Raw genomic sequence first — 114,813 nt, forward strand, 5'->3', positions numbered from 1 at the left:
ACGATCGGCGGTCTGCTCGCGCTCCTGGGAACCGTGGGAGTCGGATTCGTGTACGACCTCGTCGACAACGGCCACGCAGCGCCGGCGTCACCATGGGTGATCGTTGCGCTCTGCGTGGCCGTGTCGGCTGTGGTGTTGTGGGTGTGGTCAGGCCGAACGAAAGTTATCGACCAGCGATCGTCTGATTGATCTTTGCGACGAAATCTTCCAGCACAAACGGAATGGTGAGTGGGTTCGGCATGGACACCGCGTCACTGACGATGGGGTCCAAGCTGATCAGGCCTCCGGTCTCGACCACGTTCAGATTGGTGAACGCCGGCTGCGACTCCATCTCGGCGCGAGCCTTCTCGTAGTTGTCGAAGAGCAGGTAGTCGCACTCGAGGAGGTCGTAGTTCTCGGCGGAGATCTCGTAGTTCAGCTTGCCCGCGAACCGATCCTTCAGTGCGGCAGGCGCCGTGAATCCCAATTGCGTGAGCAGCTGAGCCCGCGCTGCCTCGGGGCTGAACGCTCGCAGATTTCCGTCGCTCCAGCGAATGACGAGAGCTGCTGTCTTGCCTTCGAACTGGGGGTTCTCCGCGCGGGTGCGAACGATGAGGTCTTCGACTTCCTGGACCTCCTTCTTTGCCTGCGCGGGAACGCCCACAGCCGTACCGATGCGGGTCGTGACTTCCTGCCAGGGCAGAACCCAATCCGTCTGATCGGCGGCGTGCAGCACCGTCGGCGCGATGGCGCTGAGCTGCTTGTACAGATCCTCGTCGATCGCGTTGTTGACGGCGATGATCAGGTCAGGCGCTGCAGCCACGATCGTTTCGATGTCGAAATCGGTGGTGGCGTTGGCCAATGGCGTCGGCTCGGCGCCCTGGACTGCGGAGTCGGCCCAGACGCCGATTCCGTCGTCGGTCGATCCCTTCCACACCGGGACCAGGACGGGCGTCAGCCCGAGGGAAAGCAAAACGTCCGCGTCGCCGATACCGACCGCTGCGATGCGGCTGGGTGCCTGCTCGATGGTGGTGGAGCCGAACTTGTGGTCGATCGTCACCGGGAAGGCGTTGGCCTCGGCGTGAGCACCTTCGGTGCCGGGAGTGGATTCGTCCTTCGCGCTGTCGCCACAGGCAGCAAGGGCGAAACCGGCTGCTGTTGCGAAGGTGACGGACAGCATGGCACGGCGGCTCAACATAGGGTTCACGGCAACCTCGGGTTTCATGGTTATGGGACCCTAACCATAGTGGAGTTGCTGTGTCGGCAGTGTTTGTTAACGTCCGCCCATGACGGCGGTTCTCGACTACACATCAGCAGGACCGTTCACCCGCATCGATGGAGTGGACCCGCTCGCCCTCGAGTCGCTCTCCACCGACCCCGTGAAAATATGCCGGGTAGTGCCGTACCTGGTGGTCCAACCCACCGATGCTCAGTCGCTGAATCTGCCTGCCGACCGATTCGACGAAAACCAGATCCGGCCGGCAAGCGTTCTGCTCCAACGCCTGCTTGCGCTCGATCCGGCACCGGTGACCTCCGCCCGTGAACCCGACAATCGGGTCGTCGGAACCTGTCGGCACTTTGCAGTTTTGAGTTGTGCGTTTCTGCGCTACCGCGGTTTTGCCGCCGGGGTCCGTTGTGGTTTCGCCACCTACTTTCAACCGGGACAGGGCGTGGACCACTGGATCACCGAGTACTGGGACGACGCAGGCAAGCGGTGGATCCGCATCGATTCCGAGATCCTCGGACAGAACGTCCTTCCTCACGCCCATGATCTGCAGCCGGGAGAATTCCTCAGTGGTGGTGAGGCGTGGCTGGCATATCGACGCGGCGAGATCGACGCGTCCCAGTTCGGGGTGTACGGCACCGAGAACTGGGGGCCTGCCGAGATCCGCGGCAACGCAGTGAAGGATCTCGCCGCGATGAACAAGGTCGAAACCCTGCCGTGGGACGAGTGGGGTCGTATGACGGACGCCTACGACGGAAAGACAGGCGCCGACTACGACCTACTGTTGGACGATATCGCCGCGGTGTGCGCCGCCGACGATCCCGTTGCCGTGCGAGCACTGTACGAGCACGATGACTTGCGCGTGCCGGACAAGCTGATTCGTTTCTGAGATGCTGGTGCGATGAATCCGGAGCATCGCCAACTCGATTACGGACTTCGATTCGACTGGGGGTTGCGCGGCGCCGAAGCGATTGCTGCCGGCGTCGATGTGGCAGTGGTGGTAGACGTTCTCTCGTTCACGACGACGCTGAGCGTTGCCGCCGACGCGGGAATCGACGTACTTCCCTTTTCCTGGAATGACGAGAGTGCGGTCGACTACGCGCGTGATGCCGATGCGGTTCTGGCTGTACGGCGAAGTGTGGCCAGAGAGGGTCAGATCAGTCTGTCTCCCAAGACGATTCGCGAGACCGAGGCGCCAAGTCGGCTGGTGCTGCCGTCTCCGAACGGGTCGACTATCGCGTTTGCGTTGGCGTCCGAGGTTGCGGTGTGTGTCGGCGCTTCCTTGAGGAACGCTTATGCCGTCGCGGATTGGATTGTGCACGAACATGGTCCGGGATCGCGGGTTGCGATAGTCGCATCCGGGGAGAAGTGGCCCGGTGGAGAGTTGCGCCCGGCGGTGGAGGATCTGTGGGGTGCCGGTGCGGTTGTCACGGCGCTGACCGCTGCTGGTTGGGACGGCCACGTATCGCCCGAGGCTCGGATGGCGGCGGATGCGTGGGCGGCGGTGTCGGATTCGTACGAGGAACGGTTACGGGACTGCGCCTCAGGGCGCGAGTTGATCGTCATGGGGTTTCCACACGACGTCGCCATCGCCTCGGAACTCGACGACAGCGACACCGTACCTGTTCTCGAAGATCGTGTGTTTCGAGGTCAGCGCACCGGGCGTCGGTTGAACAAACTCCGCGCCCAGAGGTAGGAGAGGAAGGTGATTGCGACGCACCATCCGATCGCGAGTATCGCGTTGTTCCCGATAGCTTCGCCGAGAAGAAGTCCTCGAAGAGTCTCGATGATCGGAGTGAACGGCTGATACTCGGCAAACCATCGCAACACGGTCGGCATCGAGTCGGTGGGGACAAAGCCGCTTCCCAGGAACGGCAAGAGGATCAACACCATTGGAAGGTTGCTGGCCGTCTCGACACTCTTGCTGACGAGGCCGAAGGCGACCGACAACCAGATCATGGCGATGGAGACCAGGACGAGGAGTGCAAACGTCGCGGCCCACTCCACGAAGCCTGCAGTGGGCCGGAAGCCGACGGCTATCGCTACGGCGATGACGACAACGAGGCTCACGATCGTCTGAAGGAGGCTGCCGAGAACGTGACCGGTCAGGACGGACGTGCGCGTGATCGCCATCGTTCGGAATCGTGCAATGATCCCGGCGGTCATATCGGTTGCGACGGAGATGGCAGTACCTTGTGCCGCTGATGCCACGGTCATCAGAATGATCGCCGGTGCAACGTAATTGACGTACTCGGCTCGACCGCCACCGCCGGGGCCGAGGCCGTTCCCGAGCGTTCCGCCGAGCACGTAGACGAACAGCAGTAGGAAAACGACTGGCATTCCGACGAGCATCACCGTCATCGACGGATATCGAAGGATGTGTCGAATACTGCGACGCAGCATGGTTTTCGAGTCCTGATAGGCAAGCGTCATGGTGGTCATCGCGCGTCGGTCCTTTCGGTGGCGGTCAGAGTCAGGAACACGTCGTCCAGGTCGGGTGTGTGCACGGAGAGTTCCTTGACGTCGATCGAGTGAGCGTCGAGTTGGTCGAGAAGAGAGCGCAGCGAGCGGACACCCCCGTCGCTGGGGACCTGGAGGACATAGGCGGCATCGTCACGTGAAGATTCGTCGAAAACAGCTGCAGCAGAATCGAGCTGATCTCGGTCGAAGAAGTGAAGACGAATGTGGCCGCCGGGGATGTGCCGTTTGAGTTCCGCTGCCGTACCTTGGGCGACGATCCGTCCCTGATCGAGGACGGCGATGTGGTCGGCCAGTTGATCAGCTTCCTCGAGGTACTGGGTCGTGAGGAAGATGGTGACACCGCCCTCGACCAACTCCCGGATGATCTGCCACATGGTGCGTCGGCTTCGGGGGTCGAGGCCGGTGGTGGGCTCGTCCAGGAAGATGATCTCCGGTCGTCCGATCAACGTCATTGCCAGGTCGAGCCGTCGACGCATGCCGCCCGAGTAGGTCGACGCCAGCTTGTCCGCGGAGTCGATCAGATCGAACTTCTTCAGGAGTTCTTCAGTGCGCGTTCGACGTTCGTCCTTGCCGAGATGGTGCAGGTCGGCCATGAGGAGAAGGTTTTCCTCACCGGACAGATAGTCGTCGACCGCTGAGAACTGCCCGGTGACGCCGATGCGCGAACGCACCGCGTCGGGATCGTCGGAAGGGTTGTACCCGGCGATGCGGATGTTGCCGCCGTCTGCCGGAACGAGGGTCGAGAGAATTTCCACGATGGTGGTCTTGCCGGCGCCGTTGGGGCCGAGGAGCGCAAAGACGGTTCCGCGGTCGACGGAGATGTCGATTCCGTCCAGTACCGTCTTGTCGTCGTAGGCCTTCTTCAGGCCCGTCGCGGTGATGGCTGGTTTACGGGACATCAGCGTTCCTTTCGCTAGATCTTCTTGTTGGATTCTTCTCGGGGCTCCGAACGTCGAATGACGATGTCGCCGTAACTGGTGTGTGCCCGGACGTCTACCCGGCGTTCAGTGGAAGCCGGACCGTGCGTGGCATTCATCTGGTTGTCGACGCGGCCGAAGGACGTATGAGCGTCGAATCGTGCGGCGGTTCCGGATCGAACGCCGATATGGATTCGCCCGGCGGCCGTCTTGGCGGATACGACTCCACTCTCGATGGTCTCGAAACGGATGTCGCCGTTGGCGGTTGCGGCGCTCGCGTCGGATTCGGCGTGCTCGACGGCGACACTGCCGTTGGCGGTCTTCGCCTTCAGTGCGCCGGTGATCGTGCCGATGTTGATGTCGCCGTTGGAGTTCTTGACCTCCGCGTTGCCGTCGACGCGGCCGATGCGGATGCTTCCGGACCCGGTGCTCGTGTCGATGTCACCGGCCACGTGCTCGACGATGATCGCGCCGGCCCCGGTGCTGATGTTGAGCGGCCCGGTGGTTTCCAGTGTGCAATCGCCCGCGGAAACCTTCACCCGTGATCGTCCGAGAGTGCCTTCGCTACGGAGGTTGGCAACTGCGGCAGTGCCTTCGAGTTCCGAGCCGGAGGGAAGCTGAACGGAGATGTCCACAGATCCTGTCTTCCCGAAGATGCCGAGGCCGCGCTGTTTCGGAGTCTTGATCTGCAGCCGGCCACCTGCGAATTCGACGCGTGTTTGTTCGGCGACTCGAACGTCGACCTCGCGAGACGAGTTGCTGGGCAACACTTCCACGACAGTGTCGTTGCGGCTGCTCGCCGTGATCCGGATGTGTGCGACTGCCACGTCGAAGTTCAAGGTGATTGGGTCAGGTGTGCTGAATGTAGGCATGGTGATACTCCCGATGAGGTTGTCTCGGTTGATGAAAGAGGGTGGTGCGAAAGATGAAGCCGGTGTCAGTGCACCCAGCCGCTGAAGCTTTCGGAACCTTGGGACGTGCGCTGTCTCGGAGTGCTTCTGTTCGCGCCGCCTTCCAGAGCCGTTGCAGCCGAGCGAACCAGCCACGCGTTGACGGAGATCCCGGCTTCCCGGGCCGCCGCCTCGATCCGGTCTTTGAGGTCTTGCCCCAGCCGCAGGTTGATTCGAGTCATCGAGGCGTCGTCGGACTCCGTGACGGGGCGCGGTGCCGGAGTCGGGTCCTCTTCGACGGGGGCTGGAACCGGTTCACTGATGGCTGGTGCCACCACGAATTCGGGTTCGCGTCCCCGCAGGCGCAGGTCCACCGAACCCGGGGCGAGGTCACGCGTGATCTCGGCGGCTGCCGCAGACAATGCGTCGAGAAGGGTGAGTCGCACTGCTGATTCCAGCGGTGCGGTCAAACGATCGGCGAGTGCCTTTGCGTCTTCTCCGCCTGCTTCGGCCGCCACCGCGAGTTCGTGGCGAAGGTTGTCTACGTACGGTGTCAAGTCCATGGCATCACTATGGCACCACTTTGGTGCCACCGCAATAGTTTGGTGGCACATTCGTGTGAATTTGGTGAGAATTGCCAGGTCATCGAGGTGGTTGGCGATTCGGTTCGCGGCAGGCTGGCCCACTCGTAAGGGTGAGTCCTGCCGAATCGAACCGCCGACGCCGCATCGTGCTCTGGATCGCCGGGGTGCTCGGCGTCGTGATCGTGGTTGGGGTGGTGGTCGTCGCGATCGCACCATCGCGGTACCTGCCCTGGGACACGGCTGAGTTCCCGGCGGTGGACGCGAGTGCGCTCACGTCTGATCAAGGTCGGGTGCTCGAGCTACTGCAATCCGAGCATGAGCAGGACCGTCCGGGCACCTTCTATTCCGACGGCATCGACGAAGAGTGGTGCGCCGACTTTGTCAGCTGGATCATGAGGGAAGCGGGTCGACCGTTGTCCAACCCGAACTCCGGAAGTTGGCGCATCCCGGGGGTGTACACCTTGCAGGAGTATTACCAAGGGATCGGCGCGTACGCCGAGAACGGCAGCGGGTACACCCCGAATGTGGGTGATGTGGTGATCTACGACAGTTCGAGATGGGTCGGTCAGCACACCAACATCGTTGTGGCAGTGGACGGCAACTCTGCGATCACGGTTGGCGGCAACGAGTTCGGCAAGGTGCGGGTTCATGACCTGGACTGGCAATCCGACTCTGCCGTCGTGGGATTCGGAAAACTTCACCCCTGATCGTTGCTCTTCGGAGACAAGGCGAACCACCGCGCCGACGCACGTGCTTCGCCGCCGGCGTCGATGTGCAGAGTGTTCGTGCCGGTTCGCACGCTCACCTGCTCACCTCTCTTGATGGGCTGGGTGTACTCGAGGATCGCGCGAAAGGGCCCGCTTCGTAATCTGTCGGGCAGTGCATCTTCCACGGGCTGCCAGTAGATTGCGTTGTTCACGTGATCGAAGGGGTCGAAATCGCTCGAGCGCAACGGGAACGGCGTATCCGCTGACGGCGTCGTGTCCGGGGTCGGGTCGATCCACCGACGCCAGTGAAGATGCTGGTCCACGGCCGTCGATGCCAGGGCAGCGGTGAACTTTTCACTGATGGATGCCGGCATTCCCGTCTTCGGGTCGATGTTGATCCAGAACGCCTCGGTTTCGATCAACCCGCCGCCATCGGATCTGATGCGAACTCGCATCGAACACCACTTGTTCGACAGGCCTGAACACCAGCGCTGCAGGTGAACTCGATCCGGCCAGACGACCGGTTGGAGTACATCGATCACCGTTCTTCGTACTATCCACAGCGGGTGTGTATCCATGGCGCCGCGGTCGAGGAGATTATCGAAGCCCGCGTCTTGGAGGTAGCGCGCGATCGCGTCGAGGCGCAGTTGTTTGTCGGTGTGGATGTCACCCGTACGCACCGGCCACGAGGCCTGGAAGATGCTTCCGGTTGTCGGTAGTTCGGCCATCGCTACGTGGTCGTCGACTTTTGTACGGTTCATCGGATGTGGGCTCCCGGTGTTCGCTTGGTTGGGTGGCTTCACGCTTGCGTTACCCGATGGTGGGATCTTGAACCATCGGAGTTCATCATTTTCTGAATCCAGTTTTCGATGTACTGTCGCACGTATGGATATCGAGGGCGTAGATGTGGTGACCAACGTGGCGGTGCTTGCGAGGTTCGGGCATGCACTGTCCGACGAGACTCGGACACGGATACTGCTCGAACTGAAGACCGCACCGCGGTATCCGTCCGACCTCGCTGAAACGCTGGCTGTGACCAGGCAGAAGCTGTCCAACCATCTGGCGTGCCTGCGCGGTTGTGGCTTGGTGGTGGCCGTCCCGGAAGGGCGCCGGACCAGATACGAACTCGCCGATGTACATATCGGTCGGGCCCTCGACGACCTGCTCGGGGTCGTACTCGCGGTGGATCCGTCGTACTGCCCGGACAGCGAATCAGAGGGGTGCTGCTGATGGTTGCGCCCGTTGACGGTGTCGGGCTCTCGACTGACCGGCGTGCGCTCTTGTCGAGAAGAATTCGCATCTTCGTGGCGATCACGATCAGCTACAACGTCGTCGAAGCGATCATCGCGCTGGCGGAGGGCACACGGGTGTCGTCCGCAGCACTGTTCGGTTTCGGCCTTGATTCGGTGATCGAAGTGTCCTCGGCGGCAGCTGTTGCCTGGCAGTTCTCGGCGCCGGATCCGACGAGCCGTGAGAAGACGGCACTGCGAGTGATCGCATTCTCGTTCTTCGGGCTCGCTGCGTACGTCTCGTTCGACGCGATTCGGTCGCTGTTCGGTCTGGGGGAAGCTCAGCACACGAGCGTCGGAATACTCTTGGCTGCGGTGAGTTTGGCGATCATGCCGGCCCTGTCCTATGCGCAACGCCGAGCCGGTCGGGAGTTGGGTTCGCTGTCGGCGGTCGCGGATTCGAAGCAGACGCTGCTCTGCACTTACCTCTCTGCTGTCTTGTTGGTCGGTTTGCTGCTCAACTCGCTGCTCGGCTGGTCGTGGGCGGATCCGATTGCGGCACTGGTCATCGCCGTCATCGCGGTGAAAGAAGGCATCAACGCGTGGAAGGGTGATCCGTGCTGCCCGGTTGTGGCTGTGCCCGAGAGCGGTGACGAGTGCGACTGCTGCTGAGTGAACACAGGTTTTGTCGAGTGAGCACTCCCTGCGGTGCGTCAGAGCGGGTGTTCACTCGATGAAAGGCGTGCCGACTTCTGCGCGGCCCTTGATGTGCGCGGCGCGTTGCTCGAGAAGGCGCCGCCGATACGGGCCGACAGCCAACCTCAGTGCCAGGTGTCCGAGCACTCCGAAGGGGGCCGTAACCGTGAAGCGGTCATGCATCCGCGTCCACCCACCCGGCTGAACGTCGAAGACGTGCCGGAGAGCGATGACGAGTGCGACTACTGCTGAGTGGGCACAGGTTCAGCTGAGTGAACACCCCCACAAGTACGCCACAGCCTGTGTTCAGTCGAGGAAAAGGGTGTCAGGCCTGGTTTGCGATCCCGGCAAACGGGTACGGGTCGGTGACCTGCGGTTCATCCGCGACGGGTGATGTTTTCGCCTTCCAGCCCCTCGAGACTGAGTAAGGGAAGTGCATTCTGTCGAAAGGAACGCTGATGACTGCTCCACCGCGGGAACCCGCGAATCACCCTGTCCGGCAGGGTTTCGCGGTAGGTACGACGTTTGCAGCAGCAATTCTGCTGCTCACCGCAGGCATTGTCGCTCTGCTTCAGGGCATCGCGGCCGTTGCCGACAACAATCTGTTTGTCGTGGGTATCAACTACACGTACAAGTTCGACATCACGACGTGGGGTTGGATCCACATCATCTTGGGCATCATCGGGATCGTGGTGGCCCTCGGCCTCTTCACCGGTGCAGTGTGGGCCAGGGCGGCGGCAATCGTCATTGCGTCGCTCTCGATCATCGCCAACTTCTTGTGGATGCCGTATTACCCACTGTGGTCGATCCTGGTCATCGCGCTCGATGTCGTTGTGATCTGGGCGGTCGCGACCTGGGACAGGGACAGAGTCTAGGCACCGAACAACCCGAGAGCAGTTGGTCCCGACCGAGTCGACTCGGTCGGGACCATCGCTCGTGCGTGGGACATTTCGACAGGGTGTGGCTCGGATCAGTCTGGGAGTCGACGCATTTCGGCGACGGTCAGGCCGAGGGAATCGAGACGGGCCATGATGCTCCGCATAGCCGTGTGGTCCGCGACGGGTCCGTACAAACTGGTGAACCCGCCGGCCGCACTGGCGACACTGAGTTCAGGAAATGCGGCCTTGACGCGGTCCGACACTTCGCCGTCGATGAGGAATTGATACCGAGTGGGAGCATTCATCAGTATCCGCTCCATTTCGTAGGGCCATGAGGTTCGAGAAGGCAGCGCTCCGAGCCTCGAAATCGCATGTCGTCAAGTGCAATCGGCGTCGCTGCCCGATCCAGGACTCCGCATCCGTGGGATCCAGTCTTACTCCCGTACGCGCTCGGGGCGTCATCCCCTACGGGTGAATGTCGTCGCGGGTCCGTTCATCCCTTTTGTGTGAGGCTCCGTAGAGTCGCCACCCCTAGTGTCGACCGGGAGAGAGAAGAGGTCGGCATGGGATCTGTCATCGGGGATCTGTTACCCCTCGCGGTCGGCGTTGCGGTATCGCCGATCCCGATCATCGCGGCAATCTTGATGTTGTTGTCCAAGCGTGCCGGCAGCACGAGCGTCGGGTTCGCGCTGGGCTGGATACTGGGAATCGTCGTCGCCACCGTGATCTTCGTGCTTCTGTCCAGCAAGCTCGGTGACTCCGAAGGTGATCCGTCAGCGACAGTGTCGTGGATCAAGCTGGCGTTGGGTGTATTGCTTCTTGCGTTCGGAGTCAAGCAATGGCGCGGACGCGGAGGCGAGCACGAAACCCCGAAGTGGATGCACGCCATCGATGACATGACCGCTGTCAAAGGCCTCGGCTTGGGCTTCGCTCTGGCTGCGATCAATCCGAAGAATCTGATGATGTGTATCGCGGCCGGAATCTCGATCGGATCCGCGTCATTGGGTTCCGGAGAAGTTGTTGTCGCCATTCTGGTTTTCACGATCATCGCGGCCTGCACAGTGTGCGTGCCCGTGATCGGCTACCTCGTTGCCGCGGAGCGACTGCGTGGTCCGCTGGCCAAGCTGAAGGTGTGGTTGCAGGAAAACAACGCCACGGTGATGAGTGTGTTGATCCTGGTTATCGGTGTTGTTCTCATCGGCAAGGGCATCGGCGGTCTCTGACAACTGGAGGTAGTTATGGGATCGCTGCTACTGCAACAGATCCCGCTGGCGCTCGGGATCATCATGAGCCCGCTGGCGGTTGTCGCCGTTGTGGCCGTACTGTTTTCCGAACGAGCGCGTATCAACAGCATTGCGTACCTGATCGGGTGGTATCTCGGAATAGTTGTCGCGCTGGCCGGTTCGTACGTCATCTTGACCGCACTCCAGGTTCATCAGCGCACACACCCTCCGCTGTGGGTGCCCATCATCCATCTCGTTCTCGGGGCAACTCTGCTGGCGGGTGCCTGGTTCGTCTACTCACGCAGTCGTCGCGGGGTTCAGGCGATGGCGGCTGCAGTTGCCCCTGGCGACGTTGTGGCTGCGGCCCCTCAGCTGCCGAAGATGCTGCAATCGGTTGAGCACTTCCAACCAATGCGATCCGGTGTGCTCGGTTTCGCGCTGTTCGTTCTCAACCCCATCGACATGTCGTGTGCCATCGCAGCAGCGATGAACCTTCGTCTCAGCACCGTGGCACCGACGTCGCAGATCGTCTCGGCCGTGATCTTCTCGTTGGTGTCCGTGACCTCGGTCGCGGTACCTGTTGCCCTCCTGCTGATCAAGAAGGACGAGGCAACCGAACCGCTGCTGAAGATCCGCACCTGGATAGCCACCAACACGCACTTGCTGAACGTCGGGCTCCTCGTCCTGATCGCGGCGATGCAGATCAGTAAAGGGGTGCAAGGACTATGAGTGCTCCGCACACGCGGACCTGGTGGGTCTTCGGATCGTTGTCCGACTATCAACGCGCTTGGCTTCGCCCCGACATCATTGCGGGCCTTACAGTGTGGGCTGTCCTTGTTCCGGAAGCGCTCGCGTACGCCACCATCGCCGGAGTTCCGCCGGTGGTCGGGCTTTATGCTGCGGTTCCGTCATTGATTCTGTATGCAGCAGCCGGCAGTTCGCGCCATCTGATCGTCGGGCCGATGTCGGCGACCGCAGCGTTGTCCGCGGCGATGATTGCGCCATTGGCTTCAGGAAACGACGGCCGATTCATCGCGCTGTCGGCGGCATTGGCGATCGTGACCGGGCTCGTCGGACTGCTCGCAGGATTCATGCGCCTCGGATTCATCGCGTCCTTCATCTCCGAGCCGGTTCTCAAGGGATTCATCGTCGGTCTGGCGCTCACGATCATCATCGGTCAAGTACCCAAACTCCTGGGCGTGGACAAGGGGGAGGGAAACTTCTTCGTCCAGACGTGGACAGTGGTGAAGGAACTGGGTGAGGTCGACCTACCGACCGTGATCATCGGATTGCTCAGCCTGGCAATGGTCCTGGGCGTCAAGCGATGGCTTCCGCTCGTACCGGGTTCGCTCCTCGTCGTGCTGCTGGGCATTACCGCAGTAGCGTTGTTCGGCCTCGACGATCGTGGCATCGACATTGTCGGACACATCGACTCGGGCCTGCCGTCGATGGGTCTGCCGAGTGGTGTGGGAGCCGAGGACTACCTCGACCTGGTCGGACCTGCGGTCGGCGTTCTGCTCATCGGTTTCGCCGAAGGTCTTGGCGCTGCAAAGACATACGCGGCCAAAGCCGGCTACACCATCGACGCCAATCGTGAACTGGCAGGACTGGGTGCGGCCAATCTCGGATCGGGTCTCTGCTCGGGAATGGTGGTCAACGGCAGCCTGTCGAAGACCGCCGTCAACGGAGGAGCGGGCGCCAAATCTCAGGTCAGCGGACTGGTGGTCGCGGCGCTGACGCTGGTGACACTGCTGTTTCTCACCGGCCTGTTCGAGAAGTTGCCAGAGGCGACGCTCTCGGCTGTGGTCATCGCAGCAGTGATCGAACTGGTCGATTTCTCCTCCCTCGCAGCGCTGTACCGGGTGTGGACGAAGAGGTTGGGCAGTATCTACGGGCACGCTGCCCGGGCCGATTTCGCGGCGGCGATCGCGGCGATGTTCGGGGTTCTCCTCTTCGACACGTTGCCCGGTCTGATCATCGGAATCGCCGTCTCGATGTTGCTGCTCCTGTATCGGGTCTCCAAACCGCACGTGGCCGCTCTGGCCAAGGACGGCACGCGCTGGGTCGACATCAGTGGGCATCCTGATCTGAAGACACTCGACGGCGTCGTAGTGGTCAGGGTCGAAGCGGGGATGTTCTTCGCCAATGCCGATCACGTGCGTGATCAGATCACCGGTCTGGTGACCGCCGGCACCACCATGGTCGTTCTCGACGCCGAGACGTCACCGTTCATCGACGTCAGCGCTGCGCAGATGTTGGCTCAGCTTCGAGATTCGTTGGCACGCAGAAATGTGAGCTTCCGAGTGGCACGCGACATCGGGCAGTTCCGCGACGTTCTGTCCGGTGCCGACCAGGGCGCGCTGAAGGTCGACGTCTATCCGACCGTCTCGAAAGCGCTTGCAGGTCGAGACAACACCTCAGCGTGATGTCCGTAGCCAGATTCCCAGGGGACCGGAATCTTTGGCCACTGATCCGACGATCGACGACGCGACAACCACGATGGCCGAGAAGATGAACAGCCAGCCGATGACGGTGAACATCACGCCCAGAAGACCGAACTCGTCCTGCGACGTCTTTGTCATTCGGGGGAGGAAAAGAGTGCCGGCCACGTGCAGTCCGGTCAGGCCCGTCGCGGTGAGCAATCCTGACCCGACGCACATTCGAGTGGTCATGCGATTGGCCGTCAGCAGCATGGGCACGGCTGTCCACACGAGTGCCCACACGACGTAGACCGCTGTGAATTCCAGGACTCTGCCCACTCCCGGAACACCATTCAGTTCACGGCACAGGGCCGCACCGACCACCGACGCGGCCACGACGCACACTACCGCGAACCACCGCCACGCCTGACGGAGTGTCGCCGTCGGCACGCTCCAGATCCGTCCGTACATCCGGCCGAGAGCGCGAGCGTAGGACGTGGAACTGATCAGCAGCATGAGCAAGCCGACAATCCCGAACGCTGCCGCGGTAGAGGTACTGGTCAATACGGTGTCGGGGAGTTGGACGCCGAGGTCGTCTTTGGCGGCATCAGCCAACGGCTTCAGCTTCTCCAAGGTCGACGCTGCAATCATGACCGGGAGCAATGACGTAAAGGCCTGGGCCGCCAAAGTCATGGCGCTGTCCACGAGCCCGACTTCGAAGACCCCGATGGTTGCATCAGTCGCCAACCGTCGACTGGGTGTACGTCTCGCCCACACGGTCAATCGATCGCGCGTATCGGAATACAGCTTCGGGGGCATGGAAGCAGTCTTGCTCAGATGAGTCCGCCGCGTCGCGCAGCCTTGAGCGCGTCGCGTCGGTTGCTCACTTCCAACTTGCGATAGATCCCGCGAAGATGCGTCTTGATGGTGTTGACGGAAAGGAACAGCGTGTCGGCAATGGACTCGGTGGTGTCTCCGGAAGCGAGTTCACGGAGCACGGTGTATTCGCCTGGCGTGAGGATCGGTGCACTCACCAATTCTTGTGGGCGAATGCGGCTACGTACCTGTTCGGCAAATGCTTCCTGATCGCCGAAATGTCCACTGAACTCGTCGAACACCGGCCGCAGGGATGCGCCGTAGTCGAGGAAGGGGCGTAGCAGGCTACCGGCTTCCGCGGCGCGCAGCGCTTTGTGGAGGGAGCGAAACGACTTGCGCTCGTGACCTGTTGCAGCGTGGATCCCGGCTTCGAGTGTCCAGGCGTAGACGTGATGTGCGAGCAACGGGATTTCGGAGGACCCGAGAGCTTCGGAAACTTCGACGAGTGCTTCCGCGAACTTGTTGGACGAGAAGGCGACGGCACCCCGTGCGAGATGTATCTCCGACGTTTCTCCGAATTGATCGGCTGCGTCACGCACGAGTCTCGCTGCCCATTCCACCTCACCGACGGAAAGGCATGCGTGGACGACGGGTGGTAGAAGAGCCAAGGTCGCGAACGCGAAGGTACGTAATTCGATCGCGCTGAGCATCGCGTCGCGAACATCGGCGGCGGTCGAGCGTCGGTCGGTCGAGCTGTCGAGACTGTGAAGGCCGAAGGTTACGACGGAGTGCCACCCGAACACCGGCGCGCTGGCGCCGAGAACGTCTGTGCTCCGGTAGTTTCCGATTGTCGGGATGCGGTACGGGAGTTCGCTCGAAGCGCAGAGATATGTGGCAAAGGCGGCCACCGACGCGGACAACTCGTACTCCGCAGTCGTCGTGATGCGATGTTCGACCGCGTAGTCGAGAGCGTAGACGGAGTGAGCCCTCATCGCCCCGATGTCTCCGCTGAGAGAAGCTACGTAGCCCAGTCCGGTCAGCGACTTCAAGACGAATCGCGCCCTGCCCCGTATTGTCCCGAGTGCGACGGCTTGAGTGTATTCGACAGTCGCCCTGTCGAACTCACGTCGCAGTAAGTGTGCCGTCGCCAATTCCATGTGTGCGTAGGCTTCGATGTCGGAGTGGGTGCTTTTCTGACGCCGCTCCAGACGTGCCGCCAGCGGCTCGTTGTCGGAAGTCGCCGTAACGCAGGAGATTTCCAGGCTCATCGCCAGGAACAATGGATCTTCTGCAATCGGTGGATGAGTTGCCTCGAGAAGATCGAGGCACGTGGTCGCCGAGGTCACGTCACCGGAGTGGAGGGCGGCCGCCGCCAGCACCAGTCGGGTGATCGGGGATTCCGAGACCTGCGTCGACACGGATTCCAGGACTCGCACGACGTCCCCGCAGTGCCCGTCGAGTACGAGGCCCAGCCCGCAGCGTTCGAGAAACGCGAGAATGCGGCATGGGTCTCCGATCGACACCTCGAGTTCGAGCGCCTCGAGTTCGAAGTGATTGCTTTCGAACCAGCTTGCTGCTCGCAGGTGTACGCGGTTTCTCTCGACGTGATCGACGCGACGGAACTCTGCCCGAAGGTGCTCGCGCAAGAGAGGGTGATAGCTGAACCACGTTGTGTGGTCGGCGGAATCGGTACGGGTCACGGGGAAGTTGAACTGAATCAGCGAGTCGATCTCGGATCGAGCGTTCGAGTCCGTCAGAGTTTCCGCCAGTTGGGCGGAGAAAGAATCGACTACCGATGTTCGCAACATGAACGAGGTGACATGTTCGGGCAAGGACGTCAGTACCTCGTCGACGAGAAAGTCGGCGATCGGGCGGGGTGTGTGCGTGAACTCGTCCAGTGCATCGCCGATGTCACTGCGGCCGGCCAGAAACGCGGCGGTCAGGCGAACGACGGCGCCCCACCCCTTGGTGAAGTTCTCGACGATTGCGAGTTCGTCGTCGCGCAGCGTGATGTCGTACTCGCCGAATATCGCGGTGATCTCGGAGCGATCGAAAGCGAGATCGGTGGATGCAAAGCGGGTGAGTCGGCCGTCGAGAGCCAGACGATGCCACGTGAGCGGTGGTTCGTAGCGGGCGGCAACGATAATCGACAGGTTGCCCGGGGTCTGTGTGAGTATCCGATCGAGGAGACCGATCGACATCGGATCGTGGAGGGTGTGAACGTCGTCGAGGATCAACGTTGTTCGGCGCTCGTGCGTTTCGAGGGTTTCCGCAAAGTGCGCGAGCCACTGCTCGACGGGCGGCCTGGATCCGGTCTGCACGGGGAGCCTCTGGCCGGCCGCATCGACGGAGGACGCGATCGCCTCGGCGAGGGATTCACACAGTATCGACACGTTGTTGTCGCGCTCGGCCAACGTCAGCCAGGCCAGCGCAACATCAGGGGAGGCTCGGGAATATTCGCGAGCCCAATCGGCCAGAAGTAGGGTCTTCCCCGCACCGGCCGGAGCCGAGAGCAACCCGACAGGCCCGGGGCCTGAGCCTTTGGTGGCAGTGGATGCGGTGAGTTTGCGGTGCAGGCGCGGACGCGCGACCAGTCCTTTCACGGCAGTTGGCGGGTGAAAACGACCGTTGAGTGCGGCGCCTGGCACGTGCGCTTGCCCGACGCGGTGAGACGCGTCGAGCGTTACTGCAGCGGCATCACGAAATGGGCTGCTCATCCGACTCCTGTTCGACTGGCTGCACTGGACGTGACCGCTGGATCGAAATTTTGAACGAGTTAGATGATGTGAAACTACCCAATTCGGACACCAAATAAGCGTCCAAGTCGAAAATTCGGACCAAAGTCCCTGATTTAGTGAAGTGAATTTCGAACAATGAATGGTGTCGCCAGTTCTACCGCCCGAACGGCGGGGTGCGAGCAAACCTCGAATAGCGGTCGAATACCTTTTCCAGGCCCACGAGATCCGGATCTGACAACAAGGCTGCCAGAAGTACACGTGCCTGCCCGGCTCGAAGATCGGTGGAAAATACAGCGCCTGCGGCGATCAAGTCGTGCCCGCCACCACCGCCACCGTAAACCGGGGAGATTGGCCCCGAGGGCACCCGAGTTGTCACGGCTACCGGAATGTGAGCGCCTACGCAGTCTCGTACGGCCTCGACTATCGTCGGATTGGCATTTCCCGAACCGAGCCCGTCGAGAACAAGTCCCTGCGCCCCGGCGTGCACGCAGGCGTCGATTTGTACGCGGTCTGCCCCGGGATACACGGCGATGATGTCGACGCGGGTGTCCGAAATCGGATGCCACGGCAATGGTTCGGGAGTACGCAGCAGGAGCGGATCGATGTGCACGCGGCGGAAGGCATCGAGTGCCGTCGTATCGGACTTTCGCGTACCTGCGGCTGGATGGACCGAACCGCCGAAGGCGATAAGGACACCACGCCCGTGTGACGAGATGTCCAGTCCGGCTGAGATCGCCGCGGCGAGATTCGAACGAGCGTCGGATTCGGGATGGTCGAAAGTGCGCTGCGCGCCGGTGAAGACCACCGGGCGTTGGTCGTCGTGGTGCAGGTCCAACAAGAACGCAGTTTCCTCCATCGTGTCGGTGCCGTGAAGCACGACCACCGAGTCGAGTCCGGGATCTTTCAATTGATCGGCTACGGCGTCGCGAACACGATCCATGTCCGCGAAGGTCATGCTCGAGCTGTCCTTCGACATCACGTCGACGACTCGAAGCTCGATGTCGGCCTGCTCGTTGCCGACCAGATCTGCACCGGTGATTGCGGGCCGGCTGATTCCATGCGCATCCCGGGTGCTGGCGATGGTGCCACCGGTAGTGACAACTGCGACTTTCGACACTGTGGTCCTTTCACGTCAAGCTGCGGGGTGGTGGATGGCCAACTCGCGAATACGATTCCTGGCGGCGTACCAACCAATCATCAAGAGCGGTGCGATGATCGCGATGGATCCGACGGTCCACGTTCCAACGGGGTTGTCGAATGCCATCAACACGATAACGACCGCAAGAAAGACCAGTGTCGCGATCCCGGTGTACGGTGCGCCGAATATGCGGAAGGAAGGGCGAGTGACTTTGCCTTGTTTCGCAAGTTGCCAGAGCCTCAACTGGCACAGCACAATTACCGCCCATGCACTGATGATGCCCAGTGCCGCAAGATTGAGGACTATTTCGAAGGCCTGCGCTGGGACAACAGCATTGAGCCCGACGCCGAACAGGATGACCACGCCGGTGAGTGCGATTCCCCCGTACGGCACTCCGGATTTGTTCATTCTGGCAGCGAAGGCAGGCGCCGAACCGGCCGCCGCCATCGAATGGAGTATTCGTCCGGTCGAATACAATCCGGCATTGAGTGAAGACAACGCCGCCGTGAGAACGACCAGATTCATGATCGCATCTGCGCCTTGGATGTTGATCGAACCGAAGAATGTGACGAATGGACTTTCACCGGCGTGGTATTCGGTGTAGGGGAGCAACAGCGAGAGCAGCAGGACCGACCCCACGTAGAAGACGAGGATCCGAATGATCACTGTGTTGATCGCCTTGGGTATCACCTTCCGGGGATTTTCGGTCTCTCCAGCCGTGGTCCCCACGAGTTCAATTGAAGCGTAAGCGAACACGACGCCCTGAATCACCACGACTGCCGGCAGTATTCCGTTGGGGAACAGCCCACCGTTGTCGGCGATCAGGCTGAATCCGGAGGAATGCCCTTCGATGGGCGTGCCGAAGAGTACGAAATAGACACCGAACCCGAGGAATGCGGTCAAGGCCACGACCTTGATCAACGCGAACCAGAACTCCAACTCTCCGAAGACTTTCACGGACACGAGATTCAGTCCGAGAACCAGCAACACCGCGATCAGAGCGAACATCCACTGATCGATGTGTCCCAGTGGCGCCCAGTACTTTTTGAAGAAGTTCATGTACAACGCCACAGCCGTGACGTCGACCACGGCAGTCATTGCCCAGTTCATCCAGTACAACCAGCCCGCAGCGAAAGCCATCTTTTCGCCGAAGAATTCGCGTGCGTAGGAAACGAAGGATCCGGAAGTCGGTCGGTGCATCACCAGTTCGCCGAGCGCCCTCAGGATCAGGAACGCGAAGAATCCGCACAGCGCGTACACGAGAACCAAGGCCGGGCCCGCCTGTTGTAGTCGCCCTCCCGCCCCCATGAAAAGGCCGGTTCCGATCGCGCCACCGATCGCGATCATCTGAATTTGTCTGGGGCCGAGCGCCTTCTGATATCCGAGATCCTCCTCAGTGGCAACTTCGGCGCGGCCTGTCTCTTCCCGTTCGACGGTCATCAAACCTCCTCCGCAACAGCGGTGGCATGAGGCTTCTCGCCCGAAACGCGGAGATTGGCGAGATGTTCGGGGCTGAGCAACCGATCGAGTTCCTCTCGGTCGAGCAGGCCGGCTTCGATTACGAGATCTGCGACGCGACGCCCGGAAATCAACGCCTCCTGGGCGATCCGAGTGGACGCGGTATATCCGATGTAGGGGTTGAGCGCGGTGACGAGGCCGATGGAGTCTTCGACTCGGGCGCGCAGCAGTTCGGTGTTAGCCGTGATGCCGAGTACGCACCGGTCCGCCAAAATGCGGCAAGCCGCACCGAGGTGTCGCATTCCTTCGGACAGTGAGTGCACGATGATCGGCTCGAAAGCGTTGAGTTGGAGCTGACCGGATTCCGCAGCCATCGTGATCGTCACGTCGTTGCCGATGACTTCGTACGCGACCTGATTGAGGACTTCGGGAATGACAGGATTGACCTTGCCCGGCATGATCGACGAACCTGCCTGCACCGGTGGAAGATTGATCTCGTTCAATCCCGCTCGCGGGCCCGAAGAGAGCAGTCGGAGATCGTTGCACACCTTGGACAACTTCACAGCGACCCGCTTGAGGACGCCGGAGAGGTGGACGAACTGGCCCACGTCTTGGGTCGCTTCGACCAGATCCGTTGCCAACACCAGCGGCAGTCCGGTCAGTGCGCCCAGGTCGGAACAGGCCACCTCGGCGTAGCCGGCGGGTGCGTTGAGGCCAGTGCCGATAGCAGTCGCGCCGAGGTTGATCTCGTGAACGAGAAGAGCGGCCTCAGCCAGACGCGCCCGATCCTCCTCGATCATGACCGCGTAGGTCCCGAACTCCTGACCCAGAGTCATCGGCACGGCGTCCTGCAGTTGGGTGCGTCCCATCTTCACTGTGTCGGCGAACTGAAGAGATTTGGTCGTGAATGCGTTCTGGAGTGTAAGAAGTGCATCCAGCAGGTCATCGATCGCGAAGATCGTCGAGATATTCACGGCCGTGGGGTAGACGTCGTTGGTCGATTGGCTCAGGTTCACGTGTTCATTGGGGTGAAGCCGTTCGTAGTCGCCGCGCTGGTGGCCGAGGATTTCCAACGCGCGATTGGCGATGACCTCGTTCGCATTCATGTTCGTCGACGTGCCGGCGCCACCCTGGATGACGTCCACCACGAACTGTTCGTGCCACCGCCCGTCCACGATCTCCTTGCATGCCTGTGAGATGGCCTCCGCGCGCGGGCGGTCGAGGATGCCCAGCTTTTCGTTTGCGCTGGCTGCGGCCCACTTGACGTAAGCGATGCCGCGGATCAGATGCGGGTTCGTGGAGATTGTTCGACCAGTGATCGGGAAGTTCTCCATTGCGCGCAAGGTGTGGATACCCCAGTACGAATCGGCTGGAACCTCGCGATCGCCGAGCAGATCGTGTTCTGTTCGCGTTTCGAGCACTTGATCAATTCCTCGTGTCTCTTCGCGCGAGCATCACTCTGCGCGGTGGGTGTATTTCGGGATCGCAGCGCTGACGGTCGAGTAGTAGTCCCGCCCTGCTATCGGGCTATCAGGCTGTCTGACAGGTGTAATTGTTACCTCGCTCACTCCGGCACGTCAACCCTTCATCAAGTGCGATGTTTGACGCGGGACTTCGGCAGTCGCAACAATGACGGCATGAACCTGTCAGACAGCTGGGCCACCAGGCGACCCGTCGCCTCGCGGGTGAGTGCTGCCGAGGCGGTTCTCGCCGACCTCCGTGCCGCAATAACCTCCGGCGAACTGGCAGTCGGAGAGCGTCTCCCGTCCGAGGCGTCCCTGGCCGAAAGACACGGGGTCAGTCGATCGGTCATCCGTGAAGCCCTGCGCTCGTGCCATGCCCTCGGGCTCACCGAGACGAAATCCGGGCTCGGCACCTTCGTCGTCAGCGATTCGATAGCGCGAGACCTCGACTTCGGCAGCTACGCGGCCAACGAGTTGGTCGAAGCGCGGCCGCATGTCGAAATTCCGGCCGCAGGGTGGGCTGCCCAACGGCACACAGTGGAGGAGTTGACGGCCCTCCGCGGACTGGTCCAGCAGATGCGTGACGAGGATGATCCGCTCGTATGGGTCGCACTCGATGCGCAGTTCCACGGACTGATTGCGAAAGCCAGTAGGAATCGGGTCTTCGAGTCGGTAATCGTCGATATTCGTGAAGCGTTGACAAGGCAGTCCGAGACACTCAATCTTGTTGCCGGTCGCCAGGAAAGGTCGAACGAGGAACACGAACGAATAGTCGAAGGAATCGCGTCCGGCAGTTACGACCACGCCTCCAGGGCGATGGCCGAACATCTGGACGCCGTCAGGATGACGCTCGAAACACTTGTCCAAGAAAGTGATTCGTTGTGATGGCGCGGCCGCGCAGGTCTGTCCTCGCCTGCGCAATCTTCGCGGCATCGGTGACCGGAGCGTTGGCTGGCTGCAGTTCGTCCGACACCCCGCTGACGCCGACAACCGCGGCGTCAGCACCAACAACGGCAGCTGTACCGCCTACGGGTGTAAATCCACCATCGACGCCGGAATCCGAACGCGCGCTCTTCGATGCTGTGGACCGCAATGATCCCGCAGCTGTTACCGCTGCCCTGACTGCCGGCGCGAACATCGAAGCGCGCGGCGAGGGCGAACGGACTCCACTCGTCGAGGCCACCAAGAACAACGCCGTCGCTGCGGCTTCTACGTTGATTCTTGCCGGAGCAGACGTGAACGCGAAGGATTCCATGCAGGATTCGGCCTTCCTGTATTCCGGAGCCGAGGGTTTGAACGAGATTCTGGCGCTCACGCTCGCCCACGGCGCGGACGTCGACAGCGTGAACCGTTACGGCGGTACGGCGCTGATTCCCGCGAGTGAACGCGCGCATGTCGAGACCGTCCGGATGCTGATTGCTGCCGGGGTTCCGGTCAATCACGTCAACGATCCCGGGTGGACGGCGCTACTCGAAGCCGTTGTGTACGGCGATGGTTCGGCGCGCTATATCGACGTGATCACTCAGCTTCTCGACGCGGGGGCAGATCCCTCGATCCGGGATGCATCGGGGAAGACCGCGTTGGACAATGCCGAAAGTCGTGGTCAGTCAGACGTTGTGGCGCTGCTTCAATCGCGGAGCTGACGCCAACGAGTCGGGCTCAGCCCGTAGGCCTGTCGAAAGCGTCGGCTGAAGTGTCCGGCGTCGACAAACCCCGCCCGGTGCGCAACGGTCGCGATCGGCAGATCGACGGTAGCGGGTCGAGCCAGTTCGTCCCGAGCCTTCTGCAGGCGCTGGGTGATGATCCACTGTTCGATCCGAAAGCCGTTGTCCGAGCAGATCTTGTACAGCTGTCGCAGTGAGATGTTGTGGGCGTGAGCAATTCGTGCGGGATTCAGTGTCGGATCGTGAAGGTGTTCACGGATGTATCGACGGATCGAAGTCATGGCAAGGGACGATCTCGGAGCGGATGCGTCAGGATTCGCATGTGCGATCGAAGCGACCAAAGCACGTGCGAGTTCGATCGAGGCCTCGCCCAATTGTTCGGCGGCAGGATCGGTCTCCAACAGAGCGGCGCTGCGGAACAATTCACGAACGTGCGCGATCATCACGGGGTACAGATTGCTGTGATGAGGCCGGGTAGCAGCGTCCCGCATGGTGTCGATCGGCAGTCCCAGCCGATCCATCGGAACGTAGAGGCACTGGGAAGCGCCCGTTCCCGGCCAGGAGAAATCGTAGGTCGACGTCAGGTCCGTCATCAACAGTTCACCGGCGGGCACTCTGCGTTGTTCGTCGTGCTGATCTAGATGGCCGATCCCGCTCTCCTGCAGGGCAATCGCAAGGACGGGCATCGACGCGGACCGGACGTGACGTGGTGTTCGAGTCAACCGCATACCGGTCGACTCGGAGCGGAACAGTGATGCTGCACCGAGGTTCCACACGTTCATTCTCGCGCTCACCCGTTCCGGGTTCTCCAAGTGGATTGCACACGGGACCGAGGCACGACCCATCGCGTCGACAAAGGCGTCCGCGCGTTGGTCAGGCTCCAACACGGAAGTATCCAGGAGCAAAGCCATGCAGCCCTGATACCCCGCGATGCGGACGCTCAACCAGAAGTTGTGCAGTGTGAGCTCAAAAGTCTGCACGGACAGTCACGTCCGTCGCAGCAGGTATTTCTAGGATCGAAACGGGCGTGTCCCGGCCTACCGCAGTTTCTCGCTTTTCGACGAGAGTGAAGGAAACGCATGAAGATCTCACGTGTATTCACCGCAGTTCTGGCGTTACTCATGACAGTCGCGGCCGGAGTGATCTTCGGCTCCGGCGCTGCGGTGGCGAGCCCCAAGCCAACCGTCGTTCTCGTCCACGGCGCTTTTGCCGACGCGACCAGTTGGGACGGCGTTGCCGCCGACCTATGTTCGCGTGGCTATCGCGTCGTGGCGCCGGACAATCCTCTACGCGGGCCCGCTTACGACGCGTCCGTGATCGAGAAGACGGTTGCGGACATCGACGGACCTGTCGTGCTCGTCGGACACTCGTACGGCGGCGCGGTGATCACCAATGTTCACGACCCGAAGGTGCAGTCGTTGGTGTACATCGCGGCGTTTGCTCCGGTTCAGGGTGAGCCGGTGCAGATCACGATCGATCCCATCAGGTTTCCTGGCAGCCAATTGCTTCCTCCGGCTCTGGGATTGAAGATCGTCGACGATCCTCACGCGATCGGCGGGAAGAACGTCGACGGCTACGTCACGGACGAGTATTTCCATTCCGTCTTCGCTCAGGATGTTTCCGACGAGACAGCGGCAACGATGTTGGCGCATCAGAAGTCTGCGGCTTTGTGGGCGAACCTCGAGCTCGGCGGGCCACCGTCGTGGGCGAACACACCGAGCTGGTATCTGGTTGCCGGTGAGGATCGCGTGATCCCAGCATCGGCGCAGCGGTTCATGGCAAACCGGATGGGCGCGAACACCAGCGAACTCCCGACCTCGCACGCATCGCTGGTTTCCCAGCCAGGGGCAGTGGCAGACGTGATCGTGGCGGCCGCTCACGGGTGAGTGTGCGACCGCCACGAAAGTTGAACAGGGTCAGGCGGAAACGATTACCGAGGAGCCGTGTCCGAACAGACCTTGGTTGGCGGTGATACCGATGCGGGCGCCTTCGACCTGACGGCCTTCGGCCTGTCCACGAAGCTGCCAAGTGAGCTCGCACACCTGCGCAAGTGCCTGTGCGGGAACGGCTTCGCCGAAGCATGCGAGACCGCCGGACGGATTGACCGGGATGCGGCCTCCGATACTGGTGTCACCCGCACGCAGGAGGTGCTCGGCCTCGCCCCGCTTGCAGAGGGCAAGGTCTTCGATCCAGTCCAGTTCCACGGAGGTAGCGAGGTCGTAGACTTCGGCGACGTCGACGTCCTCGGGAGAGATCCCGGCTTCTTCGTATGCGGCGTAGCCGATGGATTCCTTGAACGTGCGCTCCGGAGCGGGAACGGCGGAGCTGGAATCGGTGGAGAAGTTCGGCATGTCCATGATCGTCTGGGGGAACGTCGGCGTGACCGTCGAAATAGCCTTGATGCGAACAGGTTCCGCGATGCCCATCTTGCGGGCGTATTCCATCGACGTCAGCAAGATTGCGGCGCCGCCGTCGGACGTCGCGCAGATGTCGAGCAGGTGAAGGGGATTGGACACCACGGGGGAGGCCAACACGTTCTCGACGGTGACTTCCTTGCGGTAGCGCGCATTCGGATTGCTCAGCCCGTGCCTGGCGTTCTTGACCTTCACGTTGGCGAAATCCTCCGCGGTGGCGCCGTAGAGGTCGATGCGACGACGCGCGTTGAGCGCGAAGTACGCCGGGTTGGTCATACCCATGAGGCGGAAGCGCAGCCAGTCCGGGTCGTCCCAACGCTCACCGGCGACGGGAGCGAGGAAGCCCTTCGGCGTGGTGTCGGCGCCGACGACCAGGGCAACTTCGCTGAGGCCGGCCAGAATTCGTGCGCGAGCGGTGTCGAGTGCCTGGGCTCCCGTCGCGCACGCTGCATACGACGTGGCGACGCGAGCGCCGTTCCAGCCGAGGGCCTGAGCGAACGTGGCTCCGGCGACGTATCCGCCGTAACCGTTGCGGACGGTCTCGCCGCCGACGATGAAGTCGACGTCCTGCCAATTCACACCCGAATCGGCGAGCGCGGCGCGAGCGGCGGCAACGCCGTATTTCACGAACGACTGCCCCCACTTGCCCCAGGGGTGCATACCGACACCGAGTACTGCGACGTCCTTGCTCATGACTGCGACTCCTGATCAGCTGCGGCGACAGGCTTCCAGCGCCACGTCGTACGTACTCCGGTTTCGTCGGTGTACAGCGGCTCGACAACCAATTCGACGGTATTGCCGACCTTGAGATCGTCGACGCCGAATCCGTCGGCCACCTGGCCGAGGATGACGATGCCCTCGGGCAGTTCGACTGCTGCGAGAGCAAAAGGCTCGTACGGATCCGAGCGCGGGATGTATGGCGGCGGGGGCTGGTATTGCGCGTCGGTGTACGACCAGACAGTGCCGCGGCGGGAGAGTTCCACGTCGTCGAACTCCTCGCTGAAGCAGCTCGGGTTCTTGCAGAACGTCGCCTCACGAGGGAAGGAAATGGTGCCGCAGGATTGGCACTTCGTGCCGATCAGAGCAGGTTCGTCGCCGGTGGTGAACCAACCCTCTACTGCAGGTGTCACACTCCCGTTCGGCGCCGGCGTTGCAGTCTCGCTCATGCAATCCTCATCTGGTTGGCGAGCGTGATCCGGGGATCGTGGCTCGCTGTGCCGCTTACTGGAACAGGTTGCAGTATTACATGATTTCGGCCGCTGACGGGCATAAATTTTCGCTGAGTGGGACGTTGCCGGAACGCAGACGGCCCCGCCGGGCAGACGAGTCTGCAGGCGGGGCCGTGTGCGTGAAAGTAGCTGTTTACCTGTAGTGGATCAGCGAACGCGTACGGGTCGACCGAATCGACGCGTCGGTTTCACCCGGGCCGCAGCGTCGAGGATGGAGGTGATTTCGACCTGATCCAGAACCTTTTCGCGGGCACGATCGTGCGCAGCGCCGCGTTCCAGTTCCGCCTTGTCGATGGCGTGCCAGCCCTCGCGGTCGACGACGTCGGACTGTCGCGCCCGGACCAGACGATCGACTGCGGAGTCGTCGGCGACCGGGTTGGTCAGGTGTCCGTCGTTGAAGTCGTCGACGAGCATCCTGATCGTTTCCTGCGCGCAGGACTTGTTGGTGCCGATGAACCCACTCGGTCCGCGCTTGATCCAACCGGTCGCGTAGACCCCGGTGGCGGGATCACCGTTCGGAGCTTCGAGGACTCGGCCGTTCTCGTTCGGAATGACCGAAGCGCGCTCGTCGAACGGGACGCCGGGGATGGGCACTCCGCGGTAGCCGATCGAGGTGAGGACCAAGCCGGTATCGATGGTCTCGGTATCGCCGGTTGCTTCGATCTGCACGGTTCCGTTGGCGTCGACAAGAGCGTTGCGCGCGAACTCGATTCCGCTGACCTGATCGTCGCCGGTGATCGAGGTCGGCGTGAGCAGGTAGCGCAACGTGATGCGCTTGTTGCCGACGTCGACGTGATCGCGGTTCTTCAGGGCTTCGAGGAGACGCAACTTCTGCTCGACGGCATGCGGGAGTTCGCCGCGTTTTGCCAGTTCTTCGGTGGCCGAGTCGAGAACCATGTCGTCGGGTCCGACAGAGAGTTCGATGTCCGGCAGTGCCATCAGGCCGGTGAACTCGGGGACCGTGAACGCGGACTGCGCGATTCCGCGTCGACCCACGATGACAACTTCTTCGACGCGACTCTTCCGCAGAGCGGCGAGTGCGTGAGCGGAGATGTCGGTACCGGCCAACTTCTCGGGATCGGCCGTCAGAATGCGAGCGACGTCGAGCGCGACATTTCCGTTTCCGATGATGACCGCGCGGCGATGTGAGAGGTCGAAGACGTCGTCGGCGTGATCGGGGTGGCCGTTGTACCAGGCTACGAAGTCGGTGGCCGAGGCCGTGCCAGGCAGATCAGCGCCCGGAATGCCGAGACCACGGTCGGACGAAGCGCCGACTGCGTAGAGCACCGCATGGTGATTTTCGAGCAGTTCGCTGTGCGAGATGTGCTTGCCGATCTCGACGTTGAGGTAGAACTCGAAACCCTTTTGTGCGGCGATCTTGTCGAACAAGCGAGTGACCTGCTTGGTCTTCTGATGGTCCGGAGCAACGCCGGCGCGAACCAAGCCGTAAGGCACAGGAAGGCGATCGAAGACGTTGACCTGCACGTCAGGCTGAGTCAGTAACTCGTCCGCGGCGTACATCGCCGACGGTCCGGAACCGACGATGGCAACGCGCAACGGCGGTCGGCCCTTGTCGACGTGGGCTGCCGGGATGACCTTGGCGAGAAGCGGCCTGGGCCGCTCTTCCTTGTAGAAGTCCGAATTGATGGACAGGAAGACTCGCTGCGGGTCGGTCAGCTTCGACTCGGGGACGATGGCGTCGACCGGGCAGGCCGAGACGCATGCGCCGCAGTCGACGCAGGCCTGCGGATCGATGTGCAGCATCTCGGCGGTGAGGAAGTCCGGCTCGTCCGGCGTCGGATGGATGCAGTTGACCGGGCAGGCGTAGACGCACGAGGCGTCGCTGCAACAGGACTGCGTGACTACGTGTGGCATGGCGCTATGAGTCCGATCTCGACTGTCCGGGAGCTACGCGGCGGCGTTGTGCGAGCTGCGGTGAGGTTCGCTACGGAAGCGTGATGCGCGGCCGTCCATCTTGCAGGCCTTCCACACCAGGCGCGAGGCACGGTTCATCAGGCCGGTGTCGGTGGCCAGCATGCGGACGTCACCGAAGTAGTTGCGCAGGGTCTGGCGCGACTCGGGCAGATCCCAGAACAGGTCCTTCTTCACGGACTTCGGGATGTCGAACTGCTTCCAGAAGGACTTCGGCGGGATGACGATGGCGTCACAGAGAATGCGCATGACGATCGGGAACAGCAGCGAGAGGACAAACCGGTTCGGGCGTGACATCAGCGGGATGCGACGGCTCAGAAGCTTGTGCGCGAACGAGATGTGACGCGCTTCCTCGGCTACGTGGATGGCCATGACCGACTGCATGATCGGGTGGATCTGGCCGCCGGCGCGCAGGATGCTCTTCTGAATGTGGTCGATCGGCTCTTCACCGGCGAGGACACCGACGAAGAACAGTTCGGGGAACGGACCCGCAGCGAGGGGGATGAAGGGTGCAAGCATCTTCATCGGACGGCTCATGCCGGGAGCGTCGGCACCGATGCGGTTGACCATCTCCTGGAACATCATCGTGTGGTTGCACTCTTCGACCGACTCGTGCGTGCAGTAACGCGCCTCGGCCGAATCGTTGGGCAGCGAGAAGACGTACTGCATCATGCCGCGGATCAGAATGTTCTCGAACTGGAGACCGACCTTCGCGACATTGGCCTGGCGCCACATGCCGATTTCGATCTGCCTGGCCTCGGACTGCGACTGGTACCACGGGTGAGCACCCAGCGGATCTGTCTCGGCCGGGAGGATCCAGCGGCGATCGTTCGGGACGACGGCAAACTCGGGGGAGTCCCAGTCGATGTCGAGGTACGGGTCGAAGTGCTTGTGCACCGAGCCCTCGGACAGGAGTCGAAGCGTCTCGTTGTACGAGTCGTCGGATGCTTCTCCGCGCTTGTCGAGCGGCGATGTGAGCGTCATGGCGTCTCCTCTTCGTTTCGGTCACCGCTGGTATTTCTCGCGGTGTTCGGTGGAATCGAGGGCCGGTTGTGTGATCGCTGGCACTCGGTCTGGATTTAATGTAACCCGAGGTATCAGGAAAAGCTAGTGGCAGATACTCCTGAATCCCGACGAATTCTTGACATGGCCGAAACGGCGCCATAACTTACTTTTGAGTAATTTCCGCGGTGCGTCCGAAGTGGGCTGTTCAGGGACGGGTTCGCACCGAATCGCACGCGAAGATCGAACCGAGGCCGACGTGATCAGATCGATTCTCAGCAATCTTGCATTGAGACCGCCGACGCGTCTGCGCTCCCTTGTTCCGTCTCGCGGCGTCACGCTTTCCGACAAGACCATCGTCCTGACGGGAGCCTCGTCGGGGATCGGTGAGGCGACAGCTCATCTTTTGGCTCGTCGGGGAGCCGAGATGATCCTGGTCGCGCGCGGTGAGGAAAACCTCGAACACGTACGGGACGAGATTCACCGCAGGGGAGGATGGGCACACATCGTGCCTGCGGACCTCTCCCGCGGTGAAGCCGTCGACGAACTCGCGGAGACGATCGCGGATCGATTCGGGTCGGTCGATATCCTCGTCAACAATGCGGGTCGCTCGATCCGGCGTACCGCGTTGGATTCGGTCGACCGATTCCACGACTACGAGCGCACCATGGCGCTGAACTACTTCGGGCCGACAAGACTGACGTTGCGGCTACTGCCCGCGATGCTCGAGGCGAAGTCCGGACACATCATCAACGTCGGAACCTGGGGAGTCACTGCGGGCGTGATGCCCAGGTTCAGCGCCTATCACGCGTCGAAGTCTGCTCTCAGTGCATTCGGCCGAAGCCTCGGCGCGGAATGTCACGGCACCGGTGTCGATGTCACCACAGTGCAATTCCCACTCATACGAACACCGATGATCGCGCCGACGGCGGATTACGTGAGCCAGCCGGCGCTGACGGCCGATCAAGCTGCATCGTGGATCTTGAGGGCGATCAATACGCGTCCCGTCGAGCTGTATCCGCGGTACGCGGGGCTGTTACGAGCGATTGACGTTGTATCCCCTTCTGCCACTGACGCTCTCGTGCGAAGGGCCGGGATCTGAGGGGCTGGGATTTGAGGGGTTGGGATTTGAGGGGTTGGGATCTGACCAGAAACGTGCGCCAGCACCGGGGCATGGTTCGTCCCCGGTGCTGATGTATTCGATTGTCGCGGTTCAGGCTGCTGTAGGTGGGCTGTTCCCGCCGATCGGCTGTTGATACGGATCGATCGACATCGGTGGATAGAACACCGATTTCCGATCCGGGCCGATCTCGACACGCCACTCGGTGTGATGCAGCGTCCGATGATGATGACCACACAACAGAATCAGATTATCGAGATCTGTTGGGCCACCATCGTTCCAGTGAACAATATGATGAGCATCGCACCACCCCGACGGTGTCCCGCACCCCGGAAACGCACACCCACCATCACGAACCGCCAACGCCCGCCGCTGCGGAACCGTCGCCGTTCTCGCTTCCTTACCGCAGTCGAGCGGAACACCATTCTCGTCCAACAAAATCCGCGTGATCGTGCAGTCGCACGCCAACATCCGCGCAGTGTCGATACTGATCGGGCCCACCCAATCCGTCCACGCAAATCCCAACTCCTCAGTGGACGGCAACAGGTCTTTCAGAACTTTAAGGTCTGTCATATCTTTCGCCGACGCAGTCACCGTGATGTGCGGTTTAACCCCGCCCTCGATCGGACCCAACCCCGCCCGCTCGTACCGCCGCAGTAGTTCGCAAAACCCGTCCGCACGCCGTAATGCCGGCGTGCGGGCGTCCTTCACGCCGTCCTTCTCCGGTGTCGGCGCAGACAGGCTCGACAACAACGTGATCAACCGGGCCCCGTTGATCGCATCCAGGTCGCCCTTCACAGTGACCCGCCCGTACAAGCCTTTCGAGGCGTAGAACTCGTTACGCTCCGAATCCTCACCCACCGGAACGCCGTCCTCGCGCTTGCCGTACTGCTTCTCGATCCGCCGGATCGCCGCCCGCACCGCATCGCAATCCGCAATGTTCTTCGACGCCAACCCCAACAGAATCCCGCGAGCCTTGTCCACATCCGCCAGGGTCATGTTCTTCGGCGGATGCTGACAAAACGACGCCACCTGCCGCGCCTTCAACGCATCCACGTCACCGCGATGAAACGCATCCGCGACAACAGGTTCGAGCATCAACAACCGCGCCAACCCGACCAGCAGACTGCACTCACCGATCTCCAGATTCGTCGAACCATGCAACCACTGCGCGATCGCCCGAAAACCCTTCCCGCCGAGAACCTCACGGGAAAACATCTCCACGATCAGCAACACCATCCGCGACTGCAACTCGTGCCGGACACGCACCAGATCCAGAACCTCACTCTTGAGGCCCTCGCCATCCAGCTGCCACGCATCCCGACTGTCCATGCCGAAAGCATAATCGAACAAAGTTTCGAACACAAGAGAATGTGAATCGAAAATTGCTGCTATCAAATCGATTTCGACATTTCGGACAGTCGGTTATAGGCGGGTCGCCGACGTCGTCCACGTGCGCCGACGAGTGCGAGCGCCACCATCAACCCGGAGCACAACAGCATCACGGCAGTCTCGATGAACTGAAATTGCCAGTACCGGCTCTGTGGGTGATAGATCACGGCATAGTGATCGATTCCCTGTTCTCGAAGGCAGTTGTCGACCTCGAGGTCTTGCTGCTTGCGATCGGAATTGTCTGAGCCCCAGCACATTGTGTAATCGGCGTCGATCATGTTGCCATCCGTATCGGCGAAGCCGGCATCGATGACCCACCTCGAGTCGAGATTTTCATACGGCGACGGTGCATATTCCGCTGCACGTGCCAGTCCGTCGATGGGTTGCACTTCAGTGTCGGGGGCCAAGTAATGCTCGCGCATCGTCGCGCTCAGTGCGACGGGCACGATCAAGAACGCGAGAAGAGTCATGACCATCGCGAAGACGGTGTTGCGGATGAGCAATGCGGCTGCGCTGCCGGTAGTCATTGCTAAAAAGGTGTAGGCGCCGACGACGATTCCCGTCGTCTGAAAATTGGGGAACTCCATCAAGGAAAACGAGGTGGCTTCATTTGTTGCCGCCTGTCCCCGGCCAAGCGTCTGGGTCCAGCCGAGCACCAGGCCCAGGACTGCCATCGCAAGGGTGATGGGAACGAAGACCACCAGGACCCGCAAGAAATACCATCGAACAAGGCTGGTGGACTCGAGAAAATCGAGGTTTTCGGGACCCTGCTCGAAGTCTCGGGCGAATGTGGTGACGCCGACCAGCATTCCTGAGGCGAACGGTAGTAGGAGTACGAGAAGCGTCGTCAAGGTGAGAGCGGTGTCGGCACGGCAACTGCCACCTCCGTCGTACCAGCGTGAGCAGATGTCGCCGAAGTCCCAACTCTCGCCCGAACGCTGAACGAACCAACCTGAAATCGCCGTTGTCAGGATCAGAAGGAATATCACCATCGATGACCATACGATCTGCCCTCGGCATTGCCGCCAGGTCGCGCACATCATCGGCGAATGCAGCTCGGTGAAGTGTGTATGCGTCTCATGATGAAACAATACTGTCCGTTTGACGATTCGCACTGATTGCGAAGCCGATACCCCGGACCTGCTCCGAGGTATCGGCCTGAGGTCAGAGGCAGAAGAAACTGAGCGAACTGATTGCCGCGTTCTGCTCGAGTTGGCCGGCATCTCCGACGTTGCCGGCGGCGACTGACAGATCTTGAAGGGAGAGAATAGCGTCCATTGTCATTTCCTTTGTTGATCGGCGTTCTTGCCGATGGATTTGATCGATCGAGTTTGCTTGCGGTGTTGATTTAATTCCAGGTTTTTCGCCTGGTACTTCTGTGCTCCAATCTGCCGTGGGTGATAACTTCCGAACAATTAGGCGATGTGGCAGTTCGACGCGCACATCAGTGGAAACGACTGTCGGGCAGTTGCCGATCGGGTATATCGGAGCAACGCCAGTATTCCTGCAGATCCGGTTGCCCAGTCTGTCGAGAGTCTCAGGTTCTGTTCACCTGGAAAGTGCAGGCCTCCTGCGTGATTGAGGCTGTGCAAGCCCAGAAGCTGAAACTGCTGTGCAAGCGTCTGTTCACAATCGGCGCCGGCGTATGGAGTCTTGGAGAGTTCGCTGAGAAACAGAATCAGCCCGGCTCGCCCGTTGAGTAGTCCGGCTTGGGCAGTGAATTCGACTGTGGCGGCGCGGGATATCGCACGCACCGCAGCTGCGTAACGCGGTTCGTCGACATGGCGCAGAAGTTGAAGAAGTACCAGGCCCACACCGACAGACCCGGATCCGAGATACGGCATCGTCCGGCGCTCCTCTCTCAGCTGCATCGACCCGTCAGGGCACATCGACATCACAGACAGATCGATGTCGACGAGCTGGCGTGCGTGTTCCAGCGATCGAGGATCACCACTCAGTTCGTAGTGGCGAGTCCAGAACAGTGCTTGTCCGCTCGGTCCCCGCATCAGCCCACCTCGGCCGGCCACTGCCCAAGGTGTTCCGCCGGCGTCGCGGACATGCAAGCGAGCAGCTGAAATTCGTTCGCGCAGAGTTTCAGTCACGACGGCGAGAGTGGGTGACACGATCGGCCGTGAAACCGATTCCTCGAGTAGGAGGCAACCGATTCCGGAAAGGCCGCTGAAAAGGCTGGAGTCGATGTCGTCGAGTGGGGCTCGACGCAAAGTCTCGACCCACCTGTCGGCTGTCGAATGTCGCCCGTGATGCCGAAAGGTATGCACCGCACCCGCGAGCCCGTCGAAGAAGCCGAACTTTGGTTGAGTATCCGAATCAACTTGATGTTCAGTCCATTCCAGAACTGACTCCAAGGTGTCTGCGGGAAGTACATCGGCGAGCAGGTTTCCGCACGAGCCGTGAGCAATGCCGTAGCCGTTCACTTCGAACTGGGCGATGTCACCGGGAAAGAGTCGATCAGGGCGGGAGAGATCAAGCGAGGCGAGGATGCCGCAGCGCAATAGAGCGGCCGCCCGTTGCAGGTTTTCCCCGGGCGACGTGTCCCAACGATGCGGGCGATTCTCCGGTTCCGGCGCCTGTACGTCGAGCATCGAATAGAGCGAGGCACCGAAGGCACGAGGAAGATCGAATCGAGACACCGCATAGTCGATGAGTTCGGGAATCTTGTTGCAATCGAGAGGGAACAATGTAGTAAGTGGGACAAAGAGTCCCAGCTCGATGCATCCCAACGAGTATCGATCCGCCGCGATTCCTGTCAACTGTCGAGGTGCTGTGTATCCGGGGGCTCCGGTGGACCGGGGCGGATGCTCGTCGATGTTGTGGGCCATCTCGAAGTCGATGATCCGAATACCGGACGGTGAGCACATGACGTTGCCAGGGTGAAGATCGGCATGAACGATTCCGGCGTTGTGGAAGCTCTCGACTGCGGTAGTCAACTGTTGTGCAATGTCGAGTGCCCAGGTTCTGTATTCCGTTCGGGAACTGAGTGTCTGGTCGGCGCGTATCAGTGGGTGGCGGAGCGCAACTTCCTGATTCAGGGGAGTGCCGGCAGCGCGCTCGGTGACAAGGAAGTGGTGTCCCTCGCGCTCGAACAAGCTGATCGCAGAAGGTGTGTACGGGTTGTCGGCAAGGTGAGTCAACTTGTCGTACTCGTTACGGATGCGGTCGATTGCGTACCGGCCGTTTGCGTCTGGGGCGGTAAAGGGACGGCCTTCTTTGATGACCAGATCGATGCCGGCGTCGTCGAATGCGGAGTAGATCCCCCCGCTGTTGCTGAAGTGCAGGGCTTCATTGATCGAATAGGGGAATTCGTCATGTGATTTCAGCTTGTCTTGCTGCGCGCGAACGAAGTCCGGGATTTGTACCCAGTCCGGAGTTCTGAAGGAAGTGCCGCGCACATCGGGTTCGAGCGATCCGTCAGGACGCCGAATTGCCGGGACGCGATCGCCGAATGAATCGTAGGTCTGCATGGGCAGATACGCGCCGTACCGTAAGTAGAGCGGTCCCCGGTTCCATCGCACATCGCTGAGGATGTACGGCCCGTCGGCACCGGCGACAAGCTTGTCCAGTTCGGTGATGACACGTTGTGTGGCAACACCATCCGCCGGATAGATCGTGATGAATTTTCCGCTGGAAGTTCGATTGGCCTGCTTGCTGTTGGACAACATGAGGTCTGCTGCCGTCCGAAGAAATTTGAACGGCACATGATTGTGACCGCAATATACGGAAACGGTATCGAGCAGCTCCTGCGCGTTGGCTCGGGTAGCGGAGCAGTGAATCTTCCATCCTTGTTCTGGCAGCAGACCGTCGGGCGGTTGGAAGTAGTTCCACGGTCCACTTTGGGGACCGCGCCGCCAGAGCGACCAATCCACCGACTTCGCGGGGATAAAGTGCTGGTCAGTTGATGTATCTGGTCGGGTGACCGTTCTGATTCGGTCGTAGAAATGCGGGTCGGCACGCGTGAAGGCAACGTATCGCAGGTCCACGCCAAACCTCCCAGTCAGTCCCCCTGCGGTTGTCATCGATTGGTGCCACGCCCCGAATCCCCTGTGGCTTGGATTGCTTGTGGCGGAAGGTTATCCGATTCCGGACATTTCGGGCGAAGATTGAAAACCTATCATTCGAAAGTACTAATGAATGGCGTGGGCCAGGCGAGGTCACTGATCGCCCAGCTTTTAGTCGGCCGCATTTGTTTCGAGTTCGGAGGCCCCCTCTTGACGAGAGGATCAAGTCGGTGGTAGTTCTTTAGCGAGCGCTAAGTCAGGGTGCTCCCTCGATCTCGGTCCGGTACCCGGCGCCACGAAACACGGGTGCCGGACCGCCCCAGCAATGCACGTCCTCGAAGGGAACGAAGATGACCAAGGCAGTGATCGTCGATGTAGTCCGGATCGCGTCCGGCAAGGGAAAGCCGGGCGGAGCACTGTCCGGGACGCACCCTGTCGAACTGATGGCCCACGTTCTGCGTTCCATCACCTCGCGAAACGGCCTCGACCCCGCCCTGGTGGACGACGTGATCGGCGGTTGCGTCGGCCAGGCCGGTGAGCAGGCGCTCAACATCACCCGCAGCGCGGTCCTGTCGGCAGGGTTCCCCGAGTCGGTACCCGCCACCACGATTGATCGCCAGTGCGGATCAAGTCAGCAAGCTGCGCACTTTGCGGCGCAGGGCGTGATCGCCGGGGCCTACGACATCGTGATCGCGGCAGGCGTCGAATCCATGAGTCGTGTCCCGATGGGTACCACGACGATGGGGAAGGACGCTTCCGGTCCGGGCGTCGCGACTCGCTACCCCGAAGGCCTGGTCAACCAGGGAATCTCTGCAGAATTGATCGCCGCCAAGTGGAAGCTTGACCGCGACACTCTCGACGCATTCTCCGCGCAGTCCCACCAGCGGGCAGCAGAGGCAGCGGCGAAGGGGCTCTTCGACAAGGAGATTCTGCCGATCTCGGTGACCAACGCCGCCGGTGAGACCGTCTCGCATATCGTCGACGAGACGGTTCGAGCGTCTACTACCGCCGAGGGACTCGCCGGTTTGAAGCCGTCGTTCTACTCGGAGAAGTACGCGCAGCGCTTCCCCGAGGCGCAGTGGTCGATCACTCCCGGTAACTCGTCGCCGCTCACCGACGGCGCGTCCGCAGCACTGATCATGAGCGAAGAAATGGCGTCGAAGCTGGGGCTGACGCCGCGAGCTCGTTTCCATTCCTTCTCCGTTGCGGGCGATGACCCGATCTTCATGCTCACCGCACCCATCCCAGCCACCCACAAGGTGCTCGCTCGCGCGGGTCTGAGCATCGACGACATCGACACCTACGAGGTCAACGAAGCCTTCGCTCCCGTTCCACTCGCCTGGGCTCACGAGTTCGGCGCCGACCCGGCAAAGCTCAACCCGTGGGGCGGCGCGATTGCACTCGGCCATGCCCTGGGGTCCTCGGGTACTCGTCTGCTGACCACTATGGTCAACCACCTCGAGGCCACCGGCGGACGCTACGGATTGCAGACCATGTGCGAGGGCGCCGGCATGGCCAACGCCACCATCATCGAACGCATCTGAAACACATAACCTTTCGAAAGGAACTCTCATGATCGTCAACGACAGCGTCGCCGTCGTCACCGGTGGAGCATCCGGCCTCGGCCTGGCTACGACCAAAGCCCTTCTTGCCGACGGTGCCAGCGTCGTCATTATCGACCTTCCGTCGTCCAACGGTGAAGCCATCGCCAAGGAACTTGGCGACCGGGTCCGCTTCGCGGCTGCAGACGTCACCGACGAGGCTGCGGTCACCGCGGCACTCGACGTGGCCGAGTCCCTCGGACCCCTGCGCGTGGCAGTCAACTGCGCCGGAATCGGCAACGCAGTCAAGACGGTCAGCAAGAAGGGCGCTTTCCCGCTCGACGCGTTCAAGAAGGTCATCGACGTCAATCTGATCGGCACCTTCAACGTCCTTCGTCTTGCTGCGGAACGTATTTCGAAGACCGAGCCGATCGACGGTGAACGCGGCGTCATCATCAACACCGCTTCGGTCGCAGCGTATGACGGCCAGATCGGGCAGGCTGCGTACTCCGCGTCGAAGGGCGGCGTCGTCGGTATGACGCTTCCCATCGCCCGTGACCTCGCGTCGCTGCTGATCCGCGTCAACACCATTGCACCCGGCTTGTTCAAGACCCCGTTGCTGGCTGGACTGCCCGAAGCAGCCCAGGCGTCGTTGGGTCAGCAGGTGCCTCACCCCTCTCGCCTGGGTGATCCCAGCGAGTACGGCGCGCTTGCTGCGCACATCGTTTCCAACCCCATGCTCAATGGTGAGACGATCCGCCTCGACGGTGCAATCCGTATGGCACCGCGGTAATTTCGGCTATCACATGACTGGCGAGGTGGAGTCGGTGAGCTCGGTGGCAGTGGACTGGAGGTCCTTCCCGCCGCTGGTGATGACCGACATCCTGACGGCTTCGCTCGAGCTTTTCGACGAGAATGGTTACCACGGCACGACGGTGCGCCAGATTGCCAATCGTGTCGGGGTAACCGTTCCCGCGCTCTACTATCACCACGCGAACAAAGAGGCAATTCTCGTCGCTTTGTTCGAGGTCTCGATGAGTGAGCTGAATACCAGAACCGAAGCGGCAGAAGCGGAGGCCGGCGAAAATCCGGTACGACGCTTCGCCTTGGTGGTGGAGGCGATAGTTCTCTATATGACCCACCGGTCGCGGCATGCTGCGTTGGACACCGAGATCCGGCATGTCTCACCGGAAAGCCGAAGTCGATACGCCGCCAGTCGTAAGCGGCTCGAGTTGCTGATGCGCAGGATCGTCGACGACGGTGTGGCATCGGGAGATTTCGCGGTCACCGATACCGAAGAGACCGTCCGGGCAATACTCGGTATGGCGCAGTCACTGCCGCGTTGGTTCCAGACCGGCGGTCCGATGTCGCCGTCGCAATTGGCGCAGAAGTACGTCGACATCGCTTTTCGCACGGTCGGTTATCGTCCGTAAAGTGCATTGCTCGTTAAATGAAGGTGGGCAACAGAGTGAAAACCTGTTGCCCACCTTCAGTATTCATACTTCGGCATTCACTCCGTGTCAGAGGCGAGTGACTTCGAGTCCGCCCTCGTGGTAGTCGGCGCGAAGGCGTTTCTTGTCGAACTTGCCGACGCTCGTCTTCGGAACTTCCTGAACCACAGCCCAGTTCTCGGGGAGCTGCCACTTGGCTACCTTGTCCGAAAGATATTGCTGGAGTTCGGACATCGTGGTCTCGGATCCGGCGCGCAGAACAACCGCGACCAACGGGCGCTCGTCCCACTTCTCGTCCGGCACGCCGATGACGGCAGCTTCGGTGACGTCAGGGTGACCCATGACGGCGTTCTCGAGGTCGACCGAGGAGATCCATTCGCCGCCGGACTTGATGATGTCCTTGGAGCGGTCGGACAGGCTCAGGAAGCCGTCGGCCGTGATGGATCCGACGTCACCGGTCTTGAGCCAGCCGTCGTTGAACTTGTCTTCCGCATCGACGCCGTAGTACGACCCGGTGATCCAGGGGCCGCGCACTTCGAGCTCGCCGACGGAAACGCCGTCGTGTGCAACAACTTTGCCGTCATCGTCGATGAGACGTGCCTCGACGGATGCCGGGAAGCGGCCCTGAGAGTAGCGGTACTTCCACATCGCGTCGCCGGTGACACCGGCCGGCGGGCGGGCGACGGATCCGAGTGGGGAGGTTTCGGTCATGCCCCAGGCGTGCAGGACGGAGACGTTGTGGTCGGCTTCGAATGCGTGCATGAGGGCCGGCGGTACCGCGGACCCACCGATCAGAACCTCGCGCATCGAGGAGATGTCCTGCGGGTTCTGCTCGAGGTAGAGGTGCAGGCCCTGCCAGATGGTGGGGACGGCTGCGGCGAACGTCGGCTTCTCGCTGGCGATGATCGCAGCCAACGGGGCAGGCTGGAGGAAGCGGTCGGGCATGATCAGCGAAGCACCGATCATGAATGCGGCGTAGGGAAGTCCCCACGACATGGCGTGGAACTGAGGCACCACGGCGAGTGCACGATCGCCCTGCGCGAGGTTGGGGCCGTCGCTCATGCAGACCTGCATGGAGTGCAGGTAGATCGAACGGTGGGAGTAGACGACGCCCTTGGGGTCACCCGTGGTGCCGGACGTGTAACACATTGCGGCAGCGCTCAGTTCGTCGACCTCGGGCCAGTCGAACTCGGTGGGCTGATCGGCGATCAAGCCCTCGTAGGTGTGAACCTGCACTCCCTCGGGAGCTTCGAGTCCTGCAGTGGAGGAGCCGGTGACGACGATGTGTTTGACGGTGGTCAGCGACGGAAGCTGCGGAGAGAGAAGCGGAATCAGGGACGGGTCGACGATGATCACGCGGTCCTCGGCGTGATTGGCGACATGGATCAACTGCTCGGGGAACAGACGAATGTTCAGGGTGTGGAGCACAGCGCCCATCGAGGGGATCGCCAGGTACGCCTCGAGGTGCTCGGAGTTGTTCCACATGAACGTGGCGACTCGCTCGTCGCCCTCGACGCCGAGCCCGCGCAGGGCGTGCGCGAGCTGAGCACAGCGCTTGCCGACGTCAGCGTAGGACACACGGCGCGGGCCGGACTCGGTCCACGTGACAACCTCGGAGGCGCCGTGAACGGAGGCACCGTGGCGGAGAAGTTGAGCAATGGAGAGGGGGGCGTCTTGCATGGTGCTCAGCATGGGCTGCTCCTGTGTGGTGTGTGAGACCGGTGCTTTTGCCCACGGGTCGTCACAAACGATGTGCTGTGGCTGCCAGATTAGTCACAGCCCCGAAGTGCTCGCTAGTGACCCACTGCACTGGCGAAGAACCACGCTATGAGTAGCGCTCCCGGATCGACTACTCCGCGAGCGGCTTCGCCCACATAACTTGCACGTCCGCGGTTCGCGAGCATGGTTTCGGTCGACTCCGCCCCGGCCGCTGCGGCTTCCGCTGCGCTCGCCAGCGCAGCATCTCGATCGGCTTCCGAGCTCACGGATTGCTCCAACGACTCGACCGCCGGAACTATCGCGTCGACCATCGTCTTGTCGCCGACGCGTGCGCCGCCGAGCGAGGTGATGTTGTCGAGTCCCGCTCGCGCTGCAGCCGCGATCGCGCCGAGGTCGAGTTCGGAGTCCGCCGAGTCTGCGGCAACGCGGAAGAAATGCCGGAACCAGATGCCGAACAATGCGCCGGAGGTGCCACCGGCGTGGCCGAGGTACGCCTGTGAGACTGCATCGAATATCGTTGCGGTGGAGTACGTGTCACGGATCGCCGAGATGTCGAGTTGATCCAGTGCGGCCACCATGTTGGTCCCGAAATCGCCGTCGCCCGCTCGTCGGTCGAGATCGGTCAGTGCCGGTTCCTGATCCAGTACCTTCTCGGCCCAGTCCGCAATCCAGCTTCCGACGAAGCTGCTTTCGGCGGTGCGTGAGGTGTCGGGTGTGAATGTGGGACCGAAAGATTCGCGCGTGCCCATGCCGGTGTACTCACGCGCTATAGCATTCGGCCAGGCGGGCGCTTTTGTTGGTGCGTCCCATAATTCGAGGATTTCTTTGTCTGTGCGAACAAGGGTGATGGACGCGCCTGCCATGTTCAATGCAGTGACGAAGGTTCCGATCAGTGTCCGCTCGATGTGAATTCCCTGTTCGTCCAGATAATCTCCGAGTTCGGCGAACAGAAGTTGCAACTCCAGCGGGTGGGTGGCGCCGAGACCGTTGACGACGGCGATGACGCGGTCGCCTTCAGCGAGACTCAGGGACTTGATGATCGGGTCCGTCAGCCGCCGCACCAATTCCGGTGCGGGCAGGGCGTCCACGCGTTCTGTGCCGCGTTCGCCGTGGATGCCGATACCGAGTTCCATCTGACCCGCCGGCAAGTCGAACGACGGCTCGTCAGCCCCCGGCAAAGTGCATGGGCGAAGGGCGACGGCCATGCTCCGAGCGGAGTGCGCGACGTGTTGTCCGATCCGGGTCACCTCGGCCAGGTCGTCGCCGCGGGCGGCGGATGCGCCGCAGACCTTCTCCACCACGATGGTTGCCGCAGTACCGCGTCGCCCCGGGCCACTGCCGTCTGCGCGTTCGGTCGCGACGTCGTCGTCGACCAGGACGACGTCCGTATCGATCTTGTCCTCGCGTAGCAACTCTCGGGCGATACCGAAGTTCATCACGTCGCCGGTGTAGTTCTTCACGATGTGAAGGACGCCGCCGCCGGCGTCGGCAGCCTTGGACCCCTCGTGGATCTGAAGTGCATTGGGTGAGCTGAAGACCAATCCGGGGCAGACGGCTGTGAGCATTCCTTCGCCGATGAATCCGGCGTGCATGGGTTCGTGGCCTGAACCGCCGCCGGAGACGAGCGCGACCCGTCCGCGGGGAAGTGGCCTTGCGCGTGTGAGGTACCCAGGGTCGGGATTCCACGCGATGTCGTCGGTGGATGCGATCAAACCACGGAGTGCGTCGGGAACAAATGTCTTTGCGCTGCGCATGAACATCACTTCAGAGTAGGTCTAACGTCGACTTCGGGCACGGATCACGATCGACGAGAGGTGGACGGCGTGAAATTGGGGTTGGTACTTGCCGGTGGCGGCGTTGCGGGAATCGCCTGGGAAACAGGTTTTCTGTTGGGCCTTCAGGACAAATCACCGGACACTGCCGCTGCGCTGCTGACGGCGGACGTGTTGATCGGCACTTCCGCAGGTTCCACGGTGAGCGCTCAGATAGCGAGCGGCGTGACACTGCAAGAGCTTTTCGACGCACAAACAGCGGAGGCGACCGGCGAAATCGACCCGAAGGTCGATGTCGAGGTACTCGGTCAGATGTTCGTCGACGCGATCGCAGGATCGCAGGACCGGGCCGAGCAGCTCCGTTTGCTCGGCGAAGCAGCGATGAGAGCCGATACCGTCGAACCTGCCGTGCGTCGCGCGGTCATCGAGGCGAGGCTGCCCAATCGGTTGTGGCCCGACCGGGAGTTGCGCATCCCGGCGATCAACGCACAGACCGGTGAGTTGAGGGTGTTCGGCAACGCTGACGGCGTAGAACTGATCGACGCAGTCGGAGCAAGTTGCGCCGTACCAGGGGTGTGGCCGGTAGTCGTGATCGAGGGCGAGCGGTACATGGACGGCGGAATGGCGAGTGGCTCGAATGTTCATCTGGCTGCCGACTGCGATGTGGTCGTGGTTCTTTCACCCGCAGCCGACCCCGCCCCGAATCTTCTGGGCGGCAGTCTACGAGAGGAAATCGACGTGATGACGCCCTTGCCCGTGCTGCCTGTCTTCGCCGACGACGCCGTCGTCGAAGCGATCGGAACGAACTCGCTTTCACCGACAACCAGGCGCCCCGCAGCCGAACTCGGCCGCGAACAGGGCCGTCGAACCGCCGACGAGATCGCCGCGTTTCTGGTGACGGCATGAGCGCCGCACGGATTGCCGTCGTCGTGCGCCCGGAGCAATCTCCGGAAGATCTGGTTCGACATGCCAGGTGTGCAGACGAAGTCGGTATCGACGAGGTCTGGTTGTGGGAAGACTGCTTCTTCGGCGGAGGAATAGCCACTGCTGCAACTATATTGGCTGAGACCGATCGCGTGGGTGTGGCGATCGGTGTGCTGCCGACCCCGATGCGCAACACCGCGATCACGGCGATGGAGATTTCAGCGCTGGCCAGAGTTCATCCGGATCGACTACGGGTTGGCTTCGGCCACGGCGTTCAGAGTTGGATGCGGCAGATCGGGGCCAAAGCCGAATCGCCGTTGACCCTCCTGCGGGAGCAGTTCGGAGCGGTGGAGAGGCTACTGCGCGGTGAGTCGGTGACGGTGTCCGGTCGATACGTGAATCTCACGGACGTGACGCTGGCGTGGCCACCGGAGACGGTGCCGCAGTTGCTCGTCGGCGCCACGGGGCCAAAGACTTTGGCACTCAGTGGCGAGTTGGCGCAGGGCACCGTGCTCTCGGGTGGGACGACCCCGGACAGCGTGCGTCGGGCGATCGCTCACATCGGGGCGTCGGATCACGAGGTTGTCGTCTACGTCATCTGTGCTTTCGGTTCCGGCGGTCGTGAGCGCGCCCTTGCCGAGGCCGCAGCGTCCGGTAGCGAGTCGCCGGAGGATGCGATTGCCGTGGGCAACGCGGCCGAAGTCGCGGCAGCAGCACGGCGATGGGTTGCAGCAGGTGCAACCACCGTGGTACTCCAACCGACTGTTGACGAGCCGGATGTCCGCGAGTTCATTCGCTTTGTCGCGCAGGAGGTTCAACCCCTGGTGGCGTAGTTCAGAAGGTTACTCTGGACAGAACCGCGTCGATGTCGGCAGTGCTCACGTCGCGATGTGTCACGAACCGAACCTTCCCGGCAACGGTGACCGCGCCGACATCGACAGCGGCGAGCTGAGCAACGGTGACCGACGGATCAGCTGTCGCGGCCAGAACGATGTTGGTGGCAGGTTCGTCGACGGCCCAACCGCGTTCACGAAGCCCCGACGCGAGGCGCTGCGCGTTGTCGTGATCGTCGGAGAGGCGAGCTTGTGAGCGCAACGCGACGATGCCGGCTGCGGCCAGCACTCCGCCCTGACGAACGCCGCCGCCGAGCATCTTGCGGATCCTTCGGGCTTCGGTGATCAATTCGGGTGATGCGGCGAGTATCGAGCCGACCGGCGCACCGAGTCCCTTACTCAGGCACACCTGAACGGTATCGGCGCCGGAAGTCAATTCGGTGGGCGAAACATCGAGTGCAACAGCGGCATTCCAGAGACGGGCGCCGTCGAGGTGAATCTTCAAGCCGCGTGATCGCGCTGCGTCGACCAGCTTCGTCCATTCGGTCGGATTCATGACGGCACCGCCGGCGAAGTTATGAGTGTTCTCGAGACAGAGCAGCGTGGTGTTCAACGCGAAGTACGGGCCGGGGGAGCCCGCCGCCTTCACAACAGTCTCGGGGGTGGGACGTCCGGGTCCGCCGTCGTGCGGCAACGCCATCGGCATTCCCTGGGCGAGCCAGGCAGCGGTGCCCAATTCGGAGCCCAAGACGTGAGAGTGTTCCGGTGCCAGGAACTGATCGCCGCGGTGAAGGTGCAGCATCAGCGCAATCAGGTTGCCCATCGATCCGCTCGGCACCCACAGTGCCGCCGGTAAACCCAGAGTGTGCGCCACCTCTTCCTCGAGCGCCGCCATGGTCGGGTCGTGATCGAGGACGTCGTCACCGACCTCGGCGTCGGCCATCGCCTTCCGCATCTCCGCATCAGGCTTGGTGACGGTGTCCGAGCGTAGGTCGATGTACGACGAAGTCATGGCTCATTCGATCAAGCCGCGTGTTCCGGCGTCAAACCGCGGTATTTCCAGGACGGCTCTTCCGGCCTGATAAATCGATATCGCTGAGGACGCCTTCCGTGTGATGATGAGCGTCGGCAATAGCCGGTGACGAGAACAAGAAGTGGAAGGGGACAGGCATGCGCGACTGGAAGCAAGCGTTGCACCTGCGCGGGCACTCGCCCCGCGGTATTTCCCATCCCGCATTCGGGGAACAGAGCGGCGCTGGATATATGCCGTTCCCCATTTCTTGCATTTGCTCCTGACCCGTCTTCGTGTCCAGGAGTTTCACTCCTCGACACGAACTGAGAACTCTCATGCGGAACCCGAACCGCGCACTTGCTCACAGTTGGATGAACCGCCCCGTCCGGGTACTCAACGCCACGTACGAGTACCTCGGTGAAGTGAGCGCCGATCGTGCGGTCGTCCTGATCGCCACCGGCTCCGCGCAGTCCACCGAAGACGTGACCCCGATATTTCCGGTGCGCTCCAAGCACGTCGAAATCCCACTGCCGAGGACGATCCTGCTCGCCGAGTACGTGTACGTTGCTCACCGGGTGACGGTCACCGATTCCAGTCGGGCCACTTTTGCCGGTGTCTTCGACCGGGACGGTCGTCAATGTGCGTACTGCGCCGCCCGGGCAACGACCATCGACCATGTCCAGCCGCGGAGCCGTAACGGGCCCAACACGTGGGGAAATCTGGTGGCGTGCTGCAGTTCCTGCAATCAGCGCAAGGCGGATCGCACTCCGGCCGAGGCCGGTATGCGGCTGCTGTGGGAGCCGAAGGCACCTCGGCGCATCGAGAAAGTGCAGCAGAAGATCTGGCGCGAATTGAGTCGGGCGTGACGGTCGAAGGGAGCAAGTGATGTGCGCTGACGAAATCTCGAATTTGGCAGAGCTTCTGCCGATCTCGGACGACCGAACCTGGTGGCAGGCGGAATGCCGAGGAGACCCGGAGCCGGACCGGTGGTTTCCCTTTCCGTCCGAGGGATACGACTACGCGACCGACGTGTGCAACAGGTGCCCGATTGTGGCTTCGTGCCGTGAATTCGCCTCTGCCACTGGTCAGACCGGAATCTGGGGAGGCGTGAAGTTCGAGCAGGGCAGGATCGTCGCGGCGTGAGGGATCAAATTCCCGGCTCCGCGGCGATCGTGCCGGCCAATACCGCTCGGCACAGAGCGTCGTGGTCACGTTCGGTCTGATCGGCGTAGAGCCGAGCGAACCGGGTGAGGGCGGTATCGACCGCGTCCGAGGTTCCCAGGTAACCGGAAATCAGTGACGCGCCGCTGGTTCGTGCATGCCCCTTGGCCAGTAGGCGGCCGCAGATCGCGACGTAATCGGTCAGCGCTGCGGCGTCGATATTGTTCAGGTCCACAGAACCTTTCATGTTCCGGAACTGACGGACGTAGTACTGGCGGTCGTCCACGGTGCACCACCCGAGCAGTGGATCGCTGACTGTCTGGAGAGCCTGCTGGTATTCCGCGACGCGTCGTCCTTGATGGTCGTGCCAGGCCGAGTCACCGTGCACGAAGGGTGCAACGACGGATCGGCGAGCCTGCTTGAGCTGCAAGAAGATGACGTCGTCCGGGATGCTCCCTTCGCACAGGGCCACATAGGCGCGCAGAGCGACACTCCCGACTCCGACAACCCGGTGCGCGACGTCGATGACGTTGTATCCCGAGACGACTCGGCGCCAGTGTGGTGCAAGGGTTTCGAGATACTCGTCCAGACCCTCCAGGAGGAAGTCGGTGTCCTGCGGCGTGAGTCGTGTTGTGAGCGGCGGGTTCTCGACCAACTGGCGCCGTCCGTGATCCTCGACGGTGAACCGCGGCACCGCATGGTCACTCGTACGCCGCCGGGCGCGCTCCGCGGCGCGCCTGATCTCGGCCAGCAACCCAGGATCGGTGACGTGGTCGGTGAGTCCGTCGAGATCGACCCGGTCGAAGGAGCGATCGAACAGTGGACGCTCGGACAGCTTCGCCAAGTGGAGGCGATACGCGGACACACACGAGGTTGTTGCTGTTTCGCATTGAGCTTCGGTGAGACCGTTCTGCCGACCGGCCACCCAGATGCTCGCAGCCAGCCTTCGTAGATCCCATTCCCAGGGGCCGGGATGTGCTTCGTCGAAATCGTTGAGGTCTATGACAAGTTCGCGTTCCGGAGATCCGTAGAACCCGAAGTTTCCGACGTGCGCATCTCCACAGATGACGGGAGTGATGCCGGTGGACGGCAGCTGCGCCATGTCCTCTGCCATCAATCCGGCGGTACCGCGCAGGAATCCGTATGGCGAAGCGACCATTCGCCCCACACGGATCGGAACCAACCAGTCGAGTCTTCCCTCGTGTGCCGTGTTGACCTGATCGACCGGGTCACGTCGATCGGATGGGGGCGTCCAGTCGCCGAGCGACGATCGCGCCACTCGCTTGCGCAGGCCTTTCCCGATCTTGCGACGCTCACTGCGGGGCGTCTGACGCGCCCGCAAAGTCGCCCTGCCGTCCGGTTCGTTCTCGAGAGCCAGCTGACCGGCAGGCCTGTTCAGCGGGTCCATGTCGGGCTCTCTTTCGTCGGGCGTGCGAAACTCGCGCTCGATCTTATGCCCGCCGGATTGTGCGCCGCGCGACGAGTTCCTTAACTACCCGCCTGGGCAATCAACTCGACAGCGCGGTCGGCGCACAGTTCAGGATCCGGCATTCTCCCGATACCGAGGCATTCGACAACGGCGAACGACGCATCCGGTGTGGTTTCCACGCCGAGCGCCCACCCGAAGTAGTGATTCCAGGCGAGTACGGCTCGGTGGCCACTGTGCTGCGGAATCTCGCTGCCCAGAACGAGTACTGCGTCGAACGCGGGGCCGTCGCACCAGATGACCGATTCGGCGAAGGTGGAGCTGGCGACGGCGACTACGTACCTGTGACAAGTCGATTCACTCGGAATGGCGATGTGTGCACGCATGGTCGCTCCTCCGGCTCGGTTGCGATCGGAGGGTTCCCCGTTGCCGGCGCCGAAAAAACGCTTGTCAGATTACGTCCCGGCCACAGATCTACGACGCAGACGGTGCCTGAGATGTTTTTGTGCTGCCCGCGCGACCGAGCGAGTCGAGAGATACTGTTCGGCCGGTATCAACCGGGAACCGAACAAGTAGAACCTTCGGGCTTCGTCGTGGTCGTGGGTGGCCGCGGAGATGAGCAGACGTTCGATCGCGGTGAACTTTCGCCCACCGGCGTAACCACTCATGTAGTCGATGTGATTCGTCATACTCGCTCTGGCGCTACGGTATTCGGTCAATGCAGCGTTCACGTTCCGATGTGAGTCGAGTGTGTCTGCCGGCGTCTCCGTCAGCATGTGCGCGGTCGCATCGACCAGCATCTGAGCGGTCTCGAGTGCCCACGAGCATCCGATACCCCACAACGGGTCGTTGGTTGCCGCAGCGTCGCCGATGAGTGCGAACCCGTTACCTACGGGTTCGGTGAGGGTTGTGGAGAAGTGTTTGGTACCAACGATCTTCCCGACGATGTGCTCTCGCCGAACAAGCGGAGCGCCGGGTAATGCGTTGGCGTACTCGAGGAAAGCAGTAGACAGGTCGTCAGCGAACGAGCCGAGCTTGTCGAGGGCAGGGAAGACGACCAGCACGCTGATTCCGCCGTCGTTGGGGAGCAGATAGGCGACGTCGGGATCCATGAACCACGACAATGACGTTTCTCCGCCGGGTCGTTCGAGTCCGGAGAGTTGGGCGAAATAGCTGAAACGCCCGTTGGATGCAGTCACGGAGTCGCAACGAGCGGATCGTGCGACGGTCGAATCCTTGCCGTCTGCTCCGACGGTCAATCGTGCTCCGACAGTGAAGGCCGAACCCTGTTCGGTGCCGTAGACGCCTGCAGTAGTGCCGTTCTCGGTCAGCAGTCCGGAAACGCGATGCCCGAGAAGAAGGTCGACGTTCGGGTAGTCGTTCGCGAGTTGGCGCAGTAGGGGGTCGAGAGTTTCCCTTCGGACGTTGAACCCAGGTGGCGGTGAGTTCTCTGCGGCATCAGGGGTGATCATTCCCCACGGGGTCCAGAATGTCGGAACGGTTTCCACCATTCCCAGGGCGAGCAGTTTTTCCGTGGCGCCGAGTCGTTGCAAGATCGGGGCACCGCACGGTTGCAGGTGGTGAGTGCACAGGACTTTGTGCGCCCGGATGTCGGAGCGAGCGTCGAGAAGCGCTATCCGCAGACCTTGCTGGGCGTACATGATGGCGGCCGCGCATCCCGCGATGCTCGCGCCGACAATCACAACGTCATACTTTTCCCGTGCCTTCGAAGTCACTCGATCAGCTTAATGCATAAGGTTATAACTTAAATATGACTGGATTCAGTCATCGTGTTCGGGCGTTAAGTCCCGAACTGCGGCCCGGATGGACTGTTCACGAAGCTCGTTCTCTCTGCGCAGTTCACGACGCCGTCGCCCGGCCTCGAATCGCTGCCTGGCGATTGTTCCGGTCGGCCGGAGTTGGGGTACCTCAGCCGGTTTCCCGTCGCTTCCCATCGCCACCATCGTGAAATAGCAACTATTGGTGTGGCGAGATTTTCCGAGAAGAATGTCTTCGGTTTCGACTCGAATTCCGATTTCCATCGAGGTGCGCCCGGTGTAATTGACGGAAGCGCTGAACGTGACGAGTTCGCCGACATGCACCGGTTCGCGGAACACCACACGATCCACCGACAGAGTCACGACGTAGGTCTGGGCATATCGACTCGCGCACGCATAGGCAACCTGGTCGAGAAACTTCAGAATCGTTCCGCCGTGCACGTTGCCCGAGAAGTTTGACATGTCCGGCGTCATGAGGACGGACATGGACAAGGTTTGTTTCGATGCTTGCTGCGATGCTTGCTTCAATTCAGGTAGGGAGTTCGATTCAGACATCAAGCGGGCCTCTTCGGTTCGGTGGACGGTGAAGAGACCGTATCCGGCCAAGAGGGTTACCCGCGCGTTCGGAAGAGCGCGGTGTCAGAGTTCGGGACAGTGCCCGTGTGGAGGACGTATTCGCTGGTGGCGACGGGGCCGGCCGCGCTCGACCTGAGATAGGGCTCGAGCGTCGAGCGGAGGTGCGCTGACATCGAAGCCCAATTCCCTGTGCTTCGAACGGCCTCGCGAAAGTTCTTCAACGCCGGTGCCTGGTCGCACAGTTCCTCGACGGGATCCGATCCGGCTGGTAGTTGCCACTCGAGCAGGTGCGAGGCCGAGCTCACCGACTCCAATCCGGCTGCTGCCTTCTCGAATTCGCTCGAGCTCGACCATGTCGTCGGTAGTGGTGTGATGCCATTCCACGCCGAGGCGGCCTCCCGGCGGAGTGCTGCTGCCCACCCGTTCTCCGACCACGTTGCGACGCAGATCTTTCCGCCTGGCCGGGTCACCCGCATCATCTCTGCGAGGGCAATCGAGGGGTCGGGACAGAAGATGATCCCGAAGATGCTGACGCAGGCGTCGGCACTCGAATTCGGCCAGGGTAAAGACTGCGCATCGCCGATCGTGAAGTTGGGTTGGGTAGTGCCGGGGTGGGGAATCCAGCGTTCGCGTGCGACCTCGAGCTGGCTGGCGGAGAGGTCGAGTGCGTGGACCGTCATGCCTGACTGAGCCGCCGGGAGCGCAAAGTTCCCGGTTCCGGCGCAGACGTCGTACACCGTGCTCACATGCCCGATCGAGCGCAGTGCCTCCGTCGATGCCGGTGAGAGTTGCTCGGCAAGAGGCGAATAGGTCGTACCGTTCCAGTTTCCCCGATTCACGCCAAGCTCCTTTCGACGGCGTCGATGACCGTGTCGAGCGCTGCGCCTGCCGCGTGCGCTGCTTCGTCGGGGTTGCGTTCCTCGATGGCTGCGATCAAGGGTCGGTGCTCGTCGACGTGGAAACCTGGACCGACACTGACTGCGGACAGCGAATCCGTCACGGCGGCAAGGACTCCCCGGTAGACGTCGATCAGTGCGGAATTGTGGGACGCCTCGACGATCGAAAGGTGCAGGGCCATGCCGGCTTCGACAGTGAAGCCGCCGACATGACCGGGGTGGGCATTCCAGGCTGCATGTATCCGCGCGAGATCTTCGGGGGTGTGGCGCTGCGCTGCAAGTCGCGCGGCTTCGACCTCGAGTCCGCGTCGCAGGCTCAGTACGTCGAGAACGTCACCTCTGGCGAGCCTGCGCCCGAGTAGTCCTTCGACCGGCGACGCCGCCATGACGTACACGCCGCCACCGTGGCGTACGGACAGAACTCCGGCGTGTGCAAGCGCCCGTACCGCTTCGCGCATGGTGTTTCGGGCGACTCCCAATTCTTCGACCAATGCGGTCTCCGGCGGGAGTTTCGATCCGACGGGCCATCGACCGGTCGAGATCGCCTCCTCGATCGCCGCGGCGACGATGTCTACCTTGCGTCCGGAATCGGCCATGTATGTCACCTCGGATAAGTGGGTCAATGACTTGATCGAGGTTAGCGTGCCCGACCAAGTGGGTCAATGACTCGGAAATTACCCGCGTACGTCCAGGCTGCGGGCGTAGTGCTCCTTGAATACCTCGAGATGTGCCCAAGATTCCAAGCCGCTGACACCGTCGATCCCGCGGATTCGTTCGGACAGCGCATGCAGGTCGCTCGAGGAGTTGGCGGCAACCGTCGCGATCACGTCGTATCGTCCGAGGGTCCGGGCGAGGAATTCGATTCCGGGCAGCGACTCGATCTCCGATACCGCGTTGTCGTCCCGTGAGCCCAGATTGACGCCGATGCCCATCGCCAGCGTTCGGCCACCACCTCGCCGCTTGACGACAGCGCCGACGCGCAGTGCCGTGCTCGCGATCAGATGATTGACCCGGTTGCGCACGGCGCTCGGCGACAGTCCGGTCTGTTCGGCCAGCTCGAGAAAGGGCATTCGCCCGTTGCGCTCGAGCAGTTCGATCAACGCGACATCTGTCGAGTCGAGTCGGATATCGGCTTGTAAAGCGGTCTCGGGCATGAAGATTCCCTTGATGACGTCGACGTAGACCAGCGTGCTCACGGATCGAACGCCACGTTGTGAGCGGAGTTCGGCGATGGCACGGTACAGATCGTCGTGACTGGGCACCCGAAGTTCCGCAATCACGTTGTACTGCCCGCTGACTGCCGAGATGTAGACGGCGGCCTCGGATGCGATCAACGCGTCCAGTACCGGGGTCATCGGTCCGGACACTGCGATCGAGACGTGTGCAAGCGCCTTCAACCCGAGAAGTTCGGGGTGCGCGACGGCCACTACGGACACCGTTCCCGAGTCGAGTAGCGCCTGCACTCTGGTGGACACCGCCGCTCGTGGGGCGTCGACCGCCACGGACAGTTCGCGGTACGTCGCTCGCCCGTTGCGCTGAAGTGCGGCAATGAGCTTGGAATCGAGATCGAGCGTCATGGTTGCCCCAACTTTTCCAGAGATTTTTCTGTATGAGCTTCCTATTAGAACAGTCGCATGTGGCCATGGATGATGTGGATAAGTGCAGAAATGCTCGAAAACTCATACAAAAAAGTTGTATACCGCCTGGTCTGAAACTTTGATGCATTGCATAGCTCCAGGTCAGGGCGTAGTTTTCGCTCAACACGCAGTGACCTGCACCACCATCTCGACGAAGGACCACCATGCGCAAGTTGCACACGCACGAAGCCTCGCCTCTCGACGCCACCGGCACGATCTTCACCGGCGCCAAGATCCACACCGTTGACGACAGCACGGTGGGAGCCGAAGCGTTCCTGGTGTTCGGAAACCGCTTTGCAGCGGTGGGAACGCTCGAGGAATGCCGCACCGAGGCGCGTCGGCTGAGCACTCGCACAACCGCGGTGGTCGAACTCGACGGCGCCACCGTCGTCCCCGGCTTCGTCGATCCACATGCACACCCGTTGATGTACGGGCAGATGCTCAGCTGGGTGGACTGTGGGCCGGAGAAGGCACATTCCATCCCCGGAATCATTGCGCTACTTCAGGAAGCGGCGCTCACAGCACCTGCGGGCGTCCCGATTCGCGGATACGGCTACGAGCACCGCAACCTGATCGAAGGGCGTCACCCGCTCAAGGAAGAGCTCGATCAGGTGGCCACCGATCGCGAGGTCTACCTCATGAACGCGAGCGGTCACGGCGGCGTCGTCAACTCCTTCACTTTCGACAAGCACGGTATCGACGCGAGTACCGAGAATCCGGCCGGTGGCGAGTTCTTCCGAGATGAAGACGGCGAACTCACCGGTGAGCTCTCCGACGCCGCGTGCAACATTCTCACCGGCGTCAACGGAGTGAAGGTCGGCCATCACGGCCCCAACTTCCATCTCGAGGACGAGCCGGAAGAGCACCTTCGCCAGCTGTCGGTCGCTCAGGACAAGTTCCTGGCCGGTGGCGTCACCACCATCGGTGATTGCCAGGTGACCCGGCGTGAATTCGACATGTACCTGCGTCTGGCCGAGCAGGATCAGCTCAAGACCCGCGTCAGCATGTACATGCTCAGCCACCTCCTCGATCACGTCATCGACACGGGAATGCACGGAGCCTTCGGCAATTCGCGGCTCGCGTTCGGCGGCATCAAGTTCTACGCCGACGGCACACTCGGAGGCTGGACCGCATACTTCCCCGACGGCTACGTGGGCGACCCGTGCCGCACCGGGCAGCTCTACCACGAGCCGGCGGACTACTCGGAGCTGATTGCCAAGGCACATTCGGTGGGTCTGCAGACCGCCACGCACGCTCAGTCACCGACCGCCATCGACATGGTGCTCGATGCCATCGAAGCTGCGCAGAAGGCTCACCCCGACGCCGACGCTCGTCACCGCATCGAGCATTGCGGACTCCCGACGGCCGAGCAGATCGCAAGGATGAACCTGGCCGGTGTCTACCCGGTGAACCAGCCACAGCACTACTACAACTGGGGTGAGGGCGTGACCGCTGCGATCGGCACTCCGGGCGAGCGGTTCAACCCGCTCGGCGAGTTCATCGCTGCCGAAGTTCCCGTGACCATCAGCTCCGACGCCCCCGTCGCAGAGCCGAAGCCGCTCGAAGCAATTCAGGCAGCCGTTACTCGTGTGACGCGTCAGGGCCATCAGCTCGGCTCCGATGCACTCCGCATCACCGCCGACCAGGCATTGCAGGCTCACACCCTCAACGGTGCGCGTGCGCTGGGCCGCGAAGCAGAGCTGGGCAGCATCTCGGTCGGCAAGCGGGCCGACTTCGTCATTCTGGGCGCGGATCCCCTCGAGGTTCCGGCCGACGCGATTGCGCAGATCGAGGTCCGAGAGACCTGGATCGACGGCGAACTCGCACATTCAGGTCATAACCACCTATTGTCGAGCACTTCGACCACCGAGGAAAAGTAATGAACCGAGAGCAACAGATCGTGAAGGCCCGCAAGGCGGGATTTGCAGCCTTCGTCGGTACAACTATCGAGTGGTACGACTTCTACGTGTATGCCACGGCAGCAGCCCTGGTGTTCGGTGACATCTTCTTCCCACCTGGAACCGACCGCCTGACCGGCGTTGCGGCGGCGTTCGCGACATACGCCGTCGGTTTCTTCGCTCGCCCGCTCGGCGGAATCGTGTTCGGCCATGTCGGTGACAAGATGGGCCGACGCACCGCATTGGTTGTGACTTTGACGCTGATGGGTGCAGGCACGTTCCTCATCGGCATGTTGCCCACTTACGCGTCGATCGGGTTCTGGGCGCCGTTACTGCTGGTACTGCTCCGCTTCGTCCAGGGCTTTGCCGTCGGCGGCGAATGGGGCGGCGCGGTCCTGATGGCCGTCGAGCATGCACCCGAGGACAAGAAGACCTTCTACGGCGGTTTCGCTCAGCTGGGCAACCCGGCCGGCGCGCTCCTGGCCACAGGTTTCTTCAGCATTCTCTCCACCTTCGGCGACGACGCTCTGCGCGAGTGGGCTTGGCGACTGCCGTTCCTCTGCTCGGCGCTGCTGATTCTCGTCGGCTTGGTCGTTCGCCTGAAGGTCGAAGAGTCCCCGGTTTTCGAATCCGAGGTGAAGTCCGCGGACGTACCGGAAATGCTCCCGCTCAAGTACGCGCTGGTGACCAACTGGCGCCCGATCATCCTGGGCATCGGCATTCTGCCCGTCGCAGTCGGCGGCTACTACCTCGTGACGACCTTCATCACGGCATACGCAACCGACCCCGATGTCGGATTGTCGGAGACGTTGATTCTCAACGCGCTGAGTGTCGCTGCAGTGGTCGAATTGATCGCGACTCTCGGCGTGGCGTGGCTCGGCGACAAGGTGGGACGCGTCCGCGTCGTCATCTGGGGCCTTGCGGCAGTCGCGATTCTCGCAGCGCCGCAGTTCCTGGTGCTGAAGTCCGGATCCGTGTTCCTGATCTTCCTGACCTTCGCTGTCATGCGACTGGTGCTGGCGGCCACGTACGGCCCGATCGCCGCCGTCCTGTCGCAGATGTTCAAGCCGCAGGCGCGCTACACGAGCATCTCGTTGGCGTACCAAGGTGCAGGCGCTATCTTCGGCGGACTGTCACCGCTGGTGTCGACGCTGATGTACAAGGCAACCGGCAGCATCTGGCCGGTCATCGCACTGCTGATCGGCATGTGCATCCTGAGCATCGTGTGCCTGCTCTTCGCTCCGCAGCACGTGGACGAGGCGACCGATACCGACAGTGCTCAGCAGGGCCTGAACAAGGAATCGGCTTCCGCCTGATTGCCGAGAGTCGGCTTCCGCCTGATTGCCGAGAGTCGGCTTCCGCCTGACAACTGAAAACACGACAGCCGGGGCAGTACACGATTTCCGTGTACTGCCCCAGCTGTCGTTTCAGGTCAGTTGTCGTTCAGCGCCGGTTACGCGCCGACGAGATGGCGATGAAAATGATCGCTGCGTCGGTGGGCCTGGCTGAGATTTCTGATCTCACGCAGCCAGAAGTGAGACGCCAGCGTGTTACTGCTTCCGTAACCAGTGCCGGACGTGTCTTCGTCGATCAGTGCGACAAGCGCTTTGATCAGACTGGTGACCTTGAGGTTGTTGGTCTGAGAATGTCGGAGCAACAGCTCGGCGGCTTCGTCGGTGCTGCAACGGTAGAGGGTGCAGACGATTTCGATACCGCGCTCGCGGATCCGGCCCGAAGTAGTCGGGATCCGTAGACCGTTCGTCGAGTTGCTGTTCGCCTGGTTGTTCGTGTCGTCGGGGTGAATCATGGTGTTGATCAAGGTATTCCTTTGAACCGCAGGGTCTTTGGGCCCGTGCGGTGTGTAGCGCATGTTGATACTGGTGCAGTCGGTACGCGATTGGCGGCGGACTCCGTCGGAGCCTTCGGCCTGGTCAACAATCTGCGGGACTGATGAAAGTGCGTAGTGATCAAAGGCGCGGATTTGCACCGAACTGGAAGTCTGCCCCTGGAACGAATACTGGAACTGTTGTTCCGGGCGAAGCGACCGGCTGCCTGACTGACGGCTGCCCTCTGATAACCCCACCGTACGTCATCGATTGAGTTTCAGCTAATTCTATTTCGAGCGGCTGAGAGCACTGTGGCCCGTATTACCTGCTCAAGAGGCATTTATGTGGCCGATTATTGCTTGCTTGGTGGTAGCCCAGGCGTCGGTCGTCGGGTTGCCGAACTCGCCGTGGCCGACGCCGGGAAGTTCGATCAGATCGACCACGTCGCCTGCTGCTCGGGCGGCACGGGCATAGCGCCGACTCTGTTCGACCGACACGACCTTGTCTCCGAGTCCGTGGATCACCGTGACGGGGAGGCCGGTGGGGAGGTGCTCGATCGGTGATGCGATGCGGTAGCGATCGGGATGATCGGTAGGCATGCCGCCCAGAAGGTTTCGAACAAATCGATCTTTGCCCGCGGTTGCGGCGAGCGTCATGTCGAAGACGCCGGCCATGATCGTCGTCGAGCGAACCGGCACCGAGAGGTTTGGTTCCGGGGCGTCTGCACCCTGTTGGGATCGCGATGCGACCCAGGCGGCAAGTTGTCCACCCGCGGAGTAGCCGGCGATGTGTATACGGCTCAAATCCAGTCGCCCGGAGGCCTTTTCCTGAACGATGCCGGCCAGGGCGTTGGTGGCCGTAACGGTATCGGAGAGCGTGGTCGGCCAACCACCCTGACCGCCGACGCGTCTGTATTCGATGTTCCAGACCGCAATTCCGTACGGGGTCAGGGTTTTTGCCCACGCGCCCGCGTATTCGAGATTGCTCTTCTGGGCCCATCCACCGCCGTGAATGAGTACGACGACCGGCAGGTCACCGTCCGATCCTTCTGGAAGATACAGATCGCCGAAAGTGTCTGCGGCCGCGGCGTAGGCGATGCGGACCGGAGCGACGTCGCGGTCGAGGCCGGTCGCACTGCTGACAGATGCGAGGAGGGCGAGTGCACAGACCAGCACTACGGCGAGATACCCGGCCAAGCGGTCGCGGGAGCGGTGCGCGATGACCTGATTCCTCTCGGCAGGCGACGGACGATAATTCGGAAATCAGTCTATCGGTGCCAGGTGAATTTATGGTGTGAGCGAATGGGCCGTGCTCGCTCGCACGCGGAGTTCGCTAGGCGTATAGCTCTGAACTGCGGGTTCGTCACCGTTGACCAGAGCCAACAGCGCCCGCACGGCCGCTGCCGCCTGTTCTTGGGGGAAGAAGTCGAATGCCGTGATCGGGGGCTGGGAAACCAGCAGGGCGGGTTCGTCACTGTCCTGTGCAATCAAGACGTCACCGGGAATCGACAGCCCGAGATCGAGGGCCGCTCGCGCCGCTGCCGGGGCGCAACCGAGAATCAACGACAGGATCGCGTCCGGCGGAGTCGAGGAGTCGAGGGCCTCGCGGGTGGCCGCATACGCGGCGCCGATGAGGCCTTCGACGGTGCTGGCGCCCGGAAACGACGTCAATTCCTCGCTGGTGCGTGGTGCCACGCCTCGGGCGCGGCACCACTCGAAGTAAGCGAAGGTCGTTGCGCGGGTCCACTCCGAATGCATTCCGGGAGTGAGGACGAAAATGTCCCTTGCGCCACGTTCGGCGAGGTCTTGTGCGACCCGTATCCGTACGACGAGGTCTGCATCATGATCAGCGGCCGGGTGGCGCTGATCGACCTCGATGGAAACCGTCGCGAATTCTCCGCTGGGGAAGCATTTTTCGTGCCGCAGTCGTTTCGCGGTACCTGGGAGACGGTTGAGCCGTCGAAGAAGTTTTTCGTCGCGCTCCCCGGATCGCGCTCATGACGGTGGAAACTTCGATGACTGTCGCAGCGTTTGGTCACGTGATCGATGGAACGTGCGAGAGCCCGGCAGGTAGACTTTCCGTGCTGGTCGATCCGGTGACCGACAATGTATACGCCCGTGCTGCCGTCGGTTCCGCCGATGACGTCGACCGAGCCTGCCGTTCGTCCGAGAAGGCTGCGCGGTCCTGGCGCCGGTCCACCCCTGCGCGCCGTCAGGAGTTGCTGCTGGCCCTCGCGGACGCGCTGGAAGCAAACGCGAAATATTTCCTCGAGGTCGAATGCCGCAGTACCGGCAAGCCTCTCAGGCAGGTGCGAGACGACGAGATCCCGCAGTGTGTTGACTTTCTGCGGTACTTCGCGGGTATTGCCCGCTCTCTGCCGGGCGTTGCCGCAATGGAGTACACGGAGGGTGCTACGTCTTATGTCAGACGTGAACCCATTGGCGTGATCGGTGCGATCGCTCCTTGGAACTACCCGTTGATGATGGCGGTCTGGAAGATCGCGCCGGCACTCGCGACGGGAAACACCCTCGTGCTCAAGCCGGCCGAGGAGACGCCGGAAACCGCGGTGATGCTGGGAGTGCTTGCAGCGCAGATCTATCCGCCCGGGGTGTTGAACGTAGTGTGCGGCGATCGCGATACCGGAGCCGCGCTCGTCGCTCATCCGGTTCCTCGGATGATTGCGCTGACGGGATCGACGAGAGCGGGTATTTCGGTCGCAAAGGCCGCGTCGGAAGACGTCAAGCTGTTGCATCTCGAACTCGGAGGCAAGGCACCCGCCGTTGTTTTCGCCGACGCGGACCTCGACGGCGCAGTCGCGGGGATTGTTGCCGGGGCCTTTTACAACAGCGGTCAAGATTGCACCGCTGCGACGAGGATTCTCGTTCAAGAGGAGGTTGCGGAGGAGTTCACCGAGAAGTTGACGGCTGCGGCCGCGGACTTGAGGTTGGGCGGACCGGAATCGGGCGATTGTCTCGGCCCCCTGGTCAGCCGCGCTCACCGTGATCGAGTGGCGGAGTTGGTAGAGAGACGCTCAGCAAATACGAACGTATGTATTGGCGGGGGAAAGCCAGCTGGACCAGGGTTTTTCTATCTGCCGACTGTTATTTCCGGGGTGCAGCAGGAAGATGAGCTGGTCCAGGAAGAGATATTCGGGCCGGTTGTCACCGTACAGTCGTTCTCCACCGAGGCTGAAGCGATCGAACTTGCGAACGGGACCAAGTACGCTCTCGCGTCGAGCGTGTGGACGTCCGACCACGGCACCGCGATGAGGATGACGGCCGAACTGGACTTCGGCTGCGTCTGGGTGGGAGCCCACGGAATGCTCGCCGCTGAGATGCCTCACGGTGGCTTCGCTGGGTCGGGTTACGGCAAGGATCTGTCGGAGCTCGCACTGGCGGAGTACACGAGGGCCAAGCACGTCATGCATGTGACGAGCGTCTGACTCCTCGGCAATATCCAACGACGGCCATCTGCCCGCGCTGCGGGCAGGTGGCCGTCGTCGTGCCTCGGTGGACCTGCAAGATGCTGTTTGAATATGTTGCAGTGCAACATATTTGGAGAGAATTTTCGTTGATCCGGGTCGCGAATGCCGGTAAAGTGACGTGTGCAACATTGCGCACTTCGGCGCACATTCAACCCCACTTTCAATTCTGACTCCAGGAGACTGCCATGGGTTCATCCGACACCGATCTCAAAGCGCTCGACAGCGTTATCACCGTCGCCGGTGCATTGGCGGCGATATTCGGCGGAATCGCCGGAGTTGCCGGGCTGGCCACTTTTCTCGGAACCGGCGGCGGTTCTTAGGTTTTCAGCTGACATCAGTGAGGCTCGGACCGTTCGATTCTGACGATCAGATCCGCGCGTGGCCTGACTGCGCTGATCAACTCGGCGTTCGGCTGATCTACCCGTTTCACCCACTCTGCAGCCGCTTCGGAACTCTTTCCGAAGCGGCTGTGGCGTTTCACCAAGCGCTTCGTCCGAGTTTCCTCCGGAACGTCGAGATACCAGACCTCGTCGAGTGCTGCTCGCACTTCCTGCCATCCACCACTGGGTAGGAGGAGATAGTTCCCCTCGGTGACTATCAGCGGTGCACATGGGTCGACAGCCGTTGTGCTGCCTATTGATTCGTCGAACTCGCGATCGAAGACCGGAGCATAGACCGTCGAGTTCGAGGCTCGGAGTCGGCGTAGTAGAGCCGCGTAGCCGTCGACGTCGAAGGTGTCCGGTGCGCCTTTGCGTTCATGCCTGCCGAGTCGGTCGAGTTCCCGATTGGCAAGATGAAAACCGTCCATCTCGACGATGGAGCAACGAGAACCTAATTTCCGCACAATTGCCTGTGACACCGTCGACTTTCCGGCTCCCGGTGCACCCGTGATGCCGAGGATTCTCCGACCGTCGTCGGTGATCAGGGAAGCAGCGCGTGAAGCAAGTTGGTCGAGCGTCAGCGAGACGGTCGGCGGTGAGGTCGTCACGTGTTGCTCCGATCAGTCCGAAGGGCCGGTGCATCGAGAGTACGCCGGAGGCTTTCGGCCATTGACAGTCTGAATGGACTGTGAAACTGTGATCCATGCCACTCGAGAAGTTGGAGGTGAGACCGTGACCCTGCGCGATGCGCAGCGCGAAGCGACGCGCCACCGGATTCTCGATGCGGCAACGGATTTACTGATAGCGGACGGTTATTCATCTCTGACGGCGCAGTCGGTGCAAACCGCTGCCGGAGTCAGTCGGGGCGCTCTGCTGCACCACTTTCCGAACATGCAGGAGCTCACTGCGGCGTTGGTGTCGAACATCGTCGTACGGAACGAGGTGGCGGTAAGAGCTGCCATGTCTCGGCAGGATTCGTCGGTTGACACGATCGAGAACTCGATCTCCGCTCTGTATTCGGCGTTGACTCAGCCGCCATTTCAAGCGGAACTCGAACTGTGGTCCGCAGCGCGGACGGATCCGGTGTTGGCCGAGGTGCTCCGGGAATCGGAGCGAATCGCCGGACGGGATCTGCGGCGAGTTGTCCACGACGCTTTCGGTCCCGAAATTGTTGCTTCCGAGAACTATTCGCAGATTGCAGATCTGACGGTGCTGATGCTCCGTGGTTTGGCGCTGTCCCGGGCAGTGCAGAAGAGCGACGCGTCTGCGCGTCGTTCGATCAGTCAATGGGCAGGCATCGTTCGCCTGCTCCTCACCCAGAACTAGCGCAACTCGTTCCGAGCGAGGCGCGCTCTGTCGACAGGACCGATGATGACGGATTTTGCGACCCTGAAGTACGAGACGTCCGGCGGTAAAGCGTATATCACGCTCAACCGCCCCGATCGGCTCAACGCGATCGACGACCGGATGCCGTCGGACATTCGAAACGCGGTGGCAGCAGCCAATGACGACGACGAGGTCCGTGTGATCGTCTTGCAAGGTGCGGGCAAGGCATTTTGTGCCGGGTACGACCTCAAGAAGTTTGCCGAAGGCGACCTTGACGGAAAGTGGAACCAGGGCCCGGTCTGGGACCCCATCAAGGACTTTCGCGGGATGAAGCAGAACACCGACGACTTCTTCACGCTCTGGCGATCGCTCAAGCCGACGATCTGCAAGGTTCAGGGATATGCGATTGCCGGTGGAAGTGACATCGCGCTGTCCTGCGACATGCTGATCATGGCCGACGACGCTCGCATCGGATACCCGCCTGCGCGTGTGTGGGGTTGCCCGACGACGGCGATGTGGGTGTACCGGCTCGGAGCCCAGCGTGCCAAGCGAATGCTGTTGACGGGAGACACCATTGACGGTGTCACTGCGGCTGACTGGGGATTGGCGCTCGAAGCGGTGCCGGCCGACGAATTGGACTCGGCGGTGGAAGCGTTGGCGGATCGCATCGCCGGTGTTCCGCTCAATCAGTTGGCCATGCAGAAGATGATGATCAACCAGGCGTACGACAACATGGGATTGCAAGGCACCCAGGTACTGGCAACCCTGTTCGACGGAATTACGCGTCACTCCCCGGAGGGGCGCTGGTTCAAGGATTTTGCCGAGCGCGACGGATTCCATGCCGCGGTTCAGTACCGCGATTCCGGACGCAAGATTCCAGACGGAGGCGGGCCGCTCCCCGCGTCCGACACCCCTCCTCGATAGAAAGTGGATGTGAGATGAGCAGTGTTCTCGAAACGTCGTACTTCCCCGCTGACGTGTCTGACCCGATAGAGGAGCAAACGGTGGGTGGGCTGCTGCGAGAGTGCGCCGCGGACTCGCCGAATCTGATTGCAATCAGAGAAGTGGTTCCGACGCAATCGCATTCGCTTTCCGGGGCGGCTGAAACCGATCGCACGTGGACCTTCGCGGAGCTTCTCGACGAAGCAGAGGGGTGTGCGCACTACCTCTTGTCTCAATTCGACTGCGGAGATCGGATCACTGTCTGGGCTCCGAACGTTCCGGAATGGATGATTCTGCAATACGGCGCCGCGCTCGCCGGGATGGTTCTGGTGACCGCCAATCCTGCGTTGGGTGCGGAGGAGCTGGCGTACGTCTTGTCGCAGTCCCAGTCTCGGGGGCTCTTCCACACCGGAAAGTTTCGCGGTGGCGATATGGCAGCGGTTGCATCCGAGGCGATTTCGATTTCGGGAGAAGAAGTTCTCGCAGTCAACTTCGAGGAGTGGGATCGCCAGGTTCGAGGTTGGGCGGGCGAACGGGGCGCTCTGCCGGAAGTCTCGCCTGACGACAATGCGCAGATCCAGTACACGTCGGGAACCACCGGAGTTCCCAAAGGTGCTCTGTTGCATCACCGCGGATTGGTCAACAATGCCGATTTTGTGAGTCGGAGAGGCCGATTCCCTGAGCGGGGTTCGGTTGTGTCGGCCATGCCGCTGTTCCACACCGCCGGGTGCGGCATCCTGGTTCTCGGCGCCGCGCAGCGAAGAATGTCCATCGGCCTGATCCAGTACTTCGATCCGACTGCGGTTCTCGATGCGGCGGAACGCTTTCACGCTGACGTGGTCAGTGGAGTGCCGACGATGCTGATCGCGATGATCAACGACGCCAGCTTCGCGAGCCGCGACTTCTCGGCCTGTTCGGTGGTCGTATCCGGCGGGTCGTCGGTCCCGCCCGAACTCGTCAGCACGGTGGAGTCGGCCTTCGGGGCGGGGTTCAGCATCGTCTACGGACAAACCGAGGCCAGCCCCGTCATCACACAGACCAGCCCGGCCGACACCCCCGAGGACAAGTCGGAGACGGTCGGACTCGCGTTGCCGCAGGTCGAGGTGAAGATCTCCGACGTCGTGACCGGGGGCAGCGTGCCGCTCGGCGAACAAGGCGAGATCTGTGCGCGCGGGTACCTCGTCATGACCGAGTACTTCCGTAATCCGGAGGCTTCGGCCGACACCGTGGACAAGGACGGTTGGTTGCATACCGGCGATTTGGGGACGATGGACGAACGTGGATACGTCCGGGTTACCGGCCGCCTCAAGGACATGATCATCCGCGGCGGTGAGAACATCTATCCGCGTGAGGTCGAGTCCGTGATCTTCACACATCCGAAGATTCTCGACGTGGCGGTCGTGGGTGTGCCCGACGAGGTGTGGGGTGAGCGAGTTGTCGCCGTTATCCGCTGGAAGGACGAGTCCGACCAACCTACCGCCGCCGAGCTGGTCGAGTTCTGCACCGAGCGACTGGCGCGCCACAAGGCGCCCAAGGAGTGGTTCAGCGCGGAGGCGTTCCCACTGACAGGGTCGGGCAAGATCCAGAAATATCGAATTGCGAGCCTGGTCGGCGAAGGCGTGTACGGCGTCGTCAACTGATCGGTGCTCATAGCACGTCGGAGCGATTCTGTCTGGGTTATCCCCGTAAATCGCTTCGACGTGCCCTGTTTATCCTGGTGCCGTGAGTTCAACCTTCGGTGAGACCGGACACAACGCCACCTCCAACCGCATTCGCGCCACAGCGTTTGCGTCTAAGGTGATGTCCGCGTCCGACGCCGTGAAGTTCATCAACCCGGGCGACACCGTCGCGATCAGCGGTTTCGCGAGCGCCGGTACACCCAAGGTTGTCATTCCGGCCCTGGCCGAGCGTATTCACCGGACCCGCGGCAACGGATCGAACTTCACGATCAATCTCCTGACCGGCGCTTCTGTGTCCACCGAGACCGAAAGGCTGCTCGCGGAGGTCGACGGAATCGCGCTGCGCATGCCGTATCAGTCCGAGGCCACCGCACGTCGCCGGATCAACGACGGTCGTATGGACTACGTGGACATCCATCTCTCCCACGTGGCTCAGCAGGTGTGGGAGGGCTACTACGGCAACGTAGACGTCGCGGTGGTCGAGGTCGCCGGTATCACCGAATCAGGGGAGTTGATTCCCTCCGCGTCGATTGGCAACAACAAGACCTGGCTGGACGTCGCCGACAGGGTCATCCTCGAAGTCAACTCGTGGGTGCCCGAGGCGATGGAAGGTATTCACGACGTCTATTACGGCACCGCGCTGCCGCCGCATCGCAAGCCGCTCGAGATCATTCGTGTCGAGGACCGGATCGGCCAGACCACGTTCCGAGTGGATCCCACGAAGGTTGTGGCCGTTGTCGAGACCAACTGCCGTGACAGCGCGAGCCCTCTCACTGCACCCGACGCCGTCAGTGAGGCGATCGCCGGCCACGTCCTGGAATTCTTCGACTTCGAGGTGCGCGCCGGACGGATGCCGGCCGATACGTTGCTTCCGCTGCAGGCGGGCATCGGCAATGTCGCCAACGCGGTGCTCGGAGGGCTCGATCGGGGGCCGTATCGCGGCCTCACCTGCTACTCCGAGGTCATCCAGGACGGGATGCTGAAGCTGATCAAGGACGGAACGGTCGCGCATGCGTCTTCGACGGCTTTGGCGCTCACCGAAGAGGGCATCGAAGAACTGACCGCGAACATCGACTTCTACCGCCACCACATCACTCTCCGTCCGCAGGAGATCAGCAACCACCCGGAGGTGGTGCGCAGGCTCGGAATCATCGCCATGAACGGCATGCTCGAGGCCGACATCTACGGCAACGTGAACTCGACGCACGTCATGGGGACGAAGATCATGAACGGAATCGGCGGCTCGGGGGACTTCGCCCGCAACGGCTACGTGTCCATGTTCCTGAGCCCGTCGACGGCCCGCGGCGGTGAGATCTCGGCGATCGTGCCGATGGTTCCGCACGTCGACCACACCGAGCACGACACTCAGGTGTTGGTGACCGAGCAGGGGTTGGCGGATCTGCGCGGTCTGTCGCCGCGGCGACGCGCGCGCCTGATCGTCGACAAGTGTGCTCACCCGGAGTTCCGGCCACTGCTCCACGATTACATCGCTCGCGCCGACGCTCAACCGGGTGCGGGGCAGACGCCGCACATCCTGGGCGAGGCATTCTCGTTCCATCAGCGGTACATCGACACGGGTTCGATGCGCCTTTCGTGACGCCAGGCAATGCTGCCGGCAGTGAGAGAATGCGAGGGTGAGCCGAACCGGGGTACCTGACGACGCCATACGCCGGGTTGCCGCGGCGGGGGCCGATGACGCCGGTGGCCTACCCGTCGAACTGCTGGGTGATTTCCTGTACGTGCTCAGTGTCGCCGTATGCGAGGGGAAGCCGCTGCAGCGTCGTCAGCTGCACCGCTTCCGCGCTCGCGGGGAAGAAGCAGCGCAGCAGGGTGTCGCCCTGCGAGCCCTGCTCGATCTGTATCTCTCCTCGGCCTGGCGTCTGTGGCGTGAACTGCCTGCTGTTATTGCGGCACAATCGGATCCGAACGCCGTCGTCGCGGCCGGCGAAGTGATGCTGCGTGCCGTCGACGATGCCGTCGCCGAACTGGCCGAAGGGTTTCAGTTGGCCAGACGTTCTCTGGTCCGCTCGCAGGTATCGGCACGCCGCGAGTTCGTCGACGACTTGTTGACCGGCGGCGCTGACGTCGTCGGATTGTTGGATCGCGCTTCAGGATTCGGTCTCCACCTCAGTGGTCCGCATGCCGTGGCGGTAGTGACCGCCGCCCGTGAGTTCACCGACGACAACCCTTTGGTGCGCGCCGTCGAACGTGCCGTTCTGGGTAGCAAGGGTGACGCCGACGCGTTGGTCGCCAGCAAGAGCGGCAAACTGGTGGTCGTTTTCGCGGCGCCGGATCGCGATGCCGTCGACCACGTGCTGGCAGGGATTCGTTCGGCTCTCGGACCGGGGACCGATGACGATGGGCGAGTGCAGTTGCAGCGGCGTCCTTTGGACGGCACGTGGCAGATCGCTGTCGGGCGCCCTCGAACCACCGCTTCGGGCGTGGTGGCGTCGTACCGGGAGGCGCTGGACGCACTGGACCTGGCGCAGCGCCTGTCGTTGACCGCACCGATCATCGATGCTCGTGACCTGCTGGTCTACCGGGTTCTGGTCAACGACAGACCGGCGGTCACCGACCTGATCCGCACCCTTCTCACGCCGCTGCTCGAGGCGCGTGGTGGCGCTGGACCGATGATCGACACACTGCTCGCGTACTTTTCCGCCGGCGGCAATACGGCTAAGACCGCCCGAGACCTACATTTGTCCGTCCGCGCCGTGACGTACCGGTTGGACCGCATCCGTGAACTCACCGGTCAGAACGTCAACGATCCCAACGACAGCTTCGCACTCCACGCTGCCGTACTGGGTGCGAAGCTGCTCGACTGGCCGGCCACCGAGCTGACCTGATCAGCTTGCGCGGGCGCGTTCTTCGTAGGCAGCACGTGCCGCGGTGTCGACGTCGCCGAGAAACTGCGTCTCGACGCCGAACAGTCGGCTCAATGCCTCGTACGGCCGCCGGGGGAAGAAGCCCTGTGCCTGCACGAGCAGCCCGGACACCCGCGTAATGCGTACGCGTGGGCGCGGTTTGGTGATCAAGCCGACGACGGCTTCGGCGATTTCCTCCGGCTGAACCTCTCGGAATCCCTTCATGCCCGAAGTGCCCGAGGTGAGTTGGGTGTTGGTGAGCGTCGGCAGCACGGACGAGATGTGAACTCCGGTGCCACGAACTTCCTTGCGGACAGAATCGGTGAAGCCCAACACCGCATGCTTGGCGCCGCAGTACGTCGACAAACCGGGGCACGGGAGTTCGCCTGCAAGCGAAGCGATATTGATGACGTGTCCACGTCCGCGCGGAAGCATCCGTCGCAATGCGAGCTTGGTTCCCGTGATCACGCCGAGGACGTCGATCTCGATGATGCGTCTGGTCACGGAGTCGTCCTCGTCGACGATCCGTCCGACCGGCATGATGCCCGCATTGTTGACCAGCACGTCGATCGGGCCGAGTTCACCTTCGACGGTGTCGAGGAAGTCGAAGAACGAGGCGGGGTCGGTGACGTCGAGGCGCCCGAACGTGCGGATGCCCAAATCCTTGGCTGCTCGCGCGAGAGTGGCTTCGTCGATGTCGCCGATCGCGACCGTCGCACCCAGGCTGATCAGCCGCTTCGCGGTGGCGTATCCGATGCCCCGGGCGCCGCCGGTGATGACCACTACCTGACCGTCGAAAGGTTTGTTCATTTACTCCAGCGTCTCCAAAGATAGGGGTTGGTTGCAGTGAGATGAATCTGCAGTGAGATGTGATTGTGGACCAGTCGAAACCGGGTTGCTAGGGCTTCTTGGCCGAAGCGAGACGGTAGATTTGTGACTAAGTCACAATCAGGGTGACAAGTCAGGGAGGCGCCATGGACACATCGGAGTTGGACGGCTGGATTGCAAATCTCGCGCCCATCTATCTCCAGCCGGAGGTGATCGACGGTTTCGTTCAACGCATCGACGACGCCATTGCGGTGGCCAATCCTGAAGTGGCGGGTGATCGGGAGCTACGACGCGATGTGGATGCGAGCACTGCGGCGCAGCTTCGCGTCATCGTGGCCGCGATCGCGGGCGGTTCCCAGGAGGTCACGCCGCCGCCGGAGTCGGTTGCGCTTGCACTCACCGTCGCTAGGCGCGGTATGGATCTTCGAGTCCTGCTCAAGATCTACGGTGCCGGACGCCTCGCGATGCTGGGCTTCGTCGACGAGTCGATAGAAGCACTCCCGATCGGTCCGGAACTCAAGCGCGCACTTCTGGTCCGAGTGTGGGGTTCGGCGATGAGATGGCTGGAAGTGACCACCGAATTGTTGGTGGCAACGTATGCGAAGGAGCGTGAGAGCTTGGCGCGCGGCGCTTTTGCGCGTCGGTCCGAGACGGTGCACGCGATTGTCGCAGGCGAAGCACTTCACTCCGATGAGGTGTCGCAGATTCTCGACTACCCGATGCGGCGCCACCACACTGCGTTTGTTCTCTGGACGGACGACACCGATCCGGCCGCCGACGTATTGGCCCGATTGGACTCGTATGCGCGTTCCTTTGTGGACGAGTCGAATGCCGAGCGCGTGCTGACGCTGCCTTCGGGGGCGCGCGAGGTGTGGTCGTGGGTCGCGCATTTCGACGACCATGAGTGGGCGGCGCTCGATCGTGCTCGGAATTCGGATCTCCGTGTCGCGGTGGGGGCCAGCGGTTACGGAATGGAAGGATTCGCGCGCAGTCACCGCGAGGCTCTCGCCGCGCAGCGCATCGCGGTCCGTTCGACGGGTTCGCCGGGGGTCACCGTCTACGAAGATGTTCAGGTTCCCTGTCTGCTCACCGAAGATCTGGACGAACTGCGTGCGTTGGTGGCTCGGGAATTGAAAGGCCTCGCCGGCGCGGACGGTGTCACGACGCGTATCCGTGGCACCGTTCGGGGCTATTACGAGAACAATTGCACTGCAGCCGCTACCGCCGTGGCGCTCGGTCTGCACAAGAACACCGTGCGGTATCGACTCGATCAGGCCGAAAAGCTGTTAGACCGCAGCGTGGACCAGCGTCGGCTGCCAACAGAGTTGGCGCTCATCGCGCTGGAGAGCTACGGAGCCGCCCTCCTGGCGAACCCGTGACTCGCTACTGCATGTCGTCGAGCCCGGGGAGCGAATAGCCGGAGCTGTCATCCCAATCGGCGGGGGTGTCGTCGAGTGAAACGTCCCAGTCTGCGTCGGGCACCGCTCGCCGGAGTTCGGTCAGAGCGTTGAACCAGTAGACGAGCGAAGGGATTACCTCGGTCGGGTCGCTCGAGATCTTTGTCGAACCGTTGAGCAGAGTGTTGGGGATATCCGACGGATAGAGGTCCAGGACCTCGTAGTCGAACGGAAATTCGTCGTTGTGGACGGCGATGAGTCGGTCGACTTCGGCCTTCTCGTCGTCGGTCAGCGGTGTGGTGCGGACGGCGGAGTAGTACAACGAGGTGCTCATGCTTGCCAGGCTAGAACAAGATGCCGTCCAGCGGCGGTTTCGGACGCAACACCCTCAGATTGCATGGTTTCGGCAACTTCAGGTGTGAAAGTCGTCGATATTTCGACCGGGATGGATAGAAGTCGGCAAGGAACACTGGAGAAGACGGCGAGACGGCCGTCCGAACCCAGTGAAGGAGCTCCCCGTGACCGCAGTCATCAGTGCCATTCGGGTAGGTGGTCAGCGATGAACGTTCCCATGTGGGCGTGGGCCGCGTTCGCCGCAGTCATCGTCGTCATGTTGCTCATCGACCTGCTCGCCCACCGCGGCGCGCACGTCATCGGCTTCAAGGAAGCGGCCTGGTGGAGTGCACTCTGGGTCGGTTTGTCTCTCGTATTCGCGGTGGTCGTCACCCTGACCTTGGGGGTGAACTCGGGCGTCGAATTCACCACGGCCTGGCTGTTGGAGAAGAGCCTCTCCGTCGACAACCTCTTCGTGTTCGCCCTGATCTTCGGTTACTTCAAGGTGCCCCGTGAATACCAGCACCGCGTGTTGTTCTTCGGTGTCATCGGCGCCCTGATCTTCCGCGGTATCTTCCTCGCCGCCGGCGTTGCCGTGGTCAGCAAGTTCACGGCCGTTCTGTTCGTCTTCGCCGCCATCCTGCTCTACAGCGCCTACAAGCTGCTCAAGGACGACGACGAGAACTTCGATCCGGGAACCTCGCTGGCGGTTCGCTTGCTGCGCAAGATCATGCCGGTCCGTGAGGAATACGCAGGAACCAAGTTCTTCGTCAAGGAAGCCGGAAAGCGCGTCGCAACACCACTGTTCGCCGTCGTCGTCGCCATCGAAGCTGCCGACCTCGTGTTCGCAGTCGACAGCGTCCCGGCAGTGCTGGCAGTGAGTGACGATCCATTCATCGTCTACTCCAGCAACGCGTTTGCGATCTTGGGTCTGCGTGCCCTGTACTTCCTGCTCTCGGGCCTGCTCGAGAAGTTCCACTACCTGTCCAAGGGTCTGTCGATCATCCTCGCCTTCATCGGCGTGAAGCTGATCATGCAGGCCAGCCACAAGGTGATCAGCACGTCGATCCCCGAGATTCCCTCACTGGTCAGCCTCGCGGTGATCATCGTGGTGTTGGCAGGCTCGATCATCCTGAGTCTCAAGAAGCCGCTACCGGAAGAGCCTGAGGCCGAAGAGGTTGCGACCGGTGATGCACCGATCGACCTCGAGAAGTCAGGTGCTGACGGCAGCATCGAGAAATCCGGCGTCCAGCTCGCAACCGGCGAGCGCGACGACGATGACGACAAGGTAGATGCTCGGCCCAGAGGCTGACGCCTGATCGGCTGAACGAATCGAAAAGGGAGACCACACAACGACGTGTGGTCTCCCTTTGTCAAATCATCACCAACTGCTTCCCCCGGTTGTGGCCCGAAAGCTGCCCGATCAAGGCCGCTGGGGCATTTTCGATGCCCTCGGTGACATCGTTGCGGTAGCGCAGTCCACCTTCGGCGATTCGAGCGGACGCCCACGCCCGGTACTCCGGGTACCGGTCGTAGTGGTCGTAGCAGACGAACCCTTCGATGCGTAGACGTTTGCGTAGTACAGGGCGTAGGGGAGGCCCGACTTCGCTTTCATCCTGGTTGTATTCGCTGATCATTCCGCACACGACGACCCTTCCGAAATCGGCCATGCGATCGAAAACCGCTCGCGTGATCGAGCCTCCGACGTTGTCGAAATAGACGTCGACGCCCTTCGGACACAATTCGTCCAACTGCTCGCCGATGTTCGCCGTCTTCCTATCTATGCAGGCGTCGAACCCCAATTCCTCCACAACGTATTCGGTCTTCTCACCCCCGGCGATTCCGATCACCCGGGCGCCCGCCAGCTTCGCGATTTGGCCTGCAACCATGCCGACTGCTCCGCCGGCCGCCGAAACCACGACTGTGTCTCGCTCTCGGACGTCGGCGACCAACCGCATTCCGCAGTGTGCGACAAATCCTGGCTGTCCTAGAATTCCGAGTTCATCTCCTAGGGAAGCTCGATTCTCCCTCGGTATGCGGTCCAGGGCAGCGCCTTTGATTGTGTGATAAACCTGCCAGTGCGTGCCGCCTCGAACCAAATCACCTGCCGCAAAGTCAGGATGCCGCGAAGAAATCACTTCGCCGACTGCGATGCCGTCCAAACCGGAGTGCGCAGGCACTACTCCAGCCAAGACGACGTCGCCGATACCGGCAACAGCTCCCAACGGCCCGGGGGCAGAGCTGGTGGACGGTAGGCGTCTTCGTATCGCCGGATCGATCGAAAGATAGTGGGCGCGGAACAGAACTTCGCCGTCCGCGGGCGGCCGGATCGGAACCTCGTCGATCCGAAAATCTTCTACGACAGGCAAGCCGCGGGGAGCTCGAACGACTCGCACAGCGCGGTTCACATATTCGGTCATGCGCAATTTCCAATCTGCTTCGACACCGGTTCGCATCACTTCTCGGGACGATTGCCCGGAATTGATCTCGCCGCCTTACTGATTCACGGCGAAGACGTCTGGGAATTCTGTCCTCGAGCAGCAAGGAGCGCACCTTCCCGCCCGCTCAGTGAGAATGTGGCAACCCGACGTCCGGAGCGCGACTTCATTTCCCATACAGCGGGCGGTTTGTTGGTTGCCTCGTAGTCCGACTGTGAAGCTCTGCGCAGTTCAGTTCAGCGCAGCGCTGACGCTCGTCACCAGTGGTATTCGGCTGTGGATTTTTACGAGGGCGTCAATGATCTGCCAGATCTTGTGTGAGTGATTTTGTCGAGGACGAGAGGTTGACTATGACTTCGCCGGTGGGTTCGGAGCGTGCGGTTCATGACACAACGGATTGGCTCAGAACGGGATTGGTCGATCCAACGGAGCCAGGCTTCCTGTCCGATCCGTACGCGCGGTACGCGATTGCGCGAGAAGTTGCTCCGGTACAACAGCATTCGAATGGCGTATACATGCTTTTCGCCTACGACGACGTGAAACGCGCACTGGCGGACAAGTCGCTGAGTTCGTCGGAACAGTATGCACTCGAGGCACCGCGCAATATGCGGATCAAGGCGGCCGGTGGTAGCGACGCCTACTTGTTGCGCCCATCGTTGTCGAAGCTGGATCCGCCGGACCATCTGGCATTGCGCAAGCTACTGGCGCGCCCGTTCACGCCCAGGGCAATCAAGCGTTACGACGCGCGGGCGAAGGAAATCGTCGACGAGTTGCTTGCCGATCATGGACGGGGCTCCGAGATCGAGCTGGTGACGGAAGTTGCTCATCCGCTACCGATTCGCCTTGTCTGCGAAATTTTCGGTATCCCCGTACCTGCCGACACCGATACGATGTTCGAGTGGACCCGTAAGGGACTCAACCTACTCGATCCGTTTCTGACTGCCGAGCAGACCAGCGACTACATTTCCGCTCAGCGTGATTTCTCGGCACACCTTCAGGACGTTATCGCTTGGAAGCGCAACAATCTTGGCGACGACATCCTGTCGGACTTCATCTCCGCCGGCGACGAAGGCGAGATAATCGGGCCGGATCAAGTTGCCGCAACCGTGCAGACTTTGGTCATCGCCGGACTGGACACCACAGTCAATCAGGTCGGTCTCACCATGAATGCACTTATGGGCCATCGTGATCAGTGGGAACGACTCGTCGACGACAGGGCACTGCTCGATCACGCGGTAGAAGAAGTCCTGCGCTATGAGCCGACGGCGCAGTTGATGATTCGCATTGCTCCCGAGGATTACGCGGTGGGAGATGCGGTGATTCCGGCCGGAAATCACATTGTGACGTGGCTGGCGTCGGCAAACCGCGATGAAACTCGATTCGGTCCGAACGCGGACAGATTGGACTGGTCGAGGTCAAATGTCCGGGACCACATCACGTTCGGTCACGGTGCGCACGCTTGCCTCGGTGCGTGGTTGGCCCGGCTGGAGATCAAGACCATCCTGAATGCGTTGATCGACAAAGCGCCGAAGACCGAGCTCGTCGACGGTGGAGTGACGTGGGGTGGCACGGCCTTTATCCGCGGTGTCTCCGAACTGCGATTGAACCTTTTCTGATTGCACGAATTCGTGAACAGACCACTCGGTGGGCAAGTCGGTGTCAGATGGTCGACGTCTTGTTAGTCTGGGCCGGTGCCTGATCCCGCAACTGCGTGTTACCCGGCATTGCCCGCGACAAGTTGGGCAGTGCTGGGAATGCTCACATTCGGAGAAGAACTCAGTGGCAGCGATCTGAAAAGCTGGGCCGACTGGAGCATCGGGTTCTATTACTGGAGCCCGTCGGTGAGCCAGGTCTATACCGAGCTCAAAAAGCTGGAAACGCTGGGATTCGTCAGTTCGCGGGAGGTTTCGGAATCGGGTGGGCGTCGTCGACGAGTGTTCACGATAACCGAATCCGGTATCGAGGCTCTCAGATCATGGTCACGCCGATCGGAGATCGAAACCCCCGTTCTCAAACATGGAGTGATGTTGAGACTGTGGGTCGGCCACCTCAACGACCCCGATCAGCTCAAGTCGATAGTGCTCGATCACATCGACAACCTCGAGGCAAAGAAGCTCAAGGCAATCGAACACGCCGATAACTCGGAGAATGAACCCGCCTGGGCATTTACCGAGATGAGTCTGCGATGGATAGGCCGCCATTTTCAGATGGAGATCGACCTCGCCGCTCAGTTGCTCGATGACATCGATGAGGCCGCCGCTCGATTCGCGCAAGGCGACGCCAACGCTCTCGGCTTGCCGCAGCCCGTCAATGCCGGTAGTTGGAAGTTGATCTGAGCGTGCGGAGGTACAACTCTCCAGATTCTGCCCCACGCCAATAGAATTGTGCTGTCGAGGTTTTCGTGCCCAGTCTTCGAGCTTGGTCTTCGTGCTTGGTCTTCGTGCCTAGTCTTCGTGCCTAGTCTTCGTGCCTACTGAGCTCGCATGCTTTCGGTGGTCCGGACGCCCGCATTTCGCCACAGGGAAGCGGCTGTTTCCCGAAGAAGCCCGGTGAGAGGCGAGTTCCGCTCGTCGAGCGGCATTTGTCGGAGCGGTCCGCAGATCGACAGCGCGGAGGTCGCGACGCCGATCGGGCCGATCGGAGTGGCGATCGTGCCGAATCCGTCGATCGGCGTGTCACGGCCGTATCCCACGCCGGTTTTTCGGACCTCGTCGGCCGCCTCTCCTCGCTCGTTGTTGAAGGTGTGGAGGACCCTGCCGACGAGAGTTCCGTCTGCGCGCGTGCTGAAACCGATCCGATTCGGAATCATGCTGGCGAAACGACCTGCCATGTGGGCGCGGCACACCACATTTGAGCCGTCGAGAATCGTCATCTCGACGATCAGTCCGGTACGCCGGTGCAATTCGTACAGGTGCGGATGCGCAGCTGAGTGAAGTCTGTCCTGGTACACGGCCAACGAGCCGAGTTCCACGAGCCGCAACCCGAGCGTGTAATCGCGGCCGCTGCGGTGCAGCCACCGAAGTTGGACCAGATGGTCGAGTATGCGGTGGGCTGAAGACCTTGGAAGCCCGGTTCGTCGGACAATCTCGGCGAGGGTGAGACGATCTCGACCGCCGAACGCATCCAGTAGCAGAGAGACTCGGTCGAGGAAGGCGTTCGGCGTTGCGGGATCGACCTCGAGCTGGAGCGACATGTGTTCCCTCTGCTATCCCGTAGTCAAGTTGGACAACTGCCCTGGACAAGGCTATTTCGATTAGGAATGATGACATGTTTTTTCTGCTTTGTGAAGAAGGCCACCCTGTGGATCGGACGCCTCCGGTGCTCGTCGGCGGAAACGGACCACTGATCGGGAGAGCGGGTTCCTTGCTTGGTGGTGGGCGATCTACGTTGACGTGATCACACGCCAAGTGGACAAACGCGGATGCCGGCGCAGACGTAGCGCCACCCGCCGGGCTGAGAGACCAGGAGACGATATGACGATTCAAGCGGAAGTCACCACGATGCTTGCAACCCTCAACGCTGGATTCCCGGATGTCACCAGTGTCCCGCCGTCGGAGCTACGAACTCTGATTCGGAACCGACGTGCGCCGCTGACGGGTCTTCCCGACATGCTTTCAGTCGAGAATCACGTAATCGACGGTCCCGGTGGAGATCTGGCAATTCGCGTCTTTCGTCCGCATGGAACCTCGAACGACGTTCCTCTCGTGGTCTTCGCTCACGGGGGCGGTTTCGTGTTCTGCGATCTGGACAGTCACGACGAATTCTGTCGATCGATGGCGCAGGGAGTCGGCGCAGTAGTGGTTGCCGTCGACTATCGGTTGGCGCCGGAGCATCCGGCACCGGCAGCCCACGACGACGTCTACGCCGCGGTGGCGTGGGCCAGCGAGCATGCTGCCGAATACGGTTCCGACGCAGGTAAAATCGCACTTGTGGGCGACAGTGCGGGAGGGAACCTCGCGGCGACCGTGGCTATTGCCGCTCGGGATCGGGGTGGTCCGGAAATCGCCCTTCAGGTTCTCATCTACCCCGTGATCGACGACGACTTCGAAACCGAGTCGTATCGGCTCTACGGCACGGGTCACTACAACACCACCGCAGCGATGGAATGGTACTGGCAGCAGTACGCGCCTGAAGGTCGCGACGACGCCCGTGTGATTCCTACGCGTGCGGAGACGCTCGCCGGTCTTCCGTCTGCTGTCGTCGTGACAGCCGAACTCGATCCGCCGTGTTCGTCAGGTGACGCGTATGCGCAGATGCTCGCGACGGCTGGCGTTTCGGTGCGCCATCATCGCTTCGAAGGATTGTTCCACGGCTTCCTCACTATCCCGTCTTTGTCACTGACCGAGCCTGCGCGACAGAAGCTTTGGGCGATGACGCGCGAGGCGCTCGGTAGCGAGTAGGCAGATCACTTCACTGTCAGGAGTCTCTCGGTGAGATTGCCGAACGTGTGACAGATTCTGTCGTGGACCACTGCCTCGGGACATTCGGGGTCGAACCACCGGTCCACCACTGCCCAGTGAATCGGATGATCGAGGTACTGGGTCTGCAGTGAGCCGAGGTCGGTGAACTCCTGCTCCCAGACATGAGTCCATGGTGTGTGCCCGGTCGCTGCGTCGACTCGGCTGAGACGCCAGGCGCAGATCGACGAGATATGGGTAGGCATCCTGAGCAGATCCCGTTCGAATTCCTCGAGTACGTCCTGGGGTGTGCTGGGGGATATCCGGATGAACAGCGCTCGGTACACCTGACCGGCGGCTTCGGCGCCGGAACGTCCCGTGGTCCCGGACGAGTACTCGGCACCGTGGAAGTGGTCGACGGCGGCGCAGCGCAGGCTGTCGTCGACCGCATCTCGGGCTGTCTGCCAAGCCATCTCGTCTTCGAACTGAAGATGGACGATCAGATCTCCGCCGTTGATGACGCCGGGAAGTGTCGTACATACGAGATGACGCAGCGCGTTCGACGATTCGGCAACTGCGGCAATGTTCTTCACTGCAGCGGTCCACTCGTCGGCGCCCGCCCCGTTGGCGGCGTGCACGACTCTTGTCACGTTATACATTGCTCAGTCCTTCGATGTCCTTTGCTGCGGCGGCCATGGAGCGACTCCGTTCGATTATGAGCGGAGCCATTGCATCCCACCACTGCCTGAGGGTGGAGTCTCTGCGGCCCTGGCGCGTCATCGACCACCAGCCGGCCGTGCCGTCGACCGTCCAGGTGACGGTCAAGGTGTTCGGGTCTTGATCGCACCACAACGGAGGGCTGACGAGTACGTCGGCGAGTGTCATGCCGCGACGCTGTGCACTCGGCAAATACTGGTCGAGTAGCGCGTCGACGAACTGTCGACCGCATCCCGGTTTCGTGACTATCCGATCGATCACGTAGAGCGTTTCATCTGTCATTGGTGAAGATTACTTTCCCCTAACCCGTTGTGATGCTTTCGATCTCACACAGCGGGAGATAGCGGATTTGGTCATGTGCCCGGCATTTCGACACCTCCCGTCAGGCGGGAATCGTTGCTGTGCAACAGAATCGGATGATGCAACATGGCGGACAACGATTGCGTGAAATGCAGTCGAACTCAGGTCGAACACATACGTCATGTGTTCGATGTCGTGAAGTGGAAGAGCCTTGGAGGAGCAGTTGAATCACTCGCTGGTAGGGAAGACCGCGCTGGTGACCGGGAGCAGTCGAGGCATCGGCAGGGCGATCGCCAGGCGACTGGCGGCAGAGGGGGCAACCGTGGTCGTCACCGCACGGTCGGCTCGGCCTACCGCGGCAGTCCGTGCCGACAGTAATGTCGTCATCGGCGGTACGTTGTCCGAGACCGTCGAGATGATCGAGTCGCAACACGGTCGTGCACTTGCCATTCCGGCCGATCTCGAGGATTCCGAGGCTCGCGACGGATTGATCGAGAAGGTCGTCTCGCGGACCGGAGGTATCGACATCCTCGTGAACAATGCCGGGTTTGCCGACTACGCGCCGATCGAGAAGATGTCGCTGGCGACGTTCGATCGGACCCTCGACCACTACATTCGCGCGCCGTTCGCCCTGTCGAAGGCAGCCATCCCCTACATGCGAGAGCGCGGCGCAGGCTGGATCGTGAACATCGGTTCCTCGACGGGACTGAATCCGATCAGGCCCTTCCGCGACTACAACAAGACGTCGGGTGACGTGATTTACGCGTCGATGAAGGCAGCACTGCACAGGTTCACACAGGGCCTCGCCGCGGAGGTGCTGGACGACAATATCGCGGTCAACTCGGTGGGGCCTTCCACTGCGATCTCGACTCCCGGCGCCGACGCACTCATTCCGGATGGATACGAAACCGAGCCCGTCGAGTATCTTGCCGAGACGGTACTGGCCATGTGTTCTCTTCCCGCGGCCGAGCGGACCGGCCTTGTAGCCTTCAGTCTTCATTTTCCCTGGTATCAGGATCTGGTCGTGAAGGCGCTCGACGGGCAAGGGCTGATGCCCAGACGTGAGCCACCGACGTGGTGCAATCCCAACATTCTGCCCGAAGGAATCTGAAGTCTTTGTCGAGCAATAGTTTCGGCGACACAACCCGAGGAGTGGAGATGTCCCACGCTGAACGCCGGTTCGGTACCGGCACGGCCGTCGTGACCGGTGCGGGGGCCGGTATCGGTGCAGGGTTCGCCCGTCACCTTGCGCGGCTGGGAATGACGGTGGTCGTTGCCGACATCGACGAGGAGCGTGCGTCGCTCGTCGCCGAGGACATTCGCGCGGCCGGTGGGAGAGCTGACGTCCATGGGGTGGACGTAGCGGATGCCGATGCCGTGAAGAGGATGGCGGACAATGTGTTCGATCGTCACGGCAGCGTCGAGTTGCTGGTCAACAATGCCGGAGTGGAGACGGCCGGGTTGCTGTGGGAAGTCAGTGGTGCGCGGTGGAGACGGTTGATGGAGATCAACGTCGACGGCGTCTTCTATTGCCTTCGTGCTTTCGTGCCATTGATGTTGAAGGTGGGTAAGCCGGCGTGTGTGGCCAATCTGTCTTCTGTCGGCGGGATCAACAGCGCCGCGGTGCAAGGACCGTACATCGTCAGTAAGTTCGCGGTGCTGGCGATGACCGAGAGCTTGCACCAAGATCTGTCGTTGGTCGACTCTCCGATTCAGGTCAGTGCTGTTGTTCCACACTCGATCCGGAGTGAGATCTTTCGTGCGGCCCAGCGTGACGCGCCGACTACGAACGTCACGGCAAACGCTGTCTTCGATGCAATGCAACAGGCGAACGTCGAATCCGGACTCGACCCGCTCGATGCCGCCGAGCACATGACCGAAGCAATAGCGCGTGGGGACTTCTGGGTGTTCTCCGACGACGACGCGTGTCGGCAGTTCACCGACCGCCGAGCCGCTCAGCTTCGAGACCTGCTACCTCCCGCCGATCCTCGCACAATGCTCACACGCATGGGCATCTCGTGAATGCGGAGCTGTTCGGAGCAGGCCTGTTCACGCGCTGCCGTTGACAGACGTCGACGCACTCTTGGGGAGGCCTGACCAACCCACCAGGCCGACCAGAGCGAAAGCTACGGCGGCAGTGACGAAGGTGACGGTGAAGGCGGATTCGCTGGGCAGAGCGGATACGCCCTCTGGCAGGTTCGCGATGGTCATCGAGGCGAGAATCGTAGTCACCACTGCACTGCCCATGGCGCTGCCGGTGGAACGGGAGATCGAGTTGATGCCGTTGGCTATTCCACTCTGGTGTCGCGGAACGCTCGACATGATGATCGCGGGCATGGCCGCGTAGCCCAGGCTCACGGCGGCGCCGATCACGATGCCGGCACCGATGACCGACGCGGTGTGCGTGTGGTCGTACGCGAGCCAGGCGAACGGCACCGCACCACAGATGGCGGTGAGTCCCAGGACGAAGCGTGGCCCACGCACTCTGATGAGCCGCCCACCGATCGGTGCTGCGATCAGCGAGGCAATCGCACCCGGCAGCAGGAATTCCACCGACGCACGCAGAATGCTGGCGTCGAATCCGTATCCCGTGAGGGCGTGGGGAAGCTGCACGAGATAGGAGATGCCCAGGAAGTTGGCGAACATTCCGAAGCCCAGCATGACCCCCGCCAGATTCGCCATCATCACGGGCCGGTGGACGAACATTCGCATGTCGACCAGTGGTTCGTCGACGATCTTCTCGATCCAGACCCAGACTGCGAACATCACGATCGAGCCCAGGAAAACACCGATGGTCACGGGTGAGAACCAACCCCATTGGTGGCCTTGCGAAATCGACAACAGGAGCAGAAGGAGTGCAGCGCCCAGGCTCAGCGCGCCGATGACGTCGACGCGCCCGCCGCTCTTGTGCTTGGTTGCCGGAACCAGCGTGATGACGGCGACGAGGGCAAGCAACGCGAACCCGGTGGCCATCCAGAAGGCATTGCGGTAGTCGGCATCCGGAGCCGATGTGAGAAGTCCGGTGGCTACGAGGGCGAGCCCGCTGCCGAATGCGAGAGTTCCGCTGACCAATGCCATCGCGCCGGGAAGCTTGTGTGGGCGGACCTCTTCGCGCAGGACCGACAGAGCCAGCGGGAAGATGGCGGTGGCGGTCCCCTGGAGGACGCGTCCGAGGATGAGAAGTGGCAGATTGTGTGCCAGTGCGGCGACGATCGAACCGATGACCATGACGACCAGAACGCCGACCAGCGTGCGCTTCTTGCCGTGCTGATCGCCGTAGCGGCCCAACAGGGGAGTGAAAACGGCGGCCGACAGCAACGTCGCCGTCGTCACCCAACTGATGCCGGCCGCGGATGCGCCCAGATCGGACTGAATACGCCCCAAAATCGGGACGGGCAGTGTCTGCATCATCGAGACGATCATCGCGGCCAGGCTGAGCGCCCCGATGATGACGGCCTCGCGGCGCGGCGATGTTACGACGGATACATCCGGGGTGTCGTGGACCGTTGGCTGCGCAGCGCTGTCGGTCGTCACTGAATTCGTCAAGTGGGTCCTTCTCGGGAATTACAAGAGAAATTGCTTAATGTGCCGAAGTAATTTTCTCTGGATGGTAAGTCCGCGAGATCGATCCCGTCAATGCTGGTCAGTGAGCCCCTGGGGTCAGTTCGGTGTATTCAGGACCAACTCGGCGTGTTCCGGACTAGAAGGGGTAGACCGGGAGTGCGCTCTGCGCAGTCACCCACTGCGTTTCGGTGAAGGCGTCGAGGTTTGCGCCGATACCGCCGACGCGGCCACCGTTACCCGAAGACGCCATACCGCCGAACGGGATGACTGCTTCGTCGCCGACGGTCTGATCGTTGATGTGTACGAGGCCGGTGGGGATTTGTTGGGCGAGCTCGAGCCCGCGCATGGCGTCGGAGGTCAGAATGCCCAGTGACAGTCCGTACTCGGAATCGTTGGCTATGGCGACGGCCTGTTCGACGGTGGCGAAGGAGGTGACCGGTGCGACTGGCCCGAAGACTTCGTCGGCGAATGCCGGCGCGGTGAGTGGGGTGTCGGCCAGCACGGTGGGCCGGTAGAAGAGATCTTCGTAGGTGCCGCCGGCCGCCAGTTTTGCTCCGGCCGCGATGCTTCCGGTGACCAGGGAGTGGATGTGGTCGCGTTGTCCGGAGTCGATGATGGGTCCGAGTGCGACCTGACCGGTGAACGGGTCGCCTACCGGAAGCTTGTCGGCGTGTTCGGCAAGGAGTGCGGTGTAGTCGGCGGCGATACTTTCGTGGACGAGTTGGCGGCCGGTGGTCATGCAGATCTGCCCCTGGTGCATGAAGGATCCGAAAGCGCCTACAGATGCGGCCTTTTCGAGGTCGACGTCGTCCATGACGATCAGTGCGTTGTTTCCCCCGAGTTCGAGGTGTGCTCGTTTGAGATGGCGGCCCGCCAGTTCACCGACAGCGCGTCCTGCCCGGGTCGACCCGGTGAATGCGATGACGCGAACGCTCGGATGAACCACGATTGCCTCACCGGCGTCAGCGCCACCCGGCAGCATGCCGAACACTCCGGCAGGCAAACCGGCTTCTTCGAAGATGCGGGCAAGAACCACACCGCCACAGATCGCCGTGCGCGGATCAGGCTTGAGGATCACCGAATTGCCCAGTGCCAGTGCGGGAGCGACTGCACGGATCGACAGAATGATCGGGAAGTTGAACGGTGCGATGACGCCGACGGTGCCGACGGGGACGCGACGAGAGAAGCTCAGCCGCGGTTGCTCCGAGCGCAGCACCTCGCCGATGGGGTGTGCGGCCAAAGCTGCTGCGTTGTAGCACTCTTCGGCAGCGGTGTGGGTTTCCAGTCCGGCTTTGGCGGGAATGCTGCCGGCCTCGCGGATTACCCATTCGCCGATTTCGTCGGCGTACCGCTCGAACAGTTGACCGGCGCGGCGTAGAACGGCGGCTCGTTCGGTGTACGGCCTTGCTGCCCAATCCTTCTGAGCGGCAGTAGCTTTTGTTGCAGCGGCTGCCACGTCGTCTGGTGTTGCCATGCCGACCGTCGTCAACTGCTTGCCGGTGGCCGGCTCGACGACAATACGATCGTCGGCGCTACCGCGAACCCATTCGCCGTCGAAGATCTTCGATTCCCACACAGGTTCGCTCAGCAAACGCGTCATGGCCGCTCCTCGGTAAAGGGATGCAACCGCGCGCCGCATCACATGGTTGTGGACCACGTTGCTCCGTGAGGGGAGTCGATCGCCATCGCACTTTCACTCAGTGAAAGACGGATTCATGGCGTCCTTGAGCGCTTGGATCAGATCGGCGAACTCGGTCGAGTGGGTGGCGCCGCTGCGGGTCACTCCCGAGACGGGAATTCGCAAGCGGCCGTTCGATTCTCGCATGAAGCTGATGCCGGCGCGTGGAGATTCGCCTGCGGTGATCGAATACAGCAGGGTCCAGGCGCGCGGGTTGGTGATCACGTCCAGCGTGGCTGTGTGATCGCTCGGAATTGCTGGGCCCAGTTGGACGCGTCGATCTATCTCGCGGAACGCGTCCTCGACCACCTTGTGAATGAGCACCTGGCTTTGGCGCGGCGGCAGGAGCAGGGGGTATGCGGCCAGATCATTGAGGTCGACGCTTTGCTGGCCGGCCAGGGGGTGCCGGCTCGACATTACGACCAGCAGATCTTCGACGCCGAGATCCAAGGGTTCGAGTCCGGGGCGGTCGACGCCGCCGCGAATCAGCGCGATGTCGGCGTCACCGGAGGCCACGGCGTCCATGCGGTGGGCAAAACTCTTGATGACGAACTCGACGTCCAGGTCCGGATGAAGTTCGCGCACGTGTGCGATGGCGTCCAGCGTCTGAGCGGCGAAGCTCATGTTTCCGGTGATCCGGATCCGGGCTCGTGGGTCGCGTGCGACGGAGTAGGCCATCGTTTCGAGGCTGAGGACTTGCTGCGCGATGGGCACGAGTCGCGATCCTGCCGGGGCAAGGCGAACGGCTCGGGTCGAGCGTTCGAAGAGTGTCGCGCCAAGCTCCTTCTCCAGTCGGGCGACCTGATGGCTGATCGCCGACTGCGAGATGAAGCAGCGCTCGGCAGCGCGACTGAAGCTCAGTTCCTCGCTCACGACGAGGAAGTACTTGAGTTGGCGGAAGTCCATGAGGACAGCTTACTTATGAGCAATCGAGATAACAGTCTTGCGAATACTCCAGCTAGCTGGACCCGACCCATGATCAGTCCATACCGTAATAGTCATACTTTCAATTTGGTTGAGGAGATTTGTTGTGGATAGAACAGCTGCGGGTCGCGCTGACATCGACGCGACTGGACACGAGCAGACTCAGGTAGTCATCGTCGGTTCGGGATTCGGAGCCCTCGCCGCGGCCAAGACCCTCGCGAAGTCCAAGACGCCGTTCGTCCTCATCTCCGCCACCACCGAGCACCTCTTCCAGCCGCTGCTCTACCAGGTGGCGACGGGCGTTCTGTCGGCAGGCGAAGTTGCTCCGCCCATCCGCACGATCCTGCAGAAGTACCCCAACGCCGACGTGCGTCTCGGTCGCGTCGTCGAGGTCAACGCCGAAGAGAACACCGTCGTCTACGAGGCTTCGGGCACCCGCCACACTCTCGGATGCCGCTCGCTCATCGCAGCCACCGGTGCCACCCAGGCGTACTTCGGTCATGACGAGTTCGAAAAGGTCACCTACAAGCTCAAGACCGTCGAGGATGCCGAGGTCCTGCGTAAGCAGATCCTGCGTTGCTTCGAAGAGGCTCACACCACCAACGACGCGCTGGTTCGCCGCAACCTGCTCAGCTTCGTTGTCGTCGGTGCAGGCGCGACCGGCGTCGAGCTCGCCGGACAGATCAAGGAACTGGCGCGTCGCTACTTCGCCAAGTCCATCAACAACATCAGCGCCGACGAGGTCACGGTCACCATGGTCGAGGGCGCGGGCGTTGCGCTTCCGGCCTTCGGCGGCAAGCTCAGTGAGTACACACAGGCCTCGCTCGAGAAGTCGGGTGTTGAGGTTGTTCTCAACACTATGGTCACCGCCATCGACGAGCACGGTGTCACCGTCTCTTCGGCAAAGACCAAGGAAGAGAAGCGCATCGACGCCGAGACCGTCATCTGGTCGGCCGGTGTTCGCGCCAACGACTTCGCAGCAGTGCTCGGCGAGGCGACCGGTTGTGAGAGTGACCGTGCAGGTCGTCTGCTCATCAATCCGGACTTGACCGTCGGCGGGTTCGCCAACGTCTTTGCCATCGGCGACATGACTTCGCTGAACGGTCTGCCGGGTCAGTCGCCCGTTGCAATGCAGGGTGGCCGTCATGCAGCGAAGACTGTGAACGGAAAGGTCAAGGCCGGAACGCCTTTCAAGTACTTCGACAAGGGCAGCATGTCGATCATCAGCCGATTCAGCGCTGTGTGTCGCGTCCGCAAGGTCGAGTTCAAGGGCACGATCGCCTGGTTCATGTGGCTGGCCGTGCACGTGATGTATCTGGTGGGCTTCCGCAACCGGTATGTCGCTGTGATGTCGTGGTTCGGTTCGTTCATCGGTCACCGTCGTCCGCACTTCCACTACGCGCAGGAGCCGATGAAGATCGAGGCCACGCCGCCGGTGACCGAACGCGAACCGGAGTTGGCGCACTCCGCGTAGCTCCGCACCGCCTGAACACGTTTCGCCTGATGTCAGTCACACTGTGTGAATGGCATCAGGCGAGCGTTCGTTGATCGGCCGGGCATTTATCGTGCTCGGTGCCTTCGACGCGAAATCGCCGCGGTTGACGCAGTCGGAGATCAGTCGTCGCAGCGGCTTGCCTCTGCCCACCGTCCACCGACTGTGTGGGCAGTTGGTGGCTGAGGGCGCACTCGAGCGTCGGAGTGACGGCAAGTACCAGGTCGGAGTCCGGTTGTGGGAGATCGGCGCTCTTGCTCCCGGCGCTCACGGCCTACGGCAGGTGGCGTTGCCGTTCCTCGAGGACCTGTACGAGGTCACCCGAGAGAACGTGCAGTTGGTCGTTCGTGAGGGCACCGAGGCTCTGTACCTCGAGCGCTTGTCCTCGCGTAGCGCCGTCACCGTGGTCGGCCGTGCCGGCGGAAGATTGCCGTTGCACGCGTCCAGCGGTGGATTGATTCTCCTCGCTCACGGCGGAACCGAGCTTCTCGACGACGTCCTTCGCGCCGGCCTCGAGTCGTTCACTCCCAAAACCATTACTTCCGAGCGGATTTTGCGAGCAACTCTCGACGAGATCAGGCGCGCCGGATTCGTGGTCTGTCGTGAGTATCTGAACGTCGGAACCCTTGCCGTCGCCGCTCCTGTCCGCGAAGCCGGGGGCAGTGTCGTGGCAGCGGTCTCGACAGTTGTTCCGGTGGAGCAGGATCCGGCTCCTTTACTGCCGGCGTTGGTCGCGGCCGCCCGTGGAATATCACGCGGGCTTGGTAGCGGTGGGTTTCGATAGCTCGTTTCGGTCTTTCACTGAGTGAAATTGCAGCTGTTCAGAGGAGTGATCGTGGTCGAGGGTGGTCTCAATCGTCACTCACCTCAGGAGCTCTCTGTATGTCTTCTTCACGCACCCAGGTCGGAATCGTCGGTGGTGGTCCCGCCGGGTTGATGCTCTCGCATCTGTTGCATCTGAAGGGAATCGATTCGGTTGTCCTGGAATGCCGCACCCGCGAAGAGGTAGAAGGCACCATTCGTGCCGGCGTGCTCGAACAGAACACGGTTGATCTCATGGTCGAGACCGGACTCGGTGATCGACTGAAGCGGGAGGGCCTCGAACATCACGGAATCGAGTTGCGATTCGGTGGACGAGGGCACCGAATCGCGTTCGACGAACTGACCGACGGGCGAGCAGTCACGGTGTATCCGCAACACGAGGTGCTCAAGGATCTGATCGCGCGGCGTCTCGCTGACGGCGGGGACATTCGATTCGGAGTGTCCGACGCGCAAGTACACGATCACGAATCGGATCGCCCGAGTATCACTTTTGTCGACTCGGACGGAAATGATCAGAAGCTTGAGTGCGCCCTGGTGGCCGGTTGCGACGGTTCACGCACCGGAACGCGAAAGCTGATTCCCGAACCGTCGATCCGAACGGATCATTTCCGCCAGTATCCCTTCGCGTGGTTCGGCATCCTGGCCGAGGCGCCGCCGTCGTCCGAAGAACTGATCTATGCCAACCATGAGCGCGGGTTTGCGCTGATCAGCACACGGACGCCCGAGGTACAGCGTCATTACCTTCAGGTCGATCCGGACGACTCCGTGGACAACTGGTCCGACGATCGAATCTGGGACGAGCTGCACATGCGCGTCGACGGTGAGGGGGCGGAGATCAAGGACGGCAAGATCTTTCAGAAGTCGATCCTCCAGTTCCGCAGCTTCGTGTGTGAGCCGATGCAGCACGGCAACCTGTTTCTTGCCGGGGATGCGGCGCACACCGTGCCGCCGACCGGCGCGAAGGGAATGAATCTCGCGATCGCCGACGTTTACGCACTGGCGAAGGCAATGGACGGTTTCTTCACCTCGTCCGACCGAAAGATGCTGGACGGGTACACCGAAACGGTGTTGCCGCGTGTGTGGCGGACGCAGCACTTCTCGTGGTGGATGTCGTCGATGCTCCATCGCTTGCCAGACGACAGCGGTTTCGGGCATCGCCGACAGTTGGCCGAGTTGGACATGGTCACGCGTTCCGTGGCGGGACGAACGCTGATCGCCGAGAACTACGTCGGAACTCCCTTGCATCAGTAGGCCGATTCGCAGGTTGCACGGTGCGAAATCAGGGGGAGTGGGGTGCCAGGTGTCACCAGGACCCCGAAGTTCTTGGTATGTGTCCGCCTGGCGGGAAGCCGCCGAGCCGAAGTAGCGGGAGCTTTGTAACCTCGAACACGTCCTTGTCCAACCGAGGGTGGCTGATGCTTCGACCGCACTGCGGGGGAGTTGTCGTATGACTGAGCGTTGCAAGAAGTGACTGTTCAGGATCCACTGTCTCCCAAGCCGATCGGTGCGAACCGACTTCGAGCTCATCGAGGCACTTCAGTCGCTCCGGTCAACTGAACAGAGGGATCTTCCGATGAAGTTCAGCCTCGCCGTGGCGATGATTCCCCTCTCTCAACTCGTTGCATTTGCGAAAGTGGCCGAAGAATGCGGCTTTTCTTCGATCACGATGCCCGACTCACTGTTCTTTCCCGAGCGGGGCGCTACCGGGTATCCGTATACCGCTGACGGTGTGCGGATGTGGGACGCGAAGACACCATTTGTAGACCCCATGATTGCCGCGGCCTTCATGGGACCCGGAACGTCGAAGATTCGCTTTTATCCGCAGGTGCTCGAGCTCAGCTCACGCAATCCTCTGCTGCTGGCAAGCCAGGTGGGGTCGGTCGCGAATCTGACAGGAGGCCGCTTCGGTCTCGGGGTCGGTGTGGGCTGGGCGCCAGAGGAATTCGAGTGGTGCGGCGCTTCCCCCAAGGATCGAGGCCCGCGAGTCGACGAGATGCTCGAGGTACTGCGACTGGTTCTAGGCGGCGGTATGGTCGAACATCACGGCAAGTTCTTCGACTTCGACAGGCTGCAGATGAGCCCGGCGCCGGTCGATCCCGTCCCCATCTACATCGGAGGACATTCCGCGGCCGCATTGCGCCGTGCAGCGCGAGTGGGTGACGGTTGGACCTCGGCTACAGTCTCTTTCGCTGATCTGCAAGCTCTCATCGCGAGGATCGGCGTCCTGCGGGTCGAGTACGGGCGCGCCGAGTCCCCGTTCGAAATTCAGGCCGTCTGCGCCGATCGCTTCGGTCTCGACGGCTCCCTGGAACTGGCCGATAGCGGAGTGACGGAATCGATCGTCATTCCTTGGGCCATGTACGGCCTCGGGTTCGACTGCGACCTGGAAGCGAAGAAAGATGCGGTACGCAGGTTCTCCGAGGAAGTCATCTGCAAATTCTGAAATTCACGTAGCGCACCCGTGCTGCAATGACCCGTGTGCGGGGATCAATCCGTATGCGGGCGTTGCGGCTCCAACATCCGTTCGCGCAGACTGTCGTAGATAGGTGCCGACCCTGCCGACCTGGTGACGAATACCGCTGCCGCAGTGGCAGCGAGCATCGGGACCAGCGTCGACGTCACCGCGGTCATTTCGACCACGATCACGATGCCGGTGAACGGTGCGCGTACTACGGCGCCGAAGAAGGCCGCCATACCGACGGTGGCCATGGTGACCGTGAGCCCGGCGTCCACTCCGGGCACGAAGCTCGACAGTCCGGTGAAGATCGACCCCCAGAGCGCGCCGAGAGCGAGTAAGGGAGCGAACAGTCCGCCGGGAGTTCCAGCGGCATACGAGAGCGGGCCGGTGAAGAACCGAACCACCAAGTACAGCAGCAGGATCGGCAGTACGAAGGTCCTTCCGCCGACGATCATCTGTGCAAGAACGTCGCCGCCCCCACTGGCCAACGGGTCGAGGAACAGCGTCAGGCCGATGACGGCGCCGATCGTTGCGCCGATGACAGTCGGTGGGATCTTGTCGAGCCGTGCCACGATGTCGAGTAGTCCTAGAATCAGGCGGTTGTACGCAATACCCAGTAGCCCCGTGAGGATTCCGAAGACGACGAACAGTGGCAAGAGTGCAAGTTGAGGTGTCGGCACGGTGCCGACCTCGAAATCGGGTTGATCACCGATGACGATCCGTGCACAGCCCACCGCCACTGAAACACCGAAAAGCGTTGGCAGCACGGTGCGCAGCCGGAACGAGTGCGTCACCTCCTCGCAGACGAACAGTGCTCCCGCGATCGGCGCGTTGAATGCGACAGCGAGTCCTGCTCCGGCCGCGGATGTTTGCAGCATGGCGACGTCGGGTTCGGTGAGGCGGGCTCGCCGTCCCGCTTCTGCTCCGATCGCCGCACCCATGTGTACGGTGGGGCCTTCACGACCGAGAACCAGACCGGAGCCGATCGCCAAGAGGCCGCCGATGAATCTGGCGGGCACGAGATTGATTCCCGGCGGTTTCGCTTCACCGCGGGACACCGCCTCGACGTGCTGGATGCCGCTTCCCTTTGCGAGGGGCACTCGTCTGACGATCAGTACGGCAAGTACGGTGCACAGGGCCACCAGGAGGACCGGCACGAGCCACCCGACGTACGGAACGTGATGCGCCCAGTTCACGATCGCCTGACGAAGTTCGTCGGCCCTGATCAGACACCAACGGAACGCGCCGCCGACAAATCCGACCCCGACGCCGGCGACCGCAGCGAGTAGACACAGCAAACCCAGTCCGCGGTTGGAGTCACGCGGTTCGGTGCCGCCATCGTCCTCGGTCATCGTGATCAGCCCTACCTGATGGTCACAACTCGCGACAGGTGAATTGAGCTTCCTCACCTTGGACGGTAACCCATCGCGCTACCCGCAGGGTCGGATCGAGGTTGTGCAGCCTGGTCACAATTCGACAAGCAGGCTGATTCCGAGAACCGCCATCATCACGGCGATCAGAGCATCGAGAACCCGCCAGGCGTTGGGTTTCGCAAAAAGCGGCGTCAGCAGACGTGCGCCGTAACCGAGGGCGCCGAACCAGACCACACTTGCCGTGATGGCACCGGCGGCAAACCACCAACGTCCGATCTCGCCGCGACCGTTGGCGATAGAACCCATGAGCACGACGGTGTCGAGGTACACGTGTGGATTGAGCCAGGTGAGAGCCAATGCCATCGTGACGGCGGCAAGCCTCGACCCGTTGCCATGTCGATCCGGTGCCAACGTCTGGGGGTGAAGTGCCCGCTTGGCGGCGAAGAGCGAATAGCTGAGGAGGAAAACGGCGCCGGCGATACGAACGAACGTGATCATCGACGGTGCGTGTTCGAGGAGGGTCCCGATTCCGCTGACGCCCGCGAGGATCAGAATTGCGTCTGACAACGCGCACACTGCGACGATCGGGAGTACGTGCGATCGCGTCAGGCCTTGACGAAGAACAAACGCATTCTGGGCGCCGATTGCGACGATCAAAGACAGTCCGACCCCGAAACCGACGAGGGCCGACGCAGGGTCGTTGGTGCTGAGCATGTTGTCGAGCCTGCCGCGCAGATATCATTCAGTCCAGCTAATGATTCTAAGGACACATCAGAGTAGCTTCAGATTATGTTGGATTTCGAGCAACTGAGGGCATTGCACGCCGCGGTCGACGAGGGAACCTTCGAGGCGGCGGCGCGGAAACTACACATCACGCCTTCGGCGGTCAGCCAACGAATCAAAGGTCTCGAGACCTCGGTTGGCCGGATCCTGGTGCAGCGCACCAAACCCGTCCAGGTCACCGATTCCGGGAGAGAAGTCCTGCGTCTTGCACGTCAGATAGACGCTTTGTCGCGTGACACCGTGCGAGAGCTCGGCCTTGAAAATGGTTCAGGGATGTTTGCGCGTGTCTCGATCGCGGTCAATGCCGATTCGCTGTCCACCTGGGTTCTCGGGGCCCTCGCGGAGTTCACGCAAGAAGTCAGTTTCGATTTTCATCTCGACGATCAAGACCACACCACCGAACTGCTGCGCGACGGTTCGGTCATAGCTGCCGTCACGTCTGTTGCGTCACCGATTCAAGGGTGTACCTCCAGTCGGTTGGGCATCATGCGGTATCGGCCGATGGCGAGTGCGGAGTTCTGCCGTCGTTGGTTCGCAGACGGTGTCACGGCCGAATCCCTTTCGGAGGCGCCGCTGGTGGTGTTCAATCGCAAGGATCTGCTGCAGGATCGGTACCTCGATCAAAAGGTCGGCCACCCCGCCGATCCGCCCCGTCATCTTGTTCCTTCATCGGCAGACTTCGCGGACGCCGTCAGGCGGGGATACGGCTGGGGATTGATACCGGACCTGCAGCGCGGCGACGACGATCGCTCCGGCGTGCTGATCGGATTCGATCCGGACTTCGTGGACGACGTTCCGCTGTACTGGCAGCAGTGGAAACTGTCGTCACCTGTCTTGCGCCGGATCTCCGAGGTGGTGACCAGACGCGCCCACGAGGTGTTGCATCAGCCGTCGAACTGATGCATACCGTACGTGTGGTGTTGTGCTCAGGGAACAAAGAACCTGGACAAGTTGATCCCCTGGGACCGTTTCTTCGGCCGCAGGACGCCGATAGTGTTTTGAGTCACACACGAATGAAAGGTGCTGACTCTCGTGGCGAACATCGGATATCTGGCTTGGGATCTTGCAGAGAAGTACGGGCAGAAGCCGTGCTTGCGGGACGACCACGTCGAACTCACGTATGAAGAGTTCGCAGATCGCACGGAAGCTGTTGCCGCGCAATTGGCTGGACTCGGAATCGGCCTCGGTGACGTGGTGGCGATCATGCTGCCCAATCGCGTCGAGTTGCTGATCGCGATCATGGCTGCCTGGCGCATCGGTGCTGCCGCTACACCCATCAATCCGATGTTCACCGCGAACGAAGCGGACTACCAGATCGCGGACTCCGGGGCCGAGTTGGTCATCACCGCCACTGCCGACGCACCCTCGGGCGGCCGCGCAGTGTTGGCCGTCGAGGATCTGGCGACAGTGCCGCCGACCGATCCCCGACCCGGAATCGATGTTGCAGCAGACGATCTGGCGTTGCTCATCTACACCAGCGGCTCCACCGGACGGCCCAAGGGAGTGATGCTGACTCATGCCAACCTGCAGTTCATGGCTTCGTCGATGGGCAAGAACATCGGTGTTACCGGCGCGGATCACTGCCTGCTGATTCTGCCGCTGTTCCATGTCAACGCGATCTGCGTCAGCGTCTTGACGCCCTTACTTGTCGGCGGACAGGTGAGTGTCACCGGGAAGTTCTCGGTTTCGAGATTCTTCGACGACGTCGCGCGGCTTCGCCCCACGTATTTCTCGGCGGTGCCGGCAATCTACGCGATGCTGACCTCACAGCCGGAAGACCCTTCGATCGACACGTCGTCCTTGAGGTTTGCCGTGTGCGGTGCGGCGCCGATCAGCAAGGAACTCCTCGAACGCGCTGAGCAGCGTTTCGGTTTCGTGATCGTGGAAGGTTACGGACTCACCGAGGGGACCTGTGCGTCGGCCTGCAATCCTGTGGACGGCGTGCGCAAACTCGGTACGGTCGGCCCGGCGTTGCCCGGCCAGCAGATTTCCATTCTTGCCGAGGACGGAACCTTTGCGCCCGCCGGGACTGCCGGAGAGGTGGTCATCAAGGGTGGCAACGTGATGCGTGGCTATCTGGGTAAGCCGGAGGAAACTGCGAAGACCGTCAAGGATGGTTGGTTGCATACCGGTGACGTCGGAGTCCTCGACGAGGACGGCTACCTGACCCTGGTCGATCGCATCAAGGACATGATCATCCGTGGGGGAGAGAACATCTACCCCAAGGAGATCGAAAATTCGCTCGCTACACATCCTTCCGTGCTCGAGGCAGCCGTCATCGGCGCTCCGCACCAGGTCTACGGAGAGGTGCCAGTTGCCTATGTCGTTGCCTACCCCGATGCACCCGTCACCGAAGACGAACTGCTCGAACATGTCACGGCCTTGCTCACCCGAGTAAAGGTGCCAGTGGCGATCTACGTCGTCGATGCGCTTCCCCGAAACCCGGTGGGCAAGATCGACAAACCTGGAATGAGACGAGCTTTGAGCGCAACTCCCGCTCACTAGTCACTTCCCCGTAATACCAGCACAGCTCGACGACGTCCGTCGAGTCGATCCGTCATGCCCACATTCCGTATTTCAGGAGCACATCATGGGATTCAAAGAAGGAAACTTCCCTCCCGTCGATCCGGCAACGTTCATGGACAAGCCGTTTCTCGAGCGTCTGCGTGACATGTCCACGCACTGGGTGGATTACGGCTTCGGTACGCCGAAGATGGTCCACACCGTCTACATCATGAAACTGTTGTTCCTTTACCTGGCAGCTGGAACAGCCGTTGCCACTTTGACTTCCGGCCTCTCGTGGTTCGACATCGGATCGTGGTGGAACCAGCCGATCGTCTACCAGAAACTCATCATCTGGACGATGATGCTCGAGATGCTGGGCTTGGCAGGATCCTGGGGACCGCTCGCCGGCCACTTCAAGCCGATGACCGGTGGAGTTCTCTACTGGCTCCGCCCCGGCACGATTCGTCTGCCACCGTGGCCGGGCAAAGTGCCGCTCACCTCGGGTGACACCCGCACGGTGTTCGACGTCTTCATCTATGCCGCCGCAGTCGCCAATCTCCTTGTTGCCGCTGTTCTCCCCGGTGTTCACACCACAGGAATCGATTCGGCAATCGCTGACAATGCCGGACTGGTGCGCCCAACGGTCTTGTACTCCTTCCTGGTACTCATGGTGATTCTCGGGTTGCGGGACAAGGTGCCCTTCATCGCTGCCCGTAGTGAGCAGTACCTGCCGGCGATCTTCTTCTTCACATTCCTGCCGTTCGTCGACATGATCCTGGCGCTCAAACTGCTGATCGTCATGGTGTGGATCGGTGCCGGTGTCTCGAAGTTCGGTCGCCATTTCTCGCTGGTGGTTCCTCCGATGCTCAGCAATACCCCGTGGATCCCGTCGAAGAAGATCAAGCGCGCCCACTACCGGAATTTCCCGGAGGATCTGCGGCCTTCACACCTGGGCGGCGGCGTCGCACACGTGGCCGGAACGATGGTCGAAATCGTCACCCCGTTGATACTGCTGTTCTCGACGAACAAGACCCTCACGATCCTCGCCGTGATCCTCATGGTCGGATTCCATCTGTTCATCGCGTCGACCTTCCCGCTTGCCGTCCCACTCGAATGGAATCTTCTGTTCGCCTACGCCTCGGTCTTCCTGTTCCTGGGATTCCCGGCATGGGACGGCTACGGACTCGGCGCCATGTCCTCACCGTGGATTACCGCGGGAATTGTTGCAGCCCTTGCCTTCTTCCCCATTCTCGGAAACCTTCGACCCGATCTGGTGTCCTTCCTGCCGTCGATGCGTCAGTACGCCGGCAACTGGGCATCCGCGACGTGGGCATTCGCGCCGGGCGCTGAAGCCAAGATCGACCAGTTCATCAAGCGTCCGTCGCCGGATACGCGCAATCAGTTGATGACGATGTACCCCGAAGATGTGTCCGATGTCGTTCTGCATCAGCTGTTGGGCTGGCGTTCCATGCACAGCCAGGGGCGTGCGCTGTTCTCTCTGATGATCAGGCACCTCGGCGACGACATCAACACGTACTCACTGCGGGAAGCAGAGTTCATGTGCAACTCCATCGTCGCCTTCAACTTCGGTGACGGGCACCTGCACGACGCGAAGTTGATCGCAGCCATTCAGCGTCGCTGCAATTTCGCACCCGGTGAGTTCCTGGTGACCTGGATCGAATCGCAGCCCATCCACAAGGGAACGCAGGAGTACCAGGTGATCGATGCCGCTCTCGGTGTCATCGAACGAGGTACTTTCAAGGTCGCCGACGCAGTCGCCGAACAGCCGTGGTTGCCGAACGGGCCCATTCCGTTCGACGTTCAGTGGACACTGGACGTACGGGCCGACCGCGCGGCAACGGATCCGCAGGTTGTCTCCGAACCGAAGATGCGTACGAGGGTCAGCGGTAGCGAGCAAGAGGTGAGTAAGTGACAAAGGCCGTAGTCGTCGGCAGCGGGCCCAATGGGCTCGCTGCCGCGGTACACCTCGCACGTAGCGGTGTGGACGTGCAGGTGCTCGAGGCTGCCGACCAGATCGGCGGAGGCACCCGCTCCGGTCCGATCGACGTGCCGGGGTTGATCCATGATCACTGCTCGGCGTTTCACCCGATGGGTATCGGCTCGCCGTACCTGTCCAAGCTGGACCTCGAGCGATACGGGCTGATCTGGAGATGGGCAGAGGTGGACTGCGCGCATCCGCTCGACAACGGGGACGCCGGGGTTCTGTACCGCTCGCTGGAGCAGACGGCTGCGGGACTCGGCGCTGACGGGCCTCGATGGCAACGCATGTTCGGTGACTTGTCGACTGGGTTCGATGCGCTGGCGTCCGATCTGATGCGCCCGATCGTCAATGTTCCGCACCATCCGCTGCGGCTCGCAGCTTTCGGTCCGCGAGCGCTGCTTCCGGCAACGGTGACCGCCAAACTGTGGAAGACGGACAAGGGGAAGGCGCTGTTCGGTGGGGTTGCCGCACACGCCTTCTATCCACTCAACCGTCCGGCCACCTCGGCGGTGGGACTGATGATCACTGCTGCTGGTCACCGCTACGGTTGGCCGGTTGCCGAGGGAGGTTCGCGGTCGATCACCGACGCGATGGCTGCGATGCTCCTCGATCACGGCGGCAAGATCGACACCGGCGTTCGGGTTCGTACGGCCTCCGAGATTCCGGACGCCGATGTTGTTCTGCTGGATGTCAATCCGGGGGGTGCGCTCGAAATTCTGGGCGATCGACTCCCTGGTCGAGTGGCGAGGGCCTATCGAAAGTTCAAGCAGGCTCCCGGAGCATTCAAGGTCGATTTTGCGATCGAAGGTCATGTGCCGTGGACCAATCCGGACTGTGGTCGGGCCGGAACTGTGCATCTGGCAGGTGGTTTCGACGAAATCGTGGCCGCTGAGCGTGAGACGAATTCAGGCCGTATGCCGGACCGGCCGTTCGTGCTCCTAGGTCAGCAATACCTGGCTGATCCCACCCGATCTGCCGGGAACGTTCATCCGCTGTATGCCTATGCGCACGTGCCTCACGGTTACGCCGGCGACGCTACGGAGGCGATCATCCGTCAGATCGAGAGGTTTGCGCCAGGATTCCGGGATCAGATCGTCGCGACATCGAGCAGTGGTACAGCTGACCTGGCACAAGACAATCCGAATCAGGTAGGCGGCGACATCATCGGAGGTGCCAACACCGAACTGCAGGTTGTCTTGCGTCCGCGCGTCGCAGTCGATCCGTACAGCACGGGGATCGCGGGCACTTACCTGTGCTCGGCCTCGACCCCGCCGGGTGCCGGAGCACATGGAATGTGCGGGTACAACGCAGCCGAATCGGCTCTGAAGTACCTGCGACGAAAGGGTGCGGAAGTTCTGTGAGTAGTCCATCGCACAAGGAGCGAGGCGCCGGTGCGATGCGGCGCCTCGCCCGAGTGCCTGCAGCCGCGGAGCCGGAAGTGCTTGCGGTGGTTGCCGAGTTGGCACGACGACTCGACGAGCGCAGCGCCGACATCGCGCGTGAGATGGCCTTCATGATGGCTCACGAAATCGACCAATTGGATGCAGACGCCAAATTGCTCGAAATGCTCGAGGCCAGCGTGCAGGGAAACATCACGACGATCATCCACGTATTGGCCAACGACATTCCGATCGATCATCTCCAACCCACCACTGCTGCAGTGGAATACGCTCTGCGTCTGGCGCAGCGGGATGTCCCGTCCAACTCCCTTGTCCGGGCCTATCACATGGGCCAAGGCGATCTGATGCGGATCTGCCACGACGAGATCAGCACACTGGATATTCCGGCGCGACTCACTTTGGCTGTCCTGAAACATACTTCGGACGTGGTCTACAGCTACATCGACTGGATCACGCTCTACGTCTTCGACGCGTACGAGCGGGAACGCAGTCGATGGATGGCAGCGCAGGGAAACCTCCATTCGGCCGCAATCCACGCCCTCCTGTCCGGCGCCAACGCAGATACCGCTGCTTTCGAAGCGGAGACCGGGTACCGCCTCGGTCAGAACCACGTCGCCCTGGTGGTCTGGTCGACGTGGGATGCCGACGTCATGGGCATCAATACGCTGGACCGACTCGTACGTGATCTCGGCGCAGCGGCGGGAGCGGACAAGCCGCCGATCATCACCGCCATCGATCGACGCACGGTGTGGGCGTGGCTGCCGTTCGGTCGCCGGGTGCCTGCGCCGGATCCGGAGTTTCTCGCGGCGGCAGTGCCGTTGGACGGCGGGGCGCGGGTGGCAATCGGACTGCCGGGGTCAGGGGTCGACGGTTTCAAACGGTCCCACGAACAGGCAACCGCCGCCTATTCGGTTGCTGCCGTCCCGGATACACCGCAGCGACCTGTGGTGAGCTTCGGAGACCGCGGCGTCGCTGTGGTTTCACTTCTCTCCGAGAACATCGATTCGACGAAGTCATGGGTCTGGGAGGTGCTTGGCCCGTTGGCGGAAGATACGCCCTCTGCTGCATCCTTGCGGACGACGTTGAGTGTGTACTTTGCACATGGTGAAAGTCATCTGCACACTGCCAATCACATGAATCTGCACCGGAATACGGTGAAGTATCGCATCAACAAGGCGCTCGGCGATCCAGTTGCTGCCGGCCGAGACAAGTTGGATCTTGCTCTGGCCCTGCAGGTTTGTGAGTTGTTGGGCAGATCGGTCTTGCGCCCGGCCAAATCGTCGTGAGTCGTGGATGCGACACGGCCTGTGGGCTCCGTATCGGGTTTTGATGTCCGATGCGGAGCCTGGCCGTGTTCTGTTGTCGCCAAAAATGTTTGACCCCTCAGGTTTTGAAGGTGGTGTTCGCCGGCCTGGGTTGCTGTCCGGGGTCGATCGAGGGCGGCGGGACGAACCAGGGTTTGTTGTCGGCGCCGATTCGGATTTCCCATTTGCCGACGAACCCGGATTTGCGGTGCATCAGTCGGTGATGTGAACGGCACAGCAGCACCAGGTTGTTCATCACCGTCGGGCCGCCGTTTGCCCAGTGCCGGATATGGTGCGCATCCGTCCAGGCGGGCACGCATGTGCAGCCCGGGAAGGCGCAGCCTTTGTCTCGGGCGATGAGGGCGACGCGTTGTTCGGCGGTGACCAACCTCTTCCCTGGTTGCGCATCCAAGGGCGCGCCGTGATCGTCGAGCAGGACGGTGGAGAGGAAGCAGTCGCACCCGAGGAGTCTGGTCTGTGACACGGACAGTGGTCCGAGCCAGGGCATGTGCCCGACATCAAGATCCGACAGAGACTCTTCACCATCAGCAGTGGAGGGTGTGGCGGCGCAGTCTCGATGCTCAGCGAGATCATGGGCATTGATGTGCACGTTCACGTGCGGACGTTGGCCACCGTCTTTGCCGGTTTTGGCGCAGTCGAGGTACCGGCGGATCAGTTCGGTGAACCCGTCCGCGGTCCGCTTCGCTGCCGACCGGGCGTCGGGGGTTCCGTCCGGTGCCGGGGTGGGCATCGTCAGATTCGACAACGCGGAGAGCAGCATTTCGCCGGTGAGGGCGTCGAAATCGCCGCGCACCACCACCCGACCGTTCAATGTCGAGGCGATCCGCAACTCGTTCCGGTCGACATCTTCGGCGGGCGGGATCTCATCGGATTCGAACAACCGCTCCAAGGTCGCGATCACGTTCCGCACCTTCGTCGTCGTCGCCTCCACACCCGACGCAGCAGCGAGCAACAAATCGATGCACTTCGGGAGCGCCTCCTCCGGCATCCCCTTCGGTGGTGATTCACAGAACGCCACGATCAACACGGCATGATCGAAGGAGCAATCCCCGCCATCGAACCGAGCCGCCACCGCCGGAAACGGCCGCAAAGCCGCACCCAACGCGGCGATCTTCTTCCCGTCCCGAACCTGCAGCATCGTGTTGGCCGCCAACCAGGACCCCACTCCGCGGCTCGCAATCACCTGATCATCGGGACGCAACGACAACTCGTCCACCACCGCCACCCGCACAGCCTCGAGACGCAGAATCTCCGCACTCGCCTCGACAGCAGCGGTACGCAACTCGGCAGCAGACAACTGCCACAGGCGTCCGCGTAACCCCACCGCAGAACCAGACACCACATCCGACAACAAGACACTCATTGAATCCCCCGATCCCCTCCCCAAATCATATTCGAATATGTGTTCGAGTCAAGAGGTTATTCACCAACGAATCGGCCTGACTCTGTGATGTCAGCGGGTTGTCATACTGTGGTCGAGTGACTTCGCCGTGGACAGCTGGGCAGGTGGCGTCGGTAGCTCCGGACGCCGCATCGCTGGCCGCTGCGCGCAAGTTGGCTGGTTCGTGGAGCCATGCCGGCAACAGGGGTCTCGCGCTCTGGGGGCTGTGTCAGGGCAGCGGCTCGAAGCCGTATCAAGCAGTGGTCGACCTGCGGGGCCCTGCATACAAGTGCTCGTGCCCCAGTCGAAAGTTTCCGTGCAAACATGCTCTGGGGCTGTTGGTGGAATGGTCGGAAGGGCGTGTGCCGTCGGCGGACGAGCCCGCCGACTTCGCGGCAGAGTGGTTGTTGCGCCGCGAGGAGAAGGCCGAGACCCGCGGCGAAAGGGCTGAGACCGGCGACGAGGCTCCCAAGAGGGCTCCCGACCCGGCGACAGCGCTGAAGCGCGCCGACCGCGTTGCGAGCGGTCTCGTCGAATTGGACCTGTGGATCACCGATCAGATTCGCAGTGGTCTGGCAGCGATGGACACATCCTGGGCGGGCTTCGACGCAGTAGCTGCTCGAATGGTGGATGCTCAGGCGCCTGGTGTCGCAGGCACACTTCGAGCCTTGGCGGGCACCGTTGCGTCTACCGAGAACTGGCCCGAGAAAGTCCTCGACGAGTTGGCTCGGTTGCACCTGCTGGTTGCTGCGCATCAGAAGCTGTCCGAGTTGCCGGAAGATCTTGCCCATTCGGTGAAAGCACACGTCGGCTATCCGGTCTCAACCGAGAGTGTGATGGAATCGATTCCGGTGAAAGAGAACTGGATGATTCTCGGTTCCGGGATCACCGAGGAGAAGCGACTGTTCACCCGAACGGTGTGGATGCTCGGCAGGAATTCAAAGCGGTGGGCCATGCTGCTCGACTTCTCCCACGGGTCACCCAATTTTGCCACCGAAACGCCGCCAGTCGGGTTTCTGCTCAACGCCGATGTTCATTTCTATCCCGGTGCCGCGGCATTGCGGGCGCGGATAGGGGTCACGCACGGAGAACCGGAGCCCTTCACAATCATGCCGTTCGGAAGCATCGACACTGCGTTGCAGCAGTTTACCGATGCCCTCGCCGCGGATCCATGGTTGCGCTCGTGGCCGGCAGTGATCAGTTCGGTGGTCCCGTCGTTCGTCGACGGATCATGGTTTGTCGTCGACGAATCGGGCACAGCGCTTCGGGCAGAGGGTGATTCGGATCTTCTGTGGAAGTTGCTCGGCATTTCCGGCGGTTACCCGGTCACAGTCTGCGGAACGTGGAACGCGCTGGCTCTTACTCCGATCTCGGTTTTCACGGGAGGGCAGGTGATCGTGCTGTGAGTACATTGATCTCAGCGGCGCTCCTTGGGACAGCCAGAACAGCAACAACATTCGAGGAGCTGCCGACTGAAGTGCGTGGCTACGCTCGCGAACTCGACGGCGATCCTGCCGAGATGCTTCTCGCAGGAGTAGCGTTGGAGAGGGCGTACCGCCGTGGTGGTGCGGGCTCCACCACGGCGGCGGTGCCGACACCTGCGCCAGACGATGTTCGATTCACGCTGCCGGAATCCTCATCGGCGCATCTGCTGTCGATGCTCGCGGCCAAGGCGACCTTGCTCGACGAATGGTTCGCAGTCGCGTTGGAGCACAATTACCGTGCGCCTGATCATCTGGTCGCCGAGTTGCTTTCCTTTGCACGTGCAAGTGAAGCTCACCGGGAGAGCATCCTGCAGATTGTCGGCGAGCGTGGTCGATGGCTTGCCGCGCAAAACCCCGAGTGGAGCAAACTCGTCCGAACCAGGGATGCCAACCCGGACGTGTGGCGTCACGGAAGTTCGTCGCAGCGCACACAGTGGCTGATAGACACTCGTCGAACAGATCCCGCGCTGGCGCTGGCCGAACTCCGAAAGTCCTGGGGCACCGAGCGGGGCGAACAGAAGGCTGCCTTCGTCGCGGCGCTGGCAAACGGACTGAGTGCGGATGATCAACCATTGTTGGAGGAAGCCCTCGACGACCGTCGCAAGGACGTGCGACGCGCGGCAGTGGAAGTACTCGGACAACTCCCCGAATCGGAGTTCGGGGAGAGAATGGCTGCTCGGGTTCGGAAATGGGTGCGGGTGGAAAGGAAACTCGTTCGGTCCACGCTCGTCATCGTCCCGCCTGAGGAAGTCGATTCAGCGGCGAGGCGAGACGGCATCGAAGACCGGCCGAATCCACACACCGACTATCGTGCCGAGTATGTGCGTCAGGCGATCAGTTCTGCGCCGTTGTCTCTGTGGAACAACATGATCGGTGGACCAGGCAAGGTCTTGGGGATGAGCGTTGACGAAAGCTGGGAGCCGATCCTTCACGACGCGTGGTCCACCGCCGCAGTCGCGCAGAACAATACGGAATGGGCGCTGGAACTCTTTCGTATGCGCGGCACCGCCACCGATCGACGCGTGCTCCCGTTGGTGCCGGCCAAGGCGCTGGCTGATCTGTTGAGGTCCGGAAACGGCGACGCCAATGTTCTGCACCCGGGCCGGGCAGCGATCTACGACGCTCTGCGAGGTCCATGGCCCGAGGACATCACCCGGGCAGTGGTGGCCCAGTGGGAACGAGTTGCGGCCAGACGTGCCGACGGAGGCGCCAAGGCCGGCGAATTCTCACGCTACAAGTACGTCGCATCGCTGCGCCTGGCCGAGACTCGATTTCCTTACAGCGCAGTAACTTTGCTGGAGCGTGCTGCGGAACGTGCACGTGACCCGGACTGGCGGCAGACCTTCGCCAGAACTGCCAGTGCCATCACCCACCGCAAGACTCTGCTCGAGGAGCTCAAGTGACTGACAGCGTAACCGTGCCCACCACGGAACCGGAAAAGCTCGCGCAACCGGCAAAGCTGATGCGGCCCCACGCAGAGCAGGAGTACGCGCTCGAACTCGAAGCACTGGCCGCGCAGGACACCCGTCCGCGTCCACCGTCGTGGAACTTGTCGCCCTGGGCCGTCGTGACGTATCTGTTGGGTGGCACTCTCGACGACGGAACCGTCATTTCGCCGAAGTACGTCGGTCCACGGCGGTTGATGGAAGTGGCCGTCGCAACTCTTGCCACCGACCGGGCGCTACTGCTGTTGGGGGTTCCCGGTACGGCCAAGACCTGGGTCTCCGAACACCTTTCGGCCGCAATCTCGGGTGCGTCGACGCTCCTGGTTCAAGGCACGTCGGGTACGCCCGAGGAAGCTATCCGCTACGGCTGGAACTACGCACGTCTTCTCTCCGAGGGGCCGACCGCCGGTGCGCTGGTGCCTTCTCCCGTGATGACGGCGATGGAAACCGGGAAGATCGCCCGCGTTGAAGAGTTGACGCGTATCCCGGCCGACGTGCAGGACGCCCTCATCACCATTCTCTCCGAGAAGACGTTGCCGGTGCCGGAGCTGGGCATCGAGGTGCAGGCAGCCAAGGGCTTCAACCTGATCGCTACCGCCAACGATCGCGATCGCGGTGTCAACGACCTGTCGTCCGCACTGCGTCGACGGTTCAATACCGTAGTCCTCCCTTTGCCGGCCAGCGAGGAAGACGAGGTGGCCATCGTGGCACGTCGAGTCGAACAGCTGGGCGCAGCACTGGAATTGCCGACAACCCCCGCAGCAGCCGAGGAAATTCGCCGGGTCGTCACCGTGTTCCGGGAACTGCGATCAGGCACGACCACCGACGGCCGCACCAAGTTGAAGTCCCCGTCCGGAACTCTGTCGACGGCGGAGGCGATCTCGGTGGTCACCAACGGTTTGGCGTTGTCTGCGCATTTCGGGGACGGCGTACTGCGGGCATCCGACGTCGCTGCCGGAATCCTGGGCTCGGTGATCAAGGACCCGGTCGCAGACAAGGTGGTGTGGAACGAGTACCTCGAGGCAGTAGTGCGTGAACGCGGCGAGTGGTCCGACTTCTACCGGGCGTGCCGCGAGGTCACCGGGTGACCATCGTGATTCCGGACCTGCGTGTCCGGGTCTTCGGTATCCGTCACCACGGCCCGGAATCTGCTCGTTCGGTTCGGCAGGGCCTGGAAGAGTTCTCGCCTGACGTCGTCCTGATAGAAGGGCCTTCGGACGCAGACCCGTTGGTGATGCTGGCGGCGTCGGAATCGATGAAACCGCCGATTGCGTTGCTCGCGTACGCCACTGGCGAACCGTCGAACGCGGCATTCTGGCCGTTTGCGGTGTTCTCACCCGAATGGCAAGCGCTGCAGTGGGCTGCGAAGAACGGTGTGCAGGCACGGTTCTGCGATCTGCCCGCCTTCAACGTGTTGGCGGATCAGGGGATTCGTACTGTCCGCGAGGGCGATCCTCTGTCGGAACTGGCCGCGGCCGCGGGTTTCGACGACACCGAGCGCTGGTGGGATTCGGTGATCGAATCGAGCTCGGGCGCAGATTCTTTCGATGCGATCACCGAGGCGATGGAGGCGCTGCGTGAGACAGTGCCGATCGACGAGGAGACGGCGCATCGCGAAGCGTATATGCGTCAGGTGCTGCGAAAGACGTTGAAAGATGGCGCTGAGCGGGTAGCGGTCGTCTGCGGAGCCTGGCACGCGCCGGCGTTGGTCGGAGCCTTGGGGCCGGCGGCACCCGATGCTCGCATCCTCAAAGGAATGTCCAAGGTCAAGACCTCGCTGACATGGGTTCCCTGGACTCACTCACGCCTGGCGTCGGCATCGGGTTACGGCGCCGGAATCACCTCGCCGGGTTGGTATCACCACCTGTTCACCGCGAACGACAAGACGATCACGCGGTGGCTCACCAAAGTTGCGCGGGTGCTCAGGGACGAGGACCTTCCGATCTCGAGTGCTCACGTCATCGAAGCTGTCCGTTTGGCAGATACGTTGGCGGCACTGCGTTCTCGACCCTTGGCGGGATTGTCGGAGGTCACCGAGGCAACGAGGTCGGTGATGTGCGACGGGAACGACGTTCTTCTGGATCTGATCACGCGAAGATTGGTTGTGGGCGAAGCGCTGGGCGCGGTGCCCGAGGAAACTCCGACAGTCCCACTCGAAGCAGACCTGCGCGCACGCTCGAAGACCTTGCGGCTCAAACAACAAGCGGGAGCAAAGACTCTCGATCTGGACCTGCGACGCGATATCGACGTCGAGCGTTCCCAGTTCCTGCACCGACTGGGGATCCTCGAGATCGATTGGGGAACCCCGGCCGACAGTGAGGTCCGTTCCACCGGAACGTTCCGGGAGACTTGGGCGCTGCAATGGAAGCCCGAATTCTCGGTCTCGGTGATCGAGGCGTCGCTGTGGGGCACGACGGTGGCTGCAGCGGCAACATCACGTGTCGTCTCGAAGATCAACGAGCCGGACATCTCCCTCGCGTCACTGATCGGACTACTGGAGAACTCGCTCCTGGCGAACCTGCCGGCAGCGTTGTCCGCTGTGCTGGAAAGTGTGAAAACGGTTGCGGCACTGGATCATGACGTGTCGCACCTGATGGCGGCGCTGCCCACGCTGACGCGAACGCTGCGGTACGGCGATGTGCGCGGAACCGACGTGTCGGCATTGGTCGACGTCGCCGACAGCCTGTTGATCCGCATTTGCACCGGCCTCGCAGTCGCCGTCACGGGCCTGGACGATCCCAGTGCCGAGGAGTTTCGCGAACACCTCGACAAGGTTCACTCGGCAGTCATGGTTCGAGACGATCGCGATGCGAGCGCACGGTGGCTGCAGGCCATGGCCGGCGTGATCGACCGTGACGACGTCAACGGATTACTCGTCGGCCGGATGGTGCGGCTACTGCGCGACAGCGGTTCGATCACGGAAACCGCTGCAGCCCAGCGCTTGTCTCGGGCCCTGTCCGTGGGAAGCACGCCGACCGCCAAAGCCGGGTGGGTCGACGGGTTTCTCGGTGGAGGAGGGCTTGTGCTCGTTCACGATCGAGCGTTGCTCACGCTGATCGACACGTGGGTTCGCCAACTTCGTGAGCAGGACTTCATCGACACGCTTCCACTGCTTCGACGTACGTTCGGAGCGTTCGAGGCGGGGGAGCGTCGAGCGATCGGTCAGGCGGTCAGAGGCGGCCGACGCGTCGAAACTACAGTGGAGACCGATGCTCGACGCGGCAGAGCGGCAATGGCGGTCGTTGCGGACATCTTGGGGGTGGGCGCATGAGCGACGACGATCAGCGCCTTCGACGCTGGAGACTGATGCTCGGGGAATCCGCCGAAGAATCGACGGGTGGGCTGGGCCAGCCGGGCGAGCGTCGAATGGATGCAGCTCTTGCCGCACTCTACGATTCGTCCGGCCCGACCAAGGGGCGACGCCGCTCAGCCGGATTGGGGGCGTCGGCTCCGTCCGTCGCCAGATGGCTCGGCGATATCCGGACGTACTTTCCCAGCACGGTGGTGCAGGTGATGCAGAAGGACGCGATCGACCGACTGGGTTTGGCGCAGTTGCTGCTCGAACCGGAACTGCTCGATGCCGTCGAGCCCGATGTGCATTTGGTCGGGACGCTGCTGAGCCTCAACCAGGTCATGCCGGAGGCCAGCAAGGCAACTGCTCGAATGGTCGTCGGCAAGGTGGTTCGGGAAGTCGAAGAGCGAATCGCGCAAAAAACGAAGGCCGCGGTGACCGGGGCTCTCAATCGTTCGGCCAGAACGTCGAATCCGAAGTTGCGTGACATCGACTGGGACCGAACCATCCGAGCAAATCTGTCGCACTACCTTCCGGAGTATCGAACCGTCGTCCCCGAGCGGCTCGTAGGATACGGCCGCAAGTCGAAATCCGTGCAGCGCGACGTAGTCCTGGCGATCGACCAATCGGGTTCGATGGCGTCCAGCGTCGTCTACGCATCCGTGTTCGGCGCGGTGTTGGCGTCGATGCAGGCGCTGAAGACTTCGCTCGTGGTTTTCGACACTGCCGTCGTCGACCTGACGGACAAACTGTCCGACCCAGTCGACGTCCTTTTCGGGACCCAACTTGGTGGGGGCACGGACATCAACCGCGCAATCGCGTACAGCCAGTCACTGATCTCGCGTCCTGCCGAGTCGATGTTCGTTCTGATCTCGGACCTCTACGAGGGCGGTATTCGCAACGAGATGTTGCGCCGCATGGCCGCCATGAAGAACTCCGGCGTTCAAGTCGTGGTTCTACTGGCACTCTCGGACGACGGGGCACCGTCGTTCGATCACGACAATGCAGCGTCGCTGAGTGCCCTCGGGATTCCCGCGTTTGCGTGCACGCCGGACAAGTTTCCGGAACTGCTGGCGGTGGCTCTGGAACGCGGGGACGTGTCGGCTTGGGCGGATCAGCTCAGCCTCGAACAGCACTGACCGGTCTGCTTCGAGGACCTGAACACCGGGTACACCCGCACGATGGGTGACGGACAGGTTGCTGGTTCGACGACGCAGGCGGGTTCAGGACTAGTTCTCACGGTGTTGGCATCCAGCCAATTCCTGATGACGTTGGACAGTTCGGTCATGAACGTTTCGATGGCAACCGTCGCCGAGGACGTCGGCACGAGCATCACCGGCATTCAAACCGCGATCACGCTGTACACCCTGGTCATGGCGACGCTGATGATCACGGGCAGCAAGCTGGGGTCGATGATGGGTCGTCGCCGGGCCTTCGCGCTCGGCTTGATCATCTACGGCGCTGGTTCTCTGACAACGGCGCTCGCTCCCAATCTTGCGGTCCTGCTGATCGGATGGTCGTTCCTCGAAGGCGTCGGTGCGGCACTCATCATGCCCGCGATCGTCGCGCTCGTCGCCACCAACTTTCCGGCGCAGAAGCGCCCGGCTGCCTACGGTCTGGTCGCTGCCGCCGGCGCGATGGCCGTGGCGGTCGGGCCGCTGATCGGCGGCGCCGCGACGACATTTGCGTCATGGCGTTACGTGTTCGTCGGCGAAGTCGTGATCGTTGTCCTGATCTTGCTGGTGCTGAGCAAGGTGGTCGACGTCCCACCGTCGAAGTCGCGCCTCGACTACGTCGGATCGATCTTGTCCGTGGTCGGGCTGGGCATGATCGTCTTCGGCGTACTGCGCTCGAGCGAGTGGGGTTGGGTGCAGGCCAAACCCGACGGACCGCAGCTGGTCGGGCTTTCCCCGGTGGTGTGGCTACTGATCGCCGGGCTCCTGGTCGTGTACGGATTCCTGCGCTGGGAGGGACGCCTGGCCGCTGCGGGGAAGGAGCCGTTGCTTGATCCGGCGATGCTGCGAAACCGCGAGCTCAGTGGCGGACTTTCCATGTTCTTCGCGCAGTTTCTGGTGCAGGCGGGCGTGTTCTTCGCGGTTCCTTTGTTCTTGTCCGTAGTTCTGGAACTCAGCGCTCTCGAGACCGGAATTCGCATCCTGCCGTTGTCGGCGGCGCTCGTCGTGGCGGCGATCGGTATTCCGAAGCTACGGCCTACCGCGAACCCGCGACGCGTGGTCCGAGTCGGATTGTTGGTCATGGTCGTCGGCATTCTGATGCTCGTTGCAGGCATGGACCCCGGCGCCAATGCGGCGATCGTGATGCTTCCCATGCTGTTCATGGGTTTCGGCTTGGGGTGCCTGTCTTCGCAGCTCGGAGCCGTCACGGTGTCCTCGGTCCCGGACGAGCGCAGCACCGAGGTCGGCGGGTTGCAGAACACCGCCACCAACCTCGGCGCTTCCTTGGGAACTGCCCTGATCGGATCGGTTCTCATTGCCACTCTCACGACGTCGGCGATCGCCGGAATCGAAGACAATCCGGCGGTTCCGACATCGGTGCAGCAGCAAGCGAGCACCGACATGGCCTCGGGCGTGCCGTTCCTGTCGACGACGCAACTCCGATCCGCTCTCGATGACGCCGGCGTCGCCGAGTCCACGGCGGATGCGATCGTGGACGTGAACGAAGAAGCCAGGCTGGACGCGTTGCGTGTCGCTTTTGCCGTGGCAGCGCTGCTCGCAATCGCCGCGTTGTTCCCGACCGCTCGAATCCCCCGCGTCGCGGTCGGCGACAAACATGGTTCGAGCTAAGAATCAGCAATCGCGGATCGACCTGGACGATCGACGGAACGACCTCTGGATATAGTGATCTGCGCACAATCGATTCGTCAGATGGCTACCGTTGTGAAGGAAACAAGCAGCGAGTCTGAAACACTGACGTTTCACCGGATAAGGGTTCGGTGGGGAGCCAGGGGAGGTTCGGATGGCCAGGCGAGCGGATTCGACGCCCGCTGATGGCGCCTGCGCAGATGTCGGGATGCCTCGCTGATGAGCCGTCCGAGTCGATTGGGCAGGCAAGATCCTGCTTCGGAGGCCGACTGCAACAGCCTGTTTCGCCGTCAGATAGACGAAGCTGCAGCCGTCGCGCCGTTCGCCAATCTTGCGTACATGGCGAGTTTGGTCGTGATTCTGACCTACACCGTCCCGCCCGGACGTCAGACGCTCAGGTGGTTGGGTGGCGCCCTCATCTTTCTCGTCCTCGCGAATTCGATCCGAGTATGGATTCCCCTTCGCTGGCGGCCGTCGAAGCACACCCCGCGCTACGACTACGTGGGTCTGCTCGTCGAAGTGATCGTGGTCGCGACCCTCGACGTCACACTTTTCGCTCTGCTCTTTCACGACATGGACGTCTTCCGCGACTTGGTTCTGATCGCGACGATGGCCGGGATCATGGGCGCCGGGACCGTGACGTTCTCGAGTCTGAGATCGGTGAGCCTGACCTGGATCTACATTCACGGCCTCGGCGTCTTCACTGTTCTCGTCGTCCACGCCGAACCCCACTTTCGCATACTTGCGATTCAGTTGTGCATCTACATGTTTGCGCTCACCGTAGGGGCGGTCTATCTGTCGGCCTCTTTCCAGAGACGTTGTCTCGCAGAGTTTCAGGCGGAATCCGAGCGTCAGACTGTGGCGTTGTTGCTCGACGGTTTCGAGGGCGGTTCCCGCGACTGGCTGTGGGAGTGCGACACCAACGGCCGGTTCTCCCACACCTCGGCACGTCTCGCCGAGGTCGCAGGTATGACGGTGGACGAGTTGCAGCAACTCACCTTCGGGCAACTCCTCACCAGACTCCAGATCGCATCGAGTCCGGAGGGGCGTGCGGCCGCGGCCCAGATGATCGACAAACTCGAATCGAGTGCTCCCTTCCGGGACACCGTCGTGCCGGTGCATGTCGACGGTAGGCGACGCTGGTGGTCTCTTTCCGGCAATCCACGGGTCCTCGAATCCGGCGTGATTCTGGGTTGGCGCGGTGTCGGTTCCGACATCACGGAGAGGTATGTCCACGAGCAGGAGATCCTTCGCCTTGCGGCCACCGACTCGTTGACCGGGTTGCCGAACCGTCGTGCGTTCGGAGTGGCACTCGAGGAAGCGATCGATTCCCGCGCGCCGGAGAAGCAGGTTCTCGTCGGGATTCTCGACCTCGACAACTTCAAATCGGTGAACGACACCCTTGGTCATCCGATCGGGGACCAATTACTTCTCGAAGTCACGAAACGCCTTCGCGACGTGATCGGTTCGGACATGTGCTCGCGGATGGGCGGTGACGAATTCGGGCTGATCGTCTGCACGTCTTCGCGCGACGATCCCGGTGTGATCTTCGATCGGTACCTGGAAGTGCTGCACGAACCATTCTTCGTCGAAGGCAATCGGATCGAAGTGCGGGCCACGATCGGTTACTCGAGCGCGCCCGAGGATTCGACGGACGCCGACGGATTGGTGATGCTGGCGGATCTGGCTCTGTACGAGGCGAAGTCGACGGGACGCAATCGAGTGGGCAAGTTCTCACCGCTGCTGCGGGCGAGGGCATCGGCGCGGGCGACGGCGTTGCACGAGCTGGACAGAGGGATCGAGGAAGGGCAGTTCGATCTCCATTACCAGCCTCAGGTCGACACTCAGACCGGTGAAGTGGTGGCCTTCGAGGCTCTTCTTCGGTGGAACCATCCCAGCCGCGGCCTCATCGGGCCCAGCCAGTTCATCTCGGTGGCGGAGGAAACCGGAATGATCATTCCCCTCGGTGCGCAGGCAATGGCGATGGCGACCGCCGCCGCTGCGGGGTGGCCGACCGGAATTGGCGTCTCGGTCAACGTTTCACCAGTGCAGTTGGTGTCGCGAGAGTTCGGTGCGATGGTGAAGAAAGCGCTGACGGATTCGGGCTTGCCTCCGCAACTGCTGCAGCTCGAAATCACCGAGACAGGTGTTGTGGACGATCGCGCGATCCGGGATCTCTACAAGCTGCGTGAGCTCGGGGTTACCGTCGCACTCGACGATTTCGGCACCGGCTATTCGTCCTTCGCCACGCTCCAGAGACTTCCAATCGACGTTCTCAAGATCGATCGAATGCTGGTCACCGACTCGGACGATCCGAAGATGTCCGTGGTGAAGTCCATTGTCGAATTGGCCGCGGCCCTCGGTATGAAATCGTTGGCCGAGGGCGTGGAGACCATCGAGCAGTTCCGCCGCGTCCAGTGGGTCGGGTGTGACCTGGTCCAGGGTTACCACATCAGCAAGGCTCTGACCGCTGAGCGCGTCGATGTGTATCTTGCCGCGACGGACACGGAAACCGGGCGCAGCGTCCACCCACTTACGTGGCTGTGAATCAGATCTGAGCCGAGCGGATCGTATTACCGCCTGCCGCTTTCGCTTGATACATCATCGAATCCGCGACATTTGTCGCCGCCAGGATTGCGGAAGCACCGCCGCTCCACGCCTTCGATTCGGCGGTCATCATCACCGCTCCGACGCTCACCGTTGTGGGGATCGCGTCGGAACAATCCGACAGCGCCGCGTTTATCCCTTCGATCAACAGGGTTGTCGATTCGGGATCGCCGGCGATGACGGCCAGGTATTCTTCCCCGCCGGTTCGAGCGATGACTCCGCGTTCGCCGAGATGTGTGCTCAATCGGTTCGCGGTTCTCCTGATGACATGATCGCCTTCGGCATGACCGTGAAGATCATTCACTGTTTTGAATTTGTCGATATCGACGACGATGAAGGCGAGAGATGAAGAATCGTCTCGGGCGCTCTCGAAGAGATCGCCGACTGCCCCTTCCAGTCCCCGACGGTTGAACAGTCCAGTGAGGGGATCCCGGTCCGAATACTGGGCATCGCGGTAGAGAGTGCGCCAAGTCAGGTGCGCAAAAATGGGAACGAGTGTGACAGCTCCGAAAAGAACGGTGCCGCGGGCCAGAAGCGTCGTGATATCGACGTCGCCTTCCAGATATGCAAGAACGAAAACGGTGGTCGTGACGGTCGTCGACCAAACGACATGAGCGACAAGCCACTTTGCGCTGACAAAAAGCGTCGCAAAGGTTCCGGTGACCGCGAAGACGATGCAACCGAACGTCCCGGACGAGCGATCCGGCACCAGGAGGACGGCAGCCGCGATCCCGAGATCTGCGAATATTCCGAATGCAAGCAACCCCCGGCGTCCGGGAAACGGTTGTGTGAACCAGCATGCGGCGATTCCCACACACGTACAGATCATGAAAATCGAAAGAGCTTTGCCGGGTGTGGTCGGCGGCGTATCCGGACCGATCAATTTGTAGAAAGCGGACAGTCCGAAGATGATCGTCATCATTCCGAGCAAGGTTCGAAAGATCGGAATGATTGCCCGGCCGGATCTCTGGTGCTTTATCCACTCGTAGTCGTGTGGTTCGTTGAACCATTCGTGAAGTGTTCGCCAAGAACTGTGCCCCTCGGAGGCGATGACAGGGCTCGGCATGCTGTCCATTTTGCCTTGAATTTAGGTAAAGAGAAAATCTATGTTCGACCGCTTCCATCGGATCGGCTCTTTTCGGGGAAGAGGTTCAATTATCGAGTCGAGCGCTTACTCGATGCTTGTTTCAAGCCTTCTTCGAACTGCTGTGTGCGTTGTTCGAGGCGGTCGCGAACGATCCGACTTTTCGCGTACGAGACTTTCTCACGCCGTAAGCGGCGAGGATGACCCCCAGCGCGACCAGGCTTTGGACGAATTCCGCGCGCGTGGGTTCGTTGAGCCCCATTCCCACCAGGATCACGAGAATCAGACCAGTGACCACTATCGGCAGGCCGGGATACAACCAGACACGGAATTTCAGAATCTCGGGGCTTTCGCGTTCCCATCGGCGTCGGAGGCGTAGTTCGGATACACAGATCAGGATGTAAACGAACAAGCAGATTGCGCCCGACGAATTCACGAGGAACAAGAAAATCGTATCCGGCCAGATGTAGCCGGCCGCGATACAGAAGTACCCGGCCACGGTGCAGGCGAGTACGCCCTTCACCGGCACGCCGCGGCTGTTGGTCCGTGTCATCCAGGCCGGCGCGTCGTTGTAGACGGAGAGTGCGAAGAGCATCCGTGACGCCGTGTACAGGCCGGAATTGAGGCAGGACAGCACCGCGACCAGAACCACGAGATTGAGAATGTCGGCGGCGCCGGGAATTCCGAGCAGGTCGAGTGCGGAGATGAACGGAGAATCGCCGACGACGAACGAATCCCACGGCAGCATCGTCACGAGGAGGAAGGTGGCGACAACGAAGAAGGCGAGAATGCGGAAGACGACCGTGTTCGTGGCCCGCCTGATCGCTCCGGCAGGTTCGGCGGATTCCGCTGCGGCGATCGTGACAAGCTCGGCTCCGGTCATGGAGAAGATCACGGCGACAACGCCCACCAGTACGGGGGTGAAGCCGTTCGGCAGAAATCCTCCGTGGCCGGTCAGATTGCTGAAATCGACTTCATTGCCGGGCCAGATGCCGAAGACGAACAGACTGCCGAGCACGATGAAGCCGATGATGACGGCGACCTTGATACCCGCAAACCAGTATTCAGCCTCGCCGAAGTTGCTGACGGAGAGAAGATTGACCCCGGTCATCACCAACAGGAGTACCGCTGACATGAGCCAGAGCGGGACACCATGGATCCACCGGGAGAGCAAGGTTGCTCCGACGACGGATTCGATGCCGACGACGATCACCCAGAAATACCAGTAGAGCCAGCCAGTGGTGAAACCCGCCCAGTCGCCCAACGCCATGCGGGCGTATTCGGTGAACGATCCCGTACACGGCTTGGCCACGGCCATTTCGCCGAGCATGCGCATCACCAGGAACACGATGATCCCGCAGATCGCGCACGTGATGACTGCGCCGGGGCCGGCCTGGTTGATGATTCCGCTCAGACCGACGAAGAAACCGGCGCCGATGACGCCGCCCATGGAAAGCATGGTCAGGTGGCGCTTCTTCAAGCCTGTTTTGAGTGTCGAATGAACGCTGGCGGCTTCGGCTGTTTCGGTGCTGCTGTCGGGCATCTGGGCTCAGCTCCTATTGCATGACGCGATCAGTTCTTTCGGAGAGACGCTAAGCTCATCGTGTGATCCAGAACATGGACTTGATGTACAAATCTGAACTGGAAACTGTCAGTTCTGTCCACTGCCCATTTATCCACTGCCTTTCTGTTCAATGTCTTCGGAGGTTCCGGTAATGCCGATGACTGTCCGGCGCCTGGCGGCCACCACCTCGCTCGGCCTCACGATCGTTGCCGGTCACGACGACGTGGATCTGTCGATCAGCTGGGCGCACGCAATCGAATTGCAGGATCCGACCCGTTGGCTCGCCGGTGGAGAGCTTGTCATGACGACGGGGCTGCATCTACCGCGTTCGGCGACAAAGCAATACGAGTACGTCGAGCGCATCGCGCAGACCGGTGCGGTGGCACTGGCGTTCGACACCGGCACCGTGCACGAGAGGGTGCCGGACGCGATCATCAGGGCCGGCGACGAACTGGGTTTTGCCGTGCTTTCCGTCGCCAAGGAGACGCCGTTCATCGCCATTTCGCGGGCCGTGATCGACGAACTGACCGCCGACCAGATACGAACGGTGCAGGCAGTGGTCGACGCGCAGGAGAAGTTGGCGCGTGCTCTGCTCGACGGGGTGCCGGCTCTGATCACTGCCCTGGGTCGAGCCGTTCACGCAGCAGTCTGTGTTCTCGATCGGGACGGCGCGGTGCTGGCTCTGACGGAAGGTGCGAGTTCGTCTCTGCCCGAACGCATCAGGGAGCGATCAGGTAAGGAGCGCAGCCGGATCGTGGTGGACGACGACGGCCACCTGGCCATTCACCGCCTTGCTGTGAGCGGCACGCTGGCCGTGGCGTCCGAGGCCGCCTTGGATCAGTCCGAGCGATTGTTGGTGGGCCACACGGTGTCGCTGTTGACCATCGAGCTTGCCAAGCCGTTGCGGGTTGTCGATGCCGAACAGCGGCTGAGGTTGGCCGTTACGACGATGGTGCGCCAGGCCGGCGGTGACGTCGACGAAAGTCTGTTGCGGTACTTCGGATTCGAATCCGAAACCACGGTGGTGGCAACCGCCTTGACCGATGTCGGACCTTTGCTTGCGGCCACCGACATCACTTCAGCGGCCCTGGAAGAAGAGTCGGTGCCGTACCTGTTGGCCCCGCTGAATGACGGAACCGGTGTGTGGTTCGTCGTGAAAAGTGAAGTTGCGGAGAAGGTCACACGCAGTGTGTATGCGAGAGTACGGGAGAATTCACGCCGGAGTATCAACGGTGGAATCGGTGGCGTCCGGCCGATGAGCGGTGTTGCGGCCAGTCTGCGCGAGGCCGTCTCTGCTGCCAAAGTGGGGCAGGTCGAAGGACACACGCTCGTTCCGTTCTCAGAACTCGGGACTTTCAGTCTCTTGTTGAGTGTGCAGTCGAGCGAAGTTCTGCAGTCGATCGCGGCCGGAGGTCTCGGTGTGCTGGAAGGCTACGACGCCGAGAACAGTTCCCGTCTGGTGGACTCGATCGAAGCGTTCCTGCACCACAATGGTCAATGGGAATCCGCTGCAGCGCAATTGGGTGTTCACCGGCACACGCTGCGTAACCGCATGGACAAGGCTGCCGAGTTGATCGGGAGAGATCTCGATTCCGCCCACACCCGGTCCGAGTTGTGGATCGCACTCAAAGCTCGTGAACTGCTGCAGGCGGAATCGAATTC

The 114,813-nt window shown here is 61.7% G+C and carries 104 protein-coding genes (2 of these 104 running past the window's edge); 55 read left to right on the forward strand and 49 right to left on the reverse strand.

Annotation, left to right across the window (positions count from 1 at the left end; translation table 11 throughout):
• Window positions 1-189: the 3' end of an MFS transporter gene (locus ATN37_RS23310; RefSeq protein WP_007730351.1), read on the forward strand. Its footprint begins 1,104 nt before the window's first position; only the last 189 of its 1,293 coding nucleotides appear in the window; the start codon falls outside the window, past its left edge; its stop codon occupies window positions 187-189.
• Here the strand turns inward: ATN37_RS23310 and ATN37_RS23315 are convergent.
• Entirely contained in the window at window positions 164-1,177 is a 1,014-nt protein-coding gene (locus ATN37_RS23315) for an ABC transporter substrate-binding protein (RefSeq protein ID WP_007730352.1), read from the reverse strand. The genes ATN37_RS23310 and ATN37_RS23315 overlap by 26 nt on opposite strands.
• 88 nt (window positions 1,178-1,265) lie before the next feature.
• Here ATN37_RS23315 and ATN37_RS23320 point away from each other — a divergent pair, with 88 nt between their 5' ends.
• Window positions 1,266-2,093 (forward strand): transglutaminase-like domain-containing protein, encoded by an 828-nt coding sequence (locus ATN37_RS23320; protein ID WP_218695670.1) that lies wholly within the window; start codon window positions 1,266-1,268, stop codon window positions 2,091-2,093.
• A 12-nt stretch (window positions 2,094-2,105) separates the two neighbouring features.
• The gene (locus ATN37_RS23325) at window positions 2,106-2,900 is read left to right on the forward strand and encodes a 2-phosphosulfolactate phosphatase (protein ID WP_158170359.1); all 795 of its coding nucleotides are present in this window, start codon (window positions 2,106-2,108) and stop codon (window positions 2,898-2,900) included.
• Here ATN37_RS23325 and ATN37_RS23330 read toward each other — a convergent pair.
• The 4 genes from ATN37_RS23330 to ATN37_RS23345 form a co-directional block, all read right to left on the reverse strand.
• A complete protein-coding gene (locus ATN37_RS23330; RefSeq protein ID WP_054780764.1) occupies window positions 2,855-3,646 on the reverse strand; it encodes an ABC transporter permease in 792 nt (263 codons plus the stop codon). The two genes, ATN37_RS23325 and ATN37_RS23330, sit on opposite strands and share 46 nt — an antisense overlap.
• The gene (locus ATN37_RS23335) at window positions 3,643-4,584 is read right to left on the reverse strand and encodes a daunorubicin resistance protein DrrA family ABC transporter ATP-binding protein (RefSeq protein ID WP_007730361.1); all 942 of its coding nucleotides are present in this window, start codon (window positions 4,582-4,584) and stop codon (window positions 3,643-3,645) included. Before ATN37_RS23335 ends, ATN37_RS23330 begins: the two co-directional genes overlap by 4 nt.
• A 14-nt stretch (window positions 4,585-4,598) precedes the next feature.
• Window positions 4,599-5,474: a DUF4097 family beta strand repeat-containing protein gene (locus ATN37_RS23340; protein ID WP_217018021.1), complete on the reverse strand. Its 876-nt coding sequence runs from the start codon at window positions 5,472-5,474 to the stop codon at window positions 4,599-4,601.
• Window positions 5,475-5,539: 65 nt separating this feature from the next.
• Window positions 5,540-6,055: a toxin-antitoxin system HicB family antitoxin gene (locus tag ATN37_RS23345; RefSeq protein WP_007730367.1), complete on the reverse strand. Its 516-nt coding sequence runs from the start codon at window positions 6,053-6,055 to the stop codon at window positions 5,540-5,542.
• Between the two features lie 131 nt (window positions 6,056-6,186).
• On the opposite strand from ATN37_RS23345, the gene ATN37_RS23350 reads away from it, so the two are divergent.
• Window positions 6,187-6,783, forward strand: a complete 597-nt coding sequence (locus ATN37_RS23350) for a CHAP domain-containing protein (protein ID WP_030536161.1) — start codon at window positions 6,187-6,189, stop codon at window positions 6,781-6,783.
• On the opposite strand, the gene ATN37_RS23355 is transcribed toward ATN37_RS23350, so the two are convergent.
• On the reverse strand, window positions 6,774-7,544 hold the full coding sequence (locus ATN37_RS23355) for an acyl-[acyl-carrier-protein] thioesterase (protein WP_218695671.1): 771 nt from the start codon (window positions 7,542-7,544) through the stop codon (window positions 6,774-6,776). The two genes, ATN37_RS23350 and ATN37_RS23355, sit on opposite strands and share 10 nt — an antisense overlap.
• 124 nt (window positions 7,545-7,668) lie before the next feature.
• On the opposite strand from ATN37_RS23355, the gene ATN37_RS23360 reads away from it, so the two are divergent.
• Together ATN37_RS23360 and ATN37_RS23365 are read left to right on the forward strand one after the other, a co-directional pair.
• Window positions 7,669-8,013 (forward strand): helix-turn-helix transcriptional regulator, encoded by a 345-nt coding sequence (locus tag ATN37_RS23360; protein WP_007730375.1) that lies wholly within the window; start codon window positions 7,669-7,671, stop codon window positions 8,011-8,013.
• Window positions 8,013-8,684, forward strand: coding sequence for a cation transporter (locus tag ATN37_RS23365; RefSeq protein WP_230587528.1), 672 nt, complete (start codon window positions 8,013-8,015; stop codon window positions 8,682-8,684). Before ATN37_RS23360 ends, ATN37_RS23365 begins: the two co-directional genes overlap by 1 nt.
• 54 nt (window positions 8,685-8,738) lie before the next feature.
• On the opposite strand, the gene ATN37_RS23370 is transcribed toward ATN37_RS23365, so the two are convergent.
• Window positions 8,739-8,891: a cyclase/dehydrase gene (locus ATN37_RS23370; protein WP_065351572.1), complete on the reverse strand. Its 153-nt coding sequence runs from the start codon at window positions 8,889-8,891 to the stop codon at window positions 8,739-8,741.
• A gap of 275 nt (window positions 8,892-9,166) precedes the next feature.
• Between ATN37_RS23370 and ATN37_RS23375 the strand changes: the two genes are divergently transcribed.
• Window positions 9,167-9,583 (forward strand): hypothetical protein, encoded by a 417-nt coding sequence (locus ATN37_RS23375; RefSeq protein ID WP_003943077.1) that lies wholly within the window; start codon window positions 9,167-9,169, stop codon window positions 9,581-9,583.
• Window positions 9,584-9,678: 95 nt separating this feature from the next.
• Here the strand turns inward: ATN37_RS23375 and ATN37_RS23380 are convergent, their stop codons facing one another.
• A complete protein-coding gene (locus ATN37_RS23380; RefSeq protein ID WP_003943015.1) occupies window positions 9,679-9,891 on the reverse strand; it encodes a hypothetical protein in 213 nt (70 codons plus the stop codon).
• A 258-nt stretch (window positions 9,892-10,149) separates the two neighbouring features.
• On the opposite strand from ATN37_RS23380, the gene ATN37_RS23385 reads away from it, so the two are divergent.
• Genes ATN37_RS23385 through ATN37_RS23395 form a run of 3 tightly spaced genes read left to right on the forward strand, consistent with a single transcriptional unit; the run spans window position 10,150 to window position 13,235 of the window.
• Window positions 10,150-10,809, forward strand: a complete 660-nt coding sequence (locus ATN37_RS23385) for a GAP family protein (RefSeq protein WP_007730384.1) — start codon at window positions 10,150-10,152, stop codon at window positions 10,807-10,809.
• Window positions 10,810-10,824: 15 nt separating this feature from the next.
• The gene (locus tag ATN37_RS23390; RefSeq protein WP_042451601.1) at window positions 10,825-11,538 is read left to right on the forward strand and encodes a GAP family protein; all 714 of its coding nucleotides are present in this window, start codon (window positions 10,825-10,827) and stop codon (window positions 11,536-11,538) included.
• The gene (locus ATN37_RS23395) at window positions 11,535-13,235 is read left to right on the forward strand and encodes a SulP family inorganic anion transporter (protein WP_050655018.1); all 1,701 of its coding nucleotides are present in this window, start codon (window positions 11,535-11,537) and stop codon (window positions 13,233-13,235) included. The genes ATN37_RS23390 and ATN37_RS23395 overlap by 4 nt, the downstream gene beginning before the upstream one ends.
• Here the strand turns inward: ATN37_RS23395 and ATN37_RS23400 are convergent.
• From ATN37_RS23400 to ATN37_RS23420, 5 genes are all read right to left on the reverse strand, one after another.
• On the reverse strand, window positions 13,227-14,048 hold the full coding sequence (locus ATN37_RS23400) for a hypothetical protein (RefSeq protein WP_003942972.1): 822 nt from the start codon (window positions 14,046-14,048) through the stop codon (window positions 13,227-13,229). The two genes, ATN37_RS23395 and ATN37_RS23400, sit on opposite strands and share 9 nt — an antisense overlap.
• Window positions 14,049-14,062: 14 nt before the next feature.
• Window positions 14,063-16,762 carry a LuxR C-terminal-related transcriptional regulator gene (locus ATN37_RS23405; RefSeq protein ID WP_063315508.1) on the reverse strand — a complete coding sequence of 900 codons (2,700 nt, stop codon included), beginning with the start codon at window positions 16,760-16,762 and terminating at the stop codon, window positions 14,063-14,065.
• Window positions 16,763-16,937: 175 nt separating this feature from the next.
• The gene (locus ATN37_RS23410) at window positions 16,938-17,900 is read right to left on the reverse strand and encodes an asparaginase (RefSeq protein WP_063315509.1); all 963 of its coding nucleotides are present in this window, start codon (window positions 17,898-17,900) and stop codon (window positions 16,938-16,940) included.
• 15 nt (window positions 17,901-17,915) lie between these two features.
• The gene (locus tag ATN37_RS23415) at window positions 17,916-19,361 is read right to left on the reverse strand and encodes an amino acid permease (RefSeq protein WP_063315510.1); all 1,446 of its coding nucleotides are present in this window, start codon (window positions 19,359-19,361) and stop codon (window positions 17,916-17,918) included.
• A complete protein-coding gene (locus ATN37_RS23420; protein WP_058038379.1) occupies window positions 19,361-20,800 on the reverse strand; it encodes an aspartate ammonia-lyase in 1,440 nt (479 codons plus the stop codon). The genes ATN37_RS23415 and ATN37_RS23420 overlap by 1 nt, the downstream gene beginning before the upstream one ends.
• A gap of 216 nt (window positions 20,801-21,016) precedes the next feature.
• Here ATN37_RS23420 and ATN37_RS23425 point away from each other — a divergent pair, with 216 nt between their 5' ends.
• On the forward strand, window positions 21,017-21,727 hold the full coding sequence (locus tag ATN37_RS23425; protein WP_075834731.1) for a FadR/GntR family transcriptional regulator: 711 nt from the start codon (window positions 21,017-21,019) through the stop codon (window positions 21,725-21,727).
• Window positions 21,727-22,485: an ankyrin repeat domain-containing protein gene (locus ATN37_RS23430; RefSeq protein ID WP_218695672.1), complete on the forward strand. Its 759-nt coding sequence runs from the start codon at window positions 21,727-21,729 to the stop codon at window positions 22,483-22,485. The genes ATN37_RS23425 and ATN37_RS23430 overlap by 1 nt, the downstream gene beginning before the upstream one ends.
• On the opposite strand, the gene ATN37_RS23435 is transcribed toward ATN37_RS23430, so the two are convergent.
• Window positions 22,470-23,486, reverse strand: a complete 1,017-nt coding sequence (locus tag ATN37_RS23435; RefSeq protein ID WP_257216876.1) for a helix-turn-helix domain-containing protein — start codon at window positions 23,484-23,486, stop codon at window positions 22,470-22,472. The genes ATN37_RS23430 and ATN37_RS23435 overlap by 16 nt on opposite strands.
• Window positions 23,487-23,585: 99 nt before the next feature.
• Between ATN37_RS23435 and ATN37_RS23440 the strand changes: the two genes are divergently transcribed.
• A complete protein-coding gene (locus ATN37_RS23440) occupies window positions 23,586-24,392 on the forward strand; it encodes an alpha/beta fold hydrolase (RefSeq protein ID WP_218695673.1) in 807 nt (268 codons plus the stop codon).
• A gap of 30 nt (window positions 24,393-24,422) precedes the next feature.
• Here ATN37_RS23440 and ATN37_RS23445 read toward each other — a convergent pair whose 3' ends face one another.
• From ATN37_RS23445 to ATN37_RS23460, 4 genes are all read right to left on the reverse strand, one after another.
• The gene (locus ATN37_RS23445; protein ID WP_030536146.1) at window positions 24,423-25,613 is read right to left on the reverse strand and encodes a lipid-transfer protein; all 1,191 of its coding nucleotides are present in this window, start codon (window positions 25,611-25,613) and stop codon (window positions 24,423-24,425) included.
• Entirely contained in the window at window positions 25,610-26,086 is a 477-nt protein-coding gene (locus tag ATN37_RS23450) for a Zn-ribbon domain-containing OB-fold protein (protein WP_019745839.1), read from the reverse strand. The genes ATN37_RS23445 and ATN37_RS23450 overlap by 4 nt, the downstream gene beginning before the upstream one ends.
• A 210-nt stretch (window positions 26,087-26,296) precedes the next feature.
• On the reverse strand, window positions 26,297-28,024 hold the full coding sequence (locus ATN37_RS23455) for an FAD-dependent oxidoreductase (RefSeq protein ID WP_218695674.1): 1,728 nt from the start codon (window positions 28,022-28,024) through the stop codon (window positions 26,297-26,299).
• A 33-nt stretch (window positions 28,025-28,057) separates the two neighbouring features.
• On the reverse strand, window positions 28,058-29,065 hold the full coding sequence (locus ATN37_RS23460) for a diiron oxygenase (protein WP_003943163.1): 1,008 nt from the start codon (window positions 29,063-29,065) through the stop codon (window positions 28,058-28,060).
• Window positions 29,066-29,342: 277 nt separating this feature from the next.
• Between ATN37_RS23460 and ATN37_RS23465 the strand changes: the two genes are divergently transcribed.
• Window positions 29,343-30,185: an SDR family oxidoreductase gene (locus ATN37_RS23465; protein WP_074447109.1), complete on the forward strand. Its 843-nt coding sequence runs from the start codon at window positions 29,343-29,345 to the stop codon at window positions 30,183-30,185.
• A 111-nt stretch (window positions 30,186-30,296) separates the two neighbouring features.
• Here ATN37_RS23465 and ATN37_RS23470 read toward each other — a convergent pair whose 3' ends face one another.
• The 3 genes from ATN37_RS23470 to lanKC form a co-directional block, all read right to left on the reverse strand.
• On the reverse strand, window positions 30,297-31,535 hold the full coding sequence (locus ATN37_RS23470) for an HNH endonuclease signature motif containing protein (RefSeq protein ID WP_218695675.1): 1,239 nt from the start codon (window positions 31,533-31,535) through the stop codon (window positions 30,297-30,299).
• Window positions 31,536-31,597: 62 nt separating this feature from the next.
• Complete coding sequence (locus ATN37_RS23475) at window positions 31,598-32,587, reverse strand: hypothetical protein (RefSeq protein WP_218695676.1); 990 nt, start codon at window positions 32,585-32,587, stop codon at window positions 31,598-31,600.
• Window positions 32,588-33,010: 423 nt separating this feature from the next.
• Entirely contained in the window at window positions 33,011-35,593 is a 2,583-nt protein-coding gene (lanKC, locus tag ATN37_RS23480; RefSeq protein ID WP_218695677.1) for a class III lanthionine synthetase LanKC, read from the reverse strand.
• 368 nt (window positions 35,594-35,961) lie between these two features.
• Between lanKC and ATN37_RS23485 the strand changes: the two genes are divergently transcribed.
• From ATN37_RS23485 to ATN37_RS23495, 3 genes are read left to right on the forward strand one after another with little or no spacing between them, the layout of a single operon-like run.
• Window positions 35,962-37,155, forward strand: coding sequence for an acetyl-CoA C-acyltransferase (locus ATN37_RS23485; RefSeq protein ID WP_218695678.1), 1,194 nt, complete (start codon window positions 35,962-35,964; stop codon window positions 37,153-37,155).
• 28 nt (window positions 37,156-37,183) lie between these two features.
• Window positions 37,184-37,945: a 3-hydroxyacyl-CoA dehydrogenase gene (locus ATN37_RS23490; RefSeq protein WP_003942978.1), complete on the forward strand. Its 762-nt coding sequence runs from the start codon at window positions 37,184-37,186 to the stop codon at window positions 37,943-37,945.
• 13 nt (window positions 37,946-37,958) lie between these two features.
• A complete protein-coding gene (locus tag ATN37_RS23495) occupies window positions 37,959-38,585 on the forward strand; it encodes a TetR/AcrR family transcriptional regulator (protein WP_063315515.1) in 627 nt (208 codons plus the stop codon).
• Between the two features lie 87 nt (window positions 38,586-38,672).
• On the opposite strand, the gene ATN37_RS23500 is transcribed toward ATN37_RS23495, so the two are convergent.
• The gene (locus ATN37_RS23500; RefSeq protein ID WP_003943212.1) at window positions 38,673-40,295 is read right to left on the reverse strand and encodes a long-chain fatty acid--CoA ligase; all 1,623 of its coding nucleotides are present in this window, start codon (window positions 40,293-40,295) and stop codon (window positions 38,673-38,675) included.
• A gap of 101 nt (window positions 40,296-40,396) precedes the next feature.
• Window positions 40,397-42,082: a dihydroxyacetone kinase family protein gene (locus tag ATN37_RS23505; protein WP_039973156.1), complete on the reverse strand. Its 1,686-nt coding sequence runs from the start codon at window positions 42,080-42,082 to the stop codon at window positions 40,397-40,399.
• Between the two features lie 54 nt (window positions 42,083-42,136).
• Here ATN37_RS23505 and ATN37_RS23510 point away from each other — a divergent pair, with 54 nt between their 5' ends.
• Window positions 42,137-43,000, forward strand: a complete 864-nt coding sequence (locus ATN37_RS23510) for a patatin-like phospholipase family protein (RefSeq protein WP_047269365.1) — start codon at window positions 42,137-42,139, stop codon at window positions 42,998-43,000.
• Complete coding sequence (locus tag ATN37_RS23515; protein WP_063315516.1) at window positions 42,997-43,851, forward strand: LLM class flavin-dependent oxidoreductase; 855 nt, start codon at window positions 42,997-42,999, stop codon at window positions 43,849-43,851. The genes ATN37_RS23510 and ATN37_RS23515 overlap by 4 nt, the downstream gene beginning before the upstream one ends.
• Before the next feature lies 1 nt (window position 43,852).
• Here the strand turns inward: ATN37_RS23515 and ATN37_RS23520 are convergent, their stop codons facing one another.
• The gene (locus ATN37_RS23520) at window positions 43,853-44,863 is read right to left on the reverse strand and encodes a low specificity L-threonine aldolase (RefSeq protein WP_007730456.1); all 1,011 of its coding nucleotides are present in this window, start codon (window positions 44,861-44,863) and stop codon (window positions 43,853-43,855) included.
• A gap of 335 nt (window positions 44,864-45,198) precedes the next feature.
• Between ATN37_RS23520 and ATN37_RS23525 the strand changes: the two genes are divergently transcribed.
• Together ATN37_RS23525 and ATN37_RS23530 are read left to right on the forward strand one after the other, a co-directional pair.
• The gene (locus ATN37_RS23525) at window positions 45,199-45,729 is read left to right on the forward strand and encodes an HNH endonuclease (RefSeq protein ID WP_007730460.1); all 531 of its coding nucleotides are present in this window, start codon (window positions 45,199-45,201) and stop codon (window positions 45,727-45,729) included.
• A gap of 19 nt (window positions 45,730-45,748) precedes the next feature.
• Complete coding sequence (locus ATN37_RS23530) at window positions 45,749-46,006, forward strand: WhiB family transcriptional regulator (protein WP_007730463.1); 258 nt, start codon at window positions 45,749-45,751, stop codon at window positions 46,004-46,006.
• Between the two features lie 4 nt (window positions 46,007-46,010).
• On the opposite strand, the gene ATN37_RS23535 is transcribed toward ATN37_RS23530, so the two are convergent.
• From ATN37_RS23535 to ATN37_RS23565, 7 genes are all read right to left on the reverse strand, one after another.
• Entirely contained in the window at window positions 46,011-47,432 is a 1,422-nt protein-coding gene (locus tag ATN37_RS23535; protein ID WP_007730466.1) for a DUF2252 domain-containing protein, read from the reverse strand.
• An 80-nt stretch (window positions 47,433-47,512) separates the two neighbouring features.
• Entirely contained in the window at window positions 47,513-47,836 is a 324-nt protein-coding gene (locus ATN37_RS23540; RefSeq protein ID WP_003942947.1) for a DUF6292 family protein, read from the reverse strand.
• A gap of 69 nt (window positions 47,837-47,905) precedes the next feature.
• Entirely contained in the window at window positions 47,906-49,186 is a 1,281-nt protein-coding gene (locus tag ATN37_RS23545) for an NAD(P)/FAD-dependent oxidoreductase (RefSeq protein ID WP_003942870.1), read from the reverse strand.
• A 45-nt stretch (window positions 49,187-49,231) separates the two neighbouring features.
• The gene (locus ATN37_RS23550) at window positions 49,232-49,714 is read right to left on the reverse strand and encodes an acyl-CoA thioesterase (protein WP_030536130.1); all 483 of its coding nucleotides are present in this window, start codon (window positions 49,712-49,714) and stop codon (window positions 49,232-49,234) included.
• Between the two features lie 125 nt (window positions 49,715-49,839).
• The gene (locus ATN37_RS23555) at window positions 49,840-50,643 is read right to left on the reverse strand and encodes a class I SAM-dependent methyltransferase (protein ID WP_065351558.1); all 804 of its coding nucleotides are present in this window, start codon (window positions 50,641-50,643) and stop codon (window positions 49,840-49,842) included.
• The gene (locus ATN37_RS23560; protein WP_054186998.1) at window positions 50,640-51,296 is read right to left on the reverse strand and encodes a FadR/GntR family transcriptional regulator; all 657 of its coding nucleotides are present in this window, start codon (window positions 51,294-51,296) and stop codon (window positions 50,640-50,642) included. The genes ATN37_RS23555 and ATN37_RS23560 overlap by 4 nt, the downstream gene beginning before the upstream one ends.
• A gap of 78 nt (window positions 51,297-51,374) precedes the next feature.
• Entirely contained in the window at window positions 51,375-52,277 is a 903-nt protein-coding gene (locus ATN37_RS23565) for an Lrp/AsnC family transcriptional regulator (RefSeq protein WP_218695679.1), read from the reverse strand.
• Between the two features lie 224 nt (window positions 52,278-52,501).
• Here ATN37_RS23565 and ATN37_RS23570 point away from each other — a divergent pair, with 224 nt between their 5' ends.
• Both ATN37_RS23570 and ATN37_RS23575 read left to right on the forward strand, forming a co-directional pair.
• Window positions 52,502-54,217, forward strand: coding sequence for an amidohydrolase (locus tag ATN37_RS23570; protein ID WP_030536127.1), 1,716 nt, complete (start codon window positions 52,502-52,504; stop codon window positions 54,215-54,217).
• Complete coding sequence (locus ATN37_RS23575) at window positions 54,217-55,551, forward strand: MFS transporter (RefSeq protein ID WP_050656991.1); 1,335 nt, start codon at window positions 54,217-54,219, stop codon at window positions 55,549-55,551. The genes ATN37_RS23570 and ATN37_RS23575 overlap by 1 nt, the downstream gene beginning before the upstream one ends.
• Before the next feature lie 137 nt (window positions 55,552-55,688).
• Here the strand turns inward: ATN37_RS23575 and ATN37_RS23580 are convergent, their stop codons facing one another.
• The 3 genes from ATN37_RS23580 to ATN37_RS23590 all read right to left on the reverse strand — a co-directional run bounded on the left by ATN37_RS23580 (window position 55,689) and on the right by ATN37_RS23590 (window position 57,818).
• A complete protein-coding gene (locus tag ATN37_RS23580; protein WP_054826948.1) occupies window positions 55,689-56,054 on the reverse strand; it encodes an antar domain protein in 366 nt (121 codons plus the stop codon).
• Between the two features lie 336 nt (window positions 56,055-56,390).
• Window positions 56,391-57,257 carry a S9 family peptidase gene (locus ATN37_RS23585; protein ID WP_225320177.1) on the reverse strand — a complete coding sequence of 289 codons (867 nt, stop codon included), beginning with the start codon at window positions 57,255-57,257 and terminating at the stop codon, window positions 56,391-56,393.
• 90 nt (window positions 57,258-57,347) lie between these two features.
• On the reverse strand, window positions 57,348-57,818 hold the full coding sequence (locus ATN37_RS23590) for a substrate-binding domain-containing protein (protein WP_245361892.1): 471 nt from the start codon (window positions 57,816-57,818) through the stop codon (window positions 57,348-57,350).
• On the opposite strand from ATN37_RS23590, the gene ATN37_RS23595 reads away from it, so the two are divergent.
• From ATN37_RS23595 to ATN37_RS32780, 3 genes are all read left to right on the forward strand, one after another.
• Entirely contained in the window at window positions 57,813-58,061 is a 249-nt protein-coding gene (locus ATN37_RS23595) for a cupin domain-containing protein (protein WP_042451565.1), read from the forward strand. The genes ATN37_RS23590 and ATN37_RS23595 overlap by 6 nt on opposite strands.
• Window positions 58,058-59,503, forward strand: a complete 1,446-nt coding sequence (locus ATN37_RS23600) for an aminobutyraldehyde dehydrogenase (RefSeq protein WP_218695680.1) — start codon at window positions 58,058-58,060, stop codon at window positions 59,501-59,503. The genes ATN37_RS23595 and ATN37_RS23600 overlap by 4 nt, the downstream gene beginning before the upstream one ends.
• A gap of 227 nt (window positions 59,504-59,730) precedes the next feature.
• Window positions 59,731-59,865 carry a hypothetical protein gene (locus ATN37_RS32780; protein ID WP_003942853.1) on the forward strand — a complete coding sequence of 45 codons (135 nt, stop codon included), beginning with the start codon at window positions 59,731-59,733 and terminating at the stop codon, window positions 59,863-59,865.
• A 14-nt stretch (window positions 59,866-59,879) separates the two neighbouring features.
• Here ATN37_RS32780 and ATN37_RS23605 read toward each other — a convergent pair whose 3' ends face one another.
• On the reverse strand, window positions 59,880-60,533 hold the full coding sequence (locus ATN37_RS23605) for a nucleoside/nucleotide kinase family protein (protein WP_218695681.1): 654 nt from the start codon (window positions 60,531-60,533) through the stop codon (window positions 59,880-59,882).
• Between the two features lie 124 nt (window positions 60,534-60,657).
• Here ATN37_RS23605 and ATN37_RS23610 point away from each other — a divergent pair, with 124 nt between their 5' ends.
• The 5 genes from ATN37_RS23610 (at window position 60,658) to ATN37_RS23630 (ending at window position 66,718) form a co-directional block, all read left to right on the forward strand.
• The gene (locus tag ATN37_RS23610; protein ID WP_063316011.1) at window positions 60,658-61,251 is read left to right on the forward strand and encodes a TetR/AcrR family transcriptional regulator; all 594 of its coding nucleotides are present in this window, start codon (window positions 60,658-60,660) and stop codon (window positions 61,249-61,251) included.
• Window positions 61,252-61,296: 45 nt separating this feature from the next.
• Complete coding sequence (locus ATN37_RS23615; RefSeq protein ID WP_223304467.1) at window positions 61,297-62,175, forward strand: crotonase/enoyl-CoA hydratase family protein; 879 nt, start codon at window positions 61,297-61,299, stop codon at window positions 62,173-62,175.
• A gap of 14 nt (window positions 62,176-62,189) precedes the next feature.
• Window positions 62,190-63,833, forward strand: a complete 1,644-nt coding sequence (locus ATN37_RS23620; RefSeq protein WP_075834708.1) for an AMP-binding protein — start codon at window positions 62,190-62,192, stop codon at window positions 63,831-63,833.
• Between the two features lie 82 nt (window positions 63,834-63,915).
• Window positions 63,916-65,469: an acetyl-CoA hydrolase/transferase family protein gene (locus ATN37_RS23625; RefSeq protein WP_007730514.1), complete on the forward strand. Its 1,554-nt coding sequence runs from the start codon at window positions 63,916-63,918 to the stop codon at window positions 65,467-65,469.
• Between the two features lie 37 nt (window positions 65,470-65,506).
• Window positions 65,507-66,718 (forward strand): CdaR family transcriptional regulator, encoded by a 1,212-nt coding sequence (locus tag ATN37_RS23630; protein WP_218695682.1) that lies wholly within the window; start codon window positions 65,507-65,509, stop codon window positions 66,716-66,718.
• On the opposite strand, the gene ATN37_RS23635 is transcribed toward ATN37_RS23630, so the two are convergent.
• On the reverse strand, window positions 66,719-67,546 hold the full coding sequence (locus ATN37_RS23635; protein WP_003942902.1) for an SDR family oxidoreductase: 828 nt from the start codon (window positions 67,544-67,546) through the stop codon (window positions 66,719-66,721).
• Between the two features lie 164 nt (window positions 67,547-67,710).
• Here ATN37_RS23635 and ATN37_RS23640 point away from each other — a divergent pair, with 164 nt between their 5' ends.
• Entirely contained in the window at window positions 67,711-68,943 is a 1,233-nt protein-coding gene (locus ATN37_RS23640; RefSeq protein WP_218695683.1) for a CdaR family transcriptional regulator, read from the forward strand.
• Between the two features lie 4 nt (window positions 68,944-68,947).
• On the opposite strand, the gene ATN37_RS23645 is transcribed toward ATN37_RS23640, so the two are convergent.
• Window positions 68,948-69,295 carry a hypothetical protein gene (locus ATN37_RS23645; RefSeq protein ID WP_003943172.1) on the reverse strand — a complete coding sequence of 116 codons (348 nt, stop codon included), beginning with the start codon at window positions 69,293-69,295 and terminating at the stop codon, window positions 68,948-68,950.
• 225 nt (window positions 69,296-69,520) lie between these two features.
• On the opposite strand from ATN37_RS23645, the gene ATN37_RS23650 reads away from it, so the two are divergent.
• A complete protein-coding gene (locus ATN37_RS23650) occupies window positions 69,521-70,606 on the forward strand; it encodes a TerC family protein (protein ID WP_003942925.1) in 1,086 nt (361 codons plus the stop codon).
• A gap of 61 nt (window positions 70,607-70,667) precedes the next feature.
• Here the strand turns inward: ATN37_RS23650 and ATN37_RS23655 are convergent, their stop codons facing one another.
• Window positions 70,668-71,714 carry an NADP-dependent oxidoreductase gene (locus ATN37_RS23655; protein ID WP_030536117.1) on the reverse strand — a complete coding sequence of 349 codons (1,047 nt, stop codon included), beginning with the start codon at window positions 71,712-71,714 and terminating at the stop codon, window positions 70,668-70,670.
• Window positions 71,715-72,082: 368 nt separating this feature from the next.
• Between ATN37_RS23655 and ATN37_RS23660 the strand changes: the two genes are divergently transcribed.
• Together ATN37_RS23660 and ATN37_RS23665 are read left to right on the forward strand one after the other, a co-directional pair.
• Window positions 72,083-73,348 (forward strand): cytochrome P450, encoded by a 1,266-nt coding sequence (locus ATN37_RS23660; protein WP_007730518.1) that lies wholly within the window; start codon window positions 72,083-72,085, stop codon window positions 73,346-73,348.
• A 138-nt stretch (window positions 73,349-73,486) separates the two neighbouring features.
• Window positions 73,487-74,068 (forward strand): PadR family transcriptional regulator, encoded by a 582-nt coding sequence (locus ATN37_RS23665; protein WP_050656919.1) that lies wholly within the window; start codon window positions 73,487-73,489, stop codon window positions 74,066-74,068.
• Between the two features lie 134 nt (window positions 74,069-74,202).
• Here the strand turns inward: ATN37_RS23665 and ATN37_RS23670 are convergent, their stop codons facing one another.
• Window positions 74,203-74,925 carry an IclR family transcriptional regulator gene (locus ATN37_RS23670; protein WP_007730520.1) on the reverse strand — a complete coding sequence of 241 codons (723 nt, stop codon included), beginning with the start codon at window positions 74,923-74,925 and terminating at the stop codon, window positions 74,203-74,205.
• A 280-nt stretch (window positions 74,926-75,205) separates the two neighbouring features.
• On the opposite strand from ATN37_RS23670, the gene ATN37_RS23675 reads away from it, so the two are divergent.
• Complete coding sequence (locus ATN37_RS23675; protein WP_007730522.1) at window positions 75,206-76,132, forward strand: alpha/beta hydrolase; 927 nt, start codon at window positions 75,206-75,208, stop codon at window positions 76,130-76,132.
• Window positions 76,133-76,137: 5 nt separating this feature from the next.
• Here ATN37_RS23675 and ATN37_RS23680 read toward each other — a convergent pair whose 3' ends face one another.
• Window positions 76,138-76,788, reverse strand: coding sequence for a Dabb family protein (locus tag ATN37_RS23680; RefSeq protein ID WP_058038356.1), 651 nt, complete (start codon window positions 76,786-76,788; stop codon window positions 76,138-76,140).
• Window positions 76,781-77,128, reverse strand: a complete 348-nt coding sequence (locus ATN37_RS23685) for a hypothetical protein (protein ID WP_218695684.1) — start codon at window positions 77,126-77,128, stop codon at window positions 76,781-76,783. The genes ATN37_RS23680 and ATN37_RS23685 overlap by 8 nt, the downstream gene beginning before the upstream one ends.
• A gap of 241 nt (window positions 77,129-77,369) precedes the next feature.
• On the opposite strand from ATN37_RS23685, the gene ATN37_RS23690 reads away from it, so the two are divergent.
• Together ATN37_RS23690 and ATN37_RS23695 are read left to right on the forward strand one after the other, a co-directional pair.
• Complete coding sequence (locus ATN37_RS23690; protein ID WP_058038475.1) at window positions 77,370-78,257, forward strand: SDR family NAD(P)-dependent oxidoreductase; 888 nt, start codon at window positions 77,370-77,372, stop codon at window positions 78,255-78,257.
• Window positions 78,258-78,304: 47 nt separating this feature from the next.
• A complete protein-coding gene (locus tag ATN37_RS23695) occupies window positions 78,305-79,168 on the forward strand; it encodes an SDR family NAD(P)-dependent oxidoreductase (protein ID WP_007730535.1) in 864 nt (287 codons plus the stop codon).
• 27 nt (window positions 79,169-79,195) lie between these two features.
• On the opposite strand, the gene ATN37_RS23700 is transcribed toward ATN37_RS23695, so the two are convergent.
• The 3 genes from ATN37_RS23700 to ATN37_RS23710 form a co-directional block, all read right to left on the reverse strand.
• Window positions 79,196-80,692 carry an MFS transporter gene (locus ATN37_RS23700; protein WP_202426560.1) on the reverse strand — a complete coding sequence of 499 codons (1,497 nt, stop codon included), beginning with the start codon at window positions 80,690-80,692 and terminating at the stop codon, window positions 79,196-79,198.
• A gap of 154 nt (window positions 80,693-80,846) precedes the next feature.
• On the reverse strand, window positions 80,847-82,310 hold the full coding sequence (locus ATN37_RS23705; RefSeq protein WP_217018002.1) for a benzaldehyde dehydrogenase: 1,464 nt from the start codon (window positions 82,308-82,310) through the stop codon (window positions 80,847-80,849).
• Between the two features lie 93 nt (window positions 82,311-82,403).
• Window positions 82,404-83,294, reverse strand: a complete 891-nt coding sequence (locus ATN37_RS23710) for a LysR family transcriptional regulator (protein ID WP_058038355.1) — start codon at window positions 83,292-83,294, stop codon at window positions 82,404-82,406.
• A 124-nt stretch (window positions 83,295-83,418) separates the two neighbouring features.
• On the opposite strand from ATN37_RS23710, the gene ATN37_RS23715 reads away from it, so the two are divergent.
• From ATN37_RS23715 to ATN37_RS23730, 4 genes are all read left to right on the forward strand, one after another.
• On the forward strand, window positions 83,419-84,786 hold the full coding sequence (locus ATN37_RS23715) for an NAD(P)/FAD-dependent oxidoreductase (RefSeq protein WP_218695685.1): 1,368 nt from the start codon (window positions 83,419-83,421) through the stop codon (window positions 84,784-84,786).
• A gap of 49 nt (window positions 84,787-84,835) precedes the next feature.
• A complete protein-coding gene (locus tag ATN37_RS23720) occupies window positions 84,836-85,588 on the forward strand; it encodes an IclR family transcriptional regulator (protein ID WP_003943227.1) in 753 nt (250 codons plus the stop codon).
• 98 nt (window positions 85,589-85,686) lie between these two features.
• Window positions 85,687-86,877, forward strand: coding sequence for a 4-hydroxybenzoate 3-monooxygenase (locus ATN37_RS23725; RefSeq protein ID WP_218695686.1), 1,191 nt, complete (start codon window positions 85,687-85,689; stop codon window positions 86,875-86,877).
• A 322-nt stretch (window positions 86,878-87,199) separates the two neighbouring features.
• The gene (locus ATN37_RS23730) at window positions 87,200-88,069 is read left to right on the forward strand and encodes a TIGR03619 family F420-dependent LLM class oxidoreductase (protein ID WP_218695687.1); all 870 of its coding nucleotides are present in this window, start codon (window positions 87,200-87,202) and stop codon (window positions 88,067-88,069) included.
• Window positions 88,070-88,113: 44 nt separating this feature from the next.
• Here the strand turns inward: ATN37_RS23730 and ATN37_RS23735 are convergent, their stop codons facing one another.
• Window positions 88,114-89,436 carry a ClC family H(+)/Cl(-) exchange transporter gene (locus ATN37_RS23735; protein WP_218695688.1) on the reverse strand — a complete coding sequence of 441 codons (1,323 nt, stop codon included), beginning with the start codon at window positions 89,434-89,436 and terminating at the stop codon, window positions 88,114-88,116.
• Window positions 89,437-89,550: 114 nt separating this feature from the next.
• Window positions 89,551-90,171 carry a LysE/ArgO family amino acid transporter gene (locus tag ATN37_RS23740; protein ID WP_003943198.1) on the reverse strand — a complete coding sequence of 207 codons (621 nt, stop codon included), beginning with the start codon at window positions 90,169-90,171 and terminating at the stop codon, window positions 89,551-89,553.
• Between the two features lie 75 nt (window positions 90,172-90,246).
• On the opposite strand from ATN37_RS23740, the gene ATN37_RS23745 reads away from it, so the two are divergent.
• The 5 genes from ATN37_RS23745 (at window position 90,247) to ATN37_RS23765 (ending at window position 97,433) form a co-directional block, all read left to right on the forward strand.
• Entirely contained in the window at window positions 90,247-91,140 is an 894-nt protein-coding gene (locus tag ATN37_RS23745; protein WP_218695689.1) for a LysR family transcriptional regulator ArgP, read from the forward strand.
• A gap of 132 nt (window positions 91,141-91,272) precedes the next feature.
• Window positions 91,273-92,745 (forward strand): class I adenylate-forming enzyme family protein, encoded by a 1,473-nt coding sequence (locus tag ATN37_RS23750; protein ID WP_054826947.1) that lies wholly within the window; start codon window positions 91,273-91,275, stop codon window positions 92,743-92,745.
• Window positions 92,746-92,830: 85 nt separating this feature from the next.
• Entirely contained in the window at window positions 92,831-94,678 is a 1,848-nt protein-coding gene (locus ATN37_RS23755) for a DUF3556 domain-containing protein (protein ID WP_064075024.1), read from the forward strand.
• Complete coding sequence (locus tag ATN37_RS23760) at window positions 94,675-96,108, forward strand: NAD(P)/FAD-dependent oxidoreductase (protein WP_218695690.1); 1,434 nt, start codon at window positions 94,675-94,677, stop codon at window positions 96,106-96,108. Before ATN37_RS23755 ends, ATN37_RS23760 begins: the two co-directional genes overlap by 4 nt.
• A 35-nt stretch (window positions 96,109-96,143) precedes the next feature.
• Window positions 96,144-97,433, forward strand: a complete 1,290-nt coding sequence (locus ATN37_RS23765; protein WP_218695989.1) for a CdaR family transcriptional regulator — start codon at window positions 96,144-96,146, stop codon at window positions 97,431-97,433.
• A 97-nt stretch (window positions 97,434-97,530) separates the two neighbouring features.
• On the opposite strand, the gene ATN37_RS23770 is transcribed toward ATN37_RS23765, so the two are convergent.
• Complete coding sequence (locus ATN37_RS23770) at window positions 97,531-98,835, reverse strand: HNH endonuclease signature motif containing protein (protein WP_218695691.1); 1,305 nt, start codon at window positions 98,833-98,835, stop codon at window positions 97,531-97,533.
• A gap of 116 nt (window positions 98,836-98,951) precedes the next feature.
• Here ATN37_RS23770 and ATN37_RS23775 point away from each other — a divergent pair, with 116 nt between their 5' ends.
• From ATN37_RS23775 to ATN37_RS23810, 7 genes are all read left to right on the forward strand, one after another.
• Window positions 98,952-100,259, forward strand: coding sequence for an SWIM zinc finger family protein (locus ATN37_RS23775; RefSeq protein ID WP_308125231.1), 1,308 nt, complete (start codon window positions 98,952-98,954; stop codon window positions 100,257-100,259).
• Entirely contained in the window at window positions 100,256-101,740 is a 1,485-nt protein-coding gene (locus ATN37_RS23780; protein WP_218695692.1) for a DUF5691 domain-containing protein, read from the forward strand. The genes ATN37_RS23775 and ATN37_RS23780 overlap by 4 nt, the downstream gene beginning before the upstream one ends.
• A 59-nt stretch (window positions 101,741-101,799) precedes the next feature.
• Window positions 101,800-102,870: an AAA family ATPase gene (locus ATN37_RS23785; RefSeq protein ID WP_031330719.1), complete on the forward strand. Its 1,071-nt coding sequence runs from the start codon at window positions 101,800-101,802 to the stop codon at window positions 102,868-102,870.
• The gene (locus tag ATN37_RS23795; protein WP_308125232.1) at window positions 102,867-105,053 is read left to right on the forward strand and encodes a DUF5682 family protein; all 2,187 of its coding nucleotides are present in this window, start codon (window positions 102,867-102,869) and stop codon (window positions 105,051-105,053) included. Before ATN37_RS23785 ends, ATN37_RS23795 begins: the two co-directional genes overlap by 4 nt.
• Window positions 105,050-106,213 carry a VWA domain-containing protein gene (locus tag ATN37_RS23800; RefSeq protein WP_047269390.1) on the forward strand — a complete coding sequence of 388 codons (1,164 nt, stop codon included), beginning with the start codon at window positions 105,050-105,052 and terminating at the stop codon, window positions 106,211-106,213. Before ATN37_RS23795 ends, ATN37_RS23800 begins: the two co-directional genes overlap by 4 nt.
• 42 nt (window positions 106,214-106,255) lie before the next feature.
• Window positions 106,256-107,878, forward strand: coding sequence for an MFS transporter (locus ATN37_RS23805; protein WP_218695695.1), 1,623 nt, complete (start codon window positions 106,256-106,258; stop codon window positions 107,876-107,878).
• 237 nt (window positions 107,879-108,115) lie between these two features.
• Window positions 108,116-110,443: a bifunctional diguanylate cyclase/phosphodiesterase gene (locus ATN37_RS23810; RefSeq protein ID WP_042446441.1), complete on the forward strand. Its 2,328-nt coding sequence runs from the start codon at window positions 108,116-108,118 to the stop codon at window positions 110,441-110,443.
• Between the two features lies 1 nt (window position 110,444).
• Here ATN37_RS23810 and ATN37_RS23815 read toward each other — a convergent pair whose 3' ends face one another.
• Both ATN37_RS23815 and ATN37_RS23820 read right to left on the reverse strand, forming a co-directional pair.
• The gene (locus ATN37_RS23815) at window positions 110,445-111,569 is read right to left on the reverse strand and encodes a GGDEF domain-containing protein (protein ID WP_076948643.1); all 1,125 of its coding nucleotides are present in this window, start codon (window positions 111,567-111,569) and stop codon (window positions 110,445-110,447) included.
• A gap of 121 nt (window positions 111,570-111,690) precedes the next feature.
• Window positions 111,691-113,130, reverse strand: coding sequence for an amino acid permease (locus tag ATN37_RS23820; RefSeq protein ID WP_218695696.1), 1,440 nt, complete (start codon window positions 113,128-113,130; stop codon window positions 111,691-111,693).
• A gap of 178 nt (window positions 113,131-113,308) precedes the next feature.
• On the opposite strand from ATN37_RS23820, the gene ATN37_RS23825 reads away from it, so the two are divergent.
• Window positions 113,309-114,813, forward strand: the 5' portion of a protein-coding gene (locus ATN37_RS23825) for a PucR family transcriptional regulator (RefSeq protein ID WP_256933476.1). It continues 28 nt past the right edge of the window; only the first 1,505 of its 1,533 coding nucleotides appear in the window; it begins with the start codon at window positions 113,309-113,311; the stop codon falls past the right edge of the window.

Origin of the sequence: Rhodococcus sp. MH15 (assembly GCF_019266045.1) — a bacterium.
Lineage (GTDB): Bacteria > Actinomycetota > Actinomycetes > Mycobacteriales > Mycobacteriaceae > Rhodococcus_F > Rhodococcus_F qingshengii.

Bases quoted from the DNA above. Each gene is read 5' to 3' on its own strand.
- ATN37_RS23315 (WP_007730352.1), bottom strand. From the start codon at position 1,177: ATGTTGAGCCGCCGTGCCATGCTGTCCGTCACCTTCGCAACAGCAGCC.
- ATN37_RS23320 (WP_218695670.1), top strand. From the start codon at position 1,266: ATGACGGCGGTTCTCGACTACACATCAGCAGGACCGTTCACCCGCATC.
- ATN37_RS23325 (WP_158170359.1), top strand. From the start codon at position 2,106: ATGAATCCGGAGCATCGCCAACTCGATTACGGACTTCGATTCGACTGG.
- ATN37_RS23330 (WP_054780764.1), bottom strand. From the start codon at position 3,646: ATGACCACCATGACGCTTGCCTATCAGGACTCGAAAACCATGCTGCGT.
- ATN37_RS23335 (WP_007730361.1), bottom strand. From the start codon at position 4,584: ATGTCCCGTAAACCAGCCATCACCGCGACGGGCCTGAAGAAGGCCTAC.
- ATN37_RS23340 (WP_217018021.1), bottom strand. From the start codon at position 5,474: ATGCCTACATTCAGCACACCTGACCCAATCACCTTGAACTTCGACGTG.
- ATN37_RS23345 (WP_007730367.1), bottom strand. From the start codon at position 6,055: ATGGACTTGACACCGTACGTAGACAACCTTCGCCACGAACTCGCGGTG.
- ATN37_RS23355 (WP_218695671.1), bottom strand. From the start codon at position 7,544: ATGAACCGTACAAAAGTCGACGACCACGTAGCGATGGCCGAACTACCG.
- ATN37_RS23360 (WP_007730375.1), top strand. From the start codon at position 7,669: ATGGATATCGAGGGCGTAGATGTGGTGACCAACGTGGCGGTGCTTGCG.
- ATN37_RS23365 (WP_230587528.1), top strand. From the start codon at position 8,013: ATGGTTGCGCCCGTTGACGGTGTCGGGCTCTCGACTGACCGGCGTGCG.
- ATN37_RS23370 (WP_065351572.1), bottom strand. From the start codon at position 8,891: ATGCATGACCGCTTCACGGTTACGGCCCCCTTCGGAGTGCTCGGACAC.
- ATN37_RS23375 (WP_003943077.1), top strand. From the start codon at position 9,167: ATGACTGCTCCACCGCGGGAACCCGCGAATCACCCTGTCCGGCAGGGT.
- ATN37_RS23380 (WP_003943015.1), bottom strand. From the start codon at position 9,891: ATGAATGCTCCCACTCGGTATCAATTCCTCATCGACGGCGAAGTGTCG.
- ATN37_RS23385 (WP_007730384.1), top strand. From the start codon at position 10,150: ATGGGATCTGTCATCGGGGATCTGTTACCCCTCGCGGTCGGCGTTGCG.
- ATN37_RS23390 (WP_042451601.1), top strand. From the start codon at position 10,825: ATGGGATCGCTGCTACTGCAACAGATCCCGCTGGCGCTCGGGATCATC.
- ATN37_RS23395 (WP_050655018.1), top strand. From the start codon at position 11,535: ATGAGTGCTCCGCACACGCGGACCTGGTGGGTCTTCGGATCGTTGTCC.
- ATN37_RS23400 (WP_003942972.1), bottom strand. From the start codon at position 14,048: ATGCCCCCGAAGCTGTATTCCGATACGCGCGATCGATTGACCGTGTGG.
- ATN37_RS23405 (WP_063315508.1), bottom strand. From the start codon at position 16,762: ATGAGCAGCCCATTTCGTGATGCCGCTGCAGTAACGCTCGACGCGTCT.
- ATN37_RS23415 (WP_063315510.1), bottom strand. From the start codon at position 19,361: ATGACCGTCGAACGGGAAGAGACAGGCCGCGCCGAAGTTGCCACTGAG.
- ATN37_RS23425 (WP_075834731.1), top strand. From the start codon at position 21,017: ATGAACCTGTCAGACAGCTGGGCCACCAGGCGACCCGTCGCCTCGCGG.
- ATN37_RS23430 (WP_218695672.1), top strand. From the start codon at position 21,727: ATGGCGCGGCCGCGCAGGTCTGTCCTCGCCTGCGCAATCTTCGCGGCA.
- ATN37_RS23440 (WP_218695673.1), top strand. From the start codon at position 23,586: ATGAAGATCTCACGTGTATTCACCGCAGTTCTGGCGTTACTCATGACA.
- ATN37_RS23445 (WP_030536146.1), bottom strand. From the start codon at position 25,613: ATGAGCAAGGACGTCGCAGTACTCGGTGTCGGTATGCACCCCTGGGGC.
- ATN37_RS23450 (WP_019745839.1), bottom strand. From the start codon at position 26,086: ATGAGCGAGACTGCAACGCCGGCGCCGAACGGGAGTGTGACACCTGCA.
- ATN37_RS23455 (WP_218695674.1), bottom strand. From the start codon at position 28,024: ATGCCACACGTAGTCACGCAGTCCTGTTGCAGCGACGCCTCGTGCGTC.
- ATN37_RS23460 (WP_003943163.1), bottom strand. From the start codon at position 29,065: ATGACGCTCACATCGCCGCTCGACAAGCGCGGAGAAGCATCCGACGAC.
- ATN37_RS23470 (WP_218695675.1), bottom strand. From the start codon at position 31,535: ATGGACAGTCGGGATGCGTGGCAGCTGGATGGCGAGGGCCTCAAGAGT.
- ATN37_RS23475 (WP_218695676.1), bottom strand. From the start codon at position 32,587: ATGGTGATATTCCTTCTGATCCTGACAACGGCGATTTCAGGTTGGTTC.
- ATN37_RS23485 (WP_218695678.1), top strand. From the start codon at position 35,962: ATGACCAAGGCAGTGATCGTCGATGTAGTCCGGATCGCGTCCGGCAAG.
- ATN37_RS23490 (WP_003942978.1), top strand. From the start codon at position 37,184: ATGATCGTCAACGACAGCGTCGCCGTCGTCACCGGTGGAGCATCCGGC.
- ATN37_RS23495 (WP_063315515.1), top strand. From the start codon at position 37,959: ATGACTGGCGAGGTGGAGTCGGTGAGCTCGGTGGCAGTGGACTGGAGG.
- ATN37_RS23500 (WP_003943212.1), bottom strand. From the start codon at position 40,295: ATGCTGAGCACCATGCAAGACGCCCCCCTCTCCATTGCTCAACTTCTC.
- ATN37_RS23505 (WP_039973156.1), bottom strand. From the start codon at position 42,082: ATGTTCATGCGCAGCGCAAAGACATTTGTTCCCGACGCACTCCGTGGT.
- ATN37_RS23515 (WP_063315516.1), top strand. From the start codon at position 42,997: ATGAGCGCCGCACGGATTGCCGTCGTCGTGCGCCCGGAGCAATCTCCG.
- ATN37_RS23520 (WP_007730456.1), bottom strand. From the start codon at position 44,863: ATGACTTCGTCGTACATCGACCTACGCTCGGACACCGTCACCAAGCCT.
- ATN37_RS23525 (WP_007730460.1), top strand. From the start codon at position 45,199: ATGCGGAACCCGAACCGCGCACTTGCTCACAGTTGGATGAACCGCCCC.
- ATN37_RS23530 (WP_007730463.1), top strand. From the start codon at position 45,749: ATGTGCGCTGACGAAATCTCGAATTTGGCAGAGCTTCTGCCGATCTCG.
- ATN37_RS23535 (WP_007730466.1), bottom strand. From the start codon at position 47,432: ATGGACCCGCTGAACAGGCCTGCCGGTCAGCTGGCTCTCGAGAACGAA.
- ATN37_RS23540 (WP_003942947.1), bottom strand. From the start codon at position 47,836: ATGCGTGCACACATCGCCATTCCGAGTGAATCGACTTGTCACAGGTAC.
- ATN37_RS23550 (WP_030536130.1), bottom strand. From the start codon at position 49,714: ATGTCCGTCCTCATGACGCCGGACATGTCAAACTTCTCGGGCAACGTG.
- ATN37_RS23560 (WP_054186998.1), bottom strand. From the start codon at position 51,296: ATGGCCGATTCCGGACGCAAGGTAGACATCGTCGCCGCGGCGATCGAG.
- ATN37_RS23565 (WP_218695679.1), bottom strand. From the start codon at position 52,277: ATGACGCTCGATCTCGATTCCAAGCTCATTGCCGCACTTCAGCGCAAC.
- ATN37_RS23570 (WP_030536127.1), top strand. From the start codon at position 52,502: ATGCGCAAGTTGCACACGCACGAAGCCTCGCCTCTCGACGCCACCGGC.
- ATN37_RS23575 (WP_050656991.1), top strand. From the start codon at position 54,217: ATGAACCGAGAGCAACAGATCGTGAAGGCCCGCAAGGCGGGATTTGCA.
- ATN37_RS23595 (WP_042451565.1), top strand. From the start codon at position 57,813: ATGCATTCCGGGAGTGAGGACGAAAATGTCCCTTGCGCCACGTTCGGC.
- ATN37_RS23590 (WP_245361892.1), bottom strand. From the start codon at position 57,818: ATGCATTCGGAGTGGACCCGCGCAACGACCTTCGCTTACTTCGAGTGG.
- ATN37_RS23600 (WP_218695680.1), top strand. From the start codon at position 58,058: ATGACGGTGGAAACTTCGATGACTGTCGCAGCGTTTGGTCACGTGATC.
- ATN37_RS32780 (WP_003942853.1), top strand. From the start codon at position 59,731: ATGGGTTCATCCGACACCGATCTCAAAGCGCTCGACAGCGTTATCACC.
- ATN37_RS23615 (WP_223304467.1), top strand. From the start codon at position 61,297: ATGACGGATTTTGCGACCCTGAAGTACGAGACGTCCGGCGGTAAAGCG.
- ATN37_RS23620 (WP_075834708.1), top strand. From the start codon at position 62,190: ATGAGCAGTGTTCTCGAAACGTCGTACTTCCCCGCTGACGTGTCTGAC.
- ATN37_RS23635 (WP_003942902.1), bottom strand. From the start codon at position 67,546: ATGAACAAACCTTTCGACGGTCAGGTAGTGGTCATCACCGGCGGCGCC.
- ATN37_RS23640 (WP_218695683.1), top strand. From the start codon at position 67,711: ATGGACACATCGGAGTTGGACGGCTGGATTGCAAATCTCGCGCCCATC.
- ATN37_RS23645 (WP_003943172.1), bottom strand. From the start codon at position 69,295: ATGAGCACCTCGTTGTACTACTCCGCCGTCCGCACCACACCGCTGACC.
- ATN37_RS23650 (WP_003942925.1), top strand. From the start codon at position 69,521: ATGAACGTTCCCATGTGGGCGTGGGCCGCGTTCGCCGCAGTCATCGTC.
- ATN37_RS23655 (WP_030536117.1), bottom strand. From the start codon at position 71,714: ATGACCGAATATGTGAACCGCGCTGTGCGAGTCGTTCGAGCTCCCCGC.
- ATN37_RS23660 (WP_007730518.1), top strand. From the start codon at position 72,083: ATGACTTCGCCGGTGGGTTCGGAGCGTGCGGTTCATGACACAACGGAT.
- ATN37_RS23665 (WP_050656919.1), top strand. From the start codon at position 73,487: ATGCTCACATTCGGAGAAGAACTCAGTGGCAGCGATCTGAAAAGCTGG.
- ATN37_RS23670 (WP_007730520.1), bottom strand. From the start codon at position 74,925: ATGTCGCTCCAGCTCGAGGTCGATCCCGCAACGCCGAACGCCTTCCTC.
- ATN37_RS23675 (WP_007730522.1), top strand. From the start codon at position 75,206: ATGACGATTCAAGCGGAAGTCACCACGATGCTTGCAACCCTCAACGCT.
- ATN37_RS23680 (WP_058038356.1), bottom strand. From the start codon at position 76,788: ATGTATAACGTGACAAGAGTCGTGCACGCCGCCAACGGGGCGGGCGCC.
- ATN37_RS23685 (WP_218695684.1), bottom strand. From the start codon at position 77,128: ATGACAGATGAAACGCTCTACGTGATCGATCGGATAGTCACGAAACCG.
- ATN37_RS23695 (WP_007730535.1), top strand. From the start codon at position 78,305: ATGTCCCACGCTGAACGCCGGTTCGGTACCGGCACGGCCGTCGTGACC.
- ATN37_RS23705 (WP_217018002.1), bottom strand. From the start codon at position 82,310: ATGACGCGTTTGCTGAGCGAACCTGTGTGGGAATCGAAGATCTTCGAC.
- ATN37_RS23710 (WP_058038355.1), bottom strand. From the start codon at position 83,294: ATGGACTTCCGCCAACTCAAGTACTTCCTCGTCGTGAGCGAGGAACTG.
- ATN37_RS23720 (WP_003943227.1), top strand. From the start codon at position 84,836: ATGGCATCAGGCGAGCGTTCGTTGATCGGCCGGGCATTTATCGTGCTC.
- ATN37_RS23725 (WP_218695686.1), top strand. From the start codon at position 85,687: ATGTCTTCTTCACGCACCCAGGTCGGAATCGTCGGTGGTGGTCCCGCC.
- ATN37_RS23730 (WP_218695687.1), top strand. From the start codon at position 87,200: ATGAAGTTCAGCCTCGCCGTGGCGATGATTCCCCTCTCTCAACTCGTT.
- ATN37_RS23735 (WP_218695688.1), bottom strand. From the start codon at position 89,436: ATGACCGAGGACGATGGCGGCACCGAACCGCGTGACTCCAACCGCGGA.
- ATN37_RS23740 (WP_003943198.1), bottom strand. From the start codon at position 90,171: ATGCTCAGCACCAACGACCCTGCGTCGGCCCTCGTCGGTTTCGGGGTC.
- ATN37_RS23745 (WP_218695689.1), top strand. From the start codon at position 90,247: ATGTTGGATTTCGAGCAACTGAGGGCATTGCACGCCGCGGTCGACGAG.
- ATN37_RS23755 (WP_064075024.1), top strand. From the start codon at position 92,831: ATGGGATTCAAAGAAGGAAACTTCCCTCCCGTCGATCCGGCAACGTTC.
- ATN37_RS23765 (WP_218695989.1), top strand. From the start codon at position 96,144: ATGCGGCGCCTCGCCCGAGTGCCTGCAGCCGCGGAGCCGGAAGTGCTT.
- ATN37_RS23770 (WP_218695691.1), bottom strand. From the start codon at position 98,835: ATGAGTGTCTTGTTGTCGGATGTGGTGTCTGGTTCTGCGGTGGGGTTA.
- ATN37_RS23785 (WP_031330719.1), top strand. From the start codon at position 101,800: ATGCGGCCCCACGCAGAGCAGGAGTACGCGCTCGAACTCGAAGCACTG.
- ATN37_RS23800 (WP_047269390.1), top strand. From the start codon at position 105,050: ATGAGCGACGACGATCAGCGCCTTCGACGCTGGAGACTGATGCTCGGG.
- ATN37_RS23805 (WP_218695695.1), top strand. From the start codon at position 106,256: ATGGGTGACGGACAGGTTGCTGGTTCGACGACGCAGGCGGGTTCAGGA.
- ATN37_RS23810 (WP_042446441.1), top strand. From the start codon at position 108,116: ATGAGCCGTCCGAGTCGATTGGGCAGGCAAGATCCTGCTTCGGAGGCC.
- ATN37_RS23815 (WP_076948643.1), bottom strand. From the start codon at position 111,569: ATGCCGAGCCCTGTCATCGCCTCCGAGGGGCACAGTTCTTGGCGAACA.
- ATN37_RS23820 (WP_218695696.1), bottom strand. From the start codon at position 113,130: ATGCCCGACAGCAGCACCGAAACAGCCGAAGCCGCCAGCGTTCATTCG.